Origin of the sequence: Clostridium sp. AM22-11AC (assembly GCF_003473545.1) — a bacterium.
In the GTDB taxonomy this organism is placed as follows: domain Bacteria; phylum Bacillota; class Clostridia; order Lachnospirales; family Lachnospiraceae; genus Enterocloster.
Map to the genome: position 1 here is coordinate 170,017 of NZ_QUCM01000001.1, position 115,343 is coordinate 285,359.

Sequence of the window (115,343 nt, forward strand, 5' to 3'; positions counted from 1 at the left end):
CTGCCTGCGCCGGAAAATCCCTCCAAATTTCTTTCCTACCAGTGTTTTTTCATTGTTTTCCTTATCCCACTGGAAGGTAAAGTTATTGGAACGCTCAATGGAAGTGATGATCCCCTTGAACCAGGAAAGTCCTTTTCCTTCCATGTTCTGCTTAAACACACCACGCCATTTTGCATTAGCACTGTTCTGGGCCTTGTCCGCATTAAAGAGCTTCTGGAAAAAGTCTTTCTGTTCTCCCTCTGCCACATCAAACAGGATCACAAACTGCTCATTTCCGTTCTTGGATGTCTGGGTTGCTACCTGTTTGATCACACACACATACTTTCCTTTTGGCAGCTGCTGGGATTCCCCTGTATAAGCTGCTGCCTCATCATATCCTGCTGGTTTCTTTATCATGACTTTGTATCCTCCTTGTTCTTATGTTTTTCCCATCCATAAAAATCCCGGATGGTATCATCTACTAATTTCAGGTTGTTTTCGATCTCCGGTTCCGGGAACATCTCTTCCGGAGTCTTTGTGATATCGGATCCGTCCGTAACCGTCCGGAAGAAATGGTTCCCATTTTCACTCATGCAACGGATGCAGATCGTGACCATGCCTTCCAGGCACACTTTCCGATCCAACTGCTTGCCAATGGTCCTGAGACGTGAGATACCAAAATCGTCCGTATCTTCGTGGAACATGATGTAAACGATCTTGTCCGGAGCTGTCACATCCGTCTTGATCCGCTTCACCAGGCCATACATGGCATCCGCAATATCATCGTACATCTCAAAGGACGCATTTCCCTTTTTATTCCTGTGCTGTGACATGAAAAGGTGGGTCATGATATACCCCGCATCATCGATCACGTAAGTCTTTTCCGGGTTCTGGTTAATCGTTGTAATGATCCGGTTGATATCATCACTGCAACCGGTCTTCTTAAAGCGCTTCTTAAACGGTAATTCCTTCCGTTCTGTGTTAAGAAGCACGATCTCATCCTCATCAAAAAACTTAAGGCTGCGGCTCTTCCCGCTGCCGGATTTTCCATAGATCAATACTGGTAATCCCATAATGTCCTCCTTAATACGGCAACGCCTCTGCCGCCTCTTCTGTTTCCTGCTCATCTTTCTTTGGAAGCCAGTCATCCTCAAAGAAGTCCAGCCCTCTTAAGTACCGGAATATGGTATCCTCCGCCTTTTGAGGAACTTTTACGATACTGATCCAATAGATCATCGTCTCACTCTTAAAGTAGAGCGTAGAACCGGCAGGAGAAACGCTCGGCCTTCCGGGCATATGTTCCATACCTGCTTCAAGTTCTGACGGTGACATCATACCTGCTGCATAAGACTGCAACACAGTAATATAAGACCTGTCACTTTTACTCTGGTAAATGGACAGCTCATGAGGCGTACTGTAAAAAGCCAACGGCACTTCGCACGCAAAATCCTTTGCTTCTTTCCACTGATCATAAGGATCCTCATATCTTATCTGGTACTCCATCTTGAGATTTTTCTCTTCCAGATGATACCTATAACAAGTCTCTTCTTCCGGCATATCACCGATCAGCTCCACAATGGCTGCTTTAAACTTACTGGTAGCATAAACGCTTTCTACCCACACGCCCCAAAGGCTTGTATGTACCAGGAAATGCCCTTTTACATTTCCAATGATTAAGCCGCCGGATGTTTTCAGGGCGGACTTCATAGCTTTCTTAAACTCATTTATCTTCAGAAACATCTCTGTTCTCCTTTTCTCTCGCTTCATTCCTGCGCTTGCTGTCCTCAATGTTAAGGTGGATATAGTCCAGCACGATCTCCATTTCTTCATAGCTCAGGCTCACAGCACCTGTCACCATTGTCTTTGCCACCTTGGCCGCGATCTCCATCAACACGGACATGCGGTACGGTACGATCTTTCCATCAGATGTCATCAGCGTATCCTCAGGCTTTCCCCGCGTGGCTCCAGGTGCGCCCATTCAACGGCTTTATTCTCTAACAGTGCCCGGATTGCCTCGTTATTCGGCATCGGTGGCTGCGGGATCAGGAACCTTCCCGGAATATCTTCCAGAAGCCCGTCAATGACCAACGGCTGCAAACCACCATTTTTCTGAATATTGAAACTGAACAATGCCGTCTTAAACTTTGTCTTGCCCATTTCCCTCATGTTGGCTTCCAGGTTGTTCTTTAAAGCCTGCTGACGGTTCTCCAGCGCCTTCCGTCTGGCAGCCAGGCGGCCTTCCTCTGCCCTTAAAGCTTCAATATCTGCCTTCATTCCCATAATGATCTTGGCATAGCCATCTGCCTTATCTTCGATCTCGCCCCAAAGACCTTCCATTGTATCCTGAAAAGTCTGTTCATCTACTTCCGGGTCATACACCAGTTCCTGCAGCGCAAGAAACTGTTCTGTTAATTCATAAAGCTTCATCTTGCATTTCTCCTTCTCCCTCCGTATAATGAGGGTGTAAAATTATTTTTGTTTTTGGACCTATCGCAGTTGCCGCTGCCTGGGTCCTTTTTTATGTAATCTCTGCATGCCTGTAAGCGGCTTCTCTCCATGCACCGACTCTTCTTGATGCAGGTACCGCACTGATCTTCCCATGTAGCCATTACAACACCTGGACCGCAAGCGCAGCCCCAAGCATCATCAGGACCACCGCCCAGATACCGCCTGCAACAACCGTCTCAGCGATACCTACCCAGTTCCATGCTTTTTTCTTAGGTTTGGTTGCCTGCACTGCCACATAAGACAGCTCCATGCCTGTCCTACCATTGTAGTTTTTGATCTTTGCCATTGCTTCTCTCTCCTTTCCAAGCTTGTCCACCAAGGCCGCTCTCAGGCGGTCTGGATCACTTCTGTATTAGGAATTGTCAAAAGCGATCTGTAGCAGATGCTATTAACAATATCTCTTCTCTGTTCCTCTGGAAGTTCATCCAGAAGCAATCTCTGTTCTCCAATCCTTACATGATTGGTAAAGGTAATCTCTTTCAATATCACCACCCCTCTCTCTTGATCTGTATGCCCTGAAGCATGTACTTGTTGCTATTAATCTGGCTCCAATGGCAAATCTTCCGTAGTTCTCTTTTTAAACTTATTTTGAATTTCCTGCTTTGAAACCGGAACCCCAACGAGTTTTACATAAAACCGCTCTCGGCCACTGGTATAGGTTACTCCACATTCTTTAAACTTCTTGTCATATCGTAAAAAGGCCATTCTTTTACTTGGTGCATTCATATAAAGCTTGAAATCTGGTAAAGAATCAGGCCAGACTAAATACCGACAATCCTTTCCGCCATAATCCAATTCAGCATCAATCAACCAGTCGACCGTTCTTTCAAAAACCTTTGAAAGCTTTTCTAAATCGTCCAGGTCAATTCTGATTTTCACGTTCTCAATTCCCACCAAACGATGTTCCTTAATGCCTGCCAGCTTTGCAAGTTCTTTCTGGGTTAATCCCATATCTTTTCTAGCCTTGACAATGTTATTTGCGATGTCGCAATAAAAATCAAAGCCAATATGTTCCAAATTATCTGTTTCATAAAAGCGCATTTCCTTCACCTCTTTTCATAAAATGCGAATAAAGTAAACACCAATGATATAAATAGAGCCCATACCGGATAGATTTTGTTGTTAGGCTCTATTTTTTTCATTACAAGCACACAAACTGCACCTAAAACCCAGCAACCTACGGTTAAAACAACCTCAACCACCTCTCTCACCCCTTTTCTTTCTACTCCAACAGCTTCTCAATGGGTACTCCCAGATAGTCCGCTACTTTCTGGACTTTCCGAATACCGGGCTCATTGTCATTCCATTTGCTAACACTGCGATTAGAAAATCCAAGATCCCTTTCAAGGCGCCAAATGGAAATTCCCTTTTGATCGCAAAGCTTTTTTACATTGTCGTATATCACGGTTCCACCTCCTTGTGTTATGATGTACATGCAGGCCTAACACCTCCGCGAGAGGGAGGTGAATGCCATAAAGAAAAAATATACCTATTCAGCTGAAAAGGTCCAAACTCTTTTAGCTAAAGGATATAGACTTTTGTCCATGTCCTATTTCGTAGGAGAAGACAGCCCTGCGCTGTATATCCTGGCTAAGTAATTAGCCGTCACTCGTAAACAATCTTGTAGGTCTGCATGTATTCCACCGTATTCGCTGTACGGTGGAATTTTTATGGGTTGAGATTTCATCCCATGTACTTTGTTAGAGAAAATATTCTCATTCTTATATTGACTTTTGTGAGAAAATATTCTATTATACAAATAGGCAATATGAATATATTCTCTTAAATCCAGTCTTTTAAATTGGCGTTTATCGACTGATCATCATTGCACGAGAATGTTTTCTCTTTACACTCCTTACTATACGAGAATATTTTCTTTTTGTCAATACTTTTTCGAGATTTTTTTCTCGTATTTGAAAGGGGACTATTATGACACTCAAAGACCGAGTAAAAGCCCTTGCGCAAGAACGTGGTATTAGTTTACCTGCGCTTGAGTCAGAGTTGGGTTTTGGCAATAGTACAATCGTAAAATGGGATAAATCCACTCCTAATGCTGATAAGTTAAATGCTGTTGCTAAATACTTTAATGTTACAATGGATTATCTACTTAATGGCGATAGCGAAGAGCACACGGAACTCAATGCCAGAGATGAACGAGATATAAAAAAGGATTTAGACCGTATTATGGGTGAAATTCGTAAAGGTGATGACGGTCCTCTATACTACAATGGCGTAGAAATTGATAATGCTTCCCTAAGCCTACTTCAGAATGCCATTGAATACGCCCTTAGAGAAACTAAAAAAGAAAACAAAGTGAAATACAATCCAAATAAGAATAAAAAGTAGGTGACGCCGTTTGGAGACTGTAAATCATAAGATTCGTCGTTTAATCAGGTACTATGAACATCTAACCGGCAGCCGGGATCCTGTTACTATTGCACGGTACGCCGGGATCCAGATCGCAGTATTACCGTTAGGCAATATTTCTGGAAACTACAAACTTCTAAAAAGAAAACGTTGGATTTTTATAAATGAGGATATTCCATCTGACAGTTCACTTTTTCGGGTTGTTGTAGCACACGAATTAGGTCATGCTTTACTACATAGAAAAGAGAATTGTGCTTTTCTAAAAAATAAAACATTACTGCTTACATCTGGAATAGAAAGAGAAGCAAATTTGTTTGCCGCTTCCCTTTTGATATCAGATGAAATGTTGCAAGATTATACTGTATACACTCAGGACCAGTTCTGTCAATGCACAGGATATCCTAAGGAATTGCTTGAATTAAGGCTGAAATAAGCAAAAATACTACAGATAAGGAGTTTGTTATGTTTACTCGTCTATATTTAGAAGATTTTAGAATTTTTAAGGATCAAACTATTCATATAGGGAATACTATTACCGCTATAGCTGGACATAATGCCACTGGAAAGTCTACAATTTTAGGAATTCTTGGAAATACCTGTGAACTTAAGAGTAAATTCGGAACAACTATTACTGATAAACAATTTAAAACTGAATTTTCTGAACTATTCAAGGGTTCAAAAGCTTTTGACAAACGAAGTGGAGATATCGGTACTCTTTTTTACCTCCCACAAGATAATGATAACGAGATTCCTATTACTTTACGTGTCACTTGGCAAAAATGGGATAAGGATTCTGTTGATAGTAACCGTTTTAGAATTCTTCCAAAATGGGTTGATCACTCCATAAGTGAAAAAGTAACTGCTAAAAAGTTATCTGTTCCTTCTTTTTATTTAGGATTAAGTCGCTTGTATCCACTTGGTGAAGATACTTCAGAAGTTATTGAGGAACGAAAATTTAAGAAGAAATTAACAAATGATGATATCCAATGGCTAATCAAAAACTACAAGTATATTCTTTCCATAGACGATTCTATTTCTAGTATATCAAACTATGAAATTTTCAAAAAGCGTTCTGGTGGAGTAAATACTTCCCATTATGACTTTTTAAGTAATTCTTCCGGACAAGACAATTTAATGCAAATTATGTATTTATTATTATCATTTATTAAACTTAAAACAGAATATGATAATATAGGAGAACCTTGGCCCGGTGGTATTTTACTTATTGATGAATTAGATGCAACATTACACCCAGCAGCCCAAATTCGTCTTATTGACTTAATTTATAAAGTATGTAAACAATTCAATTTTCAAGCCGTATTTACTACACACTCACTGCAAATTTTGGAATATTTAAGCAGCCTGCAAATAAGAAATTCCGATATCAATATTGAATATTTTACAACAGCCAATGGTAAGCTTGAAATTCATCACAACCCGCCTTTTGAAGCAATGGAGAATGATATGATGATTAGTACCTATTATTTGACCAGTAATAATCGAAAGATAAATATTTATTCAGAAGACGCTGAAGCACGATATTTCATAAGACATATGCTCGCTGACTATAAGGATCATTTTCGCCTTTTAGACATTAAATTAGGTGGAGAATCTCTTATGAATCTTTTATATAATGACCCTGATTACTTTAAAAATGTTCTATTTATATTAGACGGAGATAAAGATTTAGCAAAAACCAAATACGCCGAATTACCTGCTAAACATTGTAATGTTATTTTCTTACCTGGTAACGAAGGACCAGAAGCATTACTATACAATTATTTAATCAATCTCCCTCCAACTCACGAAATCTTACAGGAAAATTTCGACAAAGGTATATCCATTAGAATGTTTAAAGAAATGAATCCTCTGACTTCACCCAAATATGCTTCATATGAAAAAAATCGTGAGAAATACAAGCACTGGTTCATAGATAATCAAGCTATGTTTGATGATCTAAATATTATGCGATATTGGTGTGAAGATAACCAAACAGATCTTGATACATTCAAAAAAACATTTGTTAATCGATTTAATATTTTAGCTTCCAGAACCAAAATACCTAAAATCAATTAGTTCTGGCCAAATATCTATAAATATGATAAGCTGACTAAAGGAGGTGAGATTAAATGTCGATAAAAAATCCCTTACGCTATCCTGGTGCTAAATCTAAGTTATATGATTATATATGCAAATTACTTATTGCAGAGCAGCGAACCGGATGCACTTTTTACGAACCATTCGCTGGCAGTGCTGCCATATCATTGCTACTTTTGGAAAACCAAGTTATCAGCAAGGCTGTTCTTAATGAACTTGATCCCTTGCTTTATAACTTTTGGTTCTCTGTGTTTAATCACACTGAAGAACTGATTACGCTTATTAGAAACACTGATATTACATTAGAAAATTGGCATGAGTTTTCTCTTTATAGAAATAATGATTATCTTCAAGACAAAACATCTGTTCAAATAGGTTTTGCTGGTTTATTTTTAAATAGAACTAACTTCTCTGGCATACTAAAGGCCAATCCACTCGGTGGGCTAAATCAGCAATCTCAATACCCTATTAATTGTCGATTTAATAAAGATAAGATTATTAATTCCATTCAACAGCTTTCGCTATATGGAAATAAAATAACTCTTTACAATTTAGACGCTATTGACTTTATGAAGCAAGCACTACGATATAAACGGAACAGAAAAACTTTTGTATACATAGACCCTCCATACTATAAAGAAGGAGCTAATTTGTATAGATGCTATTATACACATGAGCAACATATGCTTTTATCTAAATTTATCCTATCCAAAACCTACCCATGGCTGATTAGTTATGATAATGCTGAAGAAATTCGGAAAATGTACAAACAATTGTCTCCATTAACCATACATATGGACTACTCCGTACATACCTCAAGAAACGCCGAAGAGTTACTCATATCTAATATAAAAATCCCACCCATGGAACCTTCATCTACAACTATTGAACCACTAATTGGTTAATAGATTTTCTCTTACATTTATACGCTGAACTATTTCCGGTTTGGAAACACTTCAGAACTAACCATCTAGATTTTCATACGGTTAAGAAAGGAGCCTATGGATACAAATATTGGAAATATTTTAATATATCAAAATGAAAAAGGTGATACAAAAGTTGATGCTTACTTTAATGATGACACTATCTGGATGACCCAGCGCTCTATAAGTGAACTCTATCAAATTTCAAAATCATCAGTCAGTGAGCATATTAAAAATATCTACCTTGACCGAGAACTTGATGAAAATTCAACTGTTCGGAAATTCCGAACAGTTCAAACAGAGGGTAGCCGACAAGTATCTCGTGAAATGGATTATTACAATCTTGATATGGTACTTGCTGTTGGTTATAGAGTGCGGAGCAATATTGGCATTCATTTCCGGAACTGGGCATCCTCTATACTCTCAGAATATATGCGAAAGGGATTTGCGCTTAATGATGAGCGCCTTAAAAATCCAAAAAAATTTGGCCAGGATTATTTTGATGAATTACTTGAGCGTATTCGTGACATTAGAGCATCTGAAAAACGTGTGTACATGAAAGTTCGTGATATTTTTGCTACATCAGTAGATTATGATCCCAAAAGTGAGCAGGCAGATAGATTTTTCAAAACTGTTCAAAATAAGCTACATTACTCCGTTCACGGCCATACTGCGCCTGAATTAATTCATGAACGCGCAGATGCTACTAAGGATAATATGGGATTAACTTCTTTCAAAGGAGCAAAAGTCAGAAAATCCGATGTTACAATTGCAAAAAATTATCTTCACAAAGATGAGATTGAAAATTTAAACCGTATTGTCACAATGTATTTAGATTATGCCGAGGATCAAGCAAAACAGCGCATTCCTATGTATATGAGTGACTGGGAAAATCGCTTAAACGCTTTCTTACAGTTTACTGGACGTAAAGTGTTAGATAACAATGGACACATTTCCAGAGAAGATGCTGATCGTTTTGCTAAAGAACAATATGAAATCTTTGATTATCACAGAAAAGCCTTAGAGTCACATTCTGAAGAATTGGATATATTACCAGTTCTTCCAGAAGAACATAAATAGTAAAAGACCGCTCAGTGTTACCAGCACTGAACGGCCTCTTACATAGATTTTCTCCTGCCAGTCTTCTGGCCAGATATAATCCAACTTATGCACCTGAATTATATCATCTCCAGGACGTCTGCGCAAGGGGCGTCTTTTTTGTACCCATTTTTCATAAAATAAAGCAAATACCAGGAGATGATAACATGAAAAAAGAAGAAGACACTGTAAAAACAGCTGCGCTCTACATCCGCGTCAGCACCGATAAACAGGAAGAACTGTCCCCGGACTCCCAGAGGCGCCTGCTCTTAGACTATGCCAAAAGCCACAATATGATCGTGTCCAACCAGCACATCTACACGGAAAATGGTATTTCCGGCCGGAAGGCGGATAAGCGGCCAAAGTTCCAACAGATGATCGCTGCCGCCAAGTCTGACGAGCATCCCTTTGATGTGATCCTGCTGTGGAAGTTTTCCAGGTTCGCCCGCAATCAGGAAGAAAGCATCGTCTATAAGTCCATGCTGCGGAATAAATGCCATGTGGATGTGGTCAGTATCTCCGAGCCACTGATTGAAGGCCCATTCGGCGGCCTGATCGAGCGCATTATTGAGTGGATGGATGAATTTTACTCTATCCGACTTTCCGGTGATGTTACCAGGGGAATGACAGAGAATGCTCTGCGTGGTGCCTACCAGTGTCGGCCGCCTCTGGGATACCGCATTCCCCACCACAAAGCTACTCCGGAGATCATTCCAGAAGAAGCCGCCATCGTTCAGCTGATCTTCGATAAATATGTAAATGAAAAGATGTCCTTATTCGCTCTAACCAAATATCTGAATGCCCAGGGATACAAAACCAGCCGTGGAAAACCCTTTGAAAAGCGTTCCCTGGAGTACATTATCCAAAATCCCGGCTATGCAGGAGATATCCGCTGGAACCGGACCATAAACGAAACCAATGAAATACGTGATCGGTCTGAGTGGATCATCCGTCCCGGTCACCACCCGGCTATTATCAGCAAAGAACTCTTTGAGCAGGCTCAAGAGCGTTTTAATAAAGAATACACACCCAGAAATGCCAAGCCTTCCGAAGTGACCAAGCATTGGCTCTCAGGGCTTCTAAAATGCTCCGGCTGTGGTCGGTCCCTTTCTTCCTGCGTAGTCCACAGAAAGTCACTACCGGATACTTTCTATTTCCAGTGCTACGGATACTTAAAAGGCAAATGTTCCACTAACTGCTATGTCAATGAAAGTGTGATCGGCCCTGCTGTTTTAAACGCTCTTAAGGATGCCCTTAACAACGGATCCGTTTCTTACTCCCTGCGCCAGCGTCAGACAGACCATGCTCCAGATGCTGAAATTAAAAATATTGAAAAGAAATTGTCTCGACTGGACTCAAAGGAACTTCGTGCAAAAGAAGCTTACATAGATGGAATTGACACCATAGAAGAATACCGGGCTAACAAAGAACGTATCAGCCAGGAACGAACAGAACTGGAAGAACAGCTAGCTAAACTCACCCAGGTACCAGAAGAACCGGAAGACAATACCAGGAAAATGCTGCAGAGCATCTCCTCTATCCTGGACATCCTGCAGTCTGACTCCTTCACTCCCCAGGAGAAAAATGCAGCCCTGAAAAGCATTGTAGAGAAGATCACCTACGACCGGGCTAACAGTCACATTGACGTAGATTTTTATTTGACCGAAAATCCAGAAATGCCCGCAAACCCTTGATTTATGCGGGTTTGCGGGCATCTATACGCACTGGCAATTTGGTTGACACAATGGGGATCCTGCTCCTTAGGCCAGCAGGGCTACAGCCCTATTGAGATCCTTCGCTATTACTACGGTGACAGCATCTATATCAACACAGCGGAACAGATTGCCGGGATCCCTGCTTCCTGGCCGGGCTATGACCTGACAGTGGGAAGTTCCGGTGATAAGGTCCGCCAACTTCAGGAGCAGTTAGATGCCATTGCCCAGGTATATACAGCAATCCCCCGCATCCAGCCTGACGGCATCTACGGACAGCAGACAGCGGCTGCAGTGCGGGAATTCCAGAATATCTTCGGTCTGCCCCAGACAGGTGTCACCGACTTTGCCACCTGGTATAAGATCTCCCATATCTATGTGGGGATCACACGGATCGCAGAGCTGTATTGACCATGCCTTTCACACCTTTTTGCCGCCCCTCTGGGCGGCTTAGGATGTGCACTGGCGCAATTATGCCCTATCTTCCCCGCATCTTCTTCCGATACACCGATGGCGCACATCCCTTGATCCGCACAAATACCTTTGAATAATAATTGGAGTCATTAAAACCGGCTCCGGCTGCTGCCTCTGCCATCGAACAGCCAGGATCCAACAGATCTGCCAGACTGCGCTCGATCCGATATTCCAGAATAAAGTCAAACAATGTCTTTTTCATATATTTCTTAAATAAACGGCTGCACTGGCTGGTACACATATATACATTTTCCGCGATCTGGTCAACGGTCAGTTTCTTATCATAATTTTTTTCGATAAAACGTAAGATCTCACGGATCCGTTCATAATCTTTCTGTTCTTTTCCGGAAATTCCCTTTTTCCGGTCCACATTTAGCACAAGAAGCTGCCAGAATTTCAACAACTTTCCAGTCAGTTCCATTTCATATCCATCTTCCTGTCCGTCATAGGCAGAAATGATCCCCCGTATCAATTCAATCATCTCTCCATGCCACTCCTGGCTCCCATCAAAAACAACGGCACAAAGCGCTCCGTCCCGGACCACAGGCATCACATATTTCTCATAAATAAGACTGTTTTCATATCCATAGATCAGCTTTGGATCGAAAGTAATAGAAATATAATGGCAGTCCTGTCCCTCCACCATTCCACCAGAATGAAGGCTGTTTGCATTTCCAAACAACGCCTGTCTCTCTTTTAAAATATAGGTATTTCCGTTTACATGGTATTCGATCACCCCATCTGTAACAAGGGTCAGTTCCACCTCCGGATGCCAGTGCCAGAGAAAAGCCCCTGTTTCATAGCCGGAAAGACACTCCCTGCTAACTAAAACAGGGAACTGAAAACTTCCATGTTCTTTTAACTCTTTCTGGGATTTATTGGTTATGATCTGCATAAGGACCTCCGCGCAGGATATTACCTGTTTTTAGCAATATATTCAAGGAAAACTGCTTATTTTTATTATATAATACAAGTATCTTACCTGTCTACACTGTTGCAACAGGAAAACAGGCCATCATGCAAAAAGGAGCGTGTTCTAACATGGATGAAACTTTTATGAAAGCCAGAGCCTATCTTGCACAAAACTATTCTGACCCGGAACTGTCCCTTACAGACCTGTGCCATTATCTTGGTTTTAGCTGCTCCTATTTTTCCACACTTTTTAAACAGAAGACCGGTTTAAACTACAGCCATTATATTACCAGCCTGCGCTTAGAACAGGCAGCCAGGCTTTTAACAGATACAGATGATACGGCTCTTTCCATCGGCTATCAGGTAGGCTACTCCGCCCCCAACTACTTCAGCCGTGCTTTTAAAAAATTTTATGGGATCTCCCCATCCCGTTACAGAGAACAAAACAGAGTTCCTACCGTGTAATATCCAACGGCAGGAACTCTTTTCTTAATAGATCGCAGCCTCCCGCACCAGATATGCCGGATAACCTGCTCTTTTTACATTCTGTTCCATGCGGATCCCGTTTTCCATATCTAAAAATGCTCCCACACGGACTTTGTATAATCCCTCATCATATACAATAAACGCAGGAAAACCTGCCGACTGCAGCTCTCCCGCCAGTCTCATGGCCCTTCCACGATCTCTAAATGCACCTGTCTGGACCTGGTAATAAAGAGGCGTCTGCTCTTTCTGTTCCCGCAAAGTAGTCAGTATCCCATCTGCGATTGCCCTTGCAATGGCGTCAAAATTCCGGTCAAAAAAAGCATTATCCGAAGGATTATCAATAAATCCCACCTCTGCTAACACTGCCGGCATCTGGGTCTTTCTAAGGACTACCAGTCCCGGCCGTTCCTCGATCCCCTGGTCTTTCAATCCCAGTTCCACCAGATTTTTTAAAATGTTTTCTGCCAGGACTGCTGCTGTCCCGGAGTCCTCATATACCAGTACAGATGCCCCGCTTCCTGTTCCCGGCACTGGCATGGCATTGCGGTGAATGGAAACAAACAGATCCGCTCCGGACCGGTTGGCGATCTCTGCCTTTTCCTGAGGCCGGTCGTATACATCTGTAGTCCTTGTATACAATGTGCTTACTCCATTTTCCTCTAAAATACGCCCTACCGCAAGAGTCAGGCGCAGGGTATCATCTTTTTCCTTTCTTCCATTATAAATGGCACCTGGCTCATCCCCGCCATGTCCCGCATCCAGAATGACCTTTTCATTTCCGGTCATAAAACAAGCTCCCTCACATATGTCTGTCTCTATACCATATGTGAGGGAGCTTATGAATGTTACACTTCATCCACATCCACACCTCTTGGGCCTACGTGGGTGGAGAATACGATCTGTGTACTGGTCTTTCCAAATTTCTGAAGCTGTCCAATAAAAATATCCAGCTCCATGGTACTGTGAAAAGCAACTTTCATTAACATGGAATACTCTCCTGTTACACAGCTGCATTCCAGTACATTTGGTACAGACTCCGCAAATGCGTAAAACTTTGGTTTATCTTCCGGTATCACATCCAGGTTGATAAAAGCCAAAATGTGATACCCTAATTTCATGGGGTCTACCATGGCATGATACCCGGCGATCACCCCGTCTTTTTCCAGTTTTTCGATCCTTGCAGAGACAGCCGGAGATGACAGAAAGGTTTTTTCTGCAATGGTCTTTAAAGACATCCTGGCATTTTCCTGCAAAAGTTTTAATATTTTACGGTCGATATCATCCATGAGCATTAAGACTTCCTCCTGTGTTCGGTTCGTTCTATTACTTCTTTAACGCTTTCATACGTTCTACTGCTTCTACTGTATTTTCGTAGGTATTAAATGCAGTCAGACGGAAATATCCTTCTCCGCTTGGTCCAAAGCCGCTTCCCGGTGTTCCAACTACATTTGCCTCAGAAAGGAGGTAATCAAAGAACTCCCAGCTGGTCATTCCCTCATTGACCTTCATCCATACATAGGGGGAATTCACACCACCAAATACAGTATAACCTGCTTCCTTTAATCCGTCATAGATCACTTTTGCATTTCTCTTATAGTAAGCAACCTGCTCCATGACCTGTTTATTTCCTTCTTCTGAGTAAACAGCTTCTCCTGCTCTCTGCTCAATGTAAGGAGCACCGTTGAACTTGGTTCCGTGACGTCTTGCCCATAAAGAATGAAGCATTACATCACCGCTCTTTAAGTCTTTCGGGATAACGGTATATCCTAAACGGACACCTGTAAATCCGGCCTTCTTTGAGAAAGAACGGAACTCAATGGCACAGGTTCTTGCTCCCGGGATCTCATAAATACTGTGAGGAACATCATCCTCAGAAATATAAGCCTCATACGCTGCATCATATAAAATTACAGCGTCTTTTTCATTTGCGTAATCAACCCATACCTTTAACTGATCCTTTGTAAGGGTAGTTCCTGTTGGGTTATTTGGAACACAAAGATAAATAAGATCCGGTGTTTCCTTTGGAAGTTCCGGAACAAAACCGTTCTCTGCAGTACACGGCATGTAGATCACATTGCTCCAGGTTCCCTTTTCTGTATCATACTCACCGGTACGGCCGGCCATAACATTGGTATCCACATAAACAGGATAAACCGGGTCGCAAACTGCAATCTTGCTGTCTGCGCTGAAGATTTCCTGAATGTTACCGGTATCGCTCTTTGCACCGTCAGAAACGAAGATCTCATCTGCCTCGATCTGGCATCCTCTTTCCTGGAAGTCCTTCTTTGCAATGGTCTCTCTTAAAAATGCATATCCCAGATCAGGTGCATATCCGTGAAAGGTTTCAGCATGTCCCATTTCATCAACTGCCTTATGCATAGCATCAATGATCGCCGGTGCGATAGGAAGGGTTACATCACCAATTCCCAGACGGATCAGTTTCTTATCCGGGTTCTCTTTCTGGTAAGCAGCTACTTTTTTTGCAATGGTTGAAAACAGGTAGCTTCCCGGCAGTTTCAGATAATTTTCATTCACTCTAAACATACTTTCATCCTCCATTAACGCAAACGCTCCCAGGACCTTTGAACCCACAACGTCGTAGATCCAAGGCCTGAGAGTGTATATTTTACAGGTTTACTATATTCTCTGAAAGAATATAGGCATATTTATTTTTCGGATAAATCATAATATATTTCTTCCGGGATGTCAATACTTCCGTGAAATACTTCTTTTGCAGGTCCTGTCATAAACAGATGCCTGCTTTCCCGGTCAAAGTGGATGAGCAGGTCGCCGCCCCGTAGAGATACACGCACCTCATCATCTGTAAAACCTCTTAAGATAGCTGCCATGGCACTGGCTGTAGCTCCTGTACCGCAGGCCCAGGTTTCCCCGCTGCCTCTCTCCCACACACGCATGCGGATGTGGTCTCTGCTCTTTACTTCGATAAATTCAGAATTTACACGGGTCGGCTGGAAACGTGGATGATTTTCATAGGACGGGCCGATCTTTTCCAGATCCAGGTCATCGATCCCTTCTGTAAAATAGACTGCATGAGGATTTCCCACACTGATTCCTGTAAATTCCTGTTCTGTACCGTCAATTACGATCTTTTCCGGAAGTTTGGAAGTCAGTTCTGCTTCTCCCATATCTACAGTCAGCATCACTGCTTTTCCGTCTTCTACCTGGATATCCAATGTCTTGATACCGCCTAATGTTTCCACAGTAATGGTCCGTCTGTCCTTATCTACGATCCCATGATCATACACGTATTTTCCTACACAACGTACACCATTTCCACACATAATTCCCTGGGAACCATCTGCATTGTACATATCCATACGGCAGTCTGCCTTATCAGACGGGCAGATCAGGATCAGCCCATCAGAACCAATGCCAAAATGGCGGTCGCTGACATATTTGGACACTTCCCCCGGATGTTCCACTTTTTCCTTAAAGCAATCTACATACACGTAGTCATTGCCAATTCCCTGCATTTTTGTAAATTCCATCTCACACCTCATACATTATCCTGCATTCTCTTATACGTGGATCAGACTGATGATCATCTGGGCCGTTTCCACCAGATTGGTCCCACTGTCCATACTGCATTTTTGTATATATCTGTGGGCTTCCGACTCCGTCATATTGTTACGGTCCATCAAAAGCGCCTTTGCCTCATTGATCAGATCCTGTTCTTCCTTGCTGCGCTCCCTTGGCCTGCTGCGCAGTTTCCTGCGAATGCGCTGCTGCGCCTGGAGCATCATATCCAGCGTACTTAACAGATCATGCACCTTAAGGGGCATAGGAAGACATACCACCCCGGACATCTGTATCCCGCTCCACCTTGCAGGAGATGCCAGCACCAGCATCTCAAAGTTAGAAGAAAGGCACTGTCTCAGTTCGTCGTACATCATATCTTCAAACCGGTATCCGCAGACTACGATCCCACCGCTCAGATCTTCCGCAGCTGAAAGAACCTGTGACCCTGACATGCAGACAGCAGCCACTTCATATCCGCTTCTTACCAGAATACCTTTTATGCTTTTTCCATCTTCCGGTTTGGAAAATGCCACGATTATATTAGCCACATGTCTCACCTCCGGGTAAACCTAGTTTTCCTGCTTGTAACTGTTATTTACAATTCAGCCATGGCATCTTCTTGTTTCCATATTCATGAAAACAAGAAGCTTGGTGGGTCCACCATATGCTGATTTGGATGAAAAAGTGCTTATGCAAGTAAACTTGCAACACGCTTTCTCATCCAAACCAGCGCATGGCTGAACTGTAACTTTAATACTTATACAGGTACTGATTTACCTCCCAGTCAGTGACCTGGGCCCTGAAATCTCTCCACTCTTCTTCTTTTGCTTCCAGATATTTGACATAAATATGCTCGCCTAATATCTCACGGATAAAGGAATTATCCCGGTATGCCTCAATAGCATCCCCCAGTGTTTCCGGGATCCGTTCCACATGCTTATTCTTTAATGTTTCCGGCTCCATGCCAAAAAGGTTGCCCTGGATACATGGAGGCAGCTCCATCTCTTTCTCAATGCCGTCAAGACCGGCCTGAAGGCAGGCTGCCAGTGCCAGATAAGGGTTCATGGCAGAGTCCGGGCAGCGAAGTTCGATCCTGGTTCCTTCTCCTCTTGGAGACGGGATGCGAATCAGGGAACTGCGGTTGGAAGTCGGTGACCACGCAATATAGATCGGCGCGTCATATCCCGGTACCAGACGCTTATAAGAGTTTACAAGGGGGTTGGTCAGAATGGTCATTTCCTTCATATGTCCTAAAATACCTGCCATAAAACGGTAAGCCAGCTGGCTTAATCCCAGCTCATCACTGTCGTCTGCAAACAGGTTGTGTCCGTCCTTGTCGGACAGGGACATGTTAATATGCATACCGGAGCCATTGACTCCTTCCTTTGGCTTTGGCATAAAAGTAGCGTGAAGTCCATGGCGCTTGGCAATGGTCTTGGCTGCCATCTTAAAAGTCATAATGTGATCTGCTGCCTCAAGACCTTCTGTATACTGCAGATCGATCTCATGCTGGGCCGGAGCAATCTCATGGTGGCTTGCTTCCACCTCAAAGCCCATATCTTCCAGATTGAGCACAATATCTCTGCGCACATTTTCCCCAAGATCAATAGGGGAAACGTCAAAATAGCTGGCTCTCTCATGAGACTGGGTAGTAGGCCTTCCCTCTTCGTCCGTGTGGAACAGGAAAAATTCACACTCCGGTCCAACCTGGAACGTATATCCCATATCGGCAGCACGCTTTACAGCCCGTTTTAACACATATCTCGGATCACCGATAAAAGGGGTTCCGTCCGGATTGTATACATCACAGATCAGTCTTGCCACTTTGCCCTGCTGAGGACGCCACGGAAAGATCTCAAAGGTATCCAGGTCCGGATGCAGATACATATCGGACTCATCAATGCGCACAAAGCCCTCAATGGCAGAACCATCAAACATGCAATCATTATTTAATGCCTTATTAAGCTGACTGGCTGTAATAGCCACATTTTTAAGGATACCGAAAATGTCTGTAAACTGAAGGCGGATAAATTCTACGTCTTCATCTTCTACCATGCGAATAATGTCTTCCCTACTGTATTTACTCATATCCATTCTTCCTCTCTGGCAGCCGTTTTCCCATGCATCTGACAAAATCCTGGGGGCTTTTGTGCCTTTATCTATACCACTTACAGAACCTGCCACCGGCAGCTTCTTTCAGATGTATAACAACAAAAAGGCAGCTGCAAAGTGAACCGTTCATTTTGCAACTGCCCCTTTTTTTTTAAATATAGCAGTAGAATTTTTATTTGTCAACAGGCGATATCAGCCTATACCAGCTTCAACTGTTCTGTAAAATAACTTCCCAGGCTGATGCTTCCCACATAACCTACATCGCCGGTAAGAAAGATCTCCCCGTCTTCCCGGATCTCTACTTCCATGGTACCTTCCGGCATCTGCACGATCATTTTCGGATCTGTAAGTCCCAGTCTGTAAGCTGCCGCAGCTGCTGCACAGCAGCCGCTTCCGGATGCCAATGTATAACCTGCACCTCTTTCATAAACTTCTGTCTGTAAATGAGTGCGGTCCAACACCTTGATGATCTGGGTATTGATCTTTTCCGGAAACTGCTTTGCTGTCTCAGAATATTTACCGATCCTGCATACCAGATCCTTTGAGATCTCATCCATTAAGATCACCAGATGGGGATTTCCAACCGAAATACAGGTTACCGGATAAGGAATGTGGCCAAATACCATGGTCTCATTGATGATCTCCCTGCGGGGACCTTCTACCGGCACCTCATCACTCCAGAAACTTGCTTTTCCCATAGAGGCTTTTAAGCGGGTCCCCTCTTCGTTTAAATAATGGATCTCGATCTCTTTTTCATCTGTATAAATGGTAATGTCTTTCTTCTGGACATAATCTGCGTCTTTTAAGTACTTTGCAAAAATACGGATCCCATTTCCGCTGTTTTCTGTCTGGCTTCCATCGGAATTCCAGATGATCATATGGATCTTTCCCTCTTTAAAAACAGGACCTTCCAGAATACCATCTGCCCCTACTCCAAGATTGCGGTTGCAAAGTAATTTTACTCTCTCCGGTGTCAGTTCCATCCCATTGTGTTCCGGATCAAATACCAGATAATCATTTCCCAAACCGTGATATTTCTCTAATTTTAATCGCATGACCTTACCTCCCCTGTTCTTCTACACTCATTATATGCCACATTATTTCATAAATATATTCATTTAATGCTGTATTATATTGCAAATAATGCTATTATAAATGATAATAACGAACTTAATGAATACAGGAGATTTTCCATGACAAATTCCCCATCCACGCTCCAGGGCTACCTTTTAGAAGATTTCCGCCTTTTCCATTTAAAAGATCAGACTTCAAGGACTTACAGCTTCCATCACCATGATTTTTTAAAGATAATGATCCTTCTTTCCGGAAATGTGACCTATGTGGTGGAAGGCCGTTCTTATCCACTGGCTCCCTGGGACATGGTCCTGGTAGACCGCGGGCAGATACACCGGCCGGTAGTAGATACCGCCCAACCATATGAGCGCATCCTGCTCTATCTCTCTCCCACTTTTCTGGAAACATACAGCACAAAAGAAGCACCTTTGACCAGGTGCTTTGAAACTGCCCAGTACCGCCATTCCCAGGTCCTGCGCCTTTCCCAGGAAACGCTGGCTCCTTTTAAAGTCCTGCTTCAGAAATTAGAAACAAACACCAATTTCAGAAATGATGATTTTGCAGCTCCCTTACTTGCAAAAGCCCTGTGCCTGGAATTTCTCATTGAATTAAACAGGATCACCCTCTCCCCCAAAGCCGGATTTCTCACAGAAAGCACCCTGGATTACCGCATTTCCGGCCTGTTGGCCTATATCAACAGCCATTTGGAAGAGCCTATGGACGTAGCTTCCCTTTCTGCTTTAAGCGGCTTAAGCTCCTATCACATGATGCGCCTGTTTAAACAGGAAACCGGCTATACGGTTGGAAATTACATTACGGAAAAGCGGCTGATCAAGGCAAGAGACCTGATGAGCCAGGGCACCTGCACCACACAGGCCTGCTACCTCTGCGGTTTCCAGAACTATTCCTCCTTTTTACGTGCATACAAAAAACGCTATCCAGGACGCCCCAAAGACATCCTGAACAGCGTTTAATATCCTGTTTCACTTTATCCAAGTGTAGTATAGCCGTAAGCATTTACCAGTGCATCCAGCTTTATTCCCTTTTCGCAAAGAGGGCATTTTCTGTAATCATAATAAATATAATCGGTCACATCCTCCGGGCTGTAGATGGATGTGATCGGGCATCCGTTTAACTCATCCAGTGTACTAAACACAGCCGCTGCGCTCTGCAGTTTTCCGCCATAATACTGGATCGCCTCAATACTCTTATTTAGACTCAGTCCCGTTGTCACAACAGCTGTAAGGATCACCACATTTTTCCCATGGACCATCGGTAAAATATTCTCACGAAATACCATCTGGCTGTTGCTGTTATATTCCGGAGTGATCACATAAATAGTCTTGTGGGCGTTGGTAGAAAGAACACCGGCCCTTGTCAGCTCTTCTGCCAGATAAGCTCCGATCACCTGGGTTCCTTCCAGACACACGATCGTATCCACTACCTTGTCAAATAAAAACCGCTCTGCCAGGTGCTTTGCAACCTCCTGTGCTTCACTGAGTCTTGTCTTAAGGGTGGTCATGTCCAGATAATAATTAATATGGGCATGATTGGTAGCAAAATGTCCCGGTGTTGCCTTAAGAGGTGCCTTACTTCCCGATGCAAAGATCTTTACATAACGATTATCCATAAATGTGCCTCCTTTTCAGAAAAGTTACTGATATTCCCCTTATTTTTTAATAATATTATACAAAACCAAGATTATATTCGCAAGACTTTTATGCAAAAAGGACAGCCATTTCTGACTGTCCTCACTGATCTACAGATCCATTTTCAGTTTTATACCTGCTGGTCTTCCCTAGACTGGTCTGGCTTTTCTTCTGAAGCATCTGCTACAATATTTTCTGCACCTGCTTCATTTTCTTTTTCTTCTGCAACAGCTGTCTCCGGACTTTCAGCTGCATCCTCTTTCTCCAGATGCTCTGTATCCGGAATACCTTCGCCGTCTTCCTTCTTCTCCTCCGGCTCCGGCAATCCCTTCACCTCACGGAAGATCTTCATAAATTCCTTACCTGTAATGGTCTCTTTCTCGATCAGGAACGCTGCGATCTTATCCATAGCTTCTCTGTCATCGCTTAACAGACGGATTGCCTCATCATAAGCATTTTTCAGGATCTTCATAACTTCCTGGTCAATGTCTGCTGCTGTGGCATCACCGCAGTTTAATACAGTACGGCCGGTCAGATACTGGTTCTCCTGGCTCTCAAGTCCCATAAGACCGAATTTCTCAGACATACCATACTGGGTCACCATAGCTCTTGCCAGATTGGTAGCCTGCTGGATATCATTGGCTGCACCGGTGGTAACAGTCTCAAAAACGATCTCCTCAGCTGCACGGCCGCCCATTAACTCAACCAGTCTTGCCTCTAATTCCTTCTTGGTACTTAAATACTTCTCTTCTTCCGGCACATTCATAACATATCCCAAAGCACCCATAGTTCTTGGAACAATGGTGATCTTCTGGACCGGTTCAGAATGTTTCTGCAGAGCACTGACTAATGCATGACCTACTTCATGGTAAGATACAATGCGGCGCTCTTCCTTGCTCATAATGCGGTCCTTCTTCTCCTTACCAACAAGAACCACCTCAACTGCCTCAAACAGATCCTTCTGGGAAACAGCGTTTCTGCCGTTCTTAACCGCATTGATGGCAGCCTCGTTCATCATATTGGCAAGGTCCGCACCAACAGCGCCGGAAGTTGCAAGGGCAATTTCCTTAAAGTCTACAGTCTCATCTAACAGCACATCTTTGGAATGTACTTTTAAAATGCTGATACGTCCATTTAAGTCTGGTTTATCTACAACTACACGGCGGTCAAAACGTCCTGGACGAAGAAGAGCCGGATCCAGGATCTCCGGACGGTTGGTTGCACCAAGAACTAAAAGTCCCTTTGTAGAGTCGAAACCATCCATCTCAGAAAGCAGCTGGTTTAAAGTCTGCTCACGCTCATCATTTCCGCCCATACGGCTGTCACGGCTGCGTCCGATGGCATCGATCTCATCAATAAAGATGATACAAGGAGCATTTTCCGTTGCATTCTTAAACAGGTCACGGACACGGGATGCGCCCACACCTACGAACATTTCCACAAAGTCAGAACCTGACAGGGAATAAAATGGAACATGTGCTTCACCGGCTACTGCCTTTGCAAGAAGGGTCTTACCGGTTCCCGGAGGGCCTACTAACAGGGCACCCTTTGGAAGCTTCGCACCGATCTTGGTGTACTTTCCAGGATTGTGAAGGAAATCCACGATCTCAGTTAAAGACTCTTTTGCTTCATCTTCACCTGCCACATCTTTAAAAGTAATTCCTGTTTCTTTCTGGACGTACATCTTGGCGTTGCTCTTGCCTACGCCCATAATTCCGCCGCCGCCCATACGCTTCATGGTAAAGTTCATAATAAACAGCAGGAACAGGAATGGAAGTGCATAACTTAATATCTCTAACAGTAATGCATTGGAAGTATTATTTTCCCTGTTTGTAACAACGTTGTTCTTTAAAATACGGTCTACAAACTGGTAATCTCCTTCCAGACGTACTACATAGTACTTCATCTGCTGGGAATAGTTGGTGTCATCTGCCTTTGGCTTTACCTCAATAATGGTGCTTCCAACGCTGATGGACTCTACCTTGCCATTTTCTACCATGTTTACAAACTCATTGTAAGACAGTTCCTGACGCTGTCTGGCGTTGACAGTGGAGTTCATCCAGCCCACGATCAGGATCGTCAGCAATGCAGCGATCACCAGCATGGTAATGGTTTGCCAATTACTGTTCTGATTCTGTTTGTTGTTATTATCCATACTGTATAAATTCTCCCTCTAACAGGCTTTTTCGTGCACGCATAAAATGTGCCAGAGCCTATTCTTTTCTATTATAATGTGAGTCTAACCATAAATCAAGGAAAGAACTATTAAAATTCTGAAAACAAAGGCAGGATCTTCCCCTTCATCTCCACTTTAGATTATTAGTTTTTTAAGATTTTTACATTTTTTTGAAAAAAGTCCCTAGATTTCTGATTTCCATAGTTGTATAATATATCAGTTTTTAATAAAACCGTAAACAAAAACCTATACCCAACTTACCACTAAAAGGAGGTTCCCCACTATGCCAGTAAAATACGTATTCGTAACCGGCGGCGTTGTTTCCGGACTTGGAAAAGGCATTACCGCTGCTTCCCTTGGCCGTCTTTTAAAAGCCAGAGGTTACAAAGTTACCATGCAGAAATTTGACCCCTACATCAATATCGATCCAGGTACCATGAACCCGGTACAGCACGGCGAAGTTTTCGTTACCGATGACGGCGCTGAAACTGACCTTGACCTTGGACATTATGAGCGTTTCATCGATGAGAGCCTGACTAAAAATTCCAACGTAACTACCGGTAAAGTTTACTGGACCGTTCTGCAGAAAGAGCGCCGTGGAGACTTTGGCGGAGGTACGGTACAGGTCATCCCCCACATCACCAATGAAATTAAGAGCCGTTTCCACCGCAATTATAATGATAACGAAACCGAGATCGCCATCATCGAAGTTGGCGGTACTGTTGGCGACATCGAAAGTCAGCCATTCTTAGAGGCGATCCGCCAGTTCCAGCATGATGTTGGCCCAGGCAACACCTGTCTCATCCACGTCACCCTTATCCCTTATTTAAAAGCATCTGAAGAATTAAAGACCAAACCAACCCAGGCAAGCGTAAAAGACCTGCAGGGAATGGGAATTCAGCCGGACATCCTGGTATGCCGTTCCGAGCATCCGTTAGATGACAATATCAAGAGCAAGATCGCATTATTCTGTAATGTACCAAAGACCCATGTTCTTCAGAACCTGGATGTAGAAGTTCTTTACGAGGTTCCTCTTGTAATGGAAGAAGAGCATCTGGCACAGGTTGCCTGCGAATGCTTAAATCTGCCATGCCCGGAACCAGACTTAAAAGACTGGACCGCTATGATCGATGCATGGAAGCATCCTGAAAAAGATGTGACCGTTGCGCTGGTAGGAAAATATACACAGCTTCATGACGCTTATATCTCTGTTGTAGAAGCATTGAAGCACGGTGCTGTTGCCAACAGGGCACAGGTACACATTAAATGGGTAGACTCTGAGACTGTAACTTCTGAAAATGTAGATGAAAAATTAGGAGATGTTTCCGGTATCCTGGTACCGGGCGGCTTCGGCGACCGTGGTATTGACGGCATGATCTGCGCCATCCGCTATGCAAGAGAGCACCAGGTTCCGTTCCTCGGCCTCTGCCTTGGCATGCAGCTTTCCATCGTAGAATTTGCAAGAGATGTGATCGGCTGGAATGACGCCCACAGCGTAGAATTGGATCCTGCTACTACTCATCCTGTGATCCACCTGATGCCAGATCAGGACGGTATCGAAGATATCGGCGGTACCTTAAGACTTGGTTCCTATCCATGTGTTCTGGATAAAAATTCCAAGGCTTACGGTCTTTACGGCGAAGAAACCATCCATGAGCGCCACAGACACCGTTATGAAGTAAACAACGATTACCGTACTTTCCTTACAGAGCATGGCATGATGTTATCCGGTATGTCTCCTGATAACCGTATTGTAGAAATGATCGAACTGCCAGATCACCCATGGTTCGTAGGAACCCAGGCTCATCCGGAACTGAAGTCCCGTCCAAACCGCCCACATCCACTGTTTAAGGGATTCATTGAGGCATCTTTAAAAAATCAGGACAAATAATAAACAGTAAATTAAAAACCTGGCTGAATAAAAACTATTAAAAAAACACATCCTGTTTACAGCAAGACAGATCACTGATCCAAAAGCTGTTTACAGGAGGTGTTTTTTTATGGAAAAATATAATTTCAAAGACAATTCTGATCTAAAAAATAATACGGCTGAAAATCTCTTTGATGACTCAGACATCCAGGCCTGCTCCGCCACCGACTGCACCGGCCTGATCCCGGCACTGCCACAGGACGAAGCAGAGGTGGAAGCATATGAGGATATTTATCCCTATATCACCAAAGCACAGAAAACGCAGAAACCATAAGATCATTTTTCTTTTACAACTGCATTTTCAAAGCAGATCTCTTTGTCTACCCATTCCTTCATATTATCATGAACGGTAACTTCCAGATTTTCTGCTTTCACATTCTTGGCATTCTTCACATAGATGCCATTGATCTTTCCTTCCTGGAAATCCGGACCGCAGCATGGGCGGAAATCATATCCTTTAATAGGATATTTGGTAGTTTTTTCCAGTTCCAGACGGATATTATTTAATGTAAGATCTTCTATAGGCGCACTGTCCTTTCCTGCAATATAAATACTGCCTTCGCCCTTGCAGCGCACATTGGTAATAGATAATCCTTTGATCTTTCCGGAAGGGATCTCATCTTTCCTGTTGATGGAAGCAATATTGATAGGCTCTGCAAAGCCCCACCAGCACTCAGACACATTTTTTGTACGGATCACACAATTATTGATCAGAACATTTTCAATATTTCCCTGGTCTCTTAACTGGAAGGAAATACCTCTGTTCGTATCATAAATACTGCAGTTATCAATGATGATATCCTTAAAATCATCTACACTTTCTGTACCGATTTTAATGGCAGCACTGGTAGATGCCAGTGTACAGCCGGAGATCACAATATCTTCACAGGGACCATAGTGATGATTTGCTTCTGTAGTCTTTAATACGATACAGTCATCTGCTGCCTCAATATGGCAGTTGCTGATACGTACATGTTTACAGTGGTCCGGGTCAATGCCATCACAGTTTGCCATCATACGGTTATTTAAAATACGGACACCGCTGATCTCCACTTCTTCACATCCAACCAGGTGAGTGGTCCAAAATCCGCTCTTTCTGATCGTTACATTCTGGATGGTCAGATGGGTACAGTGTTCCATCAGGATCAGAGGAATTCGAGGATAGAAGGCACCATCGATCTGATCTTCTCTTACCTCTCCATAATAAATTTCTTCTGAACCATCGATCACACCGCCGCCACTGATGCGTACTCCGTCTGTATCCCTGGAATAGATAAAATACTGCCGCGGTTTTCCATCATACTCGCAGTTTACAAAAGTAGGAACTTCTACCATATGGTCATGTCCCCGCTTTGCCAGCTCACTGATATACTGGTAATCATTCAGATCTTCACTGGCCTTAAGTACAGCCCCTGTTTCTACCACCAGTTCTACATGACTTTTTAATACGATGGAACCGGAAAGATAGGTGTGACCTCCTTCCATTATAACTACACCACCGCCCTGCTCACTGCACAGGTCAATGGCTTTCTGTATAACATGGGCATCATTGGTCTTTCCATCACCTGCTGCCCCCAGCTCCATAACACGATATCCCATTTTGCCTTTGCCTCCTTAAAATAAGATCATAAATCATATGATTTTATTTTCCATTTTTATCCAAAATAGTCAATCCGAAAAACCGTGTCGTTCTGCCACATTTCCGTGTTTTCACAATTTTACGGTTTTTTCCATTTATAAACTGCTTAGTGTCCCAAAGAAGTAATATAATCCGTAGGCGTCATTCCCGTCTGCTTTTTAAACAGCTGTGAAAAATACTGGGGATTGTTTCCACAGCCTACCTGCTCCGCTACATTTTTTATCGGTTCCTCCGGATTTTTTGCGATCAGTTCCTTGGCCTTTCCAATACGCATTTTTGTAAGATACTGGGAAAATTTCTGTCCGGTTTCTTTGTAAAATTTCTTGCTTACATAATCTACATTCATAAATAAATAATTTTCAGCGATCCATTTTAGCGTAAGGGCCGAATCCTGAAGGTGCTGCTCCACATAGACATAGATCTGGGATACCATAGGTGAAACTGTCTCTTCTCCTTCTTTTAAACTTACCAGGTCCCGGAATTTGTCAGAGATCATCGTTCTTAAAGGATCCAGATCTTCTTCTTTTTCCATCTTAGTCAGCCACTGGGCCAGATCTACAGTGGAAAACGTCTGAAAATCCGAAGCCATTTTCAAAAATAGATTTCCTGCCAGCTGCTTTAAAAAGTCTATATTATCAATACTGTTTAACAGTTCCACCGCCTGATCCGTCTTTTCCCGGTTGCCCTCCTGGATCTGCTGATACAGAACACGGATCTGATCAATGACCCAGTTATAATTACAGATAGCTGTAATATGAAAATGGTTTATGTAATAGATCATGCTGTAACGCAGAAGTTTTCCTGTTACCTGGGTAAGAAGTGTCTTTAAAGAAGAATAATTCTCCTCCCGGATCTCTGTTGTGATCTTCTGCCCCTCCGGTGAAAGCTGCTGCAAAAACACATGAAGATCGTCACAGGCTTTACCTGCATTCTGCATAAACAGCACCAGGGTATTTTTTACATACATTCCATACAGAATGGTCTGGGGCATTTTTTCTTCCATATATGCTTTCAACTGCTGTAAAAAAGACGGCAGACCCTGAAATTCCAGATAATACACATAAAACAGACGGTAGGCTGCAAAATGAAAATCCAGATACTGTTCATAGGGAGAAATGATCTCCTCCAGCGTCATTTTTTCATCCAGACAGTCATTGATGATACTGGAAAGTACACTGTGGAACATTCCATCATAGAGAACGAACTGCTGCTGGAGCATTTTCCGTTCTCTGGCCTGTTTTTCATGATCTTTCCGGCACTGTTCAATACACTCCAGGATCTGTGTTTCATTACATGGTTTTAAAAGATAATGGCGGATACCATAGCTCATGGCTTCCTTGGCATACTCAAACTCCCCATAACCGGATAAAATAATAAACTGGATCTGCAGGTCAGTCTGACGGATTTTGCGGATCAGTTCCAAGCCTCCCATACCTGGCATACGGATATCCGTAAGTACAATATCCGGTGACTCATCCAGGATCATATCATAGGCTTCGATCCCATTTTTACAAAGTCCGATCACTTCAATGTCATGTTTTTTCCAGTCAATAATATTAAAGATCGTCTCTCGTATAATACGTTCATCATCTGCAATCAGTAATTTCAGCATGTCTCTTCTTCCTTCCGAAACGGCATTTTGATCGTTGCCACTGCAAAATCATGTTCATTTGATAATGTAAGTCCATACTCTTCCCCAAATAAAAGCCGGATCCTCTGGTCGATATTTAACAGACCAATTCCAAACCCATGAGGGCTTCTGCTTTTATTTTTTAATTTTTCCAGCAATTCCTCTTCAAAATTGGAACCTTCATTTCTCACCTGGATCGTAAGAACTCCCTCTTTTACCTCTGCCTGCAAATAAATATGACACACCTCCGTCATTTCTTCCATGCCATAGTGAATGGCATTTTCTACCAGAGGCTGAATGGTAAGAGGCGGGATCATTCCCTCTTTTGCTTTCTCATCTGTGATCACCTTAAACTCCAGCCGTTCCTCAAACCGGATCTTCTGGATGGTGATATAAGAGTCTACCAGTTCCAGTTCATAGGCCAGTGTTACCAGGGTCTTCTGGCTGGAAAGGGAAACTCTTAAAAGATTTCCCAGAGACTCTACCATCTGGGAGATCACTTCATTTCCCATGGCTTTCGCTCTCCAATTAATCGTTTCCAGTGTATTATACAGAAAATGGGGGCTGATCTGGGAACGCAGCGCCTTTAACTGCGCATCCTTTGCCAGGATCTCATTTACATAATTGACCTTTACCAGATTTTGGATCCTTAATGCCATCTGATGAAACTGATGGTGCAAAGCGCCGATCTCATTAGGCTGTGATCCGTAATCCTCTTCCTCCGGTTCCAGTTCCAGCTCATTCTGGGTAAACAGTTTCATTTTCTGGATCAGGGCATCAAACTGGCGGATGATCCCCCGGATCAGACGACTGGAAAGATACCAGATAAACAAAATCCCAACCAGAAAGATCATAAATGTAGTCTGCATGGAAACGGTAAGCGCGCCTGCAACTTCATCAAAGGGCGCCAGTGTCACATAACTGTACTGATAATGGGGAAGCGTTCCTTTCACGGCAAAATATTTATGACCATCATAAGAAACGATCTTATAGGTAGTAAAAGGATCTGTAATCAGCTCCTCCGCCCTCTGATCCGTTAAAGAAGAGGAAGCATAGATCAGGCTTCCGCTCTGATTGGCGATCACCACTTTCTGATCCTTATACTGGGAAGCAAAACGGACTGCCTCAGATACTACCTGTTCCAGGTCCAGGCCGATCACCATATTTCCCAAAGGCTCCAAAGACATGTTCCGGATCTGACGTACATTCCTGCTGAGAAGCATATAAGGCTGCCTGGTAGCATGGGTCCAGGTAACTGCTCCCTCTTTCTCATAACCGTTCTGTATTGCTGCATCTAACAAAAAACCGGGTGTCCGCTTTAACGTGACCCAGTTGGTACAGTTCACATATTCCCCGTTTTTGCTGTAAACAGCTGCATAAGCAATGCCATTGGACCGGAAAAGAGTTGCGTATTCTGTAAGGGCATTATTAATGGTACGGTTATATTCTGTGATCGCCGGCGCGTCTTCCGGTGACGGAAGATCTGACAGACAATCCTGAATAGAAGAAGAACCAAGGATCAGATTAGAAATATATTCTGCATTTTCCATTTTCTGGGAAATCTGAGCTGATGTCACGGAAAGTCTGGATGCCATAGAGTCAAAAAGAAGCTTATTATAGGCATTTGTATACAGCCGGTACCCAAACACAGCACATAACAGCATGGTCACACTGTTAAAAAGCACTATGGTAAGGATCTTATATTTTAAAGACCAGTGCCTGAACCGGCCAATTAATATGCGTATATTTTTTTTCATATATTTCCCGTTTCTTCCTTAATTATTGTATATCTCCTGACATTCACATTATACTTTTTTTCAAAAATAATTCAATTCTGCACAAAAAAGAAGTCGGTTTTTTGAACGAACTGCTCCGTTTTAACTATTAAGAACAAAAAAATTATGCGCTATAATGTGGAACATAAACAAGCAGATATCCTTTCGGACCACGAAAGGATCCAATTTCAAGGAGGTTACAATATTATGAAAAAGAAATTAGCAGTCCTTCTTACTGCAGCTCTTGCCGCTGCATCTTTAACCGCCTGCGGCGGATCTTCTTCCTCAGGCAGCTCTGACACCAGCGCAGCTGATACAAACACTTCCCAGTCTGCACAGTCAGATGGCGGCAGCAGTGATTCCTCCAGCCTGGTTATGGCATGGTGGGGAAATCAGACCAGAAATGAACGTACCCAGAAGATCCTGGACATGTACAGCGAAGAAAATCCTGGTGTTACCATTGACGGACAGTTCTCCGAATTCAACGACTACTGGAACAAACTGGCAACCGCAGCAGCAGGACATTCCATGCCAGACATCGTTCAGATGGACTACAAATATTTACAGCAGTATGTAAACAACAATCTGTTAGTTGATCTTACTCCTTACATTGAGGACGGAACCATTGATACAGCAAGCTGCAACCAGGATGTTTTAAACTCCGGTAAGGTTGGAGATGGCTTATATGCACTGTGCAATGGTATCAATGCACCAGCTCTGTTATACAACAAGACTTTACTTGATGAAAACGGTATCACTGTAAAAGACAACATGACCATGGATGAGTTCATCGCTCTTTCCAGGGAAATCGAAGAAAAAACCGGTTACAAGACCAACCTTTGCTACAACCAGAACGAGCAGTTCTTAGAGTACTTCCTTCGTGCAGATGACATTGTTCTGTACCAGGATGGAAAAATGGGCGGAGAGTCCGCTGAACCATATGTAAACTTCTTCAAACTGTATGAAGATGGTATTAAAGATGGCTGGGTCGTTGATCCTTCTGTATTTGCAGAGCGTACCATCGGTTCTGTTGAACAGGATCCATTAGTATATGGTTCCAGTCCTGAGACCATGTCCTGGTGCTCTTTCTCCTACTCCAACCAGTTAACTGCGATCAAGAACGCAGCTCCGGAAGGCACTGAGATTGGTATCACCACCTGGCCATCTGCAGATCCTGAAAAATCTGACTACTTAAAGCCAAGCCAGTTCTTCGCTATCTCTGCTGACTCCAAAAATCCTGCAGAAGCAGCAAAGATCTTAAACTACATCACAAACTCTGCAGACTGCAACAATGTACTTCTTGCTGAACGTGGAATCCCGCTGTCCAGTGATGTAGCAGAAGCTATTTCTTCTAACCTGGATGAAAGCAGCCAGCAGGTAATTGACTTCATCTACAATGTTGTAGATCCTCACTCTTCACAGGTAAATCCACCAAGTGCTGATGGTTCCAGTGAAGTAAACGATCTGATCAACAAACTGGAAGAGCAGGTATGCTACGGACAGCTGTCCGCAGAAGATGCAGGCGCACAGCTCTTTGAGCAGGGCAACTCCATTATGGCTTCCAAAGCTTCCAAGTAAACGTATCTACTTTTATTGATTACTCTCTTTTTAATTACCATATCCTTTTATAATTCAGGGCGGTCCTCCCGCCCTGAACCATTGTAAACTATCTTTTATCCCAAGACATCCAAAAACAGGAGGTTTGACATGAAAACCATTCGCAGCTTGTTTAACCGGGAAGATACAGCAGGCATCATGTTTACTCTTCCCTTTACCCTGGGCTTTCTCTTCTTTATGATCGTTCCCATGGGCATTTCCCTTTATTATTCCTTTTGCAAATATAATATTTTGTCCCCGCCTGTTTTTACAGGTCTTGATAACTTTAAAAATATGATCGCTGATGGTACTTTTTTACAGACCATCAAAGTTACTTTCTTCTTTGCTTTTGTATCTGTTCCTTTAAAGCTGATCTTCGCTTTACTGGTTGCAATGCTCCTGTTAAAAAACACCAAAATGTCCGGTATTTACAGAGCAGCTTACTATCTGCCTTCCATTATCGGAGGTTCTGTAGCAGTCGCTATCCTTTGGAAGCGTATGTTCGCTATGGACGGTGTTGTAAATAAACTTTTAGGTTCTATTGGTATTAAAACCAGTATTTCCTGGTTAGGTGATACAAAAACAGCCATCTGGATCCTGATCCTGTTAGCTGTATGGCAGTTTGGTTCTTCCATGCTGATCTTCTTATCTTCTTTAAAGCAGATCCCGACTTCTCTTTATGAGGCAGCCATGGTAGACGGTGCCAACCCAGTATCCCGTTTCTTTAAGATCACACTTCCTCTGCTGACACCAACTATTTTCTTTAACCTGGTTATGCAGATGATCAACGGATTTCTGGCATTTACCCAGTGCTACATCATTACACAGGGTAAGCCAATGAACTCCACTTTGCTTTACACCGTTTATATGTATCAGCAGTCATTTGAGTTTTACAACACTGGTTATGGCGCTGCCATGGCTTGGGTCATGCTGCTGATGATCGGACTGATCACCCTGTTCCTGTTTGCAACCAAGCGGTTCTGGGTATATGAAGGAGGACTGTAGACATGAAGGAAAAACGTCTGGCAGGAGCTGCGCTCTACCACATCATCATATTTGCCATTGGTATCATCATGGTCTATCCTCTGATCTGGATGGTTATGAGCTCCTTTAAGGAGACCAACACCATTTTCACAACCGCCAGTTCCCTGATCCCGGAACATTTTGTAACGGATAACTACGCAAACGGCTGGAAAGGATTTGCAAAGATCTCTTTCTCCACTTTCTTTAAAAACTCTATCTTCATCTCCGTGATCGCTACCATTGGAACCATTGCTTCCTCTGCTGTTGTAGCCTACGGTTTCGCAAGATTTAAGTTCCGTGGAAAAGGAATTTTATTTTCCGCAATGCTGTTATCCATGATGCTTCCTGCACAGGTTCTTATGATCCCGCAGTATCTGTGGTACCAGAAATTAGGCTGGGTCGGTTCTTTCCTTCCCCTGACTGTCCCATACTTCTTCGCGATCCAGGGATTTTTCGTATACCTGCTTTCCAACTTCATCGGCGGTATTCCGATCGAACTGGACGAAGCAGCAAAGATCGACGGCTGTTCCTACTGGGGCATCTTTACAAGGATCATGATCCCTCTGATCAAACCGGCAGTTGTAACCGGCTGCATCTTCTCCTTTATGTGGAGATGGGATGATTTCCTTTCCGCCCTGCTTTATATCAACAAAACCGCCATGTATCCGGTCAGCCTGGCATTAAAACTGTTCTGCGACCCAGGTTCTTCTTCCGACTACGGCGCTATGTTCGCAATGGCAAGCCTTTCCATCCTTCCATCCGTACTGATCTTCATTTTCTTCCAGAAATACCTGGTAGAAGGAATTAGTACCTCTGGTCTGAAGGGTTAAACCAAACAGATAAGCATTTCCATTTCAACCAGCAAATACGCTGTTGGCGCATTCGGGATATGTATAATACATAAAAAAGCCCATGCAGCTGCCATTCAGGCAGCCTGCATAGGCTTTTTTCTCATTCTTTTTATTTCTCATGCATAAATCTTCCAAGGAATTCCATCGTCTGCTCTCTTTGAGGATTTGCAAAAATATCAGCCGGTGTTCCCTCTTCTACGATGACACCGTTTGCCATGTATACAACATGGGTAGATACATCTCTTGCAAATGCCATCTCATGAGTAACAATGATCATGGTCAGACCTTCTTTTGCAAGCTTGCGCATAACTTCCAGAACCTCTCCAACCATCTGGGGATCCAGCGCGGATGTGGGCTCATCAAACAGCAGTACCTCAGGCTCCATAGCCAGGGCTCTTGCAATGGCTACACGCTGTTTCTGACCGCCGGAAAGCTGTCTTGGTTTTGCATTGATATAAGGAGCCATGCCAACTTTTTCCAGGTAATACATGGCCTTCTGCTTTGACTCTTCCTTACCCTTCTTTAACACCTTGACCTGTCCCACCATGCAGTTTTCAAGAACGGTCATGTTGTTGAACAGGTTAAAGCTCTGGAATACCATACCAACTCTGGAACGGTATTTCGGTGCATTTACCTTTGCATCGGCAATGTTATTTCCATGATATAAAATCTCGCCGGTAGTCGGTGTTTCCAGTAAGTTTAAGCAGCGAAGCAAGGTGGACTTACCGGAACCGGAAGCTCCGATGATACAGGTAACATCCTTGCTGTTTACTGTAAAATCAATATCCTTTAAGACCAGATTGGTGCCAAAGGTCTTGCTTAAATGGCGGATCTCCAAAATCTTTTCGCTCATTACTGCTCCTCCTTCTTATCATCCGGATAACGGTACATACCACTGGTATAAGCCAGTGTATCTGTGGTTGCCAGGTCAAAATTGTCTGCACCATCCATCTTCTTCTCCCACAGACGCAGCAGTCTGGAGCAGGTAAATGTCATGATAAAATACATGATCATGGTAATGGTATAGGTCTCAAAGTTCATGTAAAGGGCGCCTGCAGCTGCCTTTGTCTTATACAGCAGTTCTGCCACACCAATAACAGAAAGCACGCAGCTGTCCTTGATATTGATGATCAGGTTGTTGCCGATCTGAGGCATCAGGTTACGCAGAGCCTGAGGCAGGATAACGTAGATCATAGTCTGAACATGGGTCATACCAATGGATTTTGCTCCTTCAGTCTGTCCCGGGTCAATAGAAAGGATACCGCCTCGTACAGTCTCTGCCATATAGGCACCTGTATTAATAGATAAGATAAAATAAGCAGCCTGGGTAATAGTAGAATTAATTCCCAGCAAAGGCATAAGGCCATAGTAGATAAACATAGCCTGGGCCATCATAGGTGTACCCCTGAAAAATTCCACATAAGCATTTAAGATCAGCCGTATGATCCACAAAGCTCCCTTCTTTAAAGGATTGTCTCCCTTTTCAGAAGGAATGGTCTGGACAATACCTACGGCAAAGCCGATGAGGCATCCTACCAGCGTACCTACTAAAGCGATCTTTAAGCTGACGCCTGCACCCTGCAACATAGACATGCCGTAGCGGTTGAATACGACCATTACACGGCCCAAAAAATCTGTTGGCATAACTTTCTCCTTTTTATCTCTTCAATTAGTTTGCCAGAGGCTGTACGGAAATTGCCTCATCCATCATTGCAGAGAAATCATCTTTTGTCATCTTGGACAGAACACTGTCAATAGCTTCCTTTAACTCAGTATTGCCCTTCTTTAAGGAAATACCAATGTTGATATCTTCGTCAGTTACCTGGAAATCATCTTCGCCGCCGCCAAATTCAAGAAGCTTGAAATCTGGATAAGCAACTAAAGCACCCTTACCGGTTGGCTGGTCAGTTACAACCAAATCACACTTGTCAGCATTTAAGGACATCAGCATATCTGGTGCACTTGCTGTTGCAGCTAAGATATTTGCATCCTGGATCTGTGGAAGGCAGGTATCATACCAGATGGTGCTCTGCTGGGAAGTACAGGTTGCACCAGCCAGGTCAGCTACGCTCTTAGCGTCAGCGTACTTACTGCCGTTCTTAACCAGGGTAACGATGGTTGCATAGTAATATGGCTCAGTAAAATCAACTGCCTGAAGACGCTCTGTAGTAATGGACTGACCGGCAATAACGCAGTCAACCTGTCCAGTGCTTACAGCAGGGATCAGTGAATCCCAGTCAAGACGAACGATCTGCAGGTCATATCCTAACTCATCACAGATCTTCTTTGCCATCATAACATCGTATCCATAAGCATATTCGTTGCTGTCATTAATTGGTACAGCGCCGTTGGAATCATCTGGCTGTGTCCAGTTGTATGGTGCGTATGCACACTCCATAGCTACCTTTAAAACCTTCTTTTCGCCGGAAGCTGCTGTAGCCTCTTCAGCTGCGCTTTCTCCTGCTGCGCTTGTCTGCTCTGCCGGAGCTGCTGTAGTAGCTGCTGTATTATTTCCGCCACATGCTGTTAATGCACCTGCTGCCATTATTCCAGCAAATGCCAGGCTCATTGTTCTCATTACATTTCTTTTCATAATTGTTCTCTCCTTTTGCCTGTATTTCGAAAGTCTGTTATCAAAAAATACCTGTCCTTATAACAAACAGACATGTCACCTGGCGGTAACATCACCATAAATGAAAGCCATACCTGTTACCAGGTATGACTTCTTCGTTTTCCTTGGCTTCTTTCGCGAAACAGCCTTCCTGACTGCTGATTTTTATATAAATCAGCATTTTCCCGCTTAGTATAGCATAACTGCTCCGCTTTTCCAATAGTAATTTTTATTTTAACAGGCCATATTTTCCACTATATTTTCCTACTTTTTCCCAGCTTCCTTAGAAACTGCCTCTGCTTCCTCTGCCTTTTTAATCATCAGGTCTGTCATTTTCTGCTGATACTCTTCATCCGCCGTGATCTCATTTCCCTGTTCATCTGCCTCCACAGCGAACAAGAAAGTTCTTGCATCATTGATCTCATAGCTGCAGGTTACAAATGTATACAGCGCTTTCACCGGGTATTCTACGGTTTCCGCATAGGAGCAAGGGGCGATCATCTCTTTTACAAACTCATCAAAAGCTTCCTGACTCTTAAAACGGGTCTTGCGCACAATGGGCTTTGCCTCTCCATAATAGCAGGATACCGCCTTTAAACGTATCTCCCGTTCAGGAGTATAAATAGAAAAATACTGATGCTCTTTAAAATAAGAAGGGTCTTTATAGCGGACAATATCTTTAAACATGCTTCCGTTCTTCATATTGTGGCCGTAAAGGATATTATTTCTTCCCTCAAAGTCACCTTCGCTTTCGTAGTCCAGATAAATACTTCCGGCTACACTTGCTTCCCCGTTAAAATCATGTTTCAGATAAAAATCATTATCTGTTCCCTGTACAATAGGATAACTGATCTTTGTATCTGGAATATGGATCCAGCCAATGGTATCAGGATTTTCCTTTTTTAATGTATCAAAATCATAGGGTGACTGGTATTCCTCTTTTTCAGGTTCTGTCTCCAGTTCCTGTTTTTCTGTTTCTTCTATTGTAATGGTCTCCTGGGTCGTCTGGGCTGCTTCCCTTGCAAGGCGTTCATACTCTTCCTGAGCTCTTTTATCTGCAAGATAACTGCGCAAAGTCAGGCCGCCGCTTACTAAAAATACCAGAAGTGCAACGCAGACCAGTATTTTCCACAGAGTATCTCTGCCGCTTTTTTTACTGTCTTCCATACATCATTCTGTCCTTTCCAAGATGTTTTCCTTAAAAGATCATGCTGTATGTGTCTTCTTTACAGGCTCTTTCTCCCACTGTCCGGATCTTGCCACAGCCTCATGCATTAAAAGGAGCAGTTCCATAAAGCTTCTGAAGCTTACCTGGCAGCGTTTTTCCTTCCAGCCAACCGTTCCCTGCCAGGTAGAATTCCTGCGAAACAGCACCCGGACTACAAAGGTTGCAGGACCATAATTTCCATTTTCCACACGGAAACTGCGTGAAATGATCACTGCCGGTTCTTTTTCCTGTTCCGGAAGAGGATCGATCATTTCCGCGATCTTTTCCCTCAGCTCAAATTCATTATAAAAAGCCCGTCTGTCTTCTACTGCCGGATGGGACACATCCCCGCTCATCACATGACCTTCATAATTGTTTACAGTGACTTCACACATCTTTTTGCCAAGTCCATAGGGAAGTCTTGTTACACCTTCCCCTAACTGCTGGTCTAAAAAGTCCATCAGTTCCATAAAGCTGTCAAAATGTCTTTTGGCGTTCGTTCCGATCTGTTCGATCTGCCCCTGCCAGGAAGCATAATAACGATACTGGACCCGCAGGCAAAAATCCGCAAGTTTTCCTCTTGTTTCAGACTTTAATCCTTCTATTCTTACTTCCCTGCTTTCCTCTTTCAGATCCAGATATTCTTTTTTGCTGAAATTGCGGTGGTCCACACTTTTCATAGGGTAATGGATCTCCTCAAACAGCTCCTCTAAAGCAAACACCATTTCAGAAAGGCTGTAAAAAACAATGCCATACTCCTTACTTTCATGATTGATCCTTCCTTTTAATATCCTGTTTTCAAAATCATCCACTGCAATATGAATCTGACGATAAGAATTCGGTATTGCTCCAGTCTTTGCTACTGACATTTTTTCACCCACTTTCTGTTTATTATTCTGTTTTATACTATTTTCAGTATAGCAGTTTCCGGTTACAAATCGGTTACAAAATACTTAATTTTTTCGTTTTTTCGTCTTAATAAACTGGACATTTCCATAGCGTATAGTTATACTTATTGTATAAATTCAAATGCACGATATAAAAATGATATATAAAGGAGACCTGCCATTATGCCATCTTCTTCTGAACAGAGACCAACGATCCATGTACAGACCCTTGGCGGTTTTTCTATCCGCACAAACGGCTGCCAGATCAATGACAACAGCAATCAGTCAAAAAAGCCCTGGGCATTATTAGAGTATCTTGTTATATTCCAGAAAAAGGATATCAACCCTGCTGAACTGATCCGTATCATCTGGGCCGATGATCCCGGTGTCAATCCAAACGGAGCATTAAAAACCCTTATGTTCCGTTCCCGTAAACTGTTAGAGCCGTTAGGGATCTCCCCGCAGAAACTGTTAGTCCAGCAGCGGGGAACATATGCCTGGACCCAGGATTATCCTACGGTTTTAGATATTGATGAATTTGAGTCTGTATGCAACCGGGCTTTAAGCAACTCCCTTGATCCAGAAGAAAATCTGTCCCTGTGTATGGAGGGTCTTTCTATTTACAAGGGTGATTTCCTTCCAAAATCAGAATACGAATCATGGGTGGTTCCCATCAGCGCTTATTACCATTCCCTGTACCAGAAACTGGTTTATAAGACCATCCAGCTGCTTTTGGACAAGCAGGATTACAGCCAGATCACTTCCATCTGCCAGACTGCTATTGGGATCGAGCCTTTTGATGAGGAATTTCATTATCACCTGGTCTATTCCTTATATAAGGACGGCCATACCAGCCAGGCACTTGAAGAATATAGCAATACCTTAGACCTGTTCTACAATGAATTTTCCATTTCACCAACGGAACATTTTAAGGAGCTGTATAATATCATCCGTAACAGTGAACGTGGCATCAATACAAACCTTGACTCTATCCAGACTTCCTTAAACGAGAAAAGCAGCGGTGGGGCTTTCTACTGTGAATATCCTATTTTCAGGGATCTGTTCCAGTTAGAGCGCCGTTCTATCCAGCGTACCGGAGACTCTATTTATCTCTGCCTGCTGACAGTTACAGGGATCGACGGAAAAACTCCAAAGAGCATGATTCTTCAAAAAGCAATGGAACACTTAAATACTTCCATTATGGCTTCCCTGCGCTGCAGTGATGTATTCACCCGTTACAGTATCAGCCAGTACCTGATCTTACTGCCTACTGTAACCATTGAAAAAGGAGAAATGGTCTTAAAACGTATTATCAGCAACTTCCGCAAGCTTTACAACCGGAAGGACATTACAGTTGAGATCCGTTTGCAACCGGTTCTTCCCTGGAAAAATACGCCTTTAGGCGAAACCTTAAATTACGAAGAACTGACAGAAGAAGAACCCTAGAATTTCCGTAAGTAAACAAAAAACATTTAAAAAACAGATGGAGCCAGGTCGGTTCCATCTGTTTTTATTTTATGTACTAGGAAATTCTGTTGGAACTCCCTAGTACACAAAAAGGCACGACCTGCCAACGATGCGCACTCGCGCGATGAGGAAGTTTGTCGCAAGCGACCGCGCTCGGCGCGAGAATGTGCCAAGGCACATTCTTTTTTATGGTTTCTGCTCCCGTCATCTCTTTATTTATGGCGTGCAGATCACCGGTATTCCCTTGTAAAGCAGATCATATAAAGTTGCTGCACTGGCCGGTGGCAGATTTACGCAGCCATGGCTGCCGCTGGTCTGATAAATGGTTCCACCGAATTTGCTTCTCCAGGAAGCATCATGAAGTCCGATGCCTCCGTTAAATGGCATCCAGTAATCTACATGGCTTTCGTATTCATATTTGCCGTTATCCAGCTTCTTTCCACGCAGGATACGGTCTTTTTCTTTATAAGTCAGACTGTAGATACCTGCCGGTGTTGTATAATCCTTTGACACATTTCCTGTTACACAGGGCGCATCCCAGACAACGGTACCATCTTTTACCATGTATACATGCTGTCCGCCAAGATCCACCTGTACATATGTATTGCCCCAGTCACCACCTGTTCTGGAAACTGCACTCTGGCTGTATACAGGCTCCCTGTCTGCACTGTCACCATCCTGCCATGCCGAAACACTCTGGATCAGCTCAGTAAGGGCTGCGATCTCGCCTGCCTGGTCAATCTTCCATCCATAAGGGCCTGTAAGCTGGTATTCTGCTCCTGTTACCCCTGTAAAGGTACGTGTCTTTCCTGCTGTATCGTAAGTTGCCGCCAGATTTGCCACAAATGCTGCGACTTTTTCCTGATCCAGAGTTACCTGTCCATTGCTGCTTCCTGTGATCCAGCTGGCCATGGTCTCGCCGGAAAGGACTTCTGACGCATCTCCAAATACATACCGCAGCTGTTTGGTCCTGCGGCTGTTCATAGCTGCACATAAAGCCTTCAGGTTTTCATCACTTTCCCAGACACCAACGGTACGGTAACAGCCGGTTTCTTCCAGGGAAAGTTCCCTGCTTCCGGCTCTTACAACAGCTGTGATCACCTGTTTTGTCTTTTCCGGGTCCACATCATTTCCCTGTACAGCCGGAACGATGGTAAATTCTTTTCCTTCTTCATAAGCAGAGATGGAAGCATCTTTTGTTGTCACAATACTTCCGCCACTGATGCAGGAAAGATTGCTGATCTTATTGTTTAACGCCTCTTCGTTATACTGGGCAGAAATTTCCATTGTATGCGTATTTTCACCGGAAGGTCCTGCTACACGGCCGGTGGCATTCTGACTGTCCAAAATATTCTGGATACTGCCGGAAACAGTCACCTGGTAGCCAATATCGCTGCCTTTGATGCTCTCTTCTTTTCCGCCTTTTTCCTTGATATTCAGTGTATATTCCCCAGCATAAAAGCCTTCGATCCTTGCTTTTGCTTCATCTGGCGTCAATCCACCTACACCTACGCCATTGATCTTGGTGCCGGATACCAGCTTTGAGGTATCACTTTCATCTGCAAATGCACCTATGGTTGCAGCTAATGACAATGTCAGTGCCGACAGAACCGTTAAAAGCAGTTTCTTTTTTCCTACATTTTTTCTCATACTCCATACTCCTTTTTTGAGCACCTGGCCTGTAAACTCCCCTGTCAGTCGATCACCTTAATACTTTCGATCACCGGCTGGTTTTCTTTTGCAACTGTTCCGTTGTTGTCTTCTACCTTTGTATCTTCACAGATCGCGTCAACCACATCCATACCGTCCGTTACATAACCAAAGCAGGCATATTCACCGTCTAAGAAGGTACTGTCCTCATGTACGATAAAGAACTGGGAGCTTGCGCTGTCCTTACGCTGGGCTCTTGCCATAGAAATAGCTCCTCTTGTATGGGATAATGGATTTTTCACGCCATTGGAGTCAAATTCGCCTTTGATCTCACGCTCGGAACCGCCCATACCTGTTCCTAATGGGTCACCGCCCTGGATCATAAATCCACTGATGATGCGGTGGAAGGTAAGTCCGTCATAAAATCCGTTTCCAGCCAGATCTAAAAAGTTTGCAACTGTGATCGGTGCTGCATCCCCGTCTAATTCTACATTAATGGTGCCGTAATCTTTTACAGTGATCTCTACATGGTGCTTTCCCGCAGCTGCTGCCAGATCCAGTTCACTGTTTTCCTCTGCTGCCTCTGTAGTTTCTGCTGTTTCACTTGCTGCAGCCCGGGTTGTCTCTTCTGCTTTTTCTGTCTCAGTTTCTTTTGTATCTTCTGCCTTTGCAGTTGTTTCAACTGCTGTTGTCTCTGCTGTATTATCTTTTGTACCGCAGCCTGCTAATAACATGGCAGATGCTGCTGCCATCAGGCAGATCTTCATCCATTTCTTCATTCTTAATTTCAATTCCTTTCTTCTGCTATCATAAGCTTTACTCATGCCTGTACGCGATATGCCTGCTTTGGCAGGCGGGGCACTCGTTGTTTTCATCATAGCATTTTCCCCAGATACAGTAAAGCGTTTCACAAAAATATCAAACTTCCGTAAGATTTATTAAGAAAGATACAAAAAAGCAACAGCGCCGAAGTTTCCTTCAGCGCTGTCACTTTTATCCCTTATATAACAATTTTTAATCGATTAGCCTGTTTTAAATCTCTGCAATTAGTCTGCCAGAGCTGCCTGTGCTGCTGCTAAACGAGCGATCGGTACACGGAATGGTGAGCAGGATACATAGTCCAGTCCGATCTTGTGGCAGAATTCTACGGAGCTTGGGTCACCGCCGTGCTCGCCGCAGATACCTACATGAAGTTCAGGACGTGTAGCCTTTCCTAACTTAATAGCCATTTCCATCAGCTTGCCTACGCCAGTCTGATCCAGTTTTGCAAATGGATCATTCTCGAAGATCTTAGCATCATAGTAAGCGTTTAAGAACTTGCCAGCATCATCACGGGAGAATCCGTAAGTCATCTGGGTTAAGTCGTTAGTACCGAAGCAGAAGAACTCAGCGTCCTTAGCGATCTCATCAGCAGTTAAAGCTGCTCTTGGGATCTCGATCATAGTACCAACTTCGTATTTCAGGTCAACACCAGCTGCTGCGATCTCAGCATCAGCGGTCTCAACAACGATCTTCTTAACATACTTTAATTCCTTGGTATCGCAGATCAGAGGGATCATGATCTCTGGGCAAACGTTCCAGTCTGCATGAGCCTTCTTAACATTGATAGCTGCACGGATAACAGCCTTTGTCTGCATCTTAGCGATCTCAGGATAGGTAACAGCCAGACGGCAGCCACGATGTCCCATCATTGGGTTGAACTCATGAAGTGCATCGCAGATAGCTTTGATCTGTTCAACAGTCTTGCCCTGTGCGTCAGCCAGTTTCTTAATATCTTCTTCCTCAGTAGGAACGAACTCATGCAGAGGCGGATCCAGGAAACGGATGGTAACTGGGTTGCCTTCCAGAGCTTCGTACAGCTTCTCGAAATCTCCCTGCTGCTCAGGTAAGATCTTCTCCAGAGCTGCTTCTCTTTCTTCTACTGTTTCAGAGCAGATCATCTCACGGAATGCATCAATTCTGTTGCCTTCAAAGAACATATGCTCTGTACGGCAAAGACCGATACCTTCTGCGCCAAGCTCTCTAGCCTTTGCAGCATCTCTAGGAGTATCTGCATTGGTACGAACCTGTAATCTTCTATATTTGTCAGCCCATGCCATGATTCTTCCGAACTCACCAGCGATGGTAGCATCTACAGTTGGGATAATGCCATCGTAGATCTTACCGGTAGAACCATCAATAGACAGCCAGTCACCTTCATGGTATTCTTTTCCAGCCAGAACGAACTTCTTGTTCGCTTCGTCCATAATGATATCGGAGCAGCCGGATACACAGCAGGTACCCATACCACGTGCAACTACTGCTGCATGGCTGGTCATACCACCGCGGACAGTCAGGATACCCTGAGCAGCCTTCATACCTTCAATATCTTCAGGAGAGGTCTCCAGACGAACCAGAACTACCTTCTCGCCTTTTGCCTTCCAAGTCTTTGCATCTTCTGCTGTAAATACGATCTTACCGCAGGCAGCACCTGGTGAAGCAGCCAGTGCCTTAGCTACAGGCTCAGCCTTCTTAAGTGCAGCAGCGTCAAACTGAGGATGAAGCAGTGTATCCAGGTTACGTGGATCGATCATCTTAACTGCTTTCTTCTCATCGATCATGCCTTCGTCAACTAAGTCGCAGGCGATCTTTAATGCAGCCTTTGCAGTTCTCTTACCATTACGGGTCTGTAACATGTACAGCTTTCTGTCCTCAATGGTGAACTCCATATCCTGCATATCTCTATAGTGGTCTTCCAGAGTATGGCAGATACCTACGAACTGCTCATAAACTTCTGGCATAACTTCCTTTAACTGGTCGATCTTCTGAGGTGTACGCACACCAGCTACTACGTCTTCGCCCTGTGCATTCATCAGGAACTCGCCCATTAAGTGCTTCTCACCAGTTGCTGGGTCACGGGTAAATGCAACACCAGTACCGGAGGTCTCACCCATGTTACCAAATGCCATCATCTGTACGTTTACTGCAGTACCCCAGGAATATGGGATATCGTTGTCACGACGGTAAACATTTGCTCTTGGGTTATCCCATGAACGGAATACAGCCTTGATTGCTTCCATTAACTGCTCCTTAGGATCAGTTGGGAAATCTTTTCCGATCTTCTCTTTATATTCAGCCTTGAACTGCTCAGCCAGATCATGCAGATCTTCTGCAGTCAGTTCAACGTCCTGCTTAACGCCTTTTTCAGCTTTCATCTTGTCGATGAGCTCTTCAAAGTATTTCTTTCCGACTTCCATAACAACATCGGAGAACATCTGGATAAATCTTCTGTAGCAGTCCCAAGCCCAACGTGGATTGCCGGACTTCTTAGCCAGAACCTCTACTACTTCTTCATTCAGACCTAAGTTCAGGATGGTGTCCATCATACCAGGCATGGATGCTCTAGCACCGGAACGAACGGAAACCAGAAGTGGATTTTCCTTATCACCAAACTTCTTGCCGGTGATCTCTTCCATCTTTCCGATATATTCCATGATCTGGCCCATGATCTCGTCATTGATCTTTCTGCCATCTTCATAGTACTGTGTACAAGCTTCTGTTGTAATTGTAAATCCCTGAGGAACCGGTAAACCAAGATTTGTCATCTCAGCCAGGTTTGCACCTTTACCTCCTAAAAGATTTCTCATGTTTGCATTGCCTTCACTGAACAAGTAAACCCACTTTGTTGCCATAAGTCTTTTCCTCCTCTGATATAGCAGTCCGCCAGACCCCTTTCACCTGACGTTTGCCGACTTAGCTTAACTTAGGGCGGAACCAATGACTCCCTTCGTCCGTCCAACGTGTTTATTATATCACAAAGTTTTTTTCAGTAAACCCTTTTGGAGGCAAAACTTTGAAAAAATTTGTTAATTTTACTGTAAAAACCAGTGTAAGCGCTTCCACTTTCTGTCATTTTCACATATCCGTTGTTGGTTCGTATTTGCGAATGTGCATTGTATACAAAAGCATTTATTCGTGCCCCAGACGCTTCTTTGATGTGTCTGGAAAGAAAAAAGTTCCGCCTGCTGACGCAGACGGAACGCTCGTTAATGGTCCAAGAAAAACAAATGCCGCTTTTAGCGGCGCTTGTTTTTCTCTTGGACTCATTATATCTTAAACCGATACCCCACTCCCCAGATAGTCTCAATATACTGAGGCTTTGCTGTATTAAACTCGATCTTCTCTCTTATCTTTTTAATATGCACTGTTACAGTGGCAATATCTCCAATGGATTCCATATCCCAGATTTTGGAGAAAAGCTCTTCTTTTGTAAATACATGGTTGGGATTTTGTGCCAGGAAGGAAAGCAGGTCGAATTCCTTGGTTGTAAAGGTCTTTTCTTCCCCGTTTACCCACACTCTTCTGGCAGTCTTGTCGATCTTAAGACCGCGGATCTCGATGATCTCATTTGCCGGCTGGCCGCTTCCTACCAGGCGCTCATATCTTGCCATATGGGCTTTTACTCTGGCTACCATTTCACTTGGACTGAATGGCTTGGTGATGTAATCGTCAGCTCCCAGTCCCAGTCCGCGGATCTTGTCAATATCTTCTTTCTTTGCGGAAACCATGATAATAGGGGTATTTTTCACCTCACGTACCCGGCGGCAGATCTCAAAACCATCGGTTCCCGGAAGCATCAGATCCAGGATCAGCAGGTCATATTCCTCTTTTAATGCCCGTTCTAAACCGTCTGTACCATTATTTTCTATTTCTACTTCAAAGCCTGACAGCTCCAGATAATCCTTTTCCAGCTCTGCAATGCTTTCCTCATCTTCTACGATCAGTATTTTACTCATTCCTGCACAACCTCCTGATATTTTCTTAAAACAAAGTGCACCTCTGTTCCGATTCCCTCTTTACTGGTAGCCCAGATACGGCCACCGTGATCCTCAATGATCTTTCGCACAATGGACAGACCGATACCGCTTCCGCCCTGGGAAGAATTTCTGGAAGAGTCGGTGCGGTAGAACCGGTCAAAGATATTTGGCAGATCTTTGGCTGCAATTCCTTTTCCATTGTCCTCGATCTCCACCTGGATGAAATCCCCGTCATCCTTGATGCGGATATTGATAATACCTTTTTTCTTGTCCAGATATTTCACAGAATTGCTGATGATATTGTTGATCACACGCTTCATCTGCTCTGCATCGGCAATGACCACTACGTCTTCATCTACGTAGTTAAAATATCCCAGTTCAATACCTCTTGCTTCCATATCCAGTCCCACTTCTTCCACGCAGTCCCTGAAATACTGGGAAACATTGATCTTGGAGAATGTATATGGGATCTTGTTGGTATCGATCTTAGAATAGAATGTCAGCTCATCGATGAGGCGGTCCATGTCATTAGCTTTATTATAAATGGTCCTGATGTATTTATCCAGCTTTTCCGGTGAAGATGCCACTCCGTCCATAATACCTTCCACATAGCCCTTAATAGCTGTGATCGGTGTCTTTAAGTCATGGGAAATATTGCTAATCAGCTCTTTGCTTTCTTTGTCATACTGGACTTTTTCCTCTGCACTTTCTTTTAAGCGCATACGCATTTCTTCAAAGTCCTGGCAAAGATGGCCGATTTCATCATCTGCGTCCACATCCAGGGTAAATTCCAGATTGCCGTCGCGGATCTTCTTGGTAGCTTCCTGAAGCTTGTTTAAGGGGCTTAAAATAGACTGATAAACCCAGAACGTCAGGGTAATTCCGGCGATCAGAAGGATCATAACACCTAAAAAGAGCATTTCCCGGATCATGGATTTTACTTCCGGCAGCAGATCATCTACATTGGAAATAATAAATACGCTTCCTTCTGTCTTATCCGGGAACTGAAAATCCATCTGCTTTACCAGATGCTGGCTCTCGCCGTCTAAGTAGATACCGCCCTCTAAATCTCCCTGAAGGATATCAAATTCCGGCAGCTGCTCACACAGCTGGGTCTTATTTTCCTCGTCTGCATCACCAAAATAAATGATGTCGGTTCCCTTTCGCACTACCAGATAAGCATAATGCTTCTGAAGTTCCGCATTGACCTCATCTAAATGACTGCTGTCTTCATATAATTCAGGCTTTTTATCCAGTTCTTCCCGGATCACCTGCTGTACCCGGCGGGTCAGACGGTTAAATACCTGGGTAGAATTACCATTTAAAAGATCCACCTGTTCCGTCAGACCATACTCTTTTGTAAAGGAACGTGCCTGATGATCATTGATGGCAAAAAAGGACACAAAAATAAGAAGCATGGGAACAATGGTGATGATCATAAATGCAACCGCTAAGCGGGTCTTTAGTTTCATAAGTAAGGACCTCCAATGGACTCATTATATCATACTTCCTCACTATCATTTATAAAATCATTCTAAAATCAGCGAACGCGTCACTGGCGCGTTCTCAATATACATAGCAAAATGCCCGCTTCCCCAAAACAGGAAAACGGGCATTTTTAATTTAAAGTTTAACTTAAATCTCAATTAGAACATAAACTTATCAGCAAAGTAATCCTTTAACTCAGCGATCGGGATACGAACCTGCTCCATGGTGTCTCTGTCACGGACAGTTACTGCATGGTCTTCTTCAGAGTCAAAGTCATAGGTTACGCAGAATGGAGTACCGATCTCATCCTGTCTTCTGTAACGCTTACCGATGTTTCCTCTGTCATCGAATTCGCAGTTGAAGTACTTGCTCAGTTCAGCGTATACCTTTTCTGCTCCTTCGTTTAACTTCTTGGACAGTGGCAGAACGCCTACCTTTACAGGTGCCAGAGCCGGGTGGAAGTGAAGGACAGTTCTTACATCACCTTCTCCGATCTCTTCTTCGTCATATGCTGCACACAGGAATGCTAAGGTTACACGGTCAGCACCCAGTGAAGGCTCGATTACATATGGGATATATTTTTCCTTGCTCTCATCATCAAAGTAAGTCATATCCTGTCCGGATACAGTCTGATGCTGGGTCAGATCATAGTCAGTTCTGTCTGCAATACCCCAAAGCTCGCCCCAGCCAAATGGGAACTGGAATTCCAGGTCAGTAGTAGCCTTGCTGTAGAAGCACAGTTCTTCTGAAGAATGGTCTCTTGCACGCATTTCATCTGGCTTAATGCCTAATTTCTGCAGCCAGTCGATGCAGTACTGTTTCCAGTAAGCAAACCACTCAAGGTCAGTACCTGGTTTGCAGAAGAATTCAAGCTCCATCTGCTCAAACTCTCTGGTACGGAAAGTAAAGTTACCAGGTGTGATCTCGTTACGGAAGGACTTACCGATCTGTCCGATACCAAATGGAACTTTCTTTCTGGAAGTTCTCTGTACATTCTTGAAGTTTACGAAAATACCCTGAGCAGTCTCTGGACGAAGGTATACCGTATTCTTAGCATCCTCGGTTACACCCTGGAATGTCTTGAACATCAGGTTGAACTGACGGATATCTGTAAAGTCGTGAGCACCACAGCTTGGGCAGCAGATATGCTTGTCTTCGATATACTGCTTCATCTGTTCCTGGGACCAGCCGTCTACAGAACCTTCGATCTCAATGCCATGCTCATCGTTATAATCTTCGATCAGCTTGTCAGCGCGGAAACGTTCTTTACACTGCTTACAGTCCATCAGAGGATCGGAGAAACCGCCCAGATGTCCGCTGGCTACCCATGTCTGGGAGTTCATTAAGATGGCACAGTCAACACCTACGTTATAAGGGCTTTCCTGTACGAATTTCTGCCACCAGGCTTTCTTTACGTTGTTCTTCAGCTCAACGCCCAGATTACCGTAATCCCAGGTATTTGCAAGACCGCCATAGATCTCAGAACCTGGATATACGAAACCTCTGTTTTTTGCAAGAGCTACGATTTTTTCCATTGTCTTTTCCATATCAGTATCCTCTCTCTTTACAAGCATTCTGCAGATCCGTGGACCACTCATCTGCAAACTGCCATTTTTACTTAGTTACGATTACACTTGTTCCGGAACCTGTCTTTATAAAATGTCCGTCATGGACATCACAGCCTCCGTCTGCATCCAGCAAGTCAGCCTCTGTCTGGACCATTCCTTCTCCCTGTAAAACAACAGCAAAGGAACCGGTCGCCAAAGCAGCTTCATAGTCCACACCTGCAGCTTTCAGATCTTCTGAAAGTTCCTCCGGTGTGCCGGTTTTAATTTCCGTAAAAGGCATGGTATCATCTCCTATTTCACTGGCAAAGTCCACAAGACTTTCCCCACTGTCATAAGAGGTGATAAGAACTGCTTTTCCCTTTTCCAGACTTCCTGAAACCAGAGTTACCGGCTCTTTTGAGCTTTCTGTCCCATTGGCTTCATTGTATTCCTTTATCTTTTCAGATGCAAAGTCTAAAAGTTCCTCTTTGGAATAGCTGCCGCCTTCATACGTTTCCACGCTGACCCACTGAAGGTTACCATCTTTCGTAATATAAAGACAGCTTTCTTCTGTTTCCGGTCCTTTTGCGTTTTTTGCAGATAAGCCTTCGCAGCCTCCAAGCATAAGCACTGCTGTCAGAACAACAGCCGCCGCAAGAAGTTTTTTCTTCATTCTCTTCCTAATTCCTTTCAGACATATGGCATATTATATCCTCTGAATGGCATAATTTCAAGCCCTTTAGCTCATTTTCAGCTAACCGGACGGGCCGTTTTTCCCCCGGAGAGCACTTCCAGGATCTCTAAGGACTTAAACTCATGGTGTATGTATTCATCCATGGCATGCTGCACTTCCCTGGAAAATTCCCTCAAAACATCTTCTTTCAGTGTAAATGTATACAGGGAACCTAAGGGAGTCGCGATCACATATTGCCACGCATAAACGCAGGACTCCGACACTCTTCCTTCCGGCTCCTGTGTATACACACCGTTAATGACCATGGCACGAAGTTCAAAAATGCGCCGTACCAGCGGATTTGGCAGAGCCTCTTTGCTTAATGCCTTTAAAGACACATACAAAAGATTTAAAAGCTCCGTTCCGTCCATATTTTCATCGGAAAGCCAGGAAGCCACTTCCAGAAAATAAGCCCCATAGCAGGCTCCTTCCATATCTGCTGACAACTCATCAAAGTAATTGGTGATCTGGGCAGACTGGAGATTGTAGGCAGATCTTCCTTCATATACCTGAAAGGTTCCAAAAGAAAAAGGCCGGCTTGCTGCCATCAGGCTGCTTCCCGGTCTTCTCACACCATGAGCAAAGGCGGTTATCTTTCCTTTTTCCCGGGTCAGAAGCACCAGCCGTCTGTCATAGTCACCGGAGGGTGCGCTTAAAAGGACCATTCCTGTAACACTTAAAACATCCCGCATGCTGCGCCCTCCTTTCTTATTTCATGTACTCTCGGAATCTTTTTGTACTTGATTTTACGAGAAGATTTTTTGTCAGTTGTGCCCAAATTTCTGAGGCGTACGCGGTGCGTACGTTGATGAAATTCGGGTGCAAATGGCGGAAAATCGGCCGCAAAGGCAAGTGCAGAAAAGACTCCGAGAGTACATTTAATCTGCAAGATCTGTCATTTAATGCACATTCTTACGTCTATGCAGTTTCTATTATATATACGTCTATACGTCTTTCTGATTATATCCGTAATTCTTCATGTAAAGCTCGCTGTCTCTCCACTCTTTTCTAACCTTTACCCAGAGTTGGAGGTTGACCTTGGTCTCCATCATGTTTTCAATCTCACGGCGGGCTACTGTACCGATCTTCTTTAACATGGAGCCGCCTTTTCCGATGATGATGCCCTTGTGGGACTCGCGCTCGCAGACAATACTTGCTTCAATATCAATAATACCGTTTGGACGCTCTTTCATCTGTTCAATGACAACGGCAATTCCATGAGGGATCTCATCATCTAACAGACGCAGTGCCTTTTCACGGATCAGCTCTGCTGCGATCTGGCGCATTGGCTGGTCTGTTACTGTATCTTCATCATAAAACTGAGGTCCATAAGGCAGATACTTAAAGATCTGTTCTAAAAGCACATCTGTATTTTTGTCTTTTAAAGCGGATAATGGCACGATCTCTGCGAAATCACATACATCTTTATAAGCAGCGATAAAGGTCAGGATCTCTTCCTGCACTTTAATCGTGTCAATCTTGTTGATGACCAGGATCACCGGTGTGTTCACTTTTGAAAGCTGCTCTGCAATATGGCGTTCTCCTGCACCGATAAAGGTAGTAGGCTCAACCAGCCATAAGACCACATCAACTTCCTTTAATGTGTGTTCCGCTACATTGACCATGTACTCGCCCAGCTTGTTTTTTGCCTTGTGGATACCTGGGGTATCAAGGAAAACGATCTGACCTCTGTCGTCAGTGTAAACGGTCTGGATCCTGTTTCTGGTCGTCTGAGGCTTATCAGAAGTAATTGCGATCTTCTGACCGATCAGGTGGTTCATCAGTGTGGATTTTCCAACATTTGGACGTCCGATCAGTGTTACAAAACCTGATTTTTTCTGTTTGTTATCTTCCATTCTTTTCTCCTGTTTAATATATACGTACTCATAAAGTACTGTTTATGAATTAGTGAAACAGTTCTTTCACTTCTTTGAACATGTTTTTATCTGCTTCGATCTGCTGTTCATTTCCAATGACACAGAAAGCACCTGTTTTTAAGATGGACTCCAGGATATCTGCCAATGCGCGGATATCCTCCTGGGTCACATCCAGGATCTGTTCTCTCTTTTTCTGTACCATTTCATCGGTAATTCCGGATAAATAGGCAGTCAGGTTTCTGGAACCTTTTACTGCCGGGCTTAATGGTGTATCTACGCTGCTCATGGCACCGATCACATATTTTGTCATATCCCTCTCATCAATGGAGAAGTTCTTTAAATATTCCGGGATACCTTCGTAGATCTTATCTGTAGCTACAAGCTTTGGATCTCTGTAGGATACCAGACAGCCGGTTCCGCTTCTTCCAAAATTACTCATACAGCCATAGGCGCCGCCGATCACGCGCAGGTTCTGCCATAAATATTCGTAGTTCATGATGACCTTTAATACTTCCAGGGCACCAGTGTAAGCTTCTGCGTCAAAAGAACCGCAGCGTGCCACATAATTTACCTTGGAAGAGGTCTTAAAGCCTTCGTTTTTCAGCTCCGGCACAAATTCAAAAGCATATCTCCTGCTTGGTTTATCACTTAATGCAGCCTTGAATTTCTTTAATTCTTCCGGAAGAGCCTTGTAGCCTTCCTCGTCTGCTGTATAACCTACCATAAGATTATCTGCTGCAAACAATTTTTCTGCTGTTTCCTTCAACTTTCTGACCAGTTCCTTACGGAATTTCTCATCCTTGCTGTAGGCATCTGCTGTTTTTTCCAGGAAATGGAAATATTCAATTCCGCCTGTCATATCGTCAAAGGCTCTTACCGGTGAGAAATAGGAGCAGGCTCTTGCAACTGCTGCGCTGTGGGAAGCACCTTCCAAGCGCATTCTGGATCTGGAACGCATCTCATCTAAGATCTCACCCAGACGTTTCTCATCATCTAATTTAGAAGCTGTAAGGATCTCTTTGATAATGTCAAAAGCAAAACCTACTTTTTCATAAAGAACCTTGATGCCTGCTGTAAATGCCCCCTTAAAAGCACCCTTTTCATTCAGGTCTTCCCAGGAAGAAACATAAAAGTCCAGTCCGCCGCTGTTTAAATGGATCTCACTGGTAAGATCCCGGTAGGTAAAATTTTCTGTATCCACATAGCCTAAAACAGACTTTAAAAGGGATGCATAAGGCAGATCCTCTTTCGGGATCACATTCATATCAAAAAGCAGTTTGATATAAGCAATACCGGAAGTGAACATTGGACTGTGGACAACCGTGGTTTTCTCTTCCTCTTTTACTTTGTAGGAAAACGGTTCTGACTGGCGTTTGATATCTTCTCTTCCAAGCATTGGGATCTTCTCCAGATCCTCTTTTGTGGAAGGTTCTTCCTGGTATGCTTTCAGCTCTGCCGTCTCTTTTACCAGGGCTTTTACCTGTTCACTGCTTAAGGAGTCTTTATACTTTGCCAGACGCTCTGCCAGTTCTGCATCTTCCCTTGCAGTCAGGTCAATTTCAGGGCTTACGATCACAACTGCCTCATGAGGGTTATCTAAGAGATAATCTTTGATAAGCTGCTCAAAATAGCCTTCCTGGGCTGCTTTTTTCAGATAATCGAAGGTCTTCTGATACTGTAAGTGAAGCATTGGATCTGCATCATACAGCCAGCTGTCCATAGACCATAAACCGTACATCAGTCCCTTTGGAGCAGAACCATAATCTGCTTCCCTGTAACGGAATTCATAGTAATTTAAACCTGCTAACAGGCTCTTTTTGTCAATTCCCTGATCAGCCAGTTTTCTCAAAGTGCCTTTTACAACGGATAAAAATTCACCCTTCTGCTCTTTATTTGCATTCTTAGCCACAACAGAGAAATAAGGCTGTAAAATACCATTTTCATAGCCGCCCATAATATCCTGACCAATATGTGCATCGATCAGAGCCTGCTTTAATGGTGCTCCCGGAGCGCTGATGAGCGTGTAGTCCAGGATCTGGAATGCAACATAGAGGATTGGATCTGTATCTGTTCCTACCACTGTGTTCAGAGATAAGTAGGTGTTGTCTTCTGTACCTTCATTCGCAGTAACAGAATAGGTGGTCTCTTTTTCAACTGGTTCTGTAAATGGCTTCTGTAATGCAATGGAAGAGTCTAAGGTAAAGTCCTTTTTGTCATAGGCAGATAAATATTCTTTATCCAGCCATAAAAGCTTTTCTTCCATATCCATATCGCCATAAAGATAGATATAGCTGTTTGCCGGATGATAATAGTCTTTGTGGAATTGGATGAACTGCTCATAGCTTAAGTTGGGGATCACTGCCGGGTCACCGCCAGACTCATTGCTGTACGGGGTATCTGGAAAAAGGACTGATGAAGTGAAACGCTCCAGCACGCTTTCCGGTGAGGAAAAAGCACCTTTCATCTCATTGTATACAACACCATTGACAGTAAGAGGTGCATCCTCTGAAGGCAGTTCATAATGCCAGCCTTCCTGTTTGAAGATCTTTGGCTCTCTGTAAATGGACGGATGGAATACACCGTCTAAATATACATCCATCAGGTTCTGGAAATCTTTATCATTGCAACTGGCTACCGGATATACGGTCTTGTCCGGATAAGTCATTGCATTTAAGAAGGTATTTAAGGAACCTTTTACTAACTCTACAAAGGGATCTTTTACCGGAAACTTTTCAGAACCTTCCAGTACGCTGTGCTCCAGGATATGAGGCAGTCCGGTACTGTCCGCAGGCGGTGTTCTGAAGCCGATTGAAAATACTTTGTTGTCGTCTTCGTTGCTCATGAGGAACAGTCTGGCACCGCTTTTTCTATGTTCCAGCACCATTCCTTCGGAATTCATCTCTTCTACAAAACGACGGTCTTTTACCTCGTAGGCAGAAAGGTTTTCTACTTTTTCAAGCATCTGCTGTCTGTTCATTTTGAATTGGTCTCCTATCTTGTTTGGTTTTCCATGAGGCTGGGAAATCCCTTGCGTGAGGGATGTCGCGTCCCGGTCACTCACAACCTCGCACTTCGTGCTTTACTGCCTGCTATCGCAGGCTGGTTGTTCGTTCGTTAGTAGACTCGCAAACACGCGCTTCGCGCTCCACTGTCTGCTTGCGCAGACGGTTTGCTCGTTCGTTAGTAGACTCGCAAACACGCGCTTCGCGCTCCACTGTCTGCTTACGCAGACGGTTTGCTCGTTAAGGGCCCAAGAAAAACAAATGTCTGCTTTGCAGACGCTTGTTTTTCTTCTGGGGCCCTTACATGTTCCCCATTATTCTGTCCTTTACTATGGATGCACATTCACGCACACACAAATGGATAAACAGCACAGGGTCTGACTGGGCGCTGATGCCGTAGACATTTTCAAAACCCCATTTTTTTGCAATCATGCAGGCTCTGTATACATGGAAATTACTGGTAAGGACACCCACATCCAGAGGTTTGTCCGCTGCAATAAGATAACCGCCTTTTGGTTCCCGTTGAAATGTCAGGCGGTTTCTTTCTTCTCTCTGATGACGGATTACTTCCCTGTGGCTGTCAATGATGATCTTGCTGTATGCCAGATTTTCCACTGTGCTTACGGAATGTTCTTCCAAAAGAAGCTGACTGGGTCTTACGCCGTTGTATACCAGATACTGGTACATAGCCTGGGCTTCTGATACAGGTTCATCCGGTCCTTTGCCTCCTGACAGCACCAGATAGGTTTCCGGATTTTTCTCTGCATATTCAATGGCCTTATCCAGCCTCTTTTTTAAAGAATTGCTTACTGTATGTTCCTTGACTCTGGCTCCCAAAACGATCACATAGTCAAGGTCCCTTTCTTCACTGGCTGCCGCTCCCATAAACACCATGATACAAAGGGCTGCCATAATGACCACACCGGCAATACAGGTAGTAACAATGCTCACCGGCACCCACTGTGGGATGCGGTCCATATTTTTCCTGTAATACCATTTTCCATATACAAGAAATACACAAAGAGCAGCAAAGAAAAGCCAGATAAAGGCAAAGGAGGTTCCCATACCTGCATAAAAAACAATAACCATAAAATATGCAGTACAGATGATCGCCAGTCCCAACAGGATCATATCTGCCATAGAGCACCTCCTTTTTATCATTCAGCTATATTTTAACAATTATTAATTATCCTCTTTTTTGCGGAGAATATCATACTTATCCACATCTGCTCCTAAATCTACCCACAGGATCTGTTTTGGATGTGGAGCACTTTCCTGCTCATTTCCATCTTCATCGCAGATGCTCTTTACAACTACTTCCAGATTTCGACCGTCCGGCTTCATGATCTCAATGGTCTCGCCTACAGAGAACTTATTTTTCTGTTCAATGCGGCAACGACCTTTTCCGTCCGCCTCTTCCACTGTGCCAAGATAGGTATAATTCTTTACATAAGTATTGCTGTTGTAGATCTGGGCATCACTTCCCGGCTTTCCAAAGTAGAAACCTGTAGTAAATTCACGGTAGGTACATTTTCCGATCTCTTCCTTGTACCATTCCATATTTGCCTCATAAAGCTTCGGATCTTTCAGATAATCATCAATGGCTTTGCGGTAGGTTCTTGCTACAGTCGCTACATACAAAGCTGTCTTCATACGTCCTTCGATCTTAAAGCTGTCAATTCCCGCATCGATCAGCTCCGGAACATGCTCGATCATGCAAAGGTCCTTGGAGTTAAAGATATAAGTGCCTCTTTCATTTTCATATACAGGCATGTACTCTCCCGGTCTGGTCTCTTCTACAATGGAATATTTCCAGCGGCATGGATGGGTACAGGCACCCTGGTTGGCGTCACGACCTGTAAAGAAGTTACTCAGCAGACATCTTCCGGAATAGGAAATGCACATAGCACCATGGATGAAACTTTCAATCTCCATATCATCCGGGATATGAGAGCGGATCTCCTTGATCTCAGCTAAAGAAAGCTCTCTTGCGGAAACCACACGCTTTGCACCCATACGGTTCCAGAACAGATATGTGCCGTAGTTGGTATTATTTGCCTGTGTGCTTACATGAAGTTCTGTATCCGGAAGTACTCTCTTTGCGATCTCAAATACACCTGGATCAGAAATGATCAGTGCATCTGGTCCCACTTCCTTTAATTCTTCAAAATAAGCCTCCACCCCTGGCAGGTCCTGATTATGAGCCAGAATATTGGCTGTTACATAGACCTTAACATCATGCGCATGGGCAAAGGCAATTCCCTCTTTCATGTCCTCTAAGGAGAAGTTATGTGCTTTGGCTCTCAATCCAAAAGCCTCTCCTCCTATATATACGGCATCCGCACCGTAAATAACGGCTGTTTTTAATACATCCAGACTGCCTGCCGGTATTAATAACTCTGTCTTTCTCATTTATCTATCTTCTCCTATCTGATCCTGGTACTGATGGTCACTCCATCTCCTATAGGGATCACCGCTGTTTCAAATTCTTCCATATGCTTTAATTCATACAGATACTCACGCATCCTGCTGTGGATGGTACGGTTCCTGCGCTGCACTGCAAAACGGGACTGGACTACATCCCCATCCTGGAGCACATTATCGGAAATAAGCACGGCTCCTACAGGCATCAGGTCTAACAGCAGAGGCAGCCAGTTTAAATACTGTCCTTTCGCTGCATCCATAAATACCAGATCAAACTGTTTTCCTTTTAATTCTTTCAGCCACATATCCGCATCTCCCTCTAAAAAGGTAATGCGGCTTTCTTCCCCGGCTTTTCTAAAATTTTCTTTCGCCTCAGGAATACGTTTTTCGTATTTTTCAATGGTAGTGATATGGCAGTTTTCCGGCATCACCTGACACATCTGTAACGCAGAATAACCTACAGCCGTTCCGATCTCCAGAATATTTTCCGGTCTTAATGCTGCTGTCAGGCTTCTAAGCAGGGCGGCTGTCTCACTGCGGATAATAGGAACTCCGTCTTCAATCGCCTTTTTTTCAATTGTATCCAGAAGTTCTCCCCTGCTTATTTCCAGGGAATGAAGATATTCTGTAATCCTGTTATCTATGATCATTTTGTCCGTCCTCTATCACATCTTCGATCCAGCCGCCTTCTTCCTCATCTTCACCAGAATAGGAATGCGCATCTGCCTGGGCTTCTCCCGATGAAAGGGTGCTCTTTGCAGGATCTGCTGCATTTGCTTCTTCTGTCTGAAGGTCTGACTGACGTTTTTGCTGATCACTTTCTGATTTTTCAGTACTCTGATCTGCGCTCTTTTGTGTTGTTTTTGTGCTCCCTGATTTATCCCCGGATTTTTCGTCCTCTTCATTTTCCGGCTTTTCGCTCAGTTTTTGAAGGATCTCCTTGGAAGTCATGGAAGTATTGAACGTATAGGTTCCCGGGTATATCTTATCATAATCATAAAAACGACTCTGGAATAAAAAGGCATAGATATTTTTGATCAGACCCTTTTTCTCCAGCTCATCAGCTGCCTGTGACACATCTTCCCCGTCTTTTACCACTACAGTAATATCATGACCCGGAGCTGCTTCCACTGCCTCTGCATAAAACACCGCATGGCCAAAAGCATACCCCCGGATCACTGCTTCATATAAAAGAAGGATCAAAAGAGCAAGAAGCATCAGCTTTACCGAAATACGGATGATCGCCATGGTTATTTTGTTGATCTCTCTTGTACGGCTGCTCATGCTTCTTCGCCTCCTTCTTACACTTCCATAATGATCGGTAAGATCATAGGATTTCTCTTCATACGCTTCCATAAGAAATCGCTTAAGCTGTCTTTAATAATGTTCTTGATCTTGCCCCAGTCGCTTACGTGGCGGTCTAAGCAGTCTGCTACTGCATCTGCAACCACATTGTGAGCTTCCTCTAATAAATCCTCAGACTCTCTTACATATACAAAGCCTCTGGATACGATATCCGGACCGGAAAGCAGCTGGTTGGAATGTTTCTCCAGTGTCAGTACTACAACGATGATACCATTCTGAGCCAGGTTCTGTCTGTCTCTTAATACGATATTTCCTACATCGCCAACCCCAAGTCCGTCAACCAGGATGGCGCCGCAGGCTACATGATCGGTTACCTGACAGCTGTCTTCATCCAAAGATACCACATCACCGGAATTTACCAGTAATGCATTTCCCTTCTGAACACCCATGTACTCAGCCAGTTCCTTCTGCGCCATTCTGTGGCGGAACTCACCATGTACCGGGATGGCAAATTTCGGATGTACCAGGGAATAGATCAGCTTTAAGTCTTCCTGACATGCATGTCCGGAAACATGGGTATCCTGGCAGATCACCTTTGCACCCTTTGCAGAAAGCTCATTGATCACATTTGCTACTGCCTTCTCATTTCCAGGGATCGGAGTAGAACTTAATACTACCACATCACCAGGTACGATGGATACCTTCTTGTGGATGCTTGCTGCCATACGGGACAGTGCAGCCATGGACTCACCCTGGCTTCCTGTTGTGATCAGTACCGTAGACTCAGGCGGATAATTCTTTAACTGGTCAATATCGATCAGAGTGCCTTCCGGGATATTGATATAGCCTAACTCACTGGCAATATCAATGATCGTTACCATACTGCGGCCTTCTACTACTACCTTACGGCCATATTTATAAGCAGTATTTACTACCTGCTGTACACGGTCTACGTTAGACGCAAAAGTAGCTACGATAATACGGCGATTGGTATGTTCCGCAAAAATAGTATCAAAGGTCTTTCCTACGCTGCGCTCAGACATGGTAAATCCAGGTCTGGTAGCATTGGTACTGTCTGCCAGCATAGCAAGAACACCTTTTTTACCCAGCTCTGCAAAACGCTGCAGATCAATAGGATCACCAAAAACAGGTGTGTAGTCGATCTTAAAGTCACCTGTATGAAGAACAATACCAACCGGTGAGAAGATTGCAAGGGCGGAAGCGTCCTGGATACTGTGATTGGTCTTAATAAATTCTACGCGGAAGCATCCCAGATTAACAGACTGTCCATGCTTCATTACCTTACGCTTGGTAGTCTTTAACAGGTTATGCTCTTTTAATTTATGTTCAATTAAGGCAATGGTCAGCTTTGTACCATAGATCGGCACATTCACCTGCTGTAAAATATATGGCAGTGCGCCAATATGGTCCTCATGTCCATGAGTGATCACAAAACCCTTTACCTTATCAATATTCTGCTTTAAATAAGATACATCCGGGATCACCAGGTCAATACCTAACATATCATCTCCCGGGAATGCAAGACCGCAGTCTACAACAATAATGGAATCTTCATATTCAAATGCGGTAATGTTCATACCGATCTGCTCTAAACCGCCTAAAGGTATGATCTTTAATTTACTCTTTGCTTCTTTCTGGTTGTTTCTGGAAGGTTTTCTTACAGGTGCTTTTCTCTCTCCTGCTTCTTTTACAGCCGGAAGGGACCTTCTGTTTCCCTGCTGTCTTCCTCTTGCCTGAGCAGGTTTACGTCTTTCTTCTGTTTTCGGCTCTGCAGCTCCTGCGTTTTCTGTTCCTTCTTTTTCTTCCACTTTTACAGCTTTTGGCGCTCTTTGCCCACGTCTCGGTCTTCTGTACTGTGGTCTTCTGGCTGGTTTTGCCCCTTCTTCACGATTTTCGCCGTTACCATTTTCTTCTTTTTTTTCTGCACTGATCTCAGGTTTTACATTTTCATTCACGTTCTCTTCTAAACTCAAGCTGATTCCTCCTACATTATTTCTCTAATTCCACGTCTGCATCCTTTAATAACTCTTCAAAAATGCCCATAACTCCATCCAGTTCCCTGTCATCTTCCACGAACTCAAATAAAGCTTCACTGTCATTTTCACCGGATACATCCTTTAAAATATAACATTCTCCATCCTCATCCTCTGGCGCATCCGTTACCAGCAGATAATCTTTTCCATGGATCCTTGTTTCTTCCAATACGTAAAAATCTACAGATTCTCCTGAATCTGTTATCATCGTAATGCAGTCTTCTCTTTCATTCATTGGCTTATCCATTGTTCTCTCCGTCTTCTTTTTTCGTCATGGACAGATGATCTAAATATCCCTGAAGGATCATTGCTGCTGCGATCTGGTCTACCGACTCTTTTCTGTGTTCACGGCGGACACCGCTTTCCATAAGGACACGCTCTGCTGCTACAGTTGTAAGACGTTCGTCCCACAGCTCCACAGGAAGCCCTGTTCTACGCTCTAAAGCCGCTTTCAGTTCTTCTGACTTCTGTGCACGGTCTCCCACTGTATTATTCATATTTTTAGGATAACCAAGAACGAACTTTTCTACCCCATACTCTTTCGCCAGTGCTTCGATCCTGGCAAGGGTCTGACGCAGCTTGTTTTCATCCTTTCTGGTAATGGTCTCTACTGCCTGTGCAGTAATTCCCAGGGGATCGCACACTGCTACCCCTACTGTTTTTGAGCCATAATCAAGCCCCATGATCCTCATATTCAATTCCTCCGCGCACACTAAAACTAGTGTACCGCATTATTGATATTTCTCCAAACAGCTTACTCAACAATACAGTACACCAACAAACACAAAAACTGCGTTTGTGATCATCATTACAGAAAAAAATCAACGCCCATAAAAAGTCCCTAAACAGAGACTTTAATGGACGTTAAACCAGAGAGCATCCCACTCCCTGACCCTATTTTCCCGGCTGCCCTATTTTAAACGGGCGTCAATATATACCGCCATCAGTTCTTCCAGGATCTCATCTCTTTCCACCTTCATAATAAGGCTTCTGGCTCCCTTGTGGCTGGTAATATAGGTAGGATCCCCAGACATAATATAACCTACGATCTGATTTACAGGGTTATATCCTTTTTCTGTCAAGGCAATATACACCTGCTCCAGTACATCGCTTACTTCTACCTTTTTGTCCTGAACAGCCTGAAAATACTGTGTTTCTTTTATATTGCCCATATCATCACGTCCTTTACGTATTCTTATATATTCTACTCTATATTTTTCTATTCGGCAATAGTATTTTTTAACAGAAGTATATCGGAAGTCAGAAGATCTTTTGCTTCTGCCTCTAAAATAACACCGGAAGCAGCATGCATCTTCTCACATTCTTCCTTAGGAAGAGCTGCTTTCACATACTCTGGCGTATGTCCCACCAGATACTCTTTTCCATCTACTGTTATCATTTCCTCAAAAAGAACAGAAACCTTCTCACCAATAAATCCTTTTCTGAACTCCTCTGACATCTTCTGTTCCAAAGCTAATAAGCGGTCAGAACGGACTCCCTTGATCTGTTCCGGGATCTGATCCGGCATGGCTGCTGCCTTTGTACCGGCTCTTCTGGAATATTTAAACACATGCATCTCATAAAAATGCACTTTTTCCAGATACTTTTCCGTAATATCAAACTCTTCCTCTGTCTCTCCCGGAAAGCCTACGATCACATCCGTAGTAATAGCCGGGCGCTTAAAATATTTACGCAGGATCTCACACCGTCTTAAATAATCTTCTGTGGTATAATGACGGTTCATCCGTTTTAAAACGCTGTCACAGCCGCTCTGTAAAGACAGGTGGAAATGAGGACAGAACTTAGGAAGCTCTGCCAGACTTTTAGCAAACTCTTCTGTAATAATACGCGGCTCCAGTGATCCCAGGCGGATGCGCTCCAGGCCTTCAATCTCATGGACTTCACGGATCAGAGCCAGTAACTCCCTGTGGTTCCAGTCACCCTGGCTTACAGGATTTCCTTCCATATGCTCAATTCCATAAGAGCTTAAATGAATTCCTGTAAGAACCGCTTCTTTATATCCCTGTGCCACCAGTCCTGTGATCTCTTTCACTACATCTTCACGGCTTCTGCTGCGCACCCTGCCTCTGGCATAAGGGATGATGCAATAGCTGCAGAACTGATTACAGCCATCCTGGACCTTGATAAAAGCTCTTGTATGGTCAGAAGGCTGCTCTAAATGAAGGGCCTCATAATCACTGCCATGGGAAAGGTCCGTTACAAATACCTCTGCCTCCTCTTCCTCATGGACATTGCCTAAATATTCATCCAGAATATCTGCAAGCTCTGCCTTCTTATTGTTTCCAATTACAATATCCACGCTGGCATCTTTCTTCAACTCTTCCGATGCCACCTGCACATAACAGCCTGCTGCCACCACTACAGATTCCGGATTCAGCTTCTTTGCACGATGGAGCATCTGTCTTGATTTGCGGTCCGCAATATTGGTAACAGAACATGTATTGATAATATAAACATCCGCCTTCTCATCAAAAGGAACGATCTCATAACCTCTTTCCTTTAACTGCTGCTCCATGGCTTCTGTTTCATAAGCATTTACTTTGCACCCCAGATTGTGAAGGGCTGCTTTTGGCATAATATAACCTCCTGATTTTTCCAAATATTTACAATTATAACTTTTCCCGTTTCTTCCTGATTTTTCATACAATCTCACTATTGACTTTTATACCACTGACCTTTAGTATTAAAAGTAAGCAGTTTTATTCTGCAAAAATGATTTACATACCACACAAGGAGGGGCTTCCTATGAAAACAGTTAGAATTTCATTAAATTCCATTGATAAGGTTAAATCTTTCGTAAATGATTTAGCTAAGTTCGATGTTGATTTTGATCTGGTTTCCGGCAGATATGTCATCGACGCAAAATCTATTATGGGTATCTTCAGCCTGGATCTGTCCAAGCCGATCGATCTGAACATCCATGCAGAAAATGACGTAGACAGCATTCTTTCTACACTTTCTCCATACATCATCGACTGAGTTTAATGTTAAAGTTAGAAGGGAGCCGCGGGAATGCGGCTCTCTTTTTTTATACATCACTTCCCGCCCTACAGGGGCGGGGACTTTTAGCCAGAAATAACGTTGCAGGGGCCGCTTTCAATAAAGCGATTGTACGCATCCCGAGCGCAGCCGTACGTCCGTAACGGACGCAGTCCGGCACAGGCGAACTGACGCAAGCGAAGGCCAGCGAACAATGTTTTATAGAATGAAGAACCCCCTCGCAAATACTTCAGCCAGCAACCTTAAACCTCGCCGCGGCAAGCAATAACTTCCACTGTATCTAACGCAGTCTTCACCATCTCATCGATCTTCTCTTCCAGATGACGCTCAGAATTTCTGATCACCTTAAGATTTGGCTTGGTAACCGGGTGCTTTGCTACGAAAATCGTGCAGCAGTCCTCATATGGCTGGATGGAAGTCTCATAAGTACCGATCTTCTCAGAAACATCCACGATCTCCTGCTTGTCAAATCCAATCACCGGACGGAAAACAGGCATGGTGCACACTTCATTGGTAGAAGCCAGTGACTGTAACGTCTGGGAAGCCACCTGTCCGATACTCTCGCCTGTGATCAGTGCAATGGAACCGGTCTTTTCAGCGATCGCCTGTGCAATACGCATCATATACCGGCGCATAATGATAGTCAGCTCCTCATGAGGGCACTGCTCATAAATATAAAGCTGGATATCTGTAAAATTAACTACATGAAGATTGATCGGGCCGGAATAACGTGCTACCAGATTAGCCAGGTCAACTACCTTCTGCTTTGCTCTCTCACTGGTGTATGGCGGCGCATGAAAATAAACAGCGTCGATCTTAACACCTCGCTTTGCGATCATATAACCTGCAACCGGGCTGTCAATACCACCGGAAAGCAGCAGCATTGCCTGACCATTGGTACCGATAGGCATACCACCCGGTCCCGGGATCATCAGGGAGAACAGGTTTACCTTCTGACGAATCTCCACACGAAGGAGAACATCCGGATGATGTACATCTACCTTCATCTCTGGGAAAGCATCTAAGATTGCCTCACCCATATCACGGTTGATCTGCTCAGAACTTACAGGATACTGCTTATCTCCTCTTCTGGCATCTACCTTAAATGTGATATTCTTGTCCGGATATACCTGATCCATGTATTCTACTACATGCTTTTTCAGGTTCTCATAATCCTTATCGTCGATCTGCACCATTGGGCAGATATCTGCGATACCAAATACACGCTTTAACGCTTCAATGGTATCATCATAATCATACTCTCCTAAAGCCTTTACATAAATACGGCCGGATTCTTTTGTAACATCAAACTCACCGTCTACAGAGCTTAAGGCATAACGGATCTGACGGATCAGGGCATCTTCAAACATGTATCTGTTTTTGCCCTTTGTGCCAATCTCTGCATACTTGATCAAAAATGACTGGTACTGCATAATACTTCCTTTCTTTTGTTCTTTATACTTGACGTACTTCACTGCCTGCTGACGCAGGCGGTCGACTATTTGATAGTAAATCTCCTAAGCACCGGCAGAAGCTCCTTCAAAACATCCACTGCATAGTCGATCTCTTCTTTTTTATTAAACATTCCAAAACTAAATCTCAAAGTGGAATCCAATAATTCCTTCTTCACTCCAATTGCCTTTAAAGTACCGCTGATGGCCGGATGATTAGAAGAACATGCTGAACCGGAAGAAACATAGATACCTTTTTCTTCCAGTGCATGAAGAAGCACTTCACTTCTCACTCCCTCAAAACTTAAACTTACGATCTGAGGAGCGCCTTCTGCACCCTTTAAGCTGTTGACTGTAACACCTTCCAGTTCAGAGGCCCTATCGATCAGATAATCCTTCAAACCAGTAAGATACTCCATCTTGGCACTGTGGTCTGTATACATTTCTTTGGCTGCCACACCAAGACCTGCAATACCGGGAACATTTTCTGTACCGGAACGCATATCCTTCTGCTGGCCACCGCCGTAGATCAGCGGACGGATTTTTACCTTTTCATCTATATATAAGAAACCAATGCCTTTTGGACCATGGATCTTATGTCCGCTGACGCTTAACAGGTCAATACCCTGCTTTTTCGGGCGGATCACCAGTTTTCCATATGCCTGGATAGCATCTACGTGAAATACGATCTTCGGGTTCTTTCCATGTACCAGACGGGCGATCTCATCAATTGGCTCAATAGCACCGATCTCATTATTTACATACATAACAGACACTAAAATAGTATCCGGGCGGATAGACTGCTCCAGTTCTTCCAGTGAGATATGTCCGTTGTGGTCCACATGAAGATAAGTCACCTCAAAGCCTAAGGACTCCAGAAATGCCAGTGGCTGATAAACGGATGCATGCTCGATCCTGGTACTGATAATGTGCTTTCCCGCTCTCTGATTTGCCAGCGCTGTACCAATCAAAGCCATGTTATTGGACTCCGTACCGCCGGAAGTAAACAGGATCTCCTTATCTTTTACCTTTAAGGTCTTTGCAATATCGGCTGCAGCCTGACGGATGTAGTTTTCTGCTTCCATACCCTTTGTATGCTTGGCAGAGGGATTTCCGAAATCCTCCGTCAGGGTTTTTACCATAATATCCCGGACAGAGTCCAGTGCCTTTGTTGTGGCTGAATTGTCAAAATATGCTTCCATTAAAATGCTCCTTCCAGCTTCATCATCAGAAGAGCCAGTATGGCAGGTCCTGCTGTTTCCGTGCGCAGGATACGCTTTCCAAGACTGACAGGTTTTACTCCCATTTTCAGCGCAAGTTGGATCTCTTCCTCATCGAAACCGCCTTCCGGTCCGATAAACACTGCAACCTGCTGTCCCGGCGCCAAAGCTTCTAATACTGTCTTCGTCCCGTCCATTCCCTTTTCCAGTTCATAAGGGATCATGCGCAGATCAAATTTCTGCTCTTCTATATAGGAAAATGCTTCTTTTAAGCTCATCACAGGTCCCACCTGAGGGATATAACTGCGTTTGGACTGTTTGGCTGCACTTTCTGCGATTGCCTGCCAGCGGCGGATCTTCGCCTCTGCCTTCTTTGCATCCAGCTTCACTACTGCATTTCTGGTTGCAACCGGTATCACACCTGCAGCTCCCAGTTCTACTGCTTTCTGCAGGATCACTTCCATTTTATCTGATTTTGGCAATCCCTGAAAGAGCCAGATTCTGGAAGGAAGTTCCCTGCTGTCTGCATTTTCCGAAAGGATCACTAAAATTCCTTCTTCTGCTCCATACTCTTTTACCTGGCAGTTATAATCTTTTCCTGTGCCATCGCTGATCAGCACTTCTTCTCCCGGTTTCATGCGGAGCACATTTTTCATATGGTTTAAGTCCGTTCCAACGATCCTTACAATCCCTTCCTCAATACTGGAAGGATCTACAAAAAAATGATGCATCCCGAACTCCTATTTCTTTCTTGCAGTAACAGAGAGCCATTCTCCCTGATAAGTGATCTCTACAACTTCCAGTTCTTCACTGGCAGCAAATGCAGCCCGGACTGCTTCTTCCTTCAGGTTGATAATACCGGAAGTAATGAAATATCCACCTTTTTTCAGATGTACCGGGATCTCTTTTACCAGCATGATGATAACATCTGCTAAAATATTGGCAACTACAATATCATATTTCTCATATCCGGCCCAGGCCTGAACAGACTTGTCATCAATGATATTTCCCTGAAGTACATGGAAACGGTCACTGCTGATATCATTGGAAGCCAGGTTCTCACCAACTGCTGTAATGGCATTTTCATCCAGATCCGTTCCCCAGACTTCTTTTGCACCCAGCTTTAAAGCTGTGATACCTAAAATACCGCTTCCTGTTCCTACGTCCAAAATCTCACTTTCACTGTGTACATATTTTTCCAGCTGGCGGATGCAAAGCTGGGTAGTCTCATGCATACCGGTACCAAAAGCAGTTCCCGGGTCGATCTGTACTAACAGTTTATCCTTGTGTTCTTCCGGGACAGTCTCCCAGGTTGGCTTGATCAGGATATGATCTACTGTAAACGGCTTAAAATACTGCTTCCAGTTGTTGATCCAGTCCTTATCCTCTGTCTCAGATGCCTCAATAGTGCGCTGTCCCAGTTCTGTATAAGCAGCAAGCTCATCCAGTCCTTCATTGACACGGCGCAACATTTCCTCTACCTGATCATCATCATCCAGATAAAAGCTTACCTTTGCAACGCCTTCATCCGGCGGAAGCTCCGGAAGGATATCAATAAACATTCCTTTTGTCTCTTTTTCTGTAAGAGGCACATTGTCTTCTACTTCAATGCCCTCAATACCCACATCATCCAGCATGCTGCTTACAAGGTCAACTGCTTCTGTGGTAGTAGTCAGAGTGAATTTTTTCCACTTCATAATGCATTTCTCCTTTTAATTCCCCGTCAGAATTTTTATAAATAAGATCCCCAGTACCACCAGAACAACCGGACGGACGATCTTCTGGCCGTCATGAACTACCAGCCCTGAACCCAGGTAATTGCCTGCTACAGAACAGGCTGCTGCTGCCAGCCCCAGAGGATAATAAACATTTCCTGCTATAATAAATGTTACCAGTGCTGCTATATTGGACGAAAGATTGATGACCTTAGTCTGTGCAGACGCGCTGCGGGTATCCATTTTGGCTGCACCTGTAAATACAAGGAGCAGAAATGTTCCTGTACCCGGTCCGTAAAAACCATCATAACAGCCGATAAAGAAAGCTGCGATCACAGAGATCAGAAACATTTTCTTATAGGAAGCTGTTCCTGTTTTTTCATCTTCCCCCATGTGCTTATTTTTTAATACATGATAAGCTACAATAGGAAGGACAACGATCATCATATGCCGGATCACAGACTCTGATACCAGTAAAGACATTCTTGCTCCCAGAACAGAACCTGTCATGGCACAGACCGCCGATGCAATGGCCATTTTCATTTTCCCTTTTAAATAACCATGTTTTAAAAGTCTCACCGCAGAAATAGAAGTTCCTATGGTAGAACTCATTTTATTGGTTCCAAGAGCCAGATGGGCCGGAACCCCTGCGATCAGATATCCGGGGAGAGAAATAAGTCCCCCGCCTCCGGCAATGGAATCTACAAGACCTGCCAGAAATACCAACGGGCAGACGATCAGATATGCTGTCATGATCATTTCCTCTCTTTCGTATAAAACACGTTGCTGTTCCAGCAACGGAATTTGCCGTGGCTTCGCATTTAAATACGGCAAATTCTCGCAGCCACTACGTTATCGTACGGCACTTTCGGGTCCAAAAGTGCCTACCCACTACAATAACCAAAACAACTCATATCTTAGCACAGTTTAAATGCACTGGCAATAAAAGGCAGCTTATTTTTGCAATAAAACTGCCTTCTTCTGCATTATCTATATGAACGGATGAACCGGTAACTTATTTCATTCCCTGTTTTAGATCCAATATCCATTCAAATGAGTTCCTTGTTGCATTACACTCCATCACATCAGGATATCTTCTGGGAATGATAAAAAGCTGCCGGTTTTTACATATGATCCATTTTTAATTTTACCTTTACTCCTGTGCTTTTACAGCCCAGCGAAGCTTTGTGGACTTAGCCCTTCCGTTTTTCGCACATTCTTCTGCTGACGGACGGATCACATCCTGATTGATCTCACTGTAGATCCCGGCTTTCAAGCCTTCTTTAAAGGCTTTCTTTACCAGACGGTCCTCACCGGAATGGAAAGTAAGGATCGCAGCTCTTCCACCTGGTTTTAATGCACCTGGAAGTTTATCTAAAAATGCGTACAATACTTCAAATTCACTGTTGATATCAATACGCAATGCCTGGAAGGTACGCTGGCAGGACTTCTTTACTGCCTCTTTTTTCTCTGCTTCCGGCAGGAAAGAAAGTGCTTCTTCGATCACTTCTTTTAACCGGGTGGTTGTTTCAATAGGGCGACCATGCTTTTTCTCGTTCATCACTTTTCTTGCAATCTGTTCTGCATATGGCTCGTCTGAGTTTTCGATCAGCATTCCCTTTAATTCTTCAAAGTTAAGCTTTTTTAAACGTTCCGCTGCTGTTTCCCCCTTAGACGGGTCCAGTCTCAGATCCAGCGGACCTTCATTTTTAAAGGAAAAACCTCTGTCCGGATTGTCGATCTGCATGGAAGAAACTCCCAGGTCAGCCAGAACAAAGTCAAAACCGCCTGCTTCCTCTGCCACCTGGTCAATATTGGCAAAGTTTAAATGCTTAATGGTTAAAATATCCGGTCCAAAGCCTTTATCAGCCAGACGTTTTCTGGTCTTTTCCATTTCAATGGTGTCCACATCCAGGGCATACATATGGCCTTCGCCTTTTAAACAGGCTAACATATAACTGGTATGACCACCATATCCCAAAGTAGCATCCAGTCCTGTCTGTCCCGGCTGAATGTTTAAGAAATCCAGGATTTCCTTTACCATAATGGAAATATGCATACCTGCCGGTGTACTTCCCTTGCTGATGACCTTCGCAATGGTATCCCCGTATTTTTCCGGCTGCAGTTCTTTGTATTTCTCTTTATAGGACCTTGGATGAGTACCTTTGTAACGGACGCGGCGCTTATGTGGGGTTTCCAGATTTTCTCCCCCGCCTATTGTGTCTGCGGTTTCACCGACACTGTTTATCCTTTTTTCTTCCATCTTATTTTTCTCCTTTTGATCTTAATGTTCTCTCGAAAGCTTTTTAAACCTGCTTCTTCAGAAACATCTTAAAATCACAATATTATTCTGTCTGCTCTCTTACCGCTGCCAGGAAACGTTCCCCATATTTCTCATATTTAAACTCTCCCACACCGGATACAGACAGCATTTCTTCCTTATTTACAGGCTTTATAATGCACATGTGAGCCAGTGTCTTATCAGAAAATACAATATACGGGGGAACTTTTTCTTCTTTTGCGATCTGGGCCCGAAGTTTTCGCAGTGTTTCAAATAAGTTTTCCTCTGCCTCTGTAAATTCGCCGGATCCAGCCAGAGCACTCTTTTTCTTCCTGCTCTTCTTCTGCGTTTCCTGCTCACTCTTTGTCTGCTCTTTTGCCAGTTTCATCCATACTGTTTCTTCATTATTTAATACAGATGCAGCTTTTGGTGTCAGACGCAAAATAGCATACTCATCATTGGTAGCAGTAAGATAGCCCTCCAACTGCAGCTGGTTTAAGACCTGACGCAAACGATACACCGGAACTTTCGCCAAAGAGCCATACTCCGGATTTTCATTCATCCCATAGCCCCGGATCTTGGCTGTATTGGCCCCATGGACTGTATCAATGATCACAGTCGCGCCATATCTCTGTCTGCTGGTTTCAATACAGGAAAGCAGTGCTTTTGCCATTTCCGTTATATCGGTATTTTCAAACTGTGTGAGACAATTAGAACAATTTCCGCAGTAATTACTGCCGTATTCCCCAAAATAGCGGAGGATATAATCCCGCAGGCACTCATGGGTAAAGCAGTAAAAGGTCATTTTTCTGAGACGTTCTCTGTCCCGCTCCATGACCAGCTGCCTTGTCATAGGATCCAAAGCCTCATTATCCTGGTTATGATCAATAAAAAACTGGTTGGTGATTACGTCCTGTCCCCCATAAAGAAGGATGCACTCCGCCGGTTCCCCGTCACGTCCTGCTCTTCCTGCCTCCTGGTAATAGGATTCCATATTTTTCGGCATATTATAATGGATGACAAAACGCACATTGGACTTGTCAATTCCCATTCCAAAGGCATTGGTAGCCACCATGATCCGCACATTATCATAGATAAACTCTTCCTGGTTGTGCTTTCGCTCTGCATCACTTAAGCCTGCATGGTAACGGGTAACGGAAAATCCCTCTTTGATCAGCTTTTCACATACTTCTTCCGCGATCTTACGGGTAAGACAGTAAACAATTCCGCTTTCTGACTTATGCTGTTCTAACAGCTCCACTAATGCCTGGTATCGATCTTTGGGAGTCTGTACACCAAAATACAGGTTAGTCCGGTCAAAGCCGGTGGTTAAAACTTCCGGTTCCTGAAGCATAAGAATGTCTATGATATCGTCTCTTACCTCTGCAGTAGCTGTAGCTGTAAAAGCACTGACTACCGGGCGTTTGGGTAGACGTTTGATAAAGTCTACGATCTTTAAATAACTGGGTCTGAAATCCTGTCCCCACTGGGAAACACAGTGTGCCTCATCTACAGCCACCATGGAAATATTTACCTGTGGGTCTAAGGCAAACCGAAGAAAATCCTCCGTTATCAGCCGCTCCGGTGCTACATATATAATAGGATATCTTCCCATTCTGGCCAGTTCCAGTACCTTACGGTACTGACCAGGTGTAAGGGAACTGTTTAAGTAAGCTGCCAGGATACCTGCCTGGTTTAAGTTACTTACCTGATCTTTCATTAAGGATATAAGAGGCGAAATCACAAGTGTGATCCCGCCCATCATAAGTGCCGGTATCTGATAGCAAAGGGACTTTCCTGCCCCTGTTGGCATAATGCCAAGGACATCTCTTCCTTCTAAGATAGCATGGATCAGTTTCTCCTGTCCATCCCTGAAGGTATCATATCCAAAATAATGCTTCAAGATCTCGTATTGATTCATATTTTATGCCTAATTCTTTCCGCAGCACTTCTTATACTTTTTGCCGCTTCCGCATGGGCATGGATCATTTGGATAGATCTTTGCAGTCTTTCTGACTACCTGCCCATTTGCCTTGCCCTGATTTAAAAGACCGGCTGCAATGTCTGTATTTTTCTTTTCTGCAGCCATACGCACTGCCAGTCCGTCTGCGCTAAATCCACGGTTGCACCATAAATGCTCTGCATTGGACAGTTCCATTGCATAGCGCAGTGGTTCTTTTGCGTCTGCAATATTCTCAAAAGCAGCGCCGATCTGTCTTAATGTGGTTAAAACAAACTGGATCTGTGCCTGAGGATCCGGCTCTGCTCCGCCTTTTCCTACATCTGTGCCTAAATCACGCAGCTTTGCAATAAAGGCTTCTAAGTATACCTCCGCGGTAGTTCCTGCTGCCTGTGCTGCTGTTTCTAACTCTTTTCCATATTTTCCCTTCAGATAGTTTCTTAAATTCTTTTCTGCAGTCGAGATCACATGGTAATCTTCGTTTACGTATTTTAAAAATTCTTCTTTGGTTGGAAGATACATTGGCTTGTCCATGGTGTCACGCAGCAGCTTTCTGTAGGAAGTTTTTTCCCCTGCAGCTGCAAAGAACTGGTCGAAATCCTTTTCTCCCACATTCTGTCCACCATTCTTCGCAAATGCCTTTACCATTTCCTTCTGTTCTTTCTGGAAATCTTCTGTAAAAGAAGGATGTAAAAACAGGCCGTCCATGGTAGTCAGTACTTCTGGTACTGTATTTCCGATCAGCTGCTGTAAGGTACAAAGCCCTAAGTATCTTGGCTGGAAAAGGATGGTGTTTTTATAGCTTCCTTCTTCTCTAGCATAGCCATCGAAATCATCCAGGTTCTTTTCGTAATGGCGCAGCAGCAGTTCAAAATCATGAAGAGCTACTACACCATACAGGTGGGAGGCTGCCAGCACATAGTCAGAAAGCATACGCATATAAGCTCTTCTTTTTCTGTATACAGTATCCTGTACTAAGGCTTCATAAGCTTCCAGACAGCCATACTCATCGCAGAGAACTGCCAGCATCTCATCTTTTCCATAAAAAGCCAGGCAGAAACCTTCAAATAAAGCAGCATCGCTCATAACAGAAGCAATTCTTTCAATTCTGTCTGCCTTCTTTAATTTTACTTTTTCTGCTTCCTCTGCCTGGATGTCCTGCCACAGTTTCAGTGACTCTCCTAAAATAATGGACTCCATTGCAAAGTCGATCTTTTCTCCTGTCTCCCCTTCGATTACAGGACGCAGATCATCTGTATCTGCATTTTGTACCATGCGAAAATCATCATTGCCGGATAATACTCTGAGCATCAGCTGATACAGAGTTTTGATCTCATCCGCTTTGTATTTCTGCAGTTTTTTGGTGATCTGTGCTTTTATTTCCATTCTGTCTTATCCTCATTTCTTCATTTCAAAAAAATAGCCCAGAAATCATGTAACCTTCCGGGTCTTTCCCTGTTATTATAAGGCAGAAGGGCATATGCTTCAAGCATTTTATTCTAATATGTTTTCTATTTCTTTCTCAGTTAATTCCGTTTTAGAACTTTTTCTTACCACCAATATCGTGTATAATACCTTATATAAAGAAGGGGGACTCTCTATGAAACCATATCTTTTCCGTCTCGAGCAGGAATGTGAACACCTGGCAGCTACCGAATATATTTATGAGATTGGAACCTTTCATTATAACTGGCACAGGGACCTTGAAATTCTTGTGATACTGAAAGGTTCTGTAGAAGTATGTACGGAAAACAAACTTTTTTTCTTAGAAGAAGATGACGTGATCCTGATCAATTCCAATGAAGGCCATGCCACTTTTTCCAAAACTCCTGAAAGTGTGGCCTTTTTATTCCGTCTGGACCCCGATTTTCTGGAAAAATATATTCCCGGCTACCAGTACATATGTTTTAAACTGCGTACAGATGCCGAAAGTAAAAATATGTTCTCTTACTGCCTGATCCGTAAATATATGGCACAGATGATAATCGCAAAAATGAAGGAACCCCTGGAAGATGAGTTACTTTTTCGCTCTGCCTTTTACGGACTTTTAAATCTTCTTACAAAAGAATTCTCCCACAAAGAAAGCAAAAATCTATTGGGGCTTGAAAAAAGTACAACAGATATCCATAAAATTATTCTTTATATAGAAGAGCATTACCGTGAGAAGCTTTCTCTGGATGAAGTAGCAGAATATTTCGGCTATAACAGCAGCTATTTTTCCCAGATGTTCCGTAGCAGTGTTGGTATCAACTTTTATGAATTTCTCACCCGGCGCCGTTTACGAGAAGCAGTCCGTGAGCTTGACCGGACAAATAAAAAGATACTGGATATTGCCAATGATACTGGTTTTCCTAACCTAAAAGCCTTTAATACCCGCTTTCGTGAACTTTTCGAGAGAACTCCCAGCGAATACCGCAGTTCCTTGAAACAGGTCCGCGTCCGGGACAGCCTAAACTATAAACAGGCTTATATTAATGCTGGCAACGCTGAAATCACAGAAAAATTAAATCAGTATGCTTCCTTCAATGAGCTGCCTTTTTCTTATCCTGTAACATTGCAGGAAGCCTCTGCTCCCAGCCAGACATCCTCTGCGTTTTCTCAGAAAACGGAAAAAACACTGGACGATGTTTCCAGACAGCTTACAGAGCTTTCTTCTAAATTAAAAGCATTAAAAAATACTCATCTATAAAATTAACTAGGTAAAAATTTATACCATAAAACCTGCATTTTTCAGAGATTTTACTTATTATGTGCCTGTTTCTGACCTGGAACAGGCATTTTTTTAGTTAATAACCTGTTTTTATCATCCCTTTTCGTTTTTGTTTTCGTAAAAAAACAATCTATAATAACTTCAGAAACGGGAAGAAAAGAAGACCATTTTTTTGTATGATAATCCCATCGAAAATACAAAAGGGGGCAACACAATGAACACATTGACCATCTGTATCATTATTTTTGTTCTTTCCATGTTATGTTTTGCATGGAATAAGTTTCCTATGGGTGCAACTGCTCTTGCTACCATGGTACTTCTGATCTTTACCGGTTGTTTAGACGGGAAAGACGCACTGGCAGGTTTTGCTAATACCAACAATATCGTCATCGTAACTATGTTTGTGGTAGCTGCCGGATTAAACCGTACCCAGTTCATCGATAATCTTTCCGACCGTATCGTAAAGATCTCTGGAGGTTCTTTTAAAAGAGCTTATTTGGGATACCTGATCATCGCATTTTTGCTGACCAACTTCTTAAATAGTCCGCTTTCTGTTTATGCCATTGTATTTCCAATGTGCTTTGCAATGAGCGAGTCTTTCCATGTAAGTCCGTCTAAGACCATGTTTCCTCTGGCTGTTGTCAGCGTTGTGTGCTGCTGTGCTCTTCCATTAAGCGCTGCGATCACTGACGCAGGTATGTTTAATGGCTACCTGGAAGGCTATGGCATTACTGAATATTCTCTTACAGCTGTAGATTTCATGTATGCAAGACTTCCCCTGGCATTGATCGCACTTTTATGGGCTTATTTCTACGGATACAAGCACGCACCGGAACAGCCTGTCATTCCCATTGAAGTAAAAGCACAGAAGCGTTCTGAAAAGAAGCCTTTAAAACCTTTTTCTGAAAAAATGGGTGTTATCATTTTCTTCGGAACCATCCTTTTACTGATCACCAAACAGTTCCACGGTATTGATAACTGGAAGATCACACTGGCAGCTGCACTTCTCACTGTGTTCTGTGGTGTATTAACAGAAAAAGAAGCGATCCAGGCAATTCCCGTATCCACTTCCTGCATCTACGTTGGTTGTCTTGCTATGGCTACTGCGCTGACCAATACAGGTGCCGGTGACATTGTTGGTCAGGCTGCTTCCACCCTCCTTGCAGGCACAAGAAATGGCTACCTGATCGGAGCTGTTTTCTTCATCGTCTCCTTCCTGTTTACACAGATCATGTTAAACAAAGCTGTATACGGCATCTTTATTCCAATTGCCATCATGACATGCCAGGCAGTAGGCGCTAATCCCATCGGACCGATCCTTTTAAGCTTTTCCGGCGCTATGTCCTCTATCCTTACACCAATGGCAACTCCTGCAGTTCCTATGGCTATGGCAGCTGGCGGTTATGACCAGAAATCCCTTATTAAACAGGGCTGGCTGATCTCCGTGATCCTGTCTGTGGGATATATCTTCTACGTTATGACCATTTTCCCTGCTTTCTAAAAAATTTTACAGGGAACATACATTATTTACTGGGGAGACATTTATTTATGAAAATCACAAAAATTGAAACAATACTTGCTGGTGTACGTTACCTGTTTGTAAAAGTTCATACAGATGCCGGTCTTGTAGGCTTAGGTGAATGTGGTGCCTGGTGTTACCAGGAAGCCACAGCAGAAGCGATCCATGCAATGGAGCATCACCTGATTGGCTTAGATCCTATGCAGATTGAATATATTAACAATGGCCTTTCCCGCTGCATGCATTTTCGCGGCTCTGTTGTTGCCGCTGCCATATCAGGCATTGACATTGCTCTCTGGGATCTGAAAGGAAAATATTTTGGAGTACCCATCTATGAACTTTTAGGTGGAAAAGTACGGGACAAAGCCCGCATCTACGTCAATTTCAAAGCAAACACACCGGATGAATTTGCCAAAAAGGCATTAGAACTTAAAAACCAGGGATATACCGCAATCCGATACTCCATGGGACATCCCCAGGATAAAACAGGACGCTGCGGCGAGTCCTATTCCCAGATCGTTTTCCGTATGGAGAAGCAGCTGGCTGCCATCCGTGAAGCCGTTGGCTGGGATATGGATATTGCCATTGAATGCCACAGAGGCATGCGCCCGGCAGAAGCTATTGAATGCGGAAAAGTTCTGTCAAAATATCATCCTTACTTTTATGAAGACCCTATTCCGGATAATTTATCCGCTATGACCAAACTGATCGACAGCGTCGATGTTCCGGTTGCTACCGGGGAACGATTTATCAATCTTATGGAATTCGAAGATCTGATGAGCGCCTCCAAAGTTGCCTATATCCGCCCTGATATGTGTGTAGCTGGAGGTATTACCGCCGGTAAGAAAATTGCCGGAATGGCAGAAAGTCGCCAGGTCTATGTGATCCCCCACAATCCACTTGGACCTGTCTCCACTGCCGCATGCCTCCAGTTAGATGCCTGCATTCCTAATTTTGAGATCCAGGAATATCCTGTAGATGACCACGGACACTGCCGCCTTGACACGGAAATGAAACAGCCATTTGAAATTGAGAATGGTTATATTAAAATCCCAGACGGACCGGGACTTGGTATTGATCTGATCGATGATATTGATAAAATTTATCCATTTACAGGGCGATATGGCTCCTTTGTCCGACACGAAGATGGTTCTATCTTAGACCGTTAAATAATTATCGCTAACCTTTTTTCTTTCTATATTTTATAACAGCCGAAAACCCCGGAAAACCAGCACAACTTGTGTACCGTTTTCCGGGGTTTTCACTTTTTTAAACCTTTTGACCCTGGTATCATATTACTAATTACTGCGCATTTTCCATCTTTTCTGCCATCTTCTGTGCGATCACGATCAGTACGATGGCTGCAACTGCTAATACTGCAGATCCGATGAATCCCATGGTGTACTGGCCGGTGGTGTCGTAGAAGTAAGCACTGATCTTAGGTCCTACGAAAGCACCGATACCATAGCCGATGAAGATCAGTCCGTAGTTACGGTTGTAGAATTTGGAACCGAAGATCATACGTACCATTGGCGCAAATACTACTAACAGTCCGCCGAAGGAGAAGCCTACTAAAACGATGCATACGATAAAGTATGGAAGTGTAGTTGCCTGTGTCAGCATTAACATGGAAGCTCCATTGATGACCATTAACAGGATCAGGCTCTTCCAGCCCTTTAAAATGTCGTAGATGAAACCAAAACCAATACGTCCGCACATGTTAGCCAGTGTCATAATGGATACGCAGAATGCTGCGGTCATTGCAGTCTGACCAACCTGACGCTGTGCGATCGGGCTTGTGAAGGAAACCATCATGGTTCCTGCTGCATTTGCGAAGATGAACATTAATAACAGTACCCAGAATACAGGGGTCTTAACCATTTCGCCCATGCTGTAATCTTTTGTTTTTAATACCTTAGCCTGCTCAGCTGATGGCTTCCAGCCTTCTGGAGTCCAGCCTTCCGGACAAGGAACGATCATTGCTGCTGCAATACCAACACCGATCAGGAATACGATCGCCAGGATGCGGCAGGTCATCTGTGCGCCTACACGATCAATGAGAGTCTGGGCAATAGGACTCATAATGAAAGGACCGCAGGAAGCGCCGGCCTGAACCAGACCGGAAATAGAACCGGAACGGTCAGGGAACCACTTTAATGCAGTAGGAAGGCATGCCGGGTAGATCATACCGCCGCCGGCACCAGCCATTAATCCATAAAATACATACAGCTGTGGGATGCTGGATGCAAAACCGGTTAAGAACCAGCCGCCTGCGAAAAGGCAAAGACCAATGTAAATGGTTTTTCTTGGACTGATCTTCTCAGCTAAGGAACCGCCGATGAAGCCAACTGCACAGTATGTAAACATATAAATAGTATATGCCAGTGCGAATGCGGAATCACTCCATCCAAACTTGGTTGTTAACGGGATACAAAACAGACTGAAGTAAGCAGTAGCAGAGGTAAATAAGCTCTGCAGCCATACACCGGCAAATACTCTCCAGCGAGTTGCTTTTGTGATATTCATACTCTAAACTCTCCTTAAAAATGTGACTTGTAAAACTTTATGCATTTGCCTGTTCCGCAAGTTTGTGGCGCTCATCTAAGACTTTCATGATGCCGTCATACTCACGGTCCAGTTTATAAAACAGCAGCAGGGCCAGAATAGCAATAAATACAGCTAATGGCGCATAGTAGAACATAATACGGATGCCTTTCATTGCAGTTTCACTCTGCACTGCCAGCTTGCCGTCATATCCATAAGCTCCCAGTACCCAGCCGATGACTGCAGATGCAAGAGCGGAACCAACACGGACACCTAAGGATGCAGCGGAATATACGAAACCTTCTGCACGGGTACCTGTCTTGTACTCTCCGTACTCAATACTGTCTGCGATCATACCAAACTTGGTAGCGGAAATACATGCAACACCCATTCCACGAAGGATCAGTCCCAGATACATAAGTCCCATGGACTGCTCTGCAAACAGGATGAGGACGATCTGTCCTGCAATACCCATTCCTGCGCCTCCATAGAGCGCCACATTACGTTTTCCGATTTTCTGTACAACCGGGATCAGAAGCAGAGGAACCAGGATGGATGCGAATGTGGAACACATCATCATGGTCTTATTGTAGCCTGCGTCCTGCATAACATATTTTGCAAAATACATGTTCATGCCGTAAAGACTGGTCATTGCAGTATAGAAAATGTTGACCATCAGCATGATGAACCAGTATTTGTTTGCAAACAGGATCTTCACTCCCTGTAATAAAGATAAGGAAGATTTCTTTCCTGTTTTCTGTTCCATAACACCGGAACCAACACGCTCTTTACATCCATAAAATGTAATTAAAAACAGTACGATAGAAACGACACCTACTAACAGGAATGTCTTCTGCCAGCCGGCAGGTCCGCCGCCAAACTTTTCTACTAAATCCGGTGCATAGGAGCTGATGACGAATACACCTAAAGCTCCAAGGCTTGCACGGCTGATAGAAAGAAGTGCTCTTTCGTTCTGCTTGTTTGTCATAACGCTGCTTAAAACACCATATGGCACGTTCATGGAAGTGAAAATACAGGTTGCCATCAGGTTATAGGAAATAAATGCGTATATAACCTTTCCTGTTTCACTAAAATCCGGTACTGTAAACAACAGAACACAGCCGATGCAGTACGGAATTACCATCCATAACAGCCACGGCCTTGCTTTTCCCAGCGGTGAATGGACATTTTCAATGATATATCCCATCATCATATCAGAAATACCATCGAAGATCTTGCTGACTAAAAGTACCGTTCCTACTGTAGCTGCACTGATGCAGGCCACATCTGTATAAAAGAAAACAATGTAAGAACCGATGGCTCCGTAAATGAAGCAAAAGGAGAAATCTCCCAGTCCATAGCAAAGGTACTCCATCAGATCAATCTTGTTTCTCTTTGATACATTTTTAAAACCAAAATTACCCATTTTTCTTTTGTCCCCAACTTCTGTTTGCTTTTATTCATGGACATGCCACTGTCTGGCAGCATGTCCATTTTTATTCAGTGATTAGCACTGAAGAGTTCCCAGATCCAGGGCAACGTCTCTGCCGTTGAACTTGCCAGCTGCACGGCTGGTTCCAAGCCAGTAAACCATATCAGAAATATCCTCAACATCCAGGAAAGGAACTCCTGCATACATTTCCTTGTAATCCTTAAAGTTCTTTCCGGTCAGTTCATTGATGAACTCTACATAGCTCTGGGTTTCGCACATTGGAGTCTTAACCTTGGTTGGGCAAAGAGCATTAACAATGATACCCTTGCTTCCAACTTCTTTTGCCAGAGTCTTGGTCAGACCTAAAACGCCCCATTTAGCCATGCAGTAGGTAGCTAACTTTGGTGTTCCGTAAAGACCACTGGTAGAAGCGATATTGATAATTCTTCCAAAGCCCTGCTTTAACATGTACTGTGTTGCGTACTTGTCAGTTCTCCAGGTACCGATCAGGTCGATGTTGATAACCTTCTCTACCTGCTCATCTGTCAGCTCCCAGGTATTTCCGAAGTTGATAACGCCTGCGTTTGCGATAACTACATCTAAGCGTCCGAACTTCTCCCATGCCTTTGCAAATAAGTTTTCCATATCAGGTGTGCTGCAGATGTTTGCCTTAACAGCTAAAACTTCAGCGCCTAATTCATTTAATTCCTTAATGGTTTCCTGGAATCTTTCATCTTCCGGATCCAGCATATCTGCCAGAACTACGTTAAATCCGTTCTGTGCATACTTAACTGCATGGGCACGTCCCTGTCCCATAGCTCCTCCGGTGATCAATACTGTTTTCTTCTGTTCACTCATGACCTTTTTCCCCTTTCACTTTTTTAAGTGGTTTAAATGTATTTGTTATTTTTTTAACTTGCTCATCTGCCACTACTATAACAACTAAAGTGGTTTTAAGGTCAAGTTGATTTTTTGCACAAAAAATGCAGAGTGGCTTATTGCACTCTGCACAATCATTTTTCAATAGGAAACCACACAATATGCCAGTTAAAATACTCCTCTTCCGGCTTGGTCATGCAGGCTACCTGGGTGACAATATCCCCTGCAAGGCTTAATCCATTCTGCTTCAAATACCGGAAACCTTCCTGTAAACTCTCCAGTGACAGATATTTTCCGGAACGTGAGGGAACACAGGTATGAACGCAGGGACAAGGCGGATAATACTGCACCAGTTCTGACTCTTTTACATGCAAGAATTGTGCATACTCTTCCCGAAGTCCCATTCCGAAATCAAACTCTGACTCTCCATTTTCAATATTTTTCTGATAAAATACTGCGCATGAAAAGACAAAAGGTTCTTTTTCTGTCCATTCTGAGATCAGATCCAGCTGCTCTTTCTTCTTAAATAAAGTATAGTTTTTCTGGGTATTCATGCGGTAAATGCCCGGTCTTTCCTCAATACGGAACTTTCCAACGCTGTCTTTTGCATCCTGAAGCACCTGTTGGCTCTGTCTGATCCGCTTTAAAAGGTTCATCTGGCGGATGATCTCCTGCTGGATCATCTCTTCCTGATCCACCATTTTTTCCCGTATTTCCGCCAATTCATGGCTTCTGAACAATTCTGCTATTTCCTCCAGTGAAAAACCATAGTTCTGGTAGTGTCTGGCCCTTAAAAGCATATGAAAATCCCATGTATTATAATATCTGTAACCTGTTTCCGGGTCCCGCACCGGACTGATAATGTTCCTGCTCTCATAATACCGGATCGCCTCTGCCGAGATACCCATCAGTTTTGCCATAGTTCCAATACTGTACTTCTGATACATCTTCTTTCCCCCTGATGACACTGCATTCTACTTATTAGACACAATTTTCACAGCTGTTTACCTTCCAAACTCTCAAGCCCCTTGAAAGATTTTTAACAAGAATATAACAAGTATACCATATTTCTTCAGAAAAATGTCATACTTTCATCACAGCTGGCATGGTATAATGTGGTAGGCACGAAAGAAAAACAAGCGGCTGCGCAGCAGACATTTGTTTTTCGGTGCCACCAACGAACGAACCGCCTGCGTCAGCAGGCAGTAGAGCGCGGCAGCGCGGGTTCGTGAGTGACTATCCTTACGAACCGTCTGCACCATCAAACAGCAGAGCGCGGCAGCGCGGGTTCGTGAGTGTCCCCCGACTATCCACGAAAGGAGTACCCTTCATGAAACGACTACCTGCAGGCATCATTTCCACTCTGCTTTCCCTTACAATGACGCTGACCCCCTGTTCCATGTCCGCACTGGCAGCCCAGGAAAACAGCCGGGATTTTTCCCTTTTCTTCAGCGGTCCTGGCGTAGCTGCCCTCTCTTCCGGCGATGAATACAGCGAATATCAGTGGGCTCTTAACAACACCGGACGGCTTCGCCGCACGGAAAAAGTGCTGAACATCAAAACCTTGGACCATATTTATCTCCACTATGGAGAAAATGGAATCGATGATATTGCCCTTCCTCCTTTAGGACCGGACAATTTCGAGTCCATTAACACCGATGCAGTGGCAAATATTGATATCAACATTGAAGATGCCTGGAAAACATACAGCGAAACAGAAAACAAACGTACCGTTACCGTAGCTATCATCGATACCGGTATCGATACGACTCATTCAGACTTAAAAGATTCCATCTGGGTCAATGAAGATGAGATCCCCGGAGACGGCATTGACAATGACGGAAATGGCTATGTAGATGATGTGAATGGCTGGAATTTTGTTTCAAACAGCAATGAAATCTGCACAGGGGAAGAAGACAGCCACGGAACCCATGGTGCCGGCACTATTGCCGCCGCCTGGAACAATGGCGGCATCGCAGGCATTACAAACAGCACCCATGTTAAGCTTATGGTATTAAAAGCCTTAGGCGGTTCTGAAGGCAAAGGTTCCCCTGAAAGCGTCATCGAAGCCATAAAATATGCAGAAGCCAATGGTGCCGATATCTGCAACTTAAGCTTCGGTTCCAGTAACTGCACTCCCGAATTTGAAGCAGCCATCCGGGACTCCAAAATGCTTTTTGTAGTAGCTGCAGGAAATGGAAACCAGTACCAGATCGGTTATGACATTGATAAATCCCCTGTATACCCGGCAAGTCTTCCCTACGACAATGTAATTACCGTAGGCAATCTGCTTTTTAACGGCCATTTAGATGAAAGTTCCAACTATGGTGCCACTTCCGTAGACTTAGCAGCCCCCGGAACCTATATTTTAAGCACTATTCCCGGTGATTCCTATGCCTATATGAGCGGAACCTCCATGGCAGCCCCTATGGTAACAGGCGCAGCTGCCCTGATCTACTCTGCAAGAACTGACTTAAGCCTTCAGGACATAAAAACAGCTATTTTATCAACTGTACATAAACTGGCCCCGTTAAAAGGCAAAACAGCAACAGGCGGCATGCTGGATGTATCTGCCGCTATAAAATGGACAAAGAATTAACAGCTGCAACTACAGCCGCATAATCCCCGATCCGCTCTCCTAAAGCCGCCGGCACGATCTCACAGGCCGCCCGGTTCATGGGGAGCGCTTCTTTTTCCAGTTCTTCATACATGGTCTTATCTAAAAGATGGTGACTCCTGGCATAAACAGAACCTGCCACGATCTTTTCCGGATTTAAAAGGTCTATAAGGATAGCCAGACCTCTTCCAAAAACAGCGCCGCATCTGGCATACACTGCTAAAGCTCTCTCATCCCCGGCCTCAGCCCGTTCTGCCAGCTCCTTTGCGCTTCCTTCTGTGCCAAAATATCCGGCAAGCCTGCTGATACCTCCTCCAGAGCAGAAACCTTCCAGGCTACCTACTTTTCCATATCCTTTTGGTCCCTCATTTTCCATACGTATGTGTCCTGCTTCCCCAGCCATACCGGTACTTCCCCGGTATAACTGTCCATTAAGGATAAGACCGGAACCAAGACCTGTGCCAAAAGTAAGAAATATCATATTCTGACAGCCTTTTCCGGCCCCGAACTTCCATTCTGCCAAAGCTCCTGCATCTGCATCATTTTCCATTTTCACAGGGATTCCCAGCTTCTCCTCAAGATATTCCACTACAGGCACCTGATCCCAGCCCTGAAGATTCGGCGGCGATAATATCCACTTCCTGTCGGGACTTAAAGGACCGCCACAGGAAATCCCCCCACAGATAACACAATTTTCACCCTCAGTCCCTGTTGTCAGCCCATATTTCTTTGCTATCATCAAAGCATTTTCAGATAATTCATCAAGGACCTTTTTCCAATCTCCCAGTGTTTTCATCTCATACCGCTCCAGAAAATCTACCTGGTCTCCTTCCACCTTCGCCAGGATCACTGCACATTTTGTGCCTCCAATATCAAATCCATACAGATACATACAGTCTCTCCCTTCTTCTATGATGTACTCTCGGAGTCTTTCCTGCACTTGCCTTTGCGAGAGTACATTATGTGCAGCAATGAAAACAGCTCCGGCAGGCTGATATACCTGCCGGAGCATATTTTTCCTCACTTTGTTTCTTTAAACAGCCTGATTATTTAACTGCATCTAAATTTAAGATAGAAACGCCAGTATCAATATATTCAGGAGCTACTTTTCCATCATTAATAGCGGTGATCGCTGCATACATGCCTTCATAACCCATAACATCAGGATTCTGAGCCATTGTACAGATCAGAGCACCATCTTTGATCAGCTGGATAACTGCATCAGACTTATCCATACCTGCTGCTACAATGTTATTTCCATCTTCTGCAACTGCATTACCAACACCAACGCAGGAGCCTTCATTTGCACCAAACAGTGCTACACAACCCTGGGAAATAAAGTTAGCTGCTGCATCTTTAGATTTTGCTGCATCGCCATCTGCATACTGTGTTTCAAGGATCTCAAAAGCGGTTCCTTCAAATGCGGAACGGAAGCCTTCGTCACGGTCTACAGTAGAAGTAGTTGCTGCGTTTACAGAAACGATACCGATCTTGCCTTCTTTAACTCCCTTAGCTTCCAGAGCTGCCAGAACCTGCTCACCAGCAGTCTTTCCTGCTGCACGGTTGTCAGTTCTTAACTTCTGTACACAAGGATAATTTGCAAAAGAGTCAACCTGAACGATCTTAACACCAGCCTGATCTGCTTCTTCCAGAGCTGCTGTGATAGCGTCAGGACCATTTGCAGCTACCAGGATAGCGGTTGCGCCATCAGCTACTGCATTGTTTACACACTCGATCTGCTTTGCGTCATCTTTTACATCAGGAGCGATCCACTTATAATCACAGCCAAGCTCTTCTGCTGCCTGCTTGCAGCCCTTGTCCATGTTTACCCAGTGCTGATCCATAGAGTCAATGGTAATAAGAACTACCTTCTGTCCTTTTCCATCTCCGGCCTTTGCAATGTCTCCTGTTTCCCCGGACAGCATATCATTGCCAGCAGCCTCTTCTTTCTTCTCTTCTGCTTTGGTTTCCTCAGCTTTGCTTTCTTCCTTCTTCTCCTCTGCAGTTGTTTCAGCTGTTGTAGCTGCTGCAGTTGTCTCCTTTGGAGCAGATGAGCAGCCTGCTAATAATGCAGAACCAAGTGCTGCCGCCAGAATCATTGAAATCGCTTTTTTCCTCATAATACTATACCTTTCCTTTCTTTATTGTGAAAGCATTTTTATGCTTTACCTTCGTCTTTACCTTCATTTTACCTATTTTTTAGTTGTTTTTATGTTTTTTGCTCTTGCCTCTGCCGCTTCTTACGATTACGTCCATAAGTACTGCAACAACTACGATAATACCGATCACGATATTTCTGATAGCAACCGGTGCTCCTGCAAACTGAAGACCATTCTGTAAAACACCCCAGATACCGGAACCGATCACAGTACCAAGTAAAATACCGGAACCACCTAATGTAGATACGCCGCCGATTACAGAAGCTGCTACTGCATACATTTCATAAGATGTACCAGCATCCATAGTACCTGTACCAGTTGAAGCACAGGTGATCAGACCTGTTATGCAGGCACAAAAAGCAGCTACAACGTAAACATAGATAACTGTATTGTCTACATTAACACCGGAAAGTCTTGCTGCATCAATATTACTTCCTGTTGCGTAAATATGACGGCCGGTTCTGGTACAGCTCATTATGTAGTTAAAGATGAACCAGATCACCAGAGCGATCCAGAAAGCACTGAAGATACCTAATATCTTACCACTGTAGAAGAAGGTACGGAAACCTTTTGCAGCTTCACCAATGGAGTCTGTATTGTAATTACCATTGACGATCTGTGCAATACCTCTTGCAATTGTCATTGTACCTAAGGTTGCGATGAAAGGTGGCAGCTTGCATTTTGATACCAGAATGCCATTTACATAACCAACTAACAGGCACACAACCAATGTGATAACCACTGCAACCCACGGATTCATTCCATGACACATTAGGGTTGCTGAGATCATACAGCTCATACCTACTACAGAACCAATAGAAAGATCGATATTTCCTGTAAATAATACATAGGACTGTCCTACACCGATCAGAAGTGTAGGTGCGATCTGGCGCAGCAGGTTCGCTGTATTTCTGTAAGTAAAGAAATTAGGATTGATAAATCCAAACACCAGACATAAAACGATCAGACCTATTGTTACGGTTATAACCTGTCCCATTCCCCTCTGGGAAAGGAAACGCCCCAGTACACCGGGCTTTTTATCACTTGAACTACTCATATTGTCCCTCCTTGATGAGATTAAATCCAAAATTCGTTATAACGCTGTTTTCTGTTCAAACTGCGTTGCCTTAGTTAAGATCATATCCTGGGTGGCCTCTTCTGCTGAAAGTTCTCCGGTAATACGGCCATCACACATAACAATAATGCGGTCACTCATTCCCATTACCTCTGGCATTTCAGAAGAAACAAACATAACACCAATGCCATTTTGCTTCAGCTGATTCATCAGGTTATAGATCTCTACCTTGGCAGCTACATCAATACCTCTGGTAGGCTCATCAAAGATAACAACTCTTGAATTTCTGGCCAGCCACTTGGCAACTACCACTTTCTGCTGATTTCCTCCTGAAAGGCTTCCTGCATCTACCTGTGCGTTAGGAAGCTTGATCTTCAGGGCTTTTACAGCATTATCAACCATTGCTTTTTCTTTTTTCCGGTTTACAGTCCCCACTGGACCTTCACAAAGTATATCCAGATTCGGAAGGGCAATATTATCTGCAATACTAAGTCTTGTACAGAGACCGTCTTTTTTTCTGTCCTCAGGTGCCAGTACCAGACCTGCTTTAATGGAATCTGCCGGACAGCTGATCTTTACCTCTTTTCCATCAATAAAGATCTCTCCGCTTTCTTTCGGATCAATACCGAAGATCGCACGGGTTGTTTCTGTACGTCCTGCACCCATCAGTCCTGCAATTCCTACGATCTCACCTTCATATAATTCCAGATTAATGTCCCGGACCATTCTTCCTGCATTCAGATGCTTTACTTCCAGGATCTTTTTGCCTTTTTCACAGGACACTCTTGGGAATTTCTCCTTGATCTCATGTCCTACCATGTTGGCAATGATCTCATCCATCCTGTTAATATCATACGGCATCTGGGTAATGTATTTTCCATCGCGCATGATGATAACACGGTCTACAATGTGCTGCAGTTCCTCCAGACGGTGGGATATGTAGATAATACCGATACCCTCCGACTTTAACTGGTGGATGATCTTAAACAGCTCATCGATCTCCTTGGATGTAAGTGCTGAAGTAGGTTCATCCATGATCAATACTTTGGCATTCTGTGAAAGTGCCTTTGCGATCTCCACCATCTGCTGTTTGGATACAGCCAGTTCACTGACCTGTTCCCTTGGATCAATATCAATATTTAACTTATGAAGGATCTCTTTTGTTTCCTGGTTCATACGTTCATTGTCCAGACGGCCATTTTTTATCAGTTCCCGTCCCAGGAAAATATTCTCCGCCACACTTAAATGAGTACACATATTTAATTCCTGATGGATAATGGACACACCTGCATTTTTTGCCTTATTTGCATCCCACTCACCGATCTTGTTCCCAAACAGGATGATCTCTCCATCATCTCTCTGATAAACACCTGAAAGGATCTTCATCAGTGTTGACTTACCTGCACCGTTTTCCCCCAACAGTGCCAGCACCTCTCCAGCATACAGGTCCAGTTTTACATTATCCAAGGCCTTTACACCGGGAAACTCTTTCATAATGCCTGTCATTCGGACCAGTTCTTTCCCCACAGGCACCTCTGCCTTCTTTTCTCCCATATTTGCTTCCTTTCAAAGATGCTTTGCGACTGCGCTGACATTATTCCGTCAGTGATTCGATCCTCAGACAGCACTCCATCATAGCACGGTCTGTATGATAAATACATTTCCATTGATTTCCGGTATCATCGATCACCGGTGTTCCATCTGCTAAAAGCAACTGTCTGGACTCTCCAACCTCCGGATTATAGAAATATTTCTTATCAAATTCCCATAACTTTATGAAGGTATCCAGATATCTCTCATCCTCAGTAGCCTGATAGGAATCAAGGAAACCTGTCAGTGACTCAAAGTTCTGCCACCATTCTTTATCTGTTACAACAATACGGCCATCGTGCATTCCATCTCTGTAAATACCGCCGTGGATATTGTCCCAGCCATTTGCCAGTGTGTAATCTGCAAATTTTCTGGTAAATTCTCTGGCAGGCGGAAGTCCCAGCACTTCATATGCACGGTTCAACAGCCAGATCAGTTCAATATTGTGTCCATAAGAAGTAGTATCTAATGGATTTTTGTTAGCACTTTCCGGATCTCTGTCATAATTCCAGGTTCTGCGAATGGAAATAGCCGGCTTTGGTGTAAAATCAATACTAAACTGATTTCTTCCACACCAGAAATCATAATCAACCATGTGTTTTAACACAATATCAATGATTTCCTGAAGAGCTCTCTTATGTACTTCCTTGTGGGTTGCCTCATAAAGAGTTGTATATGCTTCCATGGTGTGCATGTGGATATCCAGGGATTTCAGGCCTCCTCCATAAACTCCGGCACTTTCCAGTGTCCAGTCCTCTTTGAAGTTCTCAAAATAGCCGCCGTAGAAAGTGTCTGCTGCATATTTTTTCAGAGCATCAAAGGTTTTTTCCGCATATTCGATACCTCGCTCATCACCGGTAGCCATATAATATTCAGCTAACGCATAGATTGCAAAGGTCTGTCCGTAAACCAGTTTCCCATTATCCAGAACATTTCCCTTCCGGTCTGTTACCCATGCCCAGCCGGTGTTCTTCTTATCCCAGAATTTATCAATGAAGAAATCTACACCCTGTTTTGCTGCTTCTTTGCATTTTTCTTCCCAGCCATAACGTTTTGCCAGGCCATTGCGAAGAAGTGCCGAAAATCCCCAGATCATACGTGTCTGGGTTACGATCATTTTATCCTCAGGAGTTAATACTGCCAATTCCTTCATCAGCTTTCCTTTGGAATCAAAGCATACCAGATAACCGCCGTATTCTTTATCGATTCCATTTTCAAGCCAAAATGGAACGCTTTCCTTCATAAAGCCTTCCATCTCTTTTTTTACTGTAAGGAGTTTTTCTCTCATTAACTGTTCCATTATCATTTACCCCTCCTGTTCTTTTATTAAGAAAATTATAACAGAACAGGAGGAATTAATAAGGGGACACTTTTTAGAATAGGGTAGACATTTTTCAGAATAATGCAGACATCTATCAAAAAAGTCTGCTGGTGATCCCGTACTCCTGTGGCTCTAACAGTACAGAAAAACTTCCGTCTTTTACGATCCCGATATGGTCTGATATATATACGCAATCTGTAAGATAGCCGGTCAAAAGCAGAATAGATACTCCTGCTGCCTTCAGTTCCTGCATCCGTTTTAAAATATAGGTACGGCAATGCATATCCCCATAAGCAAAAGGCTTTTTTACCACCAGGATCTTAGGATGGAACAGGCTTATTTTATTATAGATCAGCCCATATTTTTCCTTTAAAGAAAGGGAATCAATATATTTTGTGTCAATAACATCTCCTGCTTCCCCATAATATTCACTGCGCACACTGTTAATATATGACTGCTTTAAAATGCTTTTCTTTAATTTACGGTCCAGTAAAAAGGTAAGGTTTTCCAGATAGGACATTTCCGAAAAAAGGAAAGACTGCGCTGGATTATCATCTAAAACGATCATTCCCCGGTCCAGGCTGCTTTTTACTTTTTTTTCCATTTTTTTGTGTGAGCAGAAAATATCTCCCTCATAGTCCACGTATTCCCCTGCAAGGATCCCGGTCAGCCGGTCCATGATCTGGTCACCTGAATCCAAAAGCGTAATGCATTCCCCAGGCTTAATTCCCAGACTCAGGTTATGTATGTCCCCATCTGTAATGTTTTTTAGCTCCAGCATATATCCCCGATCCACTTTCGGCTTAAATACTGTATTTTCTTTAAAATAATAAATATAGGGAGCTATAGCCTCTTCCCTGAATTCCTCTGGTTCAAATAATTTTTTTATCCTTCCTCTGGAAAACAGGGCGATCCTGTCGCAGATCTTAAACATGATCCAGTGATGATAGCAGAAATACAGCGTAGAGATCCCCATGCTCTGCATTTTTCTTAAAAGCTGGTGAAACTGCGGGAAATCTGCCTGACCGATCAGTTTTTCCGGATACAGCACCACTAAAAGCTTGCTTCCCATTAAATAGGCCTTGGCGATCTCCACCATGATCCGCTCCATGGTAGTAAGCCTTTCCACCCTTTTATTCAGATCCAGATCCATGGAAAGCTGTTTTAAGACTCTGTCTGCCTGTTCTCTTAAAACCCATTCATTGATCACCTGTTTCTTAAATCCTGGGCGCATAACAAACAGGTTATCCGTTATAGACAGATCATTGATCAGAGAGCTTTTCTGGTCGATCTGGTAAATACGGTTAGATGTTTCCTCCTGATTTAAATAACTGTTTACCAGTTTGCCACCCATATACACTCTTCCTGCATCAATAGGATGGTTCTTTGCCATCAGTTCGATCAGTTCTTTGATCCCCCGGTCATTGACAGAAAGCAACCCTACGATCTCACCTGCAGTCATATAAAAACTGAAATTATCCAAATAAACAGCCCCGTCTTTTTTGCAGGTCACATTTTCAAAACGAAGTATTTCCTGTTTCATAGCTGCCTCCTGTTTATCAGCATGTTCGTTACATCAATTCCTTACAACCGGAAGTGTGATCTCCACATCCGTTCCCACATCCGGCTGGCTGTAGATATAAATGCCATATTCTTCCCCAAACAAAAGCTTAATACGGTTATTTACATTTTTAACTGCAATTCCGCCTTTTTTACCGGTTTCCCCGTTGTTTTCCTCCTCCAGTCTCAGGGCTCTCAGCTGTTCATTCATAACCTTCACCTGACCTTTTTCAATGCCTACACCATCATCTGAGATCATAATGATCAGATGGCTGTCTGTCACAGTGACCTTAATATCCAGATGACCTGTTCCAATCTTGCGCTCCAGTCCATGATAAATGGAATTTTCCACGATCGGCTGCAAAGTCAGCTTGGGAAGCTGGCACATAAGCGCTTCCTCTTCATCCTCACAGTCATAGCGGATCCTCAGATCCAGCTTGCTGCCAAAACGAAACTGCTGGATATAATAATAATTTTCCACATTTGCCAGTTCTTCTTCCAATGTGACCAGGTTATTTACCTGGGAAATGGTATAGCGGAAGTAAGTTGCCAGTGCCTCCGTCATCTCCGCAATAGAATCCACCCCTGCGATCAGCGCCTCTGCCCGGATGCCTTCCAGAGTATTATAAAGAAAATGGGGATTGATCTGATTCTGTAATGCCAGATATTCCGATTTTTTCTTAGATACAGTGATCAGCTCGCTTTTGTCTAACAGGGCATAAAAACGACGCAGCATATTCTGCTCTTCCTCATTTAAAAGATAAGGCATATGGTAAATATCCTCATAACTGTCCCCTCTGGCAAAAGCCGCCTTTATCCGGCTGTTCACTTTTAAAGGCCGGTAGATCAGCTGATAAGCGGCATAAAGCAGGATAACATAAAGCACTCCTAAAAACAAAATAAACCACTTCATTTTCTCCGTCTTCCAATCCTGAAGGAACAGGATAAACAACAGACTGATATGAAAAATCAAAAAAATCGCTGCGCCCCAACGTATACGGTCAAAAAGATAACTTTCTTTATTCATGAATAGATCTTCCTGTACTCTCCCGGCTTCAGTCCGGTATATTTTATAAAACATTTCGTGAAATATTTCACATCTGCATAGCCTACCTTTTCGCAGATCACATTCATTCCCTCATTTCCGGAAACCAGCAGTTTTTTCGCTGCATCCATACGCACTGACTGCAAAAATTCCAGAAAAGTTACCCCTGTTTCTTTCTTAAAAAGCGTGCTGAAATATCCAGGAGCAAAGCCAGCCATCTCACTTACTTCTTCTAAGGTAAGCGAACGGCTGTAATTTTCTTCTATGTACTGCTTTGCCTGCCGTATGGGCCGGTTATCTTCTGCCTTCTTCGCTTCAGAAGCTTTTTGCAGAGATCTTCCTATCGTCCCACCTAAAAGGCGGAACAGTTCTTCTATATCTGCACATTCCCCTGCGTCTTTACTGAATTCTTCCACAAATTTAGCTTCACTGTCCACACGGATCCCCCTGCTCTTCATGCAAAACAAATAATGATTGCAGGCCTCCTTAGTCATCTGCAGGATCTCATAACCGGTGATCCCCGGATAGTTCTTTAATACATCCCGCAAACCTTCAATAGTCCGCCTTGTCTCCACTACATTTAAAGCTTCGACTGCCCGTTCCATTTCCCTGTTAAAACGGTAAAATGCCTCACTGTTTATAAAATCAGAGTTTTTTCTCTGTTGTGCTTCATCCATTTCCAGCATCCGCCCGGTTCCTAAAAGAAGCCTCTGCTTTATCATAAATACAGCGTCCAGAAAAGACTTCCTGATACTGCCCGCTGTGTTTACCATGCTTCCCATTCCTATGGTAACACTCATTCCATTTAAGATACTTTCCTGGGCTTTCAGTTCATCCAGCATCTGGCGCACATTTTTCCGCACATTTTTGCTCTCTTCTTCCCCGAAATTCAACAGAAGATAAAAGGTAGAGAACTCTGCATAAACCTCATGGTCAAAACATACCGGTTCCAGATACTGTAACGCCAAGCCTGCTGCCTTGTCTGCTAGGAAGGAAATACAGCTGTCATTGTGGTTTACATGGTCAAATTTGATGGCTGCAACCTGGAACACTCCCTCACGGAAATGGAAATGATACTGATTGTTCAGTTCTTTCAGGCTGATAATATTTTCCCGCTCCCGGTCTCCGTAGATCATACGGGAAATAAAACTGGTACGCAGCTTTCCTGCATCATTTTTTAAGGCAAGGCGGACTCTTTCTTCAAAATTTAACTGTTCATTTTTCTCCCTGTAAATATCTGCGATCTTTTGTAAGGTATCCCGTAATTCCTCTTTTTTAATAGGCTTTAAGAGATAATTTCTCACACCATAACGGATCGCCGTCTGGGCGTATTCAAAATGCCTGTATCCACTGATTATGATGATCTCTGTATCCGGCAGTTTTTCTTTTACTTTCCTGATCAGTTCCATCCCATCAATTCCAGGCATCCGTATGTCTGTGATCAGAATCTCCGGTTTACAGATTTTTGCCTGCTCTAATGCCTCAATACCATTAGAAGCAGTTGCCGCTATTTTTAACCCCATTTCTTCCCAGTTGATCAGCTTTATGATCAGCTGACAGATCTTTTCTTCATCATCTGCGATCAATACTTTCAGCATGTTCCCCCTCCTCATTGGACAAAACATCTTCTGGTATATCAGTGTACCATCTCCAACAGATTTACGCCAGATGCAGCGGCAAAAAACTAACACAAAAAACGCGCCCCACAAAGGGACGCGTTCCATACTTATCTTATTCCGGATATACCAAAATTACACTGGATAAGCCTTATTCTCTTTATCAGCTACAGTAGCATCTACTTTCTTCTGCTGAGCTTCTCTGTACTGGAAGAACTCCTTGGCAACATTTGGGAACAGGGCGTAGCTTAATACGTCCTCATCCTGCTGCTTCCACTGAGCACATTCCTTCTCAAACTGAGGCATCTGAGGTGCAATTAAATCTGCTGGTCTGCAGGTAATTGGAGTCTCATCACCGATGATCTTTTTCTGTACTTCTGGATTAAATGGCTTAACAGTCTGGCCAAATTCACCAAGCATGATCTTCTTGGATTCCTTTGGAACCATCTTGTAGCGCTCACCCATTAATACGTTAAGAACTGCCTGGGTACCAACGATCTGGGAAGAAGGTGTAACCAGAGGCGGCTCACCAAAGTCTTTACGTACTCTCGGGATCTCCTCCAGAACCTGCTGGTACTTGTCCTCCTGTCCAGCTTCCTTTAACTGGCTAACCAGGTTGGAAAGCATACCGCCAGGTACCTGATACTGCAGAGTCTTGATATTTACGCCTAATACCTTTGGATTTAACAGTCCGGTCTTTAATGCTTCCTCGCGGATCGGCTGGAAGTGAGCAGCGATCTCGCCTAAAAGCTTCTGATCGTATCCTGTATCGTATGGAGTACCGCGGAAGGTCTCTACCATAACTTCAGTTGCTGGCTGGCTGGTACCAAGTGCCAGTGGAGACATTGCACAGTCAATGATATCACAACCTGCTTCTACAGCCTTCATATAGGTCATGGAAGCAACACCGGAAGTATAGTGGGTGTGCAGGTCGATCGGAAGTGTGGTTCCTTCCTTCAGGGCCTTAACTAACTCAGTAGCCTTGTATGGAGTCAACAGACCTGCCATATCCTTGATACACAGGGAATCAGCTCCCATGTCTTCAATTCTCTTAGCAATGTCTCTCCAGTAATCCAGAGTATAAGCATCACCTAAGGTGTAGCACAGTGCGATCTGAGCATGTCCTTTTTCCTTCTTTGTTGCCTTTACAGCAGTCTCCAGGTTACGGATATCGTTTAAGCAGTCGAAAATACGAATGATATCAATACCATTTGCAATAGACTTCTGCACGAAATACTCAACTACATCATCTGCGTAGTGGTTGTATCCCAGAATATTCTGTCCACGGAACAGCATCTGCAGCTTTGTATTCTTAAAGCCGTCTCTTAATTTTCTTAAACGCTCCCATGGATCTTCTTTTAAGAAACGCAGGCAGGCATCAAATGTAGCGCCTCCCCAGCACTCTACTGCGTGGTAGCCAACTTTGTCCATCTTGTCTACGATCGGCAGCATCTGCTCTGTAGTCATTCTGGTAGCAAGTAAAGACTGATGAGCGTCACGAAGGACGGTTTCCACGATCTTTACTGGCTTCTTCTCTATCTCTGCCATAGTTTAAATCCTCCTTATAGGCACCCGGTCTGCAAACAGCACCGGGTGCAGTAAATGTTGGTTTTTATACACCGAAAATTGCCATAAAGGTACCGGCTGCTACTGCAGTACCGATAACACCTGCAACGTTTGGTCCCATTGCATGCATCAGCAGGAAGTTGGTAGGATCATATTCAGCGCCAACCTTCTGGGATACACGGGCTGCCATAGGAACTGCGGATACACCTGCAGAACCGATCAGTGGGTTGATCTTTCCGCCAGTTACCTTGCATAAGATCTTTCCTAAGAGAACGCCTCCGATGGTTCCCACACAGAATGCTACCAGACCTAAAATAACGATCTTGATAGTAGTTGCATTTAAGAATGCCTCTGCACTGGTGGTTGCACCTACAGAAGTACCAAGCAGGATAACAACGATGTACATCATTGCATTAGAAGCAGTCTCCTGAAGCTGTTTTACAACACCGCACTCACGGAACAGGTTACCTAACATCAGCATACCTACTAACGGAGCAGTAGATGGCAGGATCAGGCACACAACGATAGTAACGATGATCGGGAATAAGATCTTCTCCAGCTTGGATACAGAACGAAGCTGGGACATTTTGATCTTACGCTCCTTATCAGTAGTAAGAAGCTTCATAAATGGCGGCTGGATGATCGGAACCAGAGCCATATAAGAATAAGCTGCAACAGCGATCGGTCCCATGATCTGGGTCTGTCCTAACTTACTGCAAAGGAACAGGGAAGTAGGGCCGTCTGCACCACCGATAATGGAGATACAAGCTGCTTCTTTTCCTGAAAATCCTAATAAGATTGCAAAGAAATATGCAGAGTAAATACCTAACTGAGCTGCTGCACCCATCAGGAAACTGATCGGGTTTGCGATCAGCGGACCGAAGTCTGTCATCGCACCTACGCCCATGAAGATCAGGGACGGAAGGATACTCCACTCATCCAGAGTGAAGAAGTAATACAGCAGACCGCCTACGCCGTTTGAAGTCTGTTCCGGAGAATACATGATGTCCGGATAGATATTTACAAGCAGCATACCAAATGCGATCGGAATTAACAGCAGCGGCTCAAATCCCTTAGCAATAGCCAGGTATAAGAAGACCAGCGCTACACCGATCATAATGTAGTTTCCTGCTGACAGATGGAAAAACGCCATCTGGCCAAGCAGGTTTGATACCAAATTGCCAAAATCCATAATGTTACCTCCATAATGGAATCCTTAAATTAAGGGATCCATCTTGTTGACTAGTTCAGAGTAGCTAAAACAGCGCCGGACTCAACTGCATCGCCGTTTGCTACATTAATGCTGGCAATTGTACCATCTTCTGGAGCAACGATATCGTTCTCCATCTTCATAGCTTCCAGAACCAGGACAACTTCGCCCTTCTTTACAGCCTGTCCTACAGAAGCCTTAACTGCTACTACCTTACCTGGCATTGGAGCGGTAACCTGAACGGAACCTGCTGCGCCTGCTGGTGCTGCTGCCGGAGCTGGAGCTGCTGCTGCTGCTGGTGCAGGTGCTGCTGGAGCTGCAACTGGAGCTGCTGCTACTGGTGCGCCAGCTGCTGCTGCGCCTTCTTCAACGGTTACTGCATATGCTTTTCCATTTACTGTAATGGTATATGTCTTCATAGTTTGTTTCCTCCTACTTGTTGTATAAGCACACTGGTTTTCTAACCTGAATGTGCAGTGATTATCTTCCCAGACCTACACGGCGGATAGAACGTACTACCAGACCGTTAGATGTAGCGCTGCCTTCATATGCTGCAATAGCAGCAGTCATAACAGCTACTAATTCTGCATCATCAGAAAGATCAGGACCGGTTACTGCCGGTGCTGCTGCTACTGGCTTAACAGCAGGTGCTGCTGCCTTTGGTGTAGGAGCAGGTGCTGCTGCTTTCTTCTTGCTTTCTTCCCATGCATGGATGTATTTGAAGCATGAGATCAGGATACTGATGAAAATTAAAACAAGGAATACAGTGCCGATACCAATAATGGTGTATACAGTAGCTGTCTTTAACAGAGCACCCATAGAAGTATCTTCTACAACGCCTGCGGACATATCTGTAAACTCAGCCTGGATCTGCTGGGTAGCCATATTGATGTTCATCACATATTTCTTGGTTCCCTCTGTAAAGTCAACCGGGATCACAACCGTATAGCTGCCATCTGCCAGAAGAACAACAGAACCTTCATCCATGTTTACATTCTTTAATTCGCCCATATCCTCGCGAACTTCCAGCTGAGCCTCATAAATAGCTGCTGTAGTCGTATCGCCTGTTGACTCTGCCAGAGTTTTCTGAACGATCAGCTGATCCTTTGGTACGCCTAAAGTCTGTGCTGCAGACAGCATAATGGACTGAGCCATTGAATCATCTACAGGAGTTCCGTCCATGCTGATGGTGGAATCAGTCTCTGCTGTATCCTGGTTAGAGGAGCAGCCAGAAAGGCTTACCAGGCAGGCGGACAGAAGAACTGCTGCTGCCATTCTCTTTACAAATCGTCTCATATACATGTCACCTCTCTTTAAACCGTGCCATGCTTCTTGGAAGGACGGTCCTCACTTTTTGTGTACAGCATCTCAAAAGCGGCGATCACTCTCTGACGGGTCTCTTCTGCCTTGATGATGTCATCTACATAACCTCTCTTTGCAGCAGCAACAGCGCCGGACTGCATAGCGGTATATTCAGCGGTTTTCTCTTTGATCATTGCAACTGCGTCATCTGCAGCTTCGATCTCTTTTGCATACATGATCTTAACAGCTTCTGCCGGATCCATAGTTCCGATCACTGCATTTGGCCAAGCATAAACAACGTCTGCGCCCAGGCTCTTGCTGCCCATGGTAAGACCTGCACTTCCCAGTGCATTCTTAACAACGACAGTTACCTTCGGTACAGTTGCATCAGCGTATGCGTAGGTCAGCTTAGCTGCTAATTTAGCGATCTTTCTTTCGCTGCACATAGTTGCACGGTAGCCGTTTACATTTACTAAAGTCAGAACAGGAATGCTGAATGCATCACAGAAATTGATGAAATCAGTTGCCTTCTCACAGCCTTTTCCGCAAAGAGCTGCCTCTAAGGTCTGTACCTTCTCACCGTTTTCGTAAACTTCGCTGCGGTTAGCTACACATCCTACTGTGCTTCCGTTTAAGCGGATAAATCCGGTTACCATAGAAGCGCCGTAGTTCTTCTTAACTTCCATAAAGAAGTTATTATCAGAGATCATCTGTAAAGCTGCAGCAGTATCTCCGGTATATCCTTCGATACCAGCACACATACGGTTTAAATCGTCTGTGCAGTCAACTTCAGACAGATCTTCTTCATTGTTAGAAGGCAGGATAGATACCAGTGTACGGATCTGTGATAATACAGATGCTTCATCACCTGTGAAATCAACCAGACCAGACTCTTCTGCCTGGAACTTAGCGGAAGAAGTATCACATTTTGCCTTGTAATTGCCCTCCAGGGCATTTGGGGAGTTAACAAACAGTTTTGCAGAAGTATCTTCCATGAAGGTGAAATCTGCCATACCTGCAGATACAGCCATACCGCCGCCGCAGGTACCGAAAATTGCCATAATCTGAGGAATTACTCCAGATGCCATTGTCTGGCTTAAATACAGCTTTCCAAAACCATCCAGTGCGTCAGTTGCTTCCTGAAGACGCAGTCCTGCACAGTCTACCAGACCAATAACAGGTGCTCCCATCTTCATTGCCATAGAGTAGATGTTGCAGATCTTCTTTGCATGCATCTCACCCATGGAACCGCCCAGTACAGCAGCATCCTGGCTGTATACATATACCAGGCATCCGCCGATGGTACCGTAACCGGTAACTACACCGTCAGCCGGTGTTTCCTGCTCAGTCATGTTAAAGTCAGTATTTCTAGCCGCAATATAGGCTCCAACTTCAACAAAACTGTTCTCATCAAGCAGGGCTGCAATACGGCTGCTTGCTGAAGTTTGTGCTGAATTACTCATTTTCCAGTCCTCCATCATTCTTAAGTTTACAGTATTTAGCGGAAAGCACATAAAAATAGCGCTTTCTTATAAAATACAGAAATATTGCCGTTTATATTATAGTGATATTTTTGTCAAATGGCAAGTGTTTCCTTTTATTAAAAATGGTTTATTAACAAATTTTAAGGCAAAAAATGCCACCGCTCCTGCCGCGAGTCGTTTTCACTACGCCGCAGGAGAGATGGCAGGTTTTTATTGCGCACTCATTACATTACTTGATAAAGCTTACATGCTTGCAGATCTCTTCGTAAACTTTTTCTTTCCGTTCATTAAATACAACCTTATTTTCCTCAAACAGGTTTCTTCCCTCTGTATCAATGGATACGATCAGTGGTCCGAATTCCTTAACACGGCAGTTCCATAAGGTCTCAGGCATTCCCAGGTCACGCCACTCTGCACGGACGATCTCTTCTACTTCAGTTGCTGCTACTACTGCGTTTCCGGCAGGGAATACACAGTGGATGGCTTTAAAGTTCTTGCATGCGTACTCGGTGTTTGGTCCCATACCGCCTTTTCCTACGATCACTTTTACGCCGGTCTGCTCTACGAATTCCTTCTCAAACTTTTCCATACGCATACTGGTAGTCGGTCCTACGGAAACCATTTCAAACTTGTCATCTCCTAAAGGACGGATGATAGGGCCTGCGTGGAAAATGGCATTGTTTCTTACATCTACAGGCAGTGGTCTGTGTTCTTCTACCAGACGGCGGTGAGCTACGTCACGGCAGGTTGTTAAGTTACCATTTAAGTAAATAATGTCACCGATATGGATATCTTTTAAATCTTCGTCACTGATTGGTGTTGTTAAAATTTTCTTTCCATCTTTGATCTCTAACATTATAAAGTCACCCCCGAATGAGTTGTAATTGTATAGTTAAGGTCCTTATCGAAAATAATGTGGCCGCGGCGATGGGACCAGCATCCTACGTTTACTGCTACGCCAATGGTAGATGGATGTCTTGCCGTATTTTCAATATGTACGCCCATAACAGAGTACTTTCCGCCCATACCCTGCGGTCCAAGGCCGATCTCGTTAATTCCGTCTTCCAGAAGTTTTTCCATACTTGCAGCTCTCTCATTTTCATTGTGGCTTCCTAAAGGACGCATGAGGGCTTTCTTGGAAAGAAGAGCTGCTGTCTCTACGGAAGTTGCAACACCAACACCAACTAACAGTGGAGGACATGCATTTAAACCATAGGAGGTCATAACATCCAGTACGAAACGGGTAACACCTTCGTATCCTGCGCCTGGCATTAATACCATAGCTTTTCCAGGAAGGGTGCAACCGCCGCCTGCCATGTATGCGTAGATCTCACATTTGTCGCTGTTTGGAACAATATCCCAGAATACAGTAGGAGTTCCCTTGCCAACGTTCTTGCCTGTGTTGTACTCATCAAAAGTCTCTACACTGTTGTGGCGTAAAGGAGCGTCTACCGTTGCTCTTACAACAGCCTCTTTTAACAGTGCTTCCAGATCATCGATCAGCGGGAATTTGGTTCCGCACTTTACCCAGAACTGAAGGACACCTGTATCCTGACAGGAAGGACGGTTCAATTTTACTGCCAGATCCTGATTGCGCTTCATGGTCTGATAAATTACTTTTGATAATGGGCTGTCTTCCTTTTCTGCCAGTTCATCTAACTTGGCAATAATGTCATCTGGCAGTTTCTTACCGATATGGGCAACAAAGTGCGCCATATAATTGGTAAGCTGCTCTACCTGTTCTGTTCTGCTCATGTTTAAGCCTCCTTATAATATGTTTTGAATTGTCTTAATAATATGTAATGTTTGTTTTATTGCTTTTATTTCATGTTCCCATAAAACAACTTACGGGAAAAATGGAAATGCGATCGGTAAAATGATCATACTAACTACAGTTGCGATCACGATCAGCGGCAATCCTGACTTGGTATAGTCTAAAAATGTATAGCCGCCTGCTCCAAGTACCATTGTGTTTGCCGGCATTCCGATGGGTGTTGCGTAAGCACAGGAGCCACCGATAACGCAGGCCATAAGTACGGCTCTTGGATCTGCTCCCATTCCCTGTGCAATGGAAACACAGATGGGAACTAAAAGTGCTGTGGTTGCTGTATTTGACATAAAGTTTGTCATGATACAGCAAAGCATAAATACTGCAAAAGTTAAAACATAAGGTGAAGGATTTTCACCTAACAGGTGCATTACCTTCTCTGCTACCATCTCACCGGCACCTGTTTTTTCAAGGGCTGCTGCCAGTGAAAGGGTTCCACCGAATAAGAAAATGGTCTTTAAATCAATGGAATTTAATGCCTGTTTTTCAGAGATAACACCGGTAATGATCAGTGCCAGAGCTCCCATACATCCGGAAACATACAGCTTGATGCCGATCTTTTTTTCAAAGATCATAGCCAGTAAGGTAAGCAACAGGATCACCAGTGAAAGCTTCTGCTTCCAGGCCGGTACATTGCTGTAATCAACTGTGGTATCAAACGCCCCGTCATCTTTTGGCTGCCTGTCCGGTAAAAGCTTCATACCAAGTGTGGTATAAAAAAGTGTTCCACAGATCAGGATCGGAAGTCCTACAATGGCATATTCAAAAAATCCAAAGCTAAGTCCGATCTCTGATAAAGCACTCTGGGCGATCATATTGCCCGGCGCTCCGATCAGTGAAAGGTTGCCGCCCATAGCTGCCGCAAATACCAAAGGCATCAGCAGTCTGGAACGGGAGTAACCGGATTTTGCTGCAATACCGATCACAACCGGGATCAGTACAGCTGCTGTACCAGTGTTTGAAAGAACGCCGCTCATCACACCTACGATGATCATAACTGCTGCGATCAGCATCCTTTCGGATTTGGCAAATTTTGTAACGATACCGCCGATCTTGTTGGCCATACCCGTTTCAAAAAATGCACCGCCTACAATAAACATTGCCACAAAGAGAATTACGTTGCTGTCAATAAAACCGGCAAATGCCGTCTTCGCATCCAGAACCCCAGTAACAACCAGACCTACACAGACGATCATGGATGTTACCCCCAGCGGGATCTTCTCCATTACAAACATTACAATTGCAAACAAGAGAAACAGGATGGTTATAGTTGATGGACTCATAAACTCCCCCTTCGGTTTTATATAACTGTATAAACCTTATTCATTTTTTAAGGTACTTTGTAACCGGTGTCCCGCCTGCCAGTCAGAACACTTATGTTTTGCAGCTGCTGTCCTGGACCATTATTTTTATTTTATATCTTATATTTGATATTTTATATTTAATAATGTATCCATTTCATGTTTTTATAATAGAACAGAACGCTGTAATTGTCAATAGTAATTTACCAATTCAGCGTTCTGCATATTCTTTTTGATATTTTATTGTGCATATATAACAAATCCCCGCTGCCAGCGGGGAAGTCATATCTTTTTACTAGTATCTTGTCAGTACATCATTCATGCTTCGGATAATATGAAATACCATCTTCTCCCCCGCCTGCTTCGGGTCCCCGCTTTCAAGGGCTGCCAGGATCTGTCGGTGCTCTTCCTGGGAATTTCTGGCGTATTCTTCTTCTGTGGACTTTAAGCCCATAGAAAGACCGTTCCACATTTCAGACAGCATTGTTTTTAACTTTTCATTTCCTGCTGCTGTCCAGATCTCATAGTGGAAGGACTGGTTATAGTTAGAATAACTGCTGGAATCTTTTTTCTCCAGTGCCTCATCTGCCATTTCCAGGCAGTTTCTTATAGCAGAAAGATCTGCTTTTCTCTGACAGCAGAGCACACAGGCCGCACTTTCAAGCGCCGCTCTTATTTCATAGTGCTCTCTTATGGTTGTTTCATTTAAACCAAGGACAGTTGCGCCCTTGTTCTGTTTTAAGTCAATGAGGCCATCTCTTGCCAGTATCTGAAATGCCTCACGCACCGGTGTAACGGATACACCTAACTGCTGGGCAGTTGCTTCCAGTGTAATAACTTCTCCTTCACCGATCTGCTTTGAGATAATGGCTTTTCGCAGTGCAGAAGCCACCCGTTCCCTTGCAGGCAGCAATTTAATTGGTTTTAATGTAACCATAACTCTTTAATCCCTCCCCTTATGGATAGCAGCCAGTTTCACTGCCATTTTTTCAAAATATTCCTCTAACTGTCCGGCTCCTTCTTCTGTTTTTCCAGCCTTCCAGTTTTCTATACTCTTACTTAATAAGATCTCTTCCTCTGTTTTCTCCTGGACATTTCCCCAGACACCTTCCGGGTTCCGTCTGGATATAACAAAATAAAGGTAGATCTCCGTTATCGTCTCCAGATTTTTTCTGGAAAGACTGTAAGGGTAGTTGCGCCAGATCTCCCTGTGAAAATTCAATTCCCTATCAGGAAGACTGCTTCGTTCTTCTTCCTCTAAATTCTGTAAAAATTCAAGTTCTAATCTACAGCCTGTTTTTAAAATATGGCGGAAGTAGTCTTCTGTGAGAGATGCCACCCGCACATGATTATTAGGCAGACGATCGATCAATCCCTGATACTCCAACAAGATCAGAGCTTCTCTTACCGGCATCCGGGATACTCCCAGACTTTCTGCCAGCTCATTCTGTGTCATCTCACTGCCATCAGGTATATTTCCCGCCAATATCTCATCCCGCAGAAGTTCTACAATACTGCCCTGCTTTTTCTTATTTCCAATATATTCCATTTAGTCTGTCCTCACTTTTCAAGTCTCCAAGATCCAGATCCACCAAAACCATATTCTGGCATAAACTGCTACTGTAATCTCTTCTTAAAATATCCTTCCGCACAGTAGATCGCACCGCATGGATTGTGTGCCAGCACACGGTCCTTTGCCACCAGTGTAGTCACCATTTGTTTGGAATATTTGTAAAACATAGAGTCATGTCCTACGCAAAGTCCCAGCGCAATGTTAAACTCTGTTTCCTGGGAATTTAAAAATTCGGCCTGGGCAATTGGGTTGCACATTGGTTCAAATGCATCTGCATTGACCTTCTTTTCTTTCGGAATTCCTACCGACTCCTTTGGAAAACCACCGGTCTTACAGATCACAGATACCACATCAAAGCCCTGGGCTGTAAAAAGATCTGCCACAACACGCGCCTCTTTTCGCAGTCCCCTGCAAAATGCCAGTCCTATTTTTTTATAACCCATTTTTTTACAAAATTCCACTGTTTCTTTTAATCTCGGCCATTGGCAATAGCCTTCCCCTTCGATCTCAGAACAACTTACATAAAATTCGTGATTTTCCTCTAAGGCATATTTCTCATAAGCCCCTTCCATTTTTTCTTTTTCCCGCATAGGACAGTTTTTTGGCATTTTCTCTCTTACAGCCGGATCCTGCGATCCACATGCTAATACATTACATTTTGCACAAGTATACATAGTTTCTCCCCTGACTTTTATTTTTTTCTGATACCGGATTGTTCCGCGCTTTGCGCTCCCACAATCATATTTAATATTGTATCCATTTTTTGCATAAAAGTAAAGAGCAGACATAACCGTTAATCCGGTTTGTCTGCTCTATTGCTTTTATTTTTATTTAAAATGCAAAAAACTTATCATGAACTGCCTGAACAGCCCGGTCTGCATCCTTCTTATCTACCAGTACAGAGATCTTGATCTCACTGGTAGAGATCATATTGATGTTAATGTGGGCATCATACAGTGCCTCAAACAGCTTTGCTGCAACACCCGGATTGTTGATCATACCGGAACCCACTACGGAAACCTTGGCAATATCTGCGTTTGTCTCCAGTCTTGCAAAACGCAGTTCAGCCTTGTGGGACTCTAACAGCTCTGCTGCCTTCTTAAGATCTCCTTCTGCTACTGTGAAGCAGATATCCTTTCCTTCTTCATGGCCAATGCCCTGAAGGATAATATCTACATTAATGTGGTTCTGTGCCAGTAAAGAGAATACCTTGAAAGAAGTTCCTACTTCATTTGGCACTCCTACCAGTGCGATCCTTGCAATATCTTTATCTTTTGCTACGCTGCTGACTGCTGTCTTTTCCATGCGTTTTGCTACCCCTTTCACTTTTGTACCTGGATGACCGGTAAAGCTGGATAATACTTCCAGTTTTACATTATATTTCTTTGCCAGTTCTACAGAACGGTTGTGAAGCACCTGTGCTCCCAAAGTTGCCAGTTCCAGCATCTCATTATAAGTAACTTCATCCAGCTTTCTTGCGCCCTTTACATGTCTTGGGTCTGCTGTGTATACACCATCTACATCTGTGTAGATCTGGCACAGGTCTGCTTCCAGTGCTGCTGCCAGTGCAACTGCAGAAGTATCAGAACCGCCTCTTCCCAGTGTAGTGATGTTCTGGTTTCTGTCTACTCCCTGGAAACCGGTAACGATCACAATCCGCTTCTGGTCCAGCTCTGCCTCCAGACGCTCTGTATCGATCTTTTTGATCCTTGCATTCTTTGCTGCCGTATCTGTAAGTATCCCTGCCTGCCAGCCGGTAAGAGAAACCACCGGATACCCCAATGCTTCAATAGCCATGGCACAAAGTGCAACGGAGATCTGTTCTCCTGTGGATAACAGCATATCCATCTCCCGGTTGGAACCTTCCGGATTAATTTCTTTTGCTTTTTCAATCAGATCATCTGTAGTGTCACCCTGAGCAGAAAGCACAACCACTACCTGATTTCCTGCTTTGTACGTATCAGTGATGATCCTTGCTACGTTACGAAGACGCTCTGTATCTGCTACAGAGGTACCGCCAAATTTCTGTACGATCAACCCCATTTTCATTTTCCTTCCTGTATCTATTTCTGCTTAAAGCAGCTTCATTTTTCTAAAAAGTCAGTTCTTATTTTAGCCTTTTTTTGTCCGCTTGTCCAGTACATATAACAATATTTGTCTTTATACAAAACACTGCAGAAGTAATTTTTCTCCTGCAGTGTTTTGATCAACCTTTATTTACTTTTCCAGATTTTTCCATTTAAAGTTAGGTACAACATCGGACCACTTGTTGATACCGATCAGGGATTTTGCAAACTCACTTGCCTCTAAAGTAGAGTTCTTTTTGTCAATATCCCTGAATACCTGCCAGATCTTTCTCCTCTTTGTAGCTTCGATCAGATTTGGCTTGCTCATATCGCACTCCCACAGGCCTAATTTCAGTCCATCTTTTGCCTCTGAAGGAGCATCTACCTGACGGCTTAAGGTATAAGCATCAATATATGGGTTGCTATCTACCAGATAATAGGAATAAGCAAAGGCTGCTGCCTGAAGCTCCGGAACATCTCCCCTGGTCGGACTGTAAGCTGTAAAACCCTGTTCTGTAAGGATAATGTGGCGCACATGACCGGACGGTGTCTTTAATGCCTCCTGGCAGAAATAATCAGTCAGCACATTTAAGTTGGCAAAGTTGATGACCGGTGAATTAAAGTCATTTTTAACCAGTCCTGTTGCCTGGGCGTCATCCCAAAATACAGGATCGATCAGCGGACATGGATATGGATGATAAGCCAGTCCCCATTCCATCTGTCCCTGGTTATTGGCAATGGAGTTAAAACTGTCAATGATCTCTTTTCCGCCGTATTTTAACTGGCCATCCATTTCATTCATCCAGTTATAACTAAGGGAAAGATATACTCTGTCATTTGCATTGGTACTCTTAATTGCTGTGTAGCATACACGGAATGCCTTTTCGTAGGTCTTCACATAATTGGTCAGATCCATAGGCCCCATGTAGTTCCATTCCTGGTTTTCGATCTCATTTCCAATGATCCAGTTTGAAACTTTTCCGTAATTGGCATTCTTGCCGCTGTAATGATCTGCCAGGAATGCGGAAATTGCCTTTAACTGCTCAAAACCAGCCTCATTGGTGGCATTAAACATGTAATAATATGCACTGGAGGTTTTCTGTACCCCTGGAATAAACAGATTGGAGGTCGTATCGCTCCAGTCATTTAAGAGGATGGCATTTACAACCATTCCTTTTCCGGAATAAGCGCTGATGACCTTATCATAATCTTCTACAATGCCTTTGTTAAAATGATAAGTCTTGCCCTCATACTGGAAATCAATACCGGATCCCATTAATCTGGAAACTGCGATATTGGTGGTCACATACTTTACACCCAGGTCAAAGGCATCATCCAACATGTTCAGCTCAATGTTTAAGCCCTTTTTTGTCAAAGGTTCCTTAAAAGCTTCTGTATTCTTTGCCACGATCTCAGGATTGGTAATATAATGAGGTTCGCTGACTGCCTTGTAAGTACCGTCTTCCTTTACTGCCAGCACAAATTTGCTGTAAAGACAGTCGGAACCATCTCCTTTGTTAAAAGGAACGGTAACGGTAGTGGCGCCGGATGCATTTGCCGAAGTAAGATAGTCGCTGCGGCTTCCCAGATCATCCTGGTAGGTAGGCTGCTCGAACACATACACCTTGCCATCGGTTCCTTCTGTACTGCCACTGCTGTTTAAAGCGATCTCAACGTTCTGTTTATCATCGGTTATCTTACAGGATGTGATCTGTCCGGAAACTTCTGCAGCCAGGGCATTAAATGCACTGGTCCCCAGGGCAAGAACACCCGTTCCAAGAAACAGAGCCGCTGCACAAAGGAAACCTGCAGCTCCTGATCTTTTATAGTTTTTCATTCTTTCTGCCTCCCATATTCTGTCAGATTTTTTACAACCTACATCATACATAATCTAACTTATATTTTCAATTACGTTTTTATTACATTATCTTAATTTAAAAGGTTACTGTTCAGTCATAGGCTGGTTTTGCTCTTGACATTTTTTTCTCTCCGTTTATAATATTTTTAGACCTTTTGTATCTGCTTTCGGGCTGAGACGGTGTGAGGGGGAGCGCCCTGACACTGCGTACAAAAGAGAAGCGATGGGACTCCGTGTTTCGGATTGAGAGGATGCTAGTGAGCATCGACCGCCAATTACAGCTGTAAAACGGCGCCATCGCTATGTCTATTTTTTAACAGAGATTTGCCAAACGCGCCGTGTGGGTGCGTTTTTTTATTGCCATTTTCATAATGCCTTTATTAAAAAACACCCCATTCCACATACAGCCAGAATGAGGAGAGGTAAACGATATGAAAAATTCAAAAACACATGTAACGAAACTTGTCTTTCTTGCCATGATGGTAGCTCTGGGAGTCGTGATCTCCCCGATCCTTCGTGTAGAGGGAATGTGTCCTATGGCCCATTTTATTAATGTAACCTGTGCGGTTATGCTTGGTCCCTGGTATGCTTTCGTGTGCGCTCTGGCTATTGGCATCATCCGTATGGTATGTATGGGTATCCCGCCTCTGGCTCTGACCGGTGCAGTATTTGGCGCTTTTCTTTCCGGTATGCTCTACCGCCTTTCCAAAGGCAAACTGGTATGTGCGTTCATCGGTGAAGTCATTGGAACCGGCATCATCGGCGCTATTGTTTCTTATCCTGTTATGACACTGATCTGGGGACGTACAGGTCTTACCTGGTTCTTCTATGTGCCATCCTTTATTGCAGGTACACTGATCGGAGGCAGCCTTGCTTTCATTTTCTTAAAGCATTTACAGAAAGCCCATATGTTATCCACATTCCAGACTGCTTTAGGCTCTCAGGTCTACACTAATACAGATACGGTTGTGAATGACTCTCTGGGAATTGCATTTTTAGGCTTTATCGGTTATCTTGCTTCCACAGTTGCCGTAAAACAGTTCGTTGCTGAACCTGGACCGGTTGCAGGAAGCATCAAATATATTGTTCTCCTTGCCTTTGTTGCAATGGCAGTGGTATACTGGAATACAAACAAGAAACATGCCTGATGTGCATACATGTGCAAAAAATATCCATTGCAAAATAAACGCTGTAACAGGCCTGCATGGTTCTGCTGCAGCGTTTTTATTATAAGGAGATCATCTCATGGACAATCGGAATGGTAATATAAATAAAGCTCAGCTCCTTTCCTGCTTAAAACAGGTTCGTGACCAACTTCATGACCAGGCACCGCTGATCCACTGCATCACACATCCCATTGTGGTCAACGACTGTGCCAACGCAGTTCTGGCCCTTGGAGGACGCCCTATTATGGCAGAACATCCTGCAGAAGTGGCGGACATTTCTGCCAGCGCAGCTGCCCTTACCGTCAGCCTTGGAAATATTACAGATGCAAGGGCTGAGTCCATGCTTCTGGCAGGAAAAGCCATCAAAAGAATGAAAGATGCTGAAAATGCAAAAAGAGCCTCTGTGATCGACCTGGTAGGGATCACATGCAGCCCTTTCCGCATGGAACTTGCAAAACGTTTTATTAAAGAATGTAAGCCAGCTGTGATCAAAGGCAATGGCTCTGAGATACGTGCAATCGCAGGCGCTGCCTTTCATGGCACTGGCGTAGATGTAAGTGCAGCTGACGCTGTAACTGCCAAAGATCCGGATACCGTACATTCTATGGCCCATATTGCCAGAAAGCTGGCAGAAGAGACAGGCGCTGTGATCCTTGTTACCGGTGAAGTAGATATCATTGCTTCCCCAAATAAAGATACCACATACGGCATCTACAATGGTTCTCCCAATATGGCAAAAGTCACCGGCACCGGCTGCATGCTCACCTGCATCACAGGTACTTATCTGGCTGTGACAGATGCTCTCACTGCCTGCATCCTCGCTGCGATCACATTAGACTGTGCCGGTGAATGTGCCAATGCTGCAAAAGGTCTTGGTACTTATCATATAGAACTGATCAACCAGCTGTCCGTCATGACCGAAGATCAGATCACACAGTTATCCAATATACAGCGATTACTATAAATCAGGCAGCTCTTAATTTCGTTGCAAAAACAACGTTTTATTTTTCCTTCAACTGCATAAATCCAGACATCATACAACCACCTGCTGCCCCGGTCCCAAGGATCTGGGGCATTTTTTCTGCTGTGATCCCGCCGATGGCATATACCGGAATATCCACTTCTTTACATACATTTTCAAGAAATTCCAGACCTCTTCCCGGAAGTCCTTTCTTGCAGTCTGTCTCAAAGATATTTCCTGCAAATACATAGTCTGCACCTAAACGTCCTGCTTCTTTCGCATCTTCTACAGAATGGATCGAAGTACCAAGAAGTGTAAGTCCTTCCGGCCGTCCTATAGTTTTAAGCATTTCCAAAGGCAGATGCAGCTTATCATATCCCAAATGATGTACCACCTCTGGAAAACGGTGCAAAATAAGGGTAGTTCCCGCCTTCTCACACAGCTTAATAACCACCTTTGCCAGTTCTTCGTACTTTTCTTCTGTCAGATCCTTTTCCCGCAGTACCATGGCTTTTGGATGAAGAGAGGCAACATAGGTAAGCTGCTTTAAATATGCCCCATCTGTATCATTTTCCAACACCAGATGCCGGTTGGTCACTGCTATCATCTTTTCATACATATTTTCGTACATACGATCCCTTCCACCTTTCCCATTATCCCCAATCATTCATATATTTTTCCCATCCGAAGGTAGGAAACAAACTACACCAGCGCATCTTCCATATGCAGCATGCAAAAAAGCTCCCGGAATTACTTCCGGGAGCCGAATCGTTTGAGCATAATGTCCATTCAGACATGTTGTATTACTTATATATAAAATCTGTAAAATTATTCGATGATAGATACAACTCTACCAGAACCTACAGTACGTCCGCCTTCACGGATAGCGAAACGAAGTCCCTGCTCCATAGCTACTGGATGGATCAGTTCAACAGTCATTTCTACGTTATCGCCAGGCATACACATTTCAGTACCAGCTGGTAACTCGCAAACGCCAGTTACGTCAGTTGTTCTGAAGTAGAACTGTGGACGATAGTTGTTGAAGAAAGGTGTATGACGGCCGCCCTCGTCCTTGGTCAGAACGTAAACCTGAGCGGTAAATTTGTGATGGCAATGTACAGAACCTGGCTTGCACAGACACTGTCCACGCTCGATCTCAGTTCTCTGAACACCACGCAGCAGAGCACCGATGTTATCACCAGCCTCAGCGCTGTCAAGGAGCTTACGGAACATTTCGATACCGGTTACAACAGTCTTACGGGTATCTTCATGAATACCAACGATCTCAACTTCGTCGTTCAGGTTCAGAGTACCACGCTCTACTCTACCAGTAGCAACAGTACCACGACCAGTAATGGTGAATACGTCCTCTACAGGCATCAGGAAAGGCTTATCTGTTTCACGAACAGGATCTGGAATCCAGGTATCAACTGCATCCATCAGTTCCATGATCTTATCGCCCCATGGTCCCATTGGATCTTCCAGAGCCTTCAGAGCGGAACCCTGGATGATAGGAGTATCATCGCCTGGGAACTCGTACTCGTTCAGCAGTTCACGGATTTCCATGTCTACTAATTCAAGTAACTCAGGATCGTCTACCATATCGCACTTGTTCATGAATACTACGATGTAAGGTACACCTACCTGACGGGACAGAAGGATGTGCTCTCTAGTCTGAGCCATAACACCATCAGTTGCAGCTACAACCAGGATAGCGCCGTCCATCTGAGCAGCACCAGTGATCATGTTCTTAACGTAGTCAGCATGTCCTGGGCAGTCAACGTGTGCATAGTGTCTCTTCTCGGTCTGATACTCAACGTGTGCAGTAGAGATGGTGATACCACGCTCTCTCTCTTCTGGAGCCTTATCGATGTTCTCGAAGTCTACCTTTGCGTTTCCAGCAACTCTTTCTGCCAGAACCTTGGTAATAGCAGCGGTCAGAGTAGTTTTACCATGGTCAACGTGTCCAATGGTACCAATGTTACAATGGGTTTTAGTTCTTTCAAACTTAGCTTTAGCCATTTTATAACGTCCTCCTTAATTTGCGCCCCTGTATATGTGTGGGGCTAATATAGTTAATGTCAGGCTATCAATCATTATATGATATTTCACCTTGATTTACAAGCCTTTTTTAGATTTTATCATTTCTTATGATCAGCAAGAACTTTCTCCTGAACGTTCTTTGGAACCTGCTCATATTTCTCGAAGAACATAGAGTAGTTACCACGACCCTGAGTTCTGGAACGCAGGTCTGTGGAGTAACCGAACATCTCAGACAGCGGAACATATGCCTTAACCATCTTACCACCGCCGATGTCTTCCATACCTTCGATACGGCCACGACGGGAGTTGATATCACCGATTACATCACCCATGTATTCTTCTGGCATGGTAACTTCAACCTTCATGATAGGCTCAAGAAGAACTGGGTTACCCTTTGCCATAGCATCCTTGAATGCCATAGATCCGGCAATGTGGAATGCCATTTCAGAAGAGTCGACTTCATGGTAAGAACCATCGTATACATCAGCGCTTACACCCAGAACTGGGAATCCGCCAAGTACACCGGTCTTGGAAGCCTCTTCAATACCTTCGCCAACTGCTGGGATATATTCCTTAGGAATAGCACCACCAACAACGGAAGAAGTGAACTTGAAGGTTTCTTCTGCGTTTGGATCCATTGGTGTGAAGTGAACTTTACAATGTCCGTACTGTCCACGACCACCGGACTGCTTAGCATACTTGCTGTCTACATCAACAGCCTTAGTAAATGTTTCCTTATAAGCAACCTGAGGAGCACCTACGTTAGCCTCTACGTTGAATTCACGCAGCAGACGGTCTACGATGATGTCCAGATGCAGCTCACCCATACCGGAGATAATGGTCTGACCAGTCTCTTCGTCGGTACGAACACGGAAAGTAGGATCTTCTTCTGCCAGCTTTACAAGAGCGTCGCCCATCTTATCCTGGCTTGCTTTTGTCTTAGGCTCGATAGCGATATCGATAACTGGCTCTGGGAATTCCATAGACTCCAGGATTACTGGATGCTGTTCATCACAGATGGTATCACCAGTTGTGGTATTCTTGAAACCAACGGCTGCAGCAATATCACCGGAGTATACACGATCAAGTTCGTGTCTCTTGTTTGCATGCATCTGAAGGATACGTCCTACACGCTCCTTCTTATCCTTTGTAGCATTCAGTACATAAGAACCGGATGCTAAGGAACCGGAATAAACACGGAAGTAAGCTAACTTACCAACGAATGGGTCAGTCATGATCTTGAATGCAAGAGCAGCGAATGGCTCTTCATCAGAAGAATGACGTACTACTTCGTTGCCGTCCAGATCCACACCCTTGATAGATGGGATATCGGTTGGTGCAGGCATATATTCAAGGATCGCATCCAGAAGCTTCTGAACGCCCTTGTTACGATAAGCGGAACCGCAGCATACAGGAATAGCTGTACACTCACAGGTTGCCTTTCTTAATGCTTTCTTTAATTCATCTACAGATGGCTCTTCACCTTCCAGATACTGCATCATCAGATCATCATCCAGCTCGCAGATCTTCTCGATCAGCTCGGTGTGATATAACTCAGCATCATCCTGCATATCTTCTGGGATATCGCAGATAGCAATATCTTCGCCCTTATCATCGTTGTAGATGTAAGCCTGCATCTCGAACAGGTCGATGATTCCCTTGAATTCATCTTCCTTGCCGATTGGCAGCTGTAAAACGATTGGATTCTTGCCCAGACGGGTCTTGATCTGCTCTACTGCGCCGTAGAAGTTTGCACCAAGGATGTCCATCTTATTAATGAATGCCATACGTGGTACATTGTAAGTATCAGCCTGACGCCATACGTTCTCAGACTGAGGCTCAACGCCGCCCTTTGCACAGAAAACACCAACAGCGCCATCCAGTACTCGCAGGGAACGCTCAACCTCAACGGTGAAGTCAACGTGTCCTGGGGTATCGATGATGTTGATACGATGCTCTAATGCTCCAGCCTTTGGCTTGCAGTGATCCTGCAGAGTCCAGTGGCAGGTAGTAGCAGCGGAAGTGATGGTGATACCTCTTTCCTGCTCCTGAGCCATCCAGTCCATGGTAGCAGTACCTTCATGAGTATCACCGATCTTATAGTTTACACCAGTGTAATACAGAATACGCTCAGTCAGTGTGGTCTTACCAGCATCGATATGAGCCATAATTCCGATATTTCTGGTTCTGTCTAATGGATATTCTCTTCCAGCCAAGGGATTTTCCTCCTTAAAATTGTGAAAAAGGGAAATCTGCAATTAGAAACGGTAGTGAGCAAATGCCTTATTTGCTTCTGCCATCTTATGCATATCTTCTTTCTTCTTTACAGATGCGCCAGTGTTGTTAGCTGCATCCATGATCTCGTTTGCCAGTCTCTCTTCCTGAGTCTTCTCGCCTCTCTTACGGGAGTACAGAGTGATCCAGCGAAGTCCAAGAGCCTGTCTTCTTTCTGGCTTAACTTCGATCGGCACCTGATAGGTAGCACCACCGATACGTTTTGCCTTTACTTCCAGAACTGGCATGATGTTGTTCATTGCTTCTTCAAATACTTCGATAGCGTCTTTTCCGGTTGTCTCAGCAACACGATTGAAAGCGCCGTATACAATTTTCTGTGCAACACCCTTCTTGCCGTCTAACATGATGTTGTTGATCAGCTTGGTTACAACCTTAT

At 43.9% G+C, this 115,343-nt stretch carries 102 protein-coding genes and 3 pseudogenes (2 of these 105 only partly in view); 22 read left to right on the plus strand and 83 right to left on the minus strand.

What is annotated here, in order from left to right; translation table 11 throughout:
• The 9 genes from DW251_RS00880 to DW251_RS00920 form a co-directional block, all read right to left on the minus strand.
• Positions 1-396, minus strand: the 5' portion of a protein-coding gene (locus DW251_RS00880; protein WP_021871094.1) for a hypothetical protein. The gene continues 207 nt to the left of window position 1, outside the view; 396 of the gene's 603 nt are visible here — the first part of the coding sequence; its start codon is at positions 394-396; the stop codon falls past the left edge of the window.
• The gene (locus DW251_RS00885) at positions 393-1,052 is read right to left on the minus strand and encodes an AAA family ATPase (RefSeq protein ID WP_021871093.1); all 660 of its coding nucleotides are present in this window, start codon (positions 1,050-1,052) and stop codon (positions 393-395) included. Before DW251_RS00885 ends, DW251_RS00880 begins: the two co-directional genes overlap by 4 nt.
• A gap of 10 nt (positions 1,053-1,062) precedes the next feature.
• Positions 1,063-1,719: a hypothetical protein gene (locus DW251_RS00890; protein WP_021871092.1), complete on the minus strand. Its 657-nt coding sequence runs from the start codon at positions 1,717-1,719 to the stop codon at positions 1,063-1,065.
• A complete protein-coding gene (locus tag DW251_RS00895; protein ID WP_021871091.1) occupies positions 1,700-1,912 on the minus strand; it encodes a hypothetical protein in 213 nt (70 codons plus the stop codon). Before DW251_RS00895 ends, DW251_RS00890 begins: the two co-directional genes overlap by 20 nt.
• On the minus strand, positions 1,912-2,406 hold the full coding sequence (locus DW251_RS00900) for a siphovirus Gp157 family protein (RefSeq protein WP_118299954.1): 495 nt from the start codon (positions 2,404-2,406) through the stop codon (positions 1,912-1,914). Before DW251_RS00900 ends, DW251_RS00895 begins: the two co-directional genes overlap by 1 nt.
• Positions 2,407-2,587: 181 nt before the next feature.
• Positions 2,588-2,773 carry a hypothetical protein gene (locus DW251_RS00910; protein WP_021871089.1) on the minus strand — a complete coding sequence of 62 codons (186 nt, stop codon included), beginning with the start codon at positions 2,771-2,773 and terminating at the stop codon, positions 2,588-2,590.
• 41 nt (positions 2,774-2,814) lie between these two features.
• Positions 2,815-2,970, minus strand: coding sequence for an LOB domain containing-protein (locus DW251_RS17780; protein WP_147352206.1), 156 nt, complete (start codon positions 2,968-2,970; stop codon positions 2,815-2,817).
• Between the two features lie 54 nt (positions 2,971-3,024).
• Positions 3,025-3,528: a helix-turn-helix transcriptional regulator gene (locus tag DW251_RS00915; protein WP_021871088.1), complete on the minus strand. Its 504-nt coding sequence runs from the start codon at positions 3,526-3,528 to the stop codon at positions 3,025-3,027.
• A gap of 181 nt (positions 3,529-3,709) precedes the next feature.
• Positions 3,710-3,892: a helix-turn-helix transcriptional regulator gene (locus tag DW251_RS00920; protein ID WP_118300155.1), complete on the minus strand. Its 183-nt coding sequence runs from the start codon at positions 3,890-3,892 to the stop codon at positions 3,710-3,712.
• 524 nt (positions 3,893-4,416) lie between these two features.
• Here DW251_RS00920 and DW251_RS00925 point away from each other — a divergent pair.
• The 7 genes and pseudogenes from DW251_RS00925 to DW251_RS00955 all read left to right on the plus strand — a co-directional run.
• Positions 4,417-4,833: a helix-turn-helix transcriptional regulator gene (locus DW251_RS00925; RefSeq protein ID WP_021871087.1), complete on the plus strand. Its 417-nt coding sequence runs from the start codon at positions 4,417-4,419 to the stop codon at positions 4,831-4,833.
• A 10-nt stretch (positions 4,834-4,843) separates the two neighbouring features.
• Positions 4,844-5,287 (plus strand): ImmA/IrrE family metallo-endopeptidase, encoded by a 444-nt coding sequence (locus DW251_RS00930; RefSeq protein ID WP_021871086.1) that lies wholly within the window; start codon positions 4,844-4,846, stop codon positions 5,285-5,287.
• Positions 5,288-5,316: 29 nt separating this feature from the next.
• On the plus strand, positions 5,317-6,930 hold the full coding sequence (locus DW251_RS00935; RefSeq protein ID WP_021871085.1) for an AAA family ATPase: 1,614 nt from the start codon (positions 5,317-5,319) through the stop codon (positions 6,928-6,930).
• A 53-nt stretch (positions 6,931-6,983) separates the two neighbouring features.
• Positions 6,984-7,856, plus strand: a complete 873-nt coding sequence (locus tag DW251_RS00940; protein ID WP_021871084.1) for a DNA adenine methylase — start codon at positions 6,984-6,986, stop codon at positions 7,854-7,856.
• A 96-nt stretch (positions 7,857-7,952) separates the two neighbouring features.
• Complete coding sequence (locus DW251_RS00945) at positions 7,953-8,954, plus strand: virulence RhuM family protein (RefSeq protein WP_021871083.1); 1,002 nt, start codon at positions 7,953-7,955, stop codon at positions 8,952-8,954.
• Positions 8,955-9,139: 185 nt separating this feature from the next.
• Positions 9,140-10,666, plus strand: coding sequence for a recombinase family protein (locus DW251_RS00950; RefSeq protein ID WP_021871082.1), 1,527 nt, complete (start codon positions 9,140-9,142; stop codon positions 10,664-10,666).
• Between the two features lie 39 nt (positions 10,667-10,705).
• Positions 10,706-11,095: pseudogene (locus DW251_RS00955) on the plus strand (peptidoglycan-binding domain-containing protein); the annotation flags it as partial.
• Between the two features lie 67 nt (positions 11,096-11,162).
• Here DW251_RS00955 and DW251_RS00960 read toward each other — a convergent pair.
• Positions 11,163-12,053, minus strand: a complete 891-nt coding sequence (locus DW251_RS00960) for an AraC family transcriptional regulator (protein ID WP_021871080.1) — start codon at positions 12,051-12,053, stop codon at positions 11,163-11,165.
• A gap of 146 nt (positions 12,054-12,199) precedes the next feature.
• Between DW251_RS00960 and DW251_RS00965 the strand changes: the two genes are divergently transcribed.
• The gene (locus DW251_RS00965; RefSeq protein ID WP_021871079.1) at positions 12,200-12,535 is read left to right on the plus strand and encodes an AraC family transcriptional regulator; all 336 of its coding nucleotides are present in this window, start codon (positions 12,200-12,202) and stop codon (positions 12,533-12,535) included.
• A gap of 24 nt (positions 12,536-12,559) precedes the next feature.
• Here DW251_RS00965 and DW251_RS00970 read toward each other — a convergent pair whose 3' ends face one another.
• The 7 genes from DW251_RS00970 to dapF (DW251_RS01000) form a co-directional block, all read right to left on the minus strand.
• A complete protein-coding gene (locus DW251_RS00970; RefSeq protein ID WP_118299956.1) occupies positions 12,560-13,342 on the minus strand; it encodes an N-acetylmuramoyl-L-alanine amidase in 783 nt (260 codons plus the stop codon).
• Between the two features lie 59 nt (positions 13,343-13,401).
• The gene (locus DW251_RS00975; protein ID WP_118300156.1) at positions 13,402-13,842 is read right to left on the minus strand and encodes an Lrp/AsnC family transcriptional regulator; all 441 of its coding nucleotides are present in this window, start codon (positions 13,840-13,842) and stop codon (positions 13,402-13,404) included.
• A gap of 37 nt (positions 13,843-13,879) precedes the next feature.
• Positions 13,880-15,100, minus strand: a complete 1,221-nt coding sequence (locus DW251_RS00980) for an LL-diaminopimelate aminotransferase (protein ID WP_118299957.1) — start codon at positions 15,098-15,100, stop codon at positions 13,880-13,882.
• A gap of 122 nt (positions 15,101-15,222) precedes the next feature.
• Positions 15,223-16,065, minus strand: coding sequence for a diaminopimelate epimerase (gene dapF, locus DW251_RS00985; RefSeq protein WP_118299958.1), 843 nt, complete (start codon positions 16,063-16,065; stop codon positions 15,223-15,225).
• Between the two features lie 30 nt (positions 16,066-16,095).
• Positions 16,096-16,644, minus strand: a complete 549-nt coding sequence (locus DW251_RS00990) for an ANTAR domain-containing protein (protein WP_118299959.1) — start codon at positions 16,642-16,644, stop codon at positions 16,096-16,098.
• Positions 16,645-16,846: 202 nt separating this feature from the next.
• Positions 16,847-18,184, minus strand: coding sequence for a type I glutamate--ammonia ligase (gene glnA / locus DW251_RS00995; RefSeq protein ID WP_021871073.1), 1,338 nt, complete (start codon positions 18,182-18,184; stop codon positions 16,847-16,849).
• A gap of 221 nt (positions 18,185-18,405) precedes the next feature.
• Positions 18,406-19,263, minus strand: a complete 858-nt coding sequence (dapF, locus tag DW251_RS01000) for a diaminopimelate epimerase (RefSeq protein WP_118299960.1) — start codon at positions 19,261-19,263, stop codon at positions 18,406-18,408.
• 138 nt (positions 19,264-19,401) lie between these two features.
• Between dapF (DW251_RS01000) and DW251_RS01005 the strand changes: the two genes are divergently transcribed.
• Positions 19,402-20,256, plus strand: coding sequence for an AraC family transcriptional regulator (locus DW251_RS01005; RefSeq protein ID WP_118299961.1), 855 nt, complete (start codon positions 19,402-19,404; stop codon positions 20,254-20,256).
• Between the two features lie 14 nt (positions 20,257-20,270).
• Here DW251_RS01005 and DW251_RS01010 read toward each other — a convergent pair whose 3' ends face one another.
• Both DW251_RS01010 and ftsH read right to left on the minus strand, forming a co-directional pair.
• The gene (locus tag DW251_RS01010; RefSeq protein ID WP_021871070.1) at positions 20,271-20,912 is read right to left on the minus strand and encodes a hypothetical protein; all 642 of its coding nucleotides are present in this window, start codon (positions 20,910-20,912) and stop codon (positions 20,271-20,273) included.
• A gap of 149 nt (positions 20,913-21,061) precedes the next feature.
• Positions 21,062-23,086, minus strand: coding sequence for an ATP-dependent zinc metalloprotease FtsH (ftsH, locus tag DW251_RS01015; RefSeq protein ID WP_118299962.1), 2,025 nt, complete (start codon positions 23,084-23,086; stop codon positions 21,062-21,064).
• A gap of 304 nt (positions 23,087-23,390) precedes the next feature.
• Here ftsH and DW251_RS01020 point away from each other — a divergent pair, with 304 nt between their 5' ends.
• Together DW251_RS01020 and DW251_RS01025 are read left to right on the plus strand one after the other, a co-directional pair.
• Positions 23,391-24,998 carry a CTP synthase gene (locus DW251_RS01020; protein ID WP_021871068.1) on the plus strand — a complete coding sequence of 536 codons (1,608 nt, stop codon included), beginning with the start codon at positions 23,391-23,393 and terminating at the stop codon, positions 24,996-24,998.
• Between the two features lie 109 nt (positions 24,999-25,107).
• Positions 25,108-25,311: a hypothetical protein gene (locus DW251_RS01025; protein ID WP_021871067.1), complete on the plus strand. Its 204-nt coding sequence runs from the start codon at positions 25,108-25,110 to the stop codon at positions 25,309-25,311.
• A gap of 2 nt (positions 25,312-25,313) precedes the next feature.
• On the opposite strand, the gene DW251_RS01030 is transcribed toward DW251_RS01025, so the two are convergent.
• The 3 genes from DW251_RS01030 to DW251_RS01040 all read right to left on the minus strand — a co-directional run bounded on the left by DW251_RS01030 (position 25,314) and on the right by DW251_RS01040 (position 30,063).
• Positions 25,314-26,636 carry a glycosyl hydrolase family 28 protein gene (locus DW251_RS01030; protein WP_118299963.1) on the minus strand — a complete coding sequence of 441 codons (1,323 nt, stop codon included), beginning with the start codon at positions 26,634-26,636 and terminating at the stop codon, positions 25,314-25,316.
• Positions 26,637-26,782: 146 nt separating this feature from the next.
• Complete coding sequence (locus DW251_RS01035) at positions 26,783-28,288, minus strand: response regulator (protein ID WP_118299964.1); 1,506 nt, start codon at positions 28,286-28,288, stop codon at positions 26,783-26,785.
• Positions 28,282-30,063, minus strand: coding sequence for a sensor histidine kinase (locus tag DW251_RS01040; RefSeq protein WP_118299965.1), 1,782 nt, complete (start codon positions 30,061-30,063; stop codon positions 28,282-28,284). The genes DW251_RS01035 and DW251_RS01040 overlap by 7 nt, the downstream gene beginning before the upstream one ends.
• Before the next feature lie 225 nt (positions 30,064-30,288).
• Between DW251_RS01040 and DW251_RS01045 the strand changes: the two genes are divergently transcribed.
• The 3 genes from DW251_RS01045 to DW251_RS01055 all read left to right on the plus strand — a co-directional run bounded on the left by DW251_RS01045 (position 30,289) and on the right by DW251_RS01055 (position 33,530).
• On the plus strand, positions 30,289-31,659 hold the full coding sequence (locus tag DW251_RS01045) for an extracellular solute-binding protein (RefSeq protein ID WP_021871063.1): 1,371 nt from the start codon (positions 30,289-30,291) through the stop codon (positions 31,657-31,659).
• Positions 31,660-31,788: 129 nt separating this feature from the next.
• A complete protein-coding gene (locus DW251_RS01050; protein WP_021871062.1) occupies positions 31,789-32,682 on the plus strand; it encodes a sugar ABC transporter permease in 894 nt (297 codons plus the stop codon).
• A 2-nt stretch (positions 32,683-32,684) separates the two neighbouring features.
• Complete coding sequence (locus DW251_RS01055; RefSeq protein ID WP_021871061.1) at positions 32,685-33,530, plus strand: carbohydrate ABC transporter permease; 846 nt, start codon at positions 32,685-32,687, stop codon at positions 33,528-33,530.
• Positions 33,531-33,660: 130 nt separating this feature from the next.
• On the opposite strand, the gene DW251_RS01060 is transcribed toward DW251_RS01055, so the two are convergent.
• The 5 genes from DW251_RS01060 to DW251_RS01080 all read right to left on the minus strand — a co-directional run bounded on the left by DW251_RS01060 (position 33,661) and on the right by DW251_RS01080 (position 38,238).
• Positions 33,661-34,404: an amino acid ABC transporter ATP-binding protein gene (locus DW251_RS01060; protein ID WP_021871060.1), complete on the minus strand. Its 744-nt coding sequence runs from the start codon at positions 34,402-34,404 to the stop codon at positions 33,661-33,663.
• Complete coding sequence (locus DW251_RS01065) at positions 34,404-35,195, minus strand: amino acid ABC transporter permease (RefSeq protein ID WP_118299966.1); 792 nt, start codon at positions 35,193-35,195, stop codon at positions 34,404-34,406. Before DW251_RS01065 ends, DW251_RS01060 begins: the two co-directional genes overlap by 1 nt.
• 25 nt (positions 35,196-35,220) lie before the next feature.
• Positions 35,221-36,144, minus strand: coding sequence for a transporter substrate-binding domain-containing protein (locus tag DW251_RS01070; RefSeq protein ID WP_118299967.1), 924 nt, complete (start codon positions 36,142-36,144; stop codon positions 35,221-35,223).
• A 282-nt stretch (positions 36,145-36,426) separates the two neighbouring features.
• A complete protein-coding gene (gene srtB / locus DW251_RS01075; protein ID WP_021871057.1) occupies positions 36,427-37,329 on the minus strand; it encodes a class B sortase in 903 nt (300 codons plus the stop codon).
• Positions 37,330-37,368: 39 nt separating this feature from the next.
• Positions 37,369-38,238 (minus strand): hypothetical protein, encoded by an 870-nt coding sequence (locus tag DW251_RS01080; protein ID WP_021871056.1) that lies wholly within the window; start codon positions 38,236-38,238, stop codon positions 37,369-37,371.
• 201 nt (positions 38,239-38,439) lie between these two features.
• On the opposite strand from DW251_RS01080, the gene DW251_RS01085 reads away from it, so the two are divergent.
• Positions 38,440-39,702 (plus strand): BTAD domain-containing putative transcriptional regulator, encoded by a 1,263-nt coding sequence (locus tag DW251_RS01085; RefSeq protein ID WP_118299968.1) that lies wholly within the window; start codon positions 38,440-38,442, stop codon positions 39,700-39,702.
• Positions 39,703-39,939: 237 nt separating this feature from the next.
• Here DW251_RS01085 and DW251_RS01090 read toward each other — a convergent pair whose 3' ends face one another.
• From DW251_RS01090 to mtaB, 19 genes are all read right to left on the minus strand, one after another.
• Positions 39,940-41,373: a L,D-transpeptidase family protein gene (locus DW251_RS01090; RefSeq protein ID WP_118299969.1), complete on the minus strand. Its 1,434-nt coding sequence runs from the start codon at positions 41,371-41,373 to the stop codon at positions 39,940-39,942.
• A 44-nt stretch (positions 41,374-41,417) separates the two neighbouring features.
• A complete protein-coding gene (locus tag DW251_RS01095) occupies positions 41,418-42,152 on the minus strand; it encodes a peptidylprolyl isomerase (RefSeq protein ID WP_021871053.1) in 735 nt (244 codons plus the stop codon).
• A 267-nt stretch (positions 42,153-42,419) separates the two neighbouring features.
• Positions 42,420-45,044, minus strand: a complete 2,625-nt coding sequence (gene ppdK, locus DW251_RS01100) for a pyruvate, phosphate dikinase (RefSeq protein ID WP_021871052.1) — start codon at positions 45,042-45,044, stop codon at positions 42,420-42,422.
• A gap of 414 nt (positions 45,045-45,458) precedes the next feature.
• Positions 45,459-46,148, minus strand: coding sequence for a response regulator transcription factor (locus DW251_RS01105; protein ID WP_021871051.1), 690 nt, complete (start codon positions 46,146-46,148; stop codon positions 45,459-45,461).
• Positions 46,145-47,641, minus strand: coding sequence for a HAMP domain-containing sensor histidine kinase (locus DW251_RS01110; protein ID WP_021871050.1), 1,497 nt, complete (start codon positions 47,639-47,641; stop codon positions 46,145-46,147). Before DW251_RS01110 ends, DW251_RS01105 begins: the two co-directional genes overlap by 4 nt.
• A gap of 174 nt (positions 47,642-47,815) precedes the next feature.
• Positions 47,816-49,204, minus strand: a complete 1,389-nt coding sequence (locus DW251_RS01115; RefSeq protein WP_118300157.1) for a glycine--tRNA ligase — start codon at positions 49,202-49,204, stop codon at positions 47,816-47,818.
• A 67-nt stretch (positions 49,205-49,271) separates the two neighbouring features.
• Positions 49,272-49,877 carry a hypothetical protein gene (locus tag DW251_RS01120; RefSeq protein WP_118299970.1) on the minus strand — a complete coding sequence of 202 codons (606 nt, stop codon included), beginning with the start codon at positions 49,875-49,877 and terminating at the stop codon, positions 49,272-49,274.
• A gap of 77 nt (positions 49,878-49,954) precedes the next feature.
• Positions 49,955-50,629 (minus strand): DNA repair protein RecO, encoded by a 675-nt coding sequence (gene recO, locus DW251_RS01125; RefSeq protein ID WP_021871047.1) that lies wholly within the window; start codon positions 50,627-50,629, stop codon positions 49,955-49,957.
• A 252-nt stretch (positions 50,630-50,881) separates the two neighbouring features.
• Positions 50,882-51,793, minus strand: a complete 912-nt coding sequence (era, locus tag DW251_RS01130) for a GTPase Era (protein ID WP_021871046.1) — start codon at positions 51,791-51,793, stop codon at positions 50,882-50,884.
• Positions 51,794-51,842: 49 nt separating this feature from the next.
• Positions 51,843-54,791, minus strand: coding sequence for an insulinase family protein (locus tag DW251_RS01135; RefSeq protein WP_118299971.1), 2,949 nt, complete (start codon positions 54,789-54,791; stop codon positions 51,843-51,845).
• A gap of 325 nt (positions 54,792-55,116) precedes the next feature.
• Positions 55,117-55,956, minus strand: coding sequence for a YdcF family protein (locus tag DW251_RS01140; RefSeq protein ID WP_118299972.1), 840 nt, complete (start codon positions 55,954-55,956; stop codon positions 55,117-55,119).
• A 42-nt stretch (positions 55,957-55,998) separates the two neighbouring features.
• Complete coding sequence (locus tag DW251_RS01145; protein WP_021871043.1) at positions 55,999-57,228, minus strand: U32 family peptidase; 1,230 nt, start codon at positions 57,226-57,228, stop codon at positions 55,999-56,001.
• A 14-nt stretch (positions 57,229-57,242) separates the two neighbouring features.
• On the minus strand, positions 57,243-57,890 hold the full coding sequence (locus DW251_RS01150) for an O-methyltransferase (RefSeq protein WP_118299973.1): 648 nt from the start codon (positions 57,888-57,890) through the stop codon (positions 57,243-57,245).
• A complete protein-coding gene (locus DW251_RS01155; RefSeq protein WP_118299974.1) occupies positions 57,877-58,524 on the minus strand; it encodes an endolytic transglycosylase MltG in 648 nt (215 codons plus the stop codon). The genes DW251_RS01150 and DW251_RS01155 overlap by 14 nt, the downstream gene beginning before the upstream one ends.
• Positions 58,525-58,541: 17 nt before the next feature.
• Positions 58,542-60,176 carry a ribonuclease J gene (locus DW251_RS01160; protein ID WP_118300158.1) on the minus strand — a complete coding sequence of 545 codons (1,635 nt, stop codon included), beginning with the start codon at positions 60,174-60,176 and terminating at the stop codon, positions 58,542-58,544.
• Between the two features lie 379 nt (positions 60,177-60,555).
• Positions 60,556-60,846, minus strand: coding sequence for a DUF1292 domain-containing protein (locus DW251_RS01165; RefSeq protein ID WP_021871039.1), 291 nt, complete (start codon positions 60,844-60,846; stop codon positions 60,556-60,558).
• Positions 60,839-61,291 (minus strand): Holliday junction resolvase RuvX, encoded by a 453-nt coding sequence (ruvX, locus tag DW251_RS01170; protein ID WP_021871038.1) that lies wholly within the window; start codon positions 61,289-61,291, stop codon positions 60,839-60,841. The genes DW251_RS01165 and ruvX overlap by 8 nt, the downstream gene beginning before the upstream one ends.
• 219 nt (positions 61,292-61,510) lie before the next feature.
• Positions 61,511-61,771, minus strand: a complete 261-nt coding sequence (locus tag DW251_RS01175; protein ID WP_021871037.1) for an IreB family regulatory phosphoprotein — start codon at positions 61,769-61,771, stop codon at positions 61,511-61,513.
• Between the two features lie 47 nt (positions 61,772-61,818).
• A complete protein-coding gene (mtaB, locus tag DW251_RS01180; RefSeq protein ID WP_021871036.1) occupies positions 61,819-63,195 on the minus strand; it encodes a tRNA (N(6)-L-threonylcarbamoyladenosine(37)-C(2))-methylthiotransferase MtaB in 1,377 nt (458 codons plus the stop codon).
• Positions 63,196-63,365: 170 nt separating this feature from the next.
• Here mtaB and DW251_RS01185 point away from each other — a divergent pair, with 170 nt between their 5' ends.
• On the plus strand, positions 63,366-63,599 hold the full coding sequence (locus tag DW251_RS01185; protein ID WP_021871035.1) for an HPr family phosphocarrier protein: 234 nt from the start codon (positions 63,366-63,368) through the stop codon (positions 63,597-63,599).
• Between the two features lie 263 nt (positions 63,600-63,862).
• Here the strand turns inward: DW251_RS01185 and thiI are convergent, their stop codons facing one another.
• The 8 genes and pseudogenes from thiI to DW251_RS18540 form a co-directional block, all read right to left on the minus strand.
• Positions 63,863-65,053, minus strand: a complete 1,191-nt coding sequence (thiI, locus tag DW251_RS01190; RefSeq protein ID WP_021871034.1) for a tRNA uracil 4-sulfurtransferase ThiI — start codon at positions 65,051-65,053, stop codon at positions 63,863-63,865.
• A gap of 65 nt (positions 65,054-65,118) precedes the next feature.
• Positions 65,119-66,273, minus strand: coding sequence for a cysteine desulfurase family protein (locus DW251_RS01195; protein ID WP_021871033.1), 1,155 nt, complete (start codon positions 66,271-66,273; stop codon positions 65,119-65,121).
• Positions 66,273-67,022: a 16S rRNA (uracil(1498)-N(3))-methyltransferase gene (locus DW251_RS01200; RefSeq protein ID WP_021871032.1), complete on the minus strand. Its 750-nt coding sequence runs from the start codon at positions 67,020-67,022 to the stop codon at positions 66,273-66,275. The genes DW251_RS01195 and DW251_RS01200 overlap by 1 nt, the downstream gene beginning before the upstream one ends.
• A 9-nt stretch (positions 67,023-67,031) precedes the next feature.
• Positions 67,032-67,988 (minus strand): 50S ribosomal protein L11 methyltransferase, encoded by a 957-nt coding sequence (gene prmA / locus DW251_RS01205; RefSeq protein WP_118299975.1) that lies wholly within the window; start codon positions 67,986-67,988, stop codon positions 67,032-67,034.
• A 15-nt stretch (positions 67,989-68,003) separates the two neighbouring features.
• Positions 68,004-68,759, minus strand: a complete 756-nt coding sequence (locus DW251_RS01210) for a TSUP family transporter (RefSeq protein ID WP_021871030.1) — start codon at positions 68,757-68,759, stop codon at positions 68,004-68,006.
• A 400-nt stretch (positions 68,760-69,159) separates the two neighbouring features.
• Positions 69,160-70,269: a 16S rRNA (cytosine(1402)-N(4))-methyltransferase RsmH gene (gene rsmH, locus DW251_RS01215; RefSeq protein ID WP_118299976.1), complete on the minus strand. Its 1,110-nt coding sequence runs from the start codon at positions 70,267-70,269 to the stop codon at positions 69,160-69,162.
• Positions 70,270-70,351: 82 nt separating this feature from the next.
• On the minus strand, positions 70,352-72,208 hold the full coding sequence (gene recQ / locus DW251_RS01220; RefSeq protein ID WP_118299977.1) for a DNA helicase RecQ: 1,857 nt from the start codon (positions 72,206-72,208) through the stop codon (positions 70,352-70,354).
• 9 nt (positions 72,209-72,217) lie between these two features.
• A pseudogene (locus tag DW251_RS18540) lies at positions 72,218-72,322 on the minus strand (SEC-C metal-binding domain-containing protein); the annotation flags it as partial.
• A gap of 1,525 nt (positions 72,323-73,847) precedes the next feature.
• On the opposite strand from DW251_RS18540, the gene DW251_RS01230 reads away from it, so the two are divergent.
• The 3 genes from DW251_RS01230 (at position 73,848) to DW251_RS01240 (ending at position 77,645) form a co-directional block, all read left to right on the plus strand.
• Positions 73,848-74,936, plus strand: a complete 1,089-nt coding sequence (locus DW251_RS01230; RefSeq protein ID WP_182433554.1) for a helix-turn-helix domain-containing protein — start codon at positions 73,848-73,850, stop codon at positions 74,934-74,936.
• A gap of 235 nt (positions 74,937-75,171) precedes the next feature.
• Entirely contained in the window at positions 75,172-76,458 is a 1,287-nt protein-coding gene (locus DW251_RS01235) for an SLC13 family permease (RefSeq protein ID WP_118299979.1), read from the plus strand.
• A 47-nt stretch (positions 76,459-76,505) separates the two neighbouring features.
• Complete coding sequence (locus DW251_RS01240; RefSeq protein ID WP_118299980.1) at positions 76,506-77,645, plus strand: mandelate racemase/muconate lactonizing enzyme family protein; 1,140 nt, start codon at positions 76,506-76,508, stop codon at positions 77,643-77,645.
• 133 nt (positions 77,646-77,778) lie between these two features.
• Here the strand turns inward: DW251_RS01240 and DW251_RS01245 are convergent, their stop codons facing one another.
• From DW251_RS01245 to DW251_RS01260, 4 genes are all read right to left on the minus strand, one after another.
• The gene (locus DW251_RS01245; RefSeq protein ID WP_021871026.1) at positions 77,779-79,002 is read right to left on the minus strand and encodes an OFA family MFS transporter; all 1,224 of its coding nucleotides are present in this window, start codon (positions 79,000-79,002) and stop codon (positions 77,779-77,781) included.
• A gap of 37 nt (positions 79,003-79,039) precedes the next feature.
• The gene (locus DW251_RS01250) at positions 79,040-80,446 is read right to left on the minus strand and encodes an MFS transporter (RefSeq protein WP_118299981.1); all 1,407 of its coding nucleotides are present in this window, start codon (positions 80,444-80,446) and stop codon (positions 79,040-79,042) included.
• 81 nt (positions 80,447-80,527) lie between these two features.
• Positions 80,528-81,310, minus strand: coding sequence for an SDR family NAD(P)-dependent oxidoreductase (locus DW251_RS01255; protein ID WP_021871024.1), 783 nt, complete (start codon positions 81,308-81,310; stop codon positions 80,528-80,530).
• A gap of 155 nt (positions 81,311-81,465) precedes the next feature.
• Positions 81,466-82,278: a MerR family transcriptional regulator gene (locus tag DW251_RS01260; protein WP_118299982.1), complete on the minus strand. Its 813-nt coding sequence runs from the start codon at positions 82,276-82,278 to the stop codon at positions 81,466-81,468.
• A 383-nt stretch (positions 82,279-82,661) separates the two neighbouring features.
• Between DW251_RS01260 and DW251_RS01265 the strand changes: the two genes are divergently transcribed.
• A complete protein-coding gene (locus DW251_RS01265; RefSeq protein ID WP_243034832.1) occupies positions 82,662-83,930 on the plus strand; it encodes a S8 family peptidase in 1,269 nt (422 codons plus the stop codon).
• On the opposite strand, the gene DW251_RS01270 is transcribed toward DW251_RS01265, so the two are convergent.
• The 21 genes from DW251_RS01270 to DW251_RS01370 all read right to left on the minus strand — a co-directional run bounded on the left by DW251_RS01270 (position 83,908) and on the right by DW251_RS01370 (position 108,481).
• Positions 83,908-84,840 carry an ROK family protein gene (locus DW251_RS01270; protein ID WP_118299983.1) on the minus strand — a complete coding sequence of 311 codons (933 nt, stop codon included), beginning with the start codon at positions 84,838-84,840 and terminating at the stop codon, positions 83,908-83,910. The two genes, DW251_RS01265 and DW251_RS01270, sit on opposite strands and share 23 nt — an antisense overlap.
• Before the next feature lie 154 nt (positions 84,841-84,994).
• Positions 84,995-86,068 carry a substrate-binding domain-containing protein gene (locus DW251_RS01275; RefSeq protein WP_118299984.1) on the minus strand — a complete coding sequence of 358 codons (1,074 nt, stop codon included), beginning with the start codon at positions 86,066-86,068 and terminating at the stop codon, positions 84,995-84,997.
• A gap of 79 nt (positions 86,069-86,147) precedes the next feature.
• Positions 86,148-87,164: an ABC transporter permease gene (locus DW251_RS01280; RefSeq protein ID WP_021871019.1), complete on the minus strand. Its 1,017-nt coding sequence runs from the start codon at positions 87,162-87,164 to the stop codon at positions 86,148-86,150.
• Positions 87,165-87,200: 36 nt separating this feature from the next.
• Positions 87,201-88,709, minus strand: coding sequence for a sugar ABC transporter ATP-binding protein (locus tag DW251_RS01285; RefSeq protein ID WP_118300163.1), 1,509 nt, complete (start codon positions 88,707-88,709; stop codon positions 87,201-87,203).
• A gap of 67 nt (positions 88,710-88,776) precedes the next feature.
• Entirely contained in the window at positions 88,777-90,078 is a 1,302-nt protein-coding gene (locus DW251_RS01290) for an AGE family epimerase/isomerase (protein ID WP_207663345.1), read from the minus strand.
• Positions 90,079-90,187: 109 nt separating this feature from the next.
• Positions 90,188-91,636: an ATP-binding cassette domain-containing protein gene (locus DW251_RS01295; RefSeq protein WP_021871016.1), complete on the minus strand. Its 1,449-nt coding sequence runs from the start codon at positions 91,634-91,636 to the stop codon at positions 90,188-90,190.
• Positions 91,637-91,669: 33 nt separating this feature from the next.
• On the minus strand, positions 91,670-92,680 hold the full coding sequence (locus tag DW251_RS01300; protein ID WP_118299986.1) for a histidine kinase: 1,011 nt from the start codon (positions 92,678-92,680) through the stop codon (positions 91,670-91,672).
• Positions 92,677-94,296: a response regulator gene (locus DW251_RS01305; RefSeq protein WP_021871014.1), complete on the minus strand. Its 1,620-nt coding sequence runs from the start codon at positions 94,294-94,296 to the stop codon at positions 92,677-92,679. The genes DW251_RS01300 and DW251_RS01305 overlap by 4 nt, the downstream gene beginning before the upstream one ends.
• A gap of 153 nt (positions 94,297-94,449) precedes the next feature.
• Positions 94,450-95,862, minus strand: coding sequence for an oxaloacetate decarboxylase subunit alpha (locus tag DW251_RS01310; protein WP_118299988.1), 1,413 nt, complete (start codon positions 95,860-95,862; stop codon positions 94,450-94,452).
• 64 nt (positions 95,863-95,926) lie between these two features.
• On the minus strand, positions 95,927-97,072 hold the full coding sequence (locus DW251_RS01315) for a sodium ion-translocating decarboxylase subunit beta (RefSeq protein WP_021871012.1): 1,146 nt from the start codon (positions 97,070-97,072) through the stop codon (positions 95,927-95,929).
• Positions 97,073-97,122: 50 nt separating this feature from the next.
• The gene (locus tag DW251_RS01320) at positions 97,123-97,509 is read right to left on the minus strand and encodes a biotin/lipoyl-containing protein (RefSeq protein WP_118299989.1); all 387 of its coding nucleotides are present in this window, start codon (positions 97,507-97,509) and stop codon (positions 97,123-97,125) included.
• A 61-nt stretch (positions 97,510-97,570) separates the two neighbouring features.
• Positions 97,571-98,386 carry an OadG family transporter subunit gene (locus DW251_RS01325; RefSeq protein WP_118300164.1) on the minus strand — a complete coding sequence of 272 codons (816 nt, stop codon included), beginning with the start codon at positions 98,384-98,386 and terminating at the stop codon, positions 97,571-97,573.
• A gap of 17 nt (positions 98,387-98,403) precedes the next feature.
• Positions 98,404-99,855 (minus strand): carboxyl transferase domain-containing protein, encoded by a 1,452-nt coding sequence (locus tag DW251_RS01330; protein WP_021871009.1) that lies wholly within the window; start codon positions 99,853-99,855, stop codon positions 98,404-98,406.
• Positions 99,856-100,105: 250 nt separating this feature from the next.
• On the minus strand, positions 100,106-100,732 hold the full coding sequence (ttdB, locus tag DW251_RS01335) for a L(+)-tartrate dehydratase subunit beta (RefSeq protein ID WP_021871008.1): 627 nt from the start codon (positions 100,730-100,732) through the stop codon (positions 100,106-100,108).
• The gene (ttdA, locus tag DW251_RS01340) at positions 100,732-101,631 is read right to left on the minus strand and encodes a L(+)-tartrate dehydratase subunit alpha (RefSeq protein ID WP_118299990.1); all 900 of its coding nucleotides are present in this window, start codon (positions 101,629-101,631) and stop codon (positions 100,732-100,734) included. The genes ttdB and ttdA overlap by 1 nt, the downstream gene beginning before the upstream one ends.
• A gap of 90 nt (positions 101,632-101,721) precedes the next feature.
• On the minus strand, positions 101,722-103,008 hold the full coding sequence (locus DW251_RS01345; RefSeq protein ID WP_279217495.1) for an SLC13 family permease: 1,287 nt from the start codon (positions 103,006-103,008) through the stop codon (positions 101,722-101,724).
• 292 nt (positions 103,009-103,300) lie between these two features.
• Complete coding sequence (locus DW251_RS01350) at positions 103,301-103,942, minus strand: GntR family transcriptional regulator (RefSeq protein ID WP_021871005.1); 642 nt, start codon at positions 103,940-103,942, stop codon at positions 103,301-103,303.
• A 6-nt stretch (positions 103,943-103,948) separates the two neighbouring features.
• The gene (locus DW251_RS01355) at positions 103,949-104,554 is read right to left on the minus strand and encodes a GntR family transcriptional regulator (protein ID WP_118299992.1); all 606 of its coding nucleotides are present in this window, start codon (positions 104,552-104,554) and stop codon (positions 103,949-103,951) included.
• A gap of 68 nt (positions 104,555-104,622) precedes the next feature.
• Positions 104,623-105,252, minus strand: coding sequence for a DUF1847 domain-containing protein (locus DW251_RS01360; RefSeq protein WP_118300165.1), 630 nt, complete (start codon positions 105,250-105,252; stop codon positions 104,623-104,625).
• Between the two features lie 157 nt (positions 105,253-105,409).
• Positions 105,410-106,621, minus strand: a complete 1,212-nt coding sequence (locus tag DW251_RS01365) for an aspartate kinase (protein WP_118299993.1) — start codon at positions 106,619-106,621, stop codon at positions 105,410-105,412.
• Positions 106,622-106,795: 174 nt separating this feature from the next.
• Positions 106,796-108,481: a DUF5722 domain-containing protein gene (locus DW251_RS01370; RefSeq protein ID WP_118299994.1), complete on the minus strand. Its 1,686-nt coding sequence runs from the start codon at positions 108,479-108,481 to the stop codon at positions 106,796-106,798.
• 452 nt (positions 108,482-108,933) lie between these two features.
• On the opposite strand from DW251_RS01370, the pseudogene thiW reads away from it, so the two are divergent.
• Together thiW and DW251_RS01380 are read left to right on the plus strand one after the other, a co-directional pair.
• A pseudogene (gene thiW, locus DW251_RS01375) lies at positions 108,934-109,452 on the plus strand (energy coupling factor transporter S component ThiW); the annotation flags it as partial.
• A gap of 295 nt (positions 109,453-109,747) precedes the next feature.
• Entirely contained in the window at positions 109,748-110,632 is an 885-nt protein-coding gene (locus DW251_RS01380; protein WP_021870999.1) for a hydroxyethylthiazole kinase, read from the plus strand.
• A gap of 37 nt (positions 110,633-110,669) precedes the next feature.
• Here DW251_RS01380 and DW251_RS01385 read toward each other — a convergent pair whose 3' ends face one another.
• From DW251_RS01385 to rpsG, 4 genes are all read right to left on the minus strand, one after another.
• Positions 110,670-111,260 (minus strand): thiamine phosphate synthase, encoded by a 591-nt coding sequence (locus DW251_RS01385; protein ID WP_021870998.1) that lies wholly within the window; start codon positions 111,258-111,260, stop codon positions 110,670-110,672.
• 197 nt (positions 111,261-111,457) lie between these two features.
• Positions 111,458-112,651 carry an elongation factor Tu gene (tuf, locus tag DW251_RS01390; protein ID WP_118299995.1) on the minus strand — a complete coding sequence of 398 codons (1,194 nt, stop codon included), beginning with the start codon at positions 112,649-112,651 and terminating at the stop codon, positions 111,458-111,460.
• A gap of 119 nt (positions 112,652-112,770) precedes the next feature.
• Complete coding sequence (gene fusA / locus DW251_RS01395) at positions 112,771-114,888, minus strand: elongation factor G (RefSeq protein WP_118299996.1); 2,118 nt, start codon at positions 114,886-114,888, stop codon at positions 112,771-112,773.
• Between the two features lie 42 nt (positions 114,889-114,930).
• Positions 114,931-115,343, minus strand: the 3' portion of a protein-coding gene (rpsG, locus tag DW251_RS01400) for a 30S ribosomal protein S7 (RefSeq protein WP_118740404.1). Its footprint extends 58 nt past the window's final position; 413 of the gene's 471 nt are visible here — the last part of the coding sequence; the start codon falls outside the window, past its right edge; the stop codon is at positions 114,931-114,933.

What these genes read in the sequence shown, in the direction of transcription:
- DW251_RS00975 (WP_118300156.1), bottom strand. Translation starts at nt 13,842, where the DNA reads ATGGATGATATCGACCGTAAAATATTAAAACTTTTGCAGGAAAATGCC.
- thiI (WP_021871034.1), bottom strand. Translation starts at nt 65,053, where the DNA reads ATGCAGTACCAGTCATTTTTGATCAAGTATGCAGAGATTGGCACAAAG.
- recO (WP_021871047.1), bottom strand. Translation starts at nt 50,629, where the DNA reads ATGCGGGATGTTTTAAGTGTTACAGGAATGGTCCTTTTAAGCGCACCC.
- DW251_RS01005 (WP_118299961.1), top strand. Translation starts at nt 19,402, where the DNA reads ATGACAAATTCCCCATCCACGCTCCAGGGCTACCTTTTAGAAGATTTC.
- DW251_RS01025 (WP_021871067.1), top strand. Translation starts at nt 25,108, where the DNA reads ATGGAAAAATATAATTTCAAAGACAATTCTGATCTAAAAAATAATACG.
- DW251_RS01230 (WP_182433554.1), top strand. Translation starts at nt 73,848, where the DNA reads ATGAAACCATATCTTTTCCGTCTCGAGCAGGAATGTGAACACCTGGCA.
- DW251_RS01020 (WP_021871068.1), top strand. Translation starts at nt 23,391, where the DNA reads ATGCCAGTAAAATACGTATTCGTAACCGGCGGCGTTGTTTCCGGACTT.
- rsmH (WP_118299976.1), bottom strand. Translation starts at nt 70,269, where the DNA reads ATGGAAGAAAAAAGGATAAACAGTGTCGGTGAAACCGCAGACACAATA.
- ttdA (WP_118299990.1), bottom strand. Translation starts at nt 101,631, where the DNA reads ATGAGCAGAACAGAACAGGTAGAGCAGCTTACCAATTATATGGCGCAC.
- DW251_RS01080 (WP_021871056.1), bottom strand. Translation starts at nt 38,238, where the DNA reads ATGTCAGTAGCAAAGACTGGAGCAATACCGAATTCTTATCGTCAGATT.
- DW251_RS01290 (WP_207663345.1), bottom strand. Translation starts at nt 90,078, where the DNA reads ATGATAATGGAACAGTTAATGAGAGAAAAACTCCTTACAGTAAAAAAA.
- DW251_RS00890 (WP_021871092.1), bottom strand. Translation starts at nt 1,719, where the DNA reads ATGTTTCTGAAGATAAATGAGTTTAAGAAAGCTATGAAGTCCGCCCTG.
- DW251_RS01045 (WP_021871063.1), top strand. Translation starts at nt 30,289, where the DNA reads ATGAAAAAGAAATTAGCAGTCCTTCTTACTGCAGCTCTTGCCGCTGCA.
- dapF (WP_118299958.1), bottom strand. Translation starts at nt 16,065, where the DNA reads ATGGAATTTACAAAAATGCAGGGAATTGGCAATGACTACGTGTATGTA.
- DW251_RS01255 (WP_021871024.1), bottom strand. Translation starts at nt 81,310, where the DNA reads ATGAGTGAACAGAAGAAAACAGTATTGATCACCGGAGGAGCTATGGGA.
- DW251_RS01040 (WP_118299965.1), bottom strand. Translation starts at nt 30,063, where the DNA reads ATGAAAAAAAATATACGCATATTAATTGGCCGGTTCAGGCACTGGTCT.
- ttdB (WP_021871008.1), bottom strand. Translation starts at nt 100,732, where the DNA reads ATGTTAGAGATCAAAGATGGAAAGAAAATTTTAACAACACCAATCAGT.
- DW251_RS00935 (WP_021871085.1), top strand. Translation starts at nt 5,317, where the DNA reads ATGTTTACTCGTCTATATTTAGAAGATTTTAGAATTTTTAAGGATCAA.
- DW251_RS01260 (WP_118299982.1), bottom strand. Translation starts at nt 82,278, where the DNA reads ATGTATCAGAAGTACAGTATTGGAACTATGGCAAAACTGATGGGTATC.
- DW251_RS01300 (WP_118299986.1), bottom strand. Translation starts at nt 92,680, where the DNA reads ATGAATAAAGAAAGTTATCTTTTTGACCGTATACGTTGGGGCGCAGCG.
- DW251_RS01065 (WP_118299966.1), bottom strand. Translation starts at nt 35,195, where the DNA reads ATGCCAACAGATTTTTTGGGCCGTGTAATGGTCGTATTCAACCGCTAC.
- DW251_RS01105 (WP_021871051.1), bottom strand. Translation starts at nt 46,148, where the DNA reads ATGAGTAAAATACTGATCGTAGAAGATGAGGAAAGCATTGCAGAGCTG.
- DW251_RS01070 (WP_118299967.1), bottom strand. Translation starts at nt 36,144, where the DNA reads ATGAAAAGAAATGTAATGAGAACAATGAGCCTGGCATTTGCTGGAATA.
- prmA (WP_118299975.1), bottom strand. Translation starts at nt 67,988, where the DNA reads ATGAAGTGGAAAAAATTCACTCTGACTACTACCACAGAAGCAGTTGAC.
- DW251_RS01245 (WP_021871026.1), bottom strand. Translation starts at nt 79,002, where the DNA reads ATGAATATCACAAAAGCAACTCGCTGGAGAGTATTTGCCGGTGTATGG.
- glnA (WP_021871073.1), bottom strand. Translation starts at nt 18,184, where the DNA reads ATGAGTAAATACAGTAGGGAAGACATTATTCGCATGGTAGAAGATGAA.
- mtaB (WP_021871036.1), bottom strand. Translation starts at nt 63,195, where the DNA reads ATGCCAAAAGCAGCCCTTCACAATCTGGGGTGCAAAGTAAATGCTTAT.
- ftsH (WP_118299962.1), bottom strand. Translation starts at nt 23,086, where the DNA reads ATGGATAATAACAACAAACAGAATCAGAACAGTAATTGGCAAACCATT.
- DW251_RS01085 (WP_118299968.1), top strand. Translation starts at nt 38,440, where the DNA reads ATGCCATCTTCTTCTGAACAGAGACCAACGATCCATGTACAGACCCTT.
- tuf (WP_118299995.1), bottom strand. Translation starts at nt 112,651, where the DNA reads ATGGCTAAAGCTAAGTTTGAAAGAACTAAAACCCATTGTAACATTGGT.
- DW251_RS01250 (WP_118299981.1), bottom strand. Translation starts at nt 80,446, where the DNA reads ATGGGTAATTTTGGTTTTAAAAATGTATCAAAGAGAAACAAGATTGAT.
- DW251_RS01195 (WP_021871033.1), bottom strand. Translation starts at nt 66,273, where the DNA reads ATGGAAGCATATTTTGACAATTCAGCCACAACAAAGGCACTGGACTCT.
- DW251_RS01090 (WP_118299969.1), bottom strand. Translation starts at nt 41,373, where the DNA reads ATGAGAAAAAATGTAGGAAAAAAGAAACTGCTTTTAACGGTTCTGTCG.
- DW251_RS01165 (WP_021871039.1), bottom strand. Translation starts at nt 60,846, where the DNA reads ATGGATAAGCCAATGAATGAAAGAGAAGACTGCATTACGATGATAACA.
- DW251_RS01055 (WP_021871061.1), top strand. Translation starts at nt 32,685, where the DNA reads ATGAAGGAAAAACGTCTGGCAGGAGCTGCGCTCTACCACATCATCATA.
- DW251_RS01370 (WP_118299994.1), bottom strand. Translation starts at nt 108,481, where the DNA reads ATGAAAAACTATAAAAGATCAGGAGCTGCAGGTTTCCTTTGTGCAGCG.
- DW251_RS01210 (WP_021871030.1), bottom strand. Translation starts at nt 68,759, where the DNA reads ATGACAGCATATCTGATCGTCTGCCCGTTGGTATTTCTGGCAGGTCTT.
- DW251_RS01265 (WP_243034832.1), top strand. Translation starts at nt 82,662, where the DNA reads ATGAAACGACTACCTGCAGGCATCATTTCCACTCTGCTTTCCCTTACA.
- recQ (WP_118299977.1), bottom strand. Translation starts at nt 72,208, where the DNA reads ATGAATCAATACGAGATCTTGAAGCATTATTTTGGATATGATACCTTC.
- DW251_RS01115 (WP_118300157.1), bottom strand. Translation starts at nt 49,204, where the DNA reads ATGGAAAAGACAATGGAAAAAATCGTAGCTCTTGCAAAAAACAGAGGT.
- DW251_RS01035 (WP_118299964.1), bottom strand. Translation starts at nt 28,288, where the DNA reads ATGCTGAAATTACTGATTGCAGATGATGAACGTATTATACGAGAGACG.
- DW251_RS01315 (WP_021871012.1), bottom strand. Translation starts at nt 97,072, where the DNA reads ATGGATTTTGGCAATTTGGTATCAAACCTGCTTGGCCAGATGGCGTTT.
- DW251_RS01385 (WP_021870998.1), bottom strand. Translation starts at nt 111,260, where the DNA reads ATGTACGAAAATATGTATGAAAAGATGATAGCAGTGACCAACCGGCAT.
- DW251_RS01360 (WP_118300165.1), bottom strand. Translation starts at nt 105,252, where the DNA reads ATGTATACTTGTGCAAAATGTAATGTATTAGCATGTGGATCGCAGGAT.
- DW251_RS01240 (WP_118299980.1), top strand. Translation starts at nt 76,506, where the DNA reads ATGAAAATCACAAAAATTGAAACAATACTTGCTGGTGTACGTTACCTG.
- DW251_RS00940 (WP_021871084.1), top strand. Translation starts at nt 6,984, where the DNA reads ATGTCGATAAAAAATCCCTTACGCTATCCTGGTGCTAAATCTAAGTTA.
- DW251_RS01095 (WP_021871053.1), bottom strand. Translation starts at nt 42,152, where the DNA reads ATGAAGAAATGGATGAAGATCTGCCTGATGGCAGCAGCATCTGCCATG.
- DW251_RS00915 (WP_021871088.1), bottom strand. Translation starts at nt 3,528, where the DNA reads ATGCGCTTTTATGAAACAGATAATTTGGAACATATTGGCTTTGATTTT.
- DW251_RS01320 (WP_118299989.1), bottom strand. Translation starts at nt 97,509, where the DNA reads ATGAAGACATATACCATTACAGTAAATGGAAAAGCATATGCAGTAACC.
- DW251_RS00895 (WP_021871091.1), bottom strand. Translation starts at nt 1,912, where the DNA reads ATGACATCTGATGGAAAGATCGTACCGTACCGCATGTCCGTGTTGATG.
- DW251_RS01325 (WP_118300164.1), bottom strand. Translation starts at nt 98,386, where the DNA reads ATGAGACGATTTGTAAAGAGAATGGCAGCAGCAGTTCTTCTGTCCGCC.
- DW251_RS00980 (WP_118299957.1), bottom strand. Translation starts at nt 15,100, where the DNA reads ATGTTTAGAGTGAATGAAAATTATCTGAAACTGCCGGGAAGCTACCTG.
- DW251_RS01330 (WP_021871009.1), bottom strand. Translation starts at nt 99,855, where the DNA reads ATGAGTAATTCAGCACAAACTTCAGCAAGCAGCCGTATTGCAGCCCTG.
- DW251_RS01270 (WP_118299983.1), bottom strand. Translation starts at nt 84,840, where the DNA reads ATGTATCTGTATGGATTTGATATTGGAGGCACAAAATGTGCAGTGATC.
- DW251_RS01235 (WP_118299979.1), top strand. Translation starts at nt 75,172, where the DNA reads ATGAACACATTGACCATCTGTATCATTATTTTTGTTCTTTCCATGTTA.
- ppdK (WP_021871052.1), bottom strand. Translation starts at nt 45,044, where the DNA reads ATGGCAACAAAGTGGGTTTACTTGTTCAGTGAAGGCAATGCAAACATG.
- DW251_RS00960 (WP_021871080.1), bottom strand. Translation starts at nt 12,053, where the DNA reads ATGCAGATCATAACCAATAAATCCCAGAAAGAGTTAAAAGAACATGGA.
- dapF (WP_118299960.1), bottom strand. Translation starts at nt 19,263, where the DNA reads ATGCGATTAAAATTAGAGAAATATCACGGTTTGGGAAATGATTATCTG.
- DW251_RS01110 (WP_021871050.1), bottom strand. Translation starts at nt 47,641, where the DNA reads ATGAAACTAAAGACCCGCTTAGCGGTTGCATTTATGATCATCACCATT.
- DW251_RS01200 (WP_021871032.1), bottom strand. Translation starts at nt 67,022, where the DNA reads ATGCATCATTTTTTTGTAGATCCTTCCAGTATTGAGGAAGGGATTGTA.
- DW251_RS01280 (WP_021871019.1), bottom strand. Translation starts at nt 87,164, where the DNA reads ATGAGTAGTTCAAGTGATAAAAAGCCCGGTGTACTGGGGCGTTTCCTT.
- DW251_RS01185 (WP_021871035.1), top strand. Translation starts at nt 63,366, where the DNA reads ATGAAAACAGTTAGAATTTCATTAAATTCCATTGATAAGGTTAAATCT.
- srtB (WP_021871057.1), bottom strand. Translation starts at nt 37,329, where the DNA reads ATGGAAGACAGTAAAAAAAGCGGCAGAGATACTCTGTGGAAAATACTG.
- DW251_RS01305 (WP_021871014.1), bottom strand. Translation starts at nt 94,296, where the DNA reads ATGCTGAAAGTATTGATCGCAGATGATGAAGAAAAGATCTGTCAGCTG.
- DW251_RS01175 (WP_021871037.1), bottom strand. Translation starts at nt 61,771, where the DNA reads ATGGGCAATATAAAAGAAACACAGTATTTTCAGGCTGTTCAGGACAAA.
- DW251_RS01145 (WP_021871043.1), bottom strand. Translation starts at nt 57,228, where the DNA reads ATGAGAAAGACAGAGTTATTAATACCGGCAGGCAGTCTGGATGTATTA.
- DW251_RS00945 (WP_021871083.1), top strand. Translation starts at nt 7,953, where the DNA reads ATGGATACAAATATTGGAAATATTTTAATATATCAAAATGAAAAAGGT.
- DW251_RS00910 (WP_021871089.1), bottom strand. Translation starts at nt 2,773, where the DNA reads ATGGCAAAGATCAAAAACTACAATGGTAGGACAGGCATGGAGCTGTCT.
- DW251_RS00900 (WP_118299954.1), bottom strand. Translation starts at nt 2,406, where the DNA reads ATGAAGCTTTATGAATTAACAGAACAGTTTCTTGCGCTGCAGGAACTG.
- DW251_RS01010 (WP_021871070.1), bottom strand. Translation starts at nt 20,912, where the DNA reads ATGGATAATCGTTATGTAAAGATCTTTGCATCGGGAAGTAAGGCACCT.
- DW251_RS01355 (WP_118299992.1), bottom strand. Translation starts at nt 104,554, where the DNA reads ATGGAATATATTGGAAATAAGAAAAAGCAGGGCAGTATTGTAGAACTT.
- DW251_RS01155 (WP_118299974.1), bottom strand. Translation starts at nt 58,524, where the DNA reads ATGAGCAGCCGTACAAGAGAGATCAACAAAATAACCATGGCGATCATC.
- DW251_RS00885 (WP_021871093.1), bottom strand. Translation starts at nt 1,052, where the DNA reads ATGGGATTACCAGTATTGATCTATGGAAAATCCGGCAGCGGGAAGAGC.
- DW251_RS01365 (WP_118299993.1), bottom strand. Translation starts at nt 106,621, where the DNA reads ATGGGGTTGATCGTACAGAAATTTGGCGGTACCTCTGTAGCAGATACA.
- DW251_RS01030 (WP_118299963.1), bottom strand. Translation starts at nt 26,636, where the DNA reads ATGGGATATCGTGTTATGGAGCTGGGGGCAGCAGGTGATGGAAAGACC.
- era (WP_021871046.1), bottom strand. Translation starts at nt 51,793, where the DNA reads ATGGAAGATAACAAACAGAAAAAATCAGGTTTTGTAACACTGATCGGA.
- DW251_RS01050 (WP_021871062.1), top strand. Translation starts at nt 31,789, where the DNA reads ATGAAAACCATTCGCAGCTTGTTTAACCGGGAAGATACAGCAGGCATC.
- DW251_RS01120 (WP_118299970.1), bottom strand. Translation starts at nt 49,877, where the DNA reads ATGAAGAAAAAACTTCTTGCGGCGGCTGTTGTTCTGACAGCAGTGCTT.
- DW251_RS01135 (WP_118299971.1), bottom strand. Translation starts at nt 54,791, where the DNA reads ATGAACAGACAGCAGATGCTTGAAAAAGTAGAAAACCTTTCTGCCTAC.
- DW251_RS00925 (WP_021871087.1), top strand. Translation starts at nt 4,417, where the DNA reads ATGACACTCAAAGACCGAGTAAAAGCCCTTGCGCAAGAACGTGGTATT.
- ruvX (WP_021871038.1), bottom strand. Translation starts at nt 61,291, where the DNA reads ATGAGGATCATGGGGCTTGATTATGGCTCAAAAACAGTAGGGGTAGCA.
- DW251_RS01310 (WP_118299988.1), bottom strand. Translation starts at nt 95,862, where the DNA reads ATGGCAGAGATAGAGAAGAAGCCAGTAAAGATCGTGGAAACCGTCCTT.
- DW251_RS01275 (WP_118299984.1), bottom strand. Translation starts at nt 86,068, where the DNA reads ATGAGGAAAAAAGCGATTTCAATGATTCTGGCGGCAGCACTTGGTTCT.
- DW251_RS00970 (WP_118299956.1), bottom strand. Translation starts at nt 13,342, where the DNA reads ATGACCGGAAATGAAAAGGTCATTCTGGATGCGGGACATGGCGGGGAT.
- DW251_RS01380 (WP_021870999.1), top strand. Translation starts at nt 109,748, where the DNA reads ATGGACAATCGGAATGGTAATATAAATAAAGCTCAGCTCCTTTCCTGC.
- DW251_RS01140 (WP_118299972.1), bottom strand. Translation starts at nt 55,956, where the DNA reads ATGGCAGATATGATCCTGTTGGGACTGGCGATCATCTGTACTGCATAT.
- DW251_RS01295 (WP_021871016.1), bottom strand. Translation starts at nt 91,636, where the DNA reads ATGAAACAGGAAATACTTCGTTTTGAAAATGTGACCTGCAAAAAAGAC.
- DW251_RS00950 (WP_021871082.1), top strand. Translation starts at nt 9,140, where the DNA reads ATGAAAAAAGAAGAAGACACTGTAAAAACAGCTGCGCTCTACATCCGC.
- DW251_RS01060 (WP_021871060.1), bottom strand. Translation starts at nt 34,404, where the DNA reads ATGAGCGAAAAGATTTTGGAGATCCGCCATTTAAGCAAGACCTTTGGC.
- DW251_RS01150 (WP_118299973.1), bottom strand. Translation starts at nt 57,890, where the DNA reads ATGATCATAGATAACAGGATTACAGAATATCTTCATTCCCTGGAAATA.
- DW251_RS00965 (WP_021871079.1), top strand. Translation starts at nt 12,200, where the DNA reads ATGGATGAAACTTTTATGAAAGCCAGAGCCTATCTTGCACAAAACTAT.
- DW251_RS01350 (WP_021871005.1), bottom strand. Translation starts at nt 103,942, where the DNA reads ATGGTTACATTAAAACCAATTAAATTGCTGCCTGCAAGGGAACGGGTG.